This window comes from Chryseobacterium urinae, assembly GCF_030518295.1.
GTDB classification, from domain to species: domain Bacteria; phylum Bacteroidota; class Bacteroidia; order Flavobacteriales; family Weeksellaceae; genus Chryseobacterium; species Chryseobacterium mucoviscidosis.
Window position 1 is genome coordinate 173,015 of the sequence record NZ_JAULSJ010000001.1, and the last position, 90,941, is coordinate 263,955.

Genomic DNA, 90,941 nt, shown 5'->3' on the forward strand with positions numbered 1-90,941 from the left:
AACCTGAAATGCTGCAAAAAATTCTTGAGGAAGATGTTCTTTCCAAAGAATCCAAAGAAAAACTTTCCGCGCTTCACGACCGTATTTCGGCGAAGGAATTTTCTGATCTACTGGATGCGGAAGGCAATCAGTATGTGGAATTTGTGCAGGAAGGAGGCGGAGTCTGGGGAAGCGCACTGGTAGGTTATCTGTACGGACTGGAAATTTTCGGGATCCGTTTTCTGAAAGTGGCGGGAACGAGTGCAGGAGCGATTAATACGATGCTGATCGCCGCGTGTAAAACCAAAGAAGAAGCCAAAAGTGAAGTGATTAAAGATATACTCTTCAACTGGAATTTCTCCGACTTTATGGATGGAAAACCGTATGTAAAAACCACCATCCATTCCATGCTGAATAACAAAAACTTCCTGAAGATCAATTCAATTATCGCAGGAATTATTATGCTGATTCTCGTGATTGCGCCTTTTGTCATTTCTTCGGAAACAACGCTGAGAGCCAAACTTCTTTTTCTGGTTCCCATCATTCCGATCATCATTGCTTATCTGTATCTGAGAAAGTTATATAATGATCTGAAAAAAGCCAATTCAGGATTAAATCCCGGAAACACTTTTCTGAATCAGATGAAGGATGTTCTGGATGCCTTCGACATTAAAACCGTGGCTGCGCTGAATGATAAGTTTGTAAAAAAAGGCAGAGACCTCAACCTGAATTACCGTCATGGCAACGAAACACAGTACTACAATATTGCTTTAGAAAGCATTGAAGAAATTCATCAGAACAATAAGGAACATATCGATGAAATCCGGTTTAAAATATTTTACGACGGAGTTGTTAACAACGAATATTATAAAAAAGATCCTTTCTATTCCTTAAAATCGGAATATATTGTGATTACAACGGATATTAACGCCAAAATAAAAGTGGAACTTCCCACAATGGCAAATCTGTACTGGTCGGAAGAAGAGCTTAAGAAGATCAGTCCGGCTGAACTTGTGAGAGCTTCGATGTCGGTTCCCTTCTTTTTTGAGCCTTTTCAGAAGCCAATCGATAAAAATGATGATTCCGTAAAATATGCATGGAGATTCTGGATGAATACGAAACAGGAAGACATCAATCCTGCCGGAGTTTTTATTGATGGCGGAAGTATTTCCAATTTTCCGATCGATCTTTTCCATTCCACTGATATCTTTTATCCGAGAATGCCTTTATTCGGGGTACAGTTAACGAGCGATTCTGATATTCAGTCTGAAAAAGGAAAAACCAGCGCAGAAATTTTAAAATCGCCTCTCTCTTTTGCAGGTAATATTATTGATACTTTAAAAGGTTTTAACGACAAAACTTTTCTCACCAAACATACGTTCTACCATCTTTTCAGCATTCAGACCGTGAACTGCGGAACCAGCAACTGGCTAAACTTCTTTATGAAAAGAGAAGAAAAAGAAGAATTGTTCAACCGCGGATTTTCGGCTGCCTTAGATTTCCTCAGTAATTTCGACTGGCAAAAATACAAATGCGAAAGAATGATGGTTTCCATGAAGGAGAAAAAGATCCTGAAGGAAGAGGATACGAAAACGGTGGGGTAAGGAATTTTGAGTAATTTAACTAAAACTGTATAAATCTGCTTTTTATTAAAAATGAATAAATTTTCAAATTTACTTTACTTCACACTTATTTTTTATTTTTACGGATGTGGAAACAGTTTAAGTGAATGGACTATTGATGAATTATATGCACAGAAAATTGAAGGAACTTCAAAAATATTATACAAGTATAATGCTTGGGGAGGACTTGATTCTAATGCCAATGGATTTATAATTTTAGATTCGTCAGAAGATTTTAAAATTAACCTAAAAAATGAACTTCCTTTTTATTTCCTCTCAGAAATTCCAAACAGTTCGCATATCGAAGGTATTACTCACGATTGCTATGGTTCTTGTGGAGAAAGTTATAATAAAACAAATCCCATCTATAGACCAATGAAAACTGAAAATAGCGTTAGTAATGAGATAAATGTAATTACACGAATCTTCCAGTATCGTGGCTATTCCGAAAAAGATCATGCATTAGAACGTTATGTTTTTGAAAGATTTAATGAAACTTCAGATAGCTTATTCTTTTATAATCTAAATGATGTTGAAAGTCTGGATGGAATTCATCTTGATGAATTAAAAGTAAAAAAAGGAGAAATTTATCTACAGGAAAACAATAAGAAAGAGATAAAGAAAATAATTATTGAAGATGTAAAACTAAATCTGAAAAATAAAAATATTGAACAGATAAGAAGTATTTTTCTGACTCCAAAATATCTAACGAAAAATACAGAATTTTCAGAAAGAGGAATATTCAGACAAATTATACTTACAAAATAAATGTAAAATATGTCCGGTTATATAAATATCTATAAACTCGACCCCATTAAAATAAAGGAAAAACTTTATCCTATGCTTATTAGTACAGAACTTCCGGAAATTTATATTCCTGAAACCGAAAGATTAATACATAATTTTAAAAAGTTTTTGCAAACTAATAAAGATGATTGGAATTACCGGGATGCTTCTTTTGAAAACATTATACAAAAGCTGACTGTTGAGAATTTCAATCTCACTTATGATGAATTTACTGCAATTAACGACTGGTTTAGATGGTATCACAGAGATAAGATAGACATTGATGAAGTTATATTGGATGATTATGGACTTATTGAAATAGGAAGTCTTCATACGGGGTTTGAAACATCAGCATTTCTGAATTTAGGATGTAAAGGTATCGAAGATTATCTATTTCCAATCCGAAAGCCTGATTTTGAATGGAATGAAGGACATTTCCCTCTAAATTCTAAAGAATTAATCTTAATGATTGATTACATGCTTATTTTATGTATTAAGATTTCATTATTTTTAAAAGATTCTGAAGCTGGAGATATGATTAAAGACTTCCAGCCAAACTCCTTTTCTTACATTCAAGAGCTGAAATTAAGCGTAGAACAACACTTACAGTCTTATCTTTTAAAGAATGATGAAACAGTTTATCATGAAGAAATGAAACAGATGTTTGAAGGGTATAATGTACATTTTGCCTACCTGTTAAAAGCAATGAAGAATGATTTGGGCAATTATGAAGGCTTACTTTATAAAGAAGATCATTACTGATAAAATTAAAAACATTGAAGTTGTTTAAAGAACTTTGCTCCTTAAAGAGCTGAATCTGTGTAGAAATAAAAATAGATCTATCAATCAATCCGTAGGATTGATATCTCTAATACAATAAATATTCTAAAGATAGCGTTCCTATGGAACGCCGAACATCTTCCGAATATGATTTCTACACAGATAAAACTCTATAGAGTTTTCTAGCATTTTACTTAAAACAATTTTATTCTAACAATTTTCATTATCACTAAATTTTAAGTAAAAAATCAATGAAGAAACTTATTTTTGGGAAACAAAAAGTTCGGATATTTCATAAATTGATTTAAATAAAAACCATATACACCAAGCGGAATGATAAGCAAAAAAGACCTTCGGGAAAACCTCTCCCTTCCGACATTTGAAAACAGCAGTAAAACAGAATTATTTCAGAATAATGTGCTGCGTCCTGTTTTAAAATTACAAAATGATATTTTCATCCAGATATTCAGAGACTATGCAATGAGAAAAATGTCAGATTTTACTTCTCTGAAAAACGAGCAAAAAATAAATTTCACAGAACAAAGCCTGCAAAAAGATATTGCCCTGAAAAACACCTACCTCGGAATGATAATCGGAATGCTCACTCCGGAAGAAATAACGGTCTATCTTTCCGACAGCAAATCCTTCAATAAAAGGATCATTACGATGCTTTCTGAAAGAATTAAAAGTCAGATCGAAGCTTTATAAATCAATAGATAATTGTTGAAACTACGGTTTATTCCACATCGGATTATGCTTTAAAACCTCATCATACACGGGACAGCTTTCTGCGTGGGAACCTTTCAGATAACCGATGCTCATCAGGAATTCATTCACGATTTCTCCGCCCGTAAATTTGAAGGTCTTCTTGAAAAGCTTCATCCATTCCGGTAACGTTTTGGGATGATGATGTTCCAGCCATTTTTCAAAAGAACCGAATTCTTTCTGCAGTTCTACAATGGTTTTTGCATTTTCAATGGCAGCATTTACCTTCAGCTTATTTCTGATGATTGCAGGATCGTTAAGCAGTCTTTCCCAGTCAGATTCAGTGTAAGAAGCCACTTTTTGAATATCAAAATTATCATACGCCTTTCTGAAACCCTCTTCTTTCTTCAGAATGGTTTCCCAGCTCAGCCCTGCCTGATTGATTTCCATCACCAGTCTCCCGAACAGTTCATTATCATCATGAATCGGAAAACCATAATGCTTATCATGGTATCTTTTGTGCAGTTCTCTCCTGCTTTCAGGCTGCATTCCTTCAATTGCCGCGCAATAACTCATTGTTATTATTTTTTGTGGATAGTTAAGTGCAAATATAAGCACCGGTAATGACAACTGTATGGCAGGAGCGGTAAAAATTTATGAAAGTTTTTTTGTCTATTCCACTAAAAAAACCTCCACAAAAGGAGGTTTAGTATATGTAAGTAAAATGTTTAATGTACCCCACTCAGATCAATCTTTTCTTTGCTTTTTCGTTCTTTAATAAATAAGATGAACGGAATACAGACAAGGAAGATTACCCCAAGATAAAGGAAAACATCCATGTAAGAAAGGACGGTTGCCTGTTTCGTTACAGAAAGATCGAGCATTTTGTAGGCGGCGTTCATTGCGGCATCGGGAGTCATTCCTTTTGCGATAAAACTGCCTTTCAGAGCCTGTAATCTTTGCTGTACCGCAAAATCGGTCTGGTCGAGGTGCGAAATAAGATTCACTCTGTATTTCTGACTCGCATTGGCAATGAATGTCGTGATCGCCGCAATTCCGAAGGAACCTCCAAGCTGTCTCATCATTCCTGTAAATGCTGCTCCCTGCCCGATTTCCTGCCCTTTCAATGTACTTAAGGAAAGCGAGGTGATCGGGATAAACAATAACCCCAGTCCGGCTCCTCTTACGATAAGCATCCAGAAGAAGGCATCTTTTCCTGTGTCCGGAGTCAATATTTTATATCCCCAGAAGCTGTAGATAAAGAAGATAAATAATCCCAGTGAAACCAAAATCTGCTGTTTGGCTCCTTTTGAAAGCAGTCTTCCGATAATCGGCATCATGAAAGCCGTCGTTAAAGCTGCCGGAATCATTAAAGCACCCGACTGAAGCGCCGTCCATCCCAAAATACTCTGGGTATATAAAGGAACGATAAACGTTGAGCCGTACAAACCAAATCCTAAAACAAAGGACATCACGGTTCCGATTCTTAAGTTTCCGTTTTTCAGAACACGCAATTCTACAATCGGATATTTAAAGGTAAGTTCTCTCCACAGGAAAAGGATAAATCCTAAAACCGCGGCTGCTGTAAAGAAAACGATCATTCCGCTGGCAAACCAGTCTTCTTCATGACCTCTTTCCAGAATAAACTGTAAAGAACCTACGGTAATTGCCAATAATGCAATTCCGATCCAGTCTACATCGGAAATCTTTCGTTTTTCGGCATATTTCGGACTTCTTACAAACTGAAGCGTCATTAAGGTTGCCGCAATCCCGATCGGAATATTAATATAGAAAATATACGGCCAGCTAAAATTATCCACAATATATCCTCCCAAAGGCGGACCCAATGTAGGACCGATAATTACCCCAAGTCCGTAAATTGCCTGTGCCATACTTCTTTTTTCCACCGGATAAGATTCCGTAATGATGGTTTGTGAAGTTACCAGAAGCGCTCCCCCACCGATTCCCTGCATGAGACGGAAAAATACAAGTTCCCAGATGTTGGTTGCATTTCCGCATAAAAAGGAGAAAACGGTAAATATAATAATGGAAGCCGCGAAATAGTTTCTACGCCCGAACTGCTGCGAAAGCCAGCTCGTCATCGGAACAATAATTACGTTTCCGATCGCATATGCGGTGATTACCCATCCTACTTCGGAAAGGGTGGCTCCAAGATTTCCCTTCATTTCATTAAGGGCAACGTTTACAATCGTGGAATCCACTATTTCAAGCAAAGCACAAAGAATTGCCGTAATCGTAATGATTACTCTTCGGGCTCCGTATTCTACTAATGAATCTTGCATAGTTTTTTTAGTGTTGTATTAAAAATCAAGAGATTTGAGATTCGGAAATATGAACAAGTTTTTACGAACCAACTTTGTTCTCTCATCCATGAGATGAGGTTTCAGAAAAATTTAGCTGATTAAAATTTCATCAAAGTATTTCCAAATCTCTAAATTTCTCAATTTTAAAAAAGTGAATTGTCAATAATCATCCTCTGCATGGTCTTATTTTTACCTCTGCATTTTCCTCTACATGATCTGTCTTCATTAAACCGGAATTCTGCTGCATCGTTCAGCTTCATCATTTCAACATCAGTTTTCTTCTTCATATCCGGCAACCGCTTCATTTATCGTCTTCATTTCCTGTTTCCTCTTCATGATCTTTCTGCATTACACCGGAACCTTCTTCATGGATCAACTTCATCATTTCCACATCTATCATTGATCTCTCTTCATTATCCGGCATCAGCTTCATCATCAATCTTCAAATTCATTTCATTAAAAAATGACTTCTCCTTCAAAAATTGACAATTCACTTATATATTTTTGAAAAAAGTGAATTGCAGTTATCAATCTTTCATTGTCAATTCTACTACTTCATTACATCTCATAACCGATCTGCTTCTGCATTGCTGACAATTCACTTATTTTATATTTTTATTTTAAAGAAACTTCTGCTTTTACATTCATTCCTGTTCTTAATCTTTTGGATACATTTTTATCCAGATTTACAAAATCGATTTTTACAGGAAGTCTCTGTACTACTTTTACGAAGTTACCACTCGCATTATCCGGAGGAAGTATAGAGAAGGTAGCTCCGGTTGCTGGAGAGAAAGAACTTACCACACCGTCAAATTCTCTGTCTGGGAAAGCATCAATCTCGATTTTCACTTTTTGTCCTTCCACCATTTTATCAATCTGGGTTTCTTTGAAGTTGGCAATTACCCATTTCTGGTCATTTTTAACCAAAGAAAACAATTGTGAACCTGCCTGTAAATACTGTCCTGCCTGAATCGGCACTTTTCCTACATATCCGTCTTCCGGTGCTACAATTACCGTGTAAGATAAATTCAGTCTTGCATTTTCTACATCCACTTCTCTCTGTTTTGCAACGGAATTTGCCACTCCGATCTGCTGAGAACTTGCTGCGGTCTGAGAAGAAGCGATATTGGTTTGCTGTGCAATCTGGTTTCTCTGATCGATTAAAACCTGAAGCTGCTTATCTGCAGACTGTTTTGCTGCCAAAGCCTGCTCATACTGCTGTTCTGTAATAGAGTGGTCTTTCACAAGATTGGCATATCTTTTTAAATCCTGAGAAGTTTTCCAAACGTTTACTTTTGCGGCTTCAATCTGTGCATTCGCCGTAGTAACAGCGGCTTCAGAAGAATTTATATTTTTTGAAGTTGCCGTTGTGGAAGCCTGTGCATTAGAGATGCTGCTTTTTGCTGTTGCCAAAGCTGCTTCTGCCTGCTGTAAAGCCATTTTCTGATCTCTGCTGTCCAGAATAACCAGAGTATCTCCTTTTTTTACAAACTGGTTGTCTTTTACTTTTACTTCCGTTACGTATCCTGAAATTTTAGAAATTACGGGAGCCATATTGGACGCGATCTGTGCATCGTCTGTTTCTTCATGAACCTGCCCGTAAGAATAGGTTCTGTAACCGTAGATTCCTCCGCCGATTAAAACTACTGCTAATATGATAGGGAAAACTAAACTTTTTTTCTTTTTAGGTTCAGCCGTTTGTGTAGTATTATTTTCCATTGTGGGTATAAGTTCTTAATTTTATTTGTTTGTTAAAGTTCCGGTGGTCTGTAATAGTTTTCTGTAGGCTAAAGCAGCATCTGCTTTCGCATTGATCACTCCTACGTTCGCTGAGATCTGTGCTGCATCTGCATCCAGAAGTTCCGTCATCGTAGCCAAACCGTTATCATATTTATTTTTTGTAATTCTGTAATTTTCGTTAGCCTGTTCTGCAGATTTTTCGAAAACGGCAATTCTCTTTTTAGAATAGTCTGTGTTCTGATATTCTCTGTTTACATCAAGCTTGATGTTGTCGTTTAACAACTCATTGGTTGCCTCCAACTGCATTTCTCTTGCCTGAGACTGCTTCAGTGAAGAGTTTTCTTTCCACAGATTCGATAAGTTGTAAGAAATTCCTACACCTACATTTACCGCATTATAAATCGTTAAAAACTTCGGAATATCTGCCGCCACATAACCTCCTGTAAAAGCAATGGAAGGAAGATTTTCTGCTTTCGCGGATTTTGTTCCCAAAGCTACAGCCTGTCTCTGTTTGTCCAAAGCCTGAAGATCTTTTCGGTTTTCTCTGGCTTCATTTAAATAGAAATCAAGCGGTTTTACTTCATTTCCTTCTTCAATGTAGTTTTGATCTACTTCGATTTCTGTGGTTTCCGGAAGTCCAAGCAATAAATCCATATTGATATTGGCAATATTGTAGTTGTTTTTTGCTTCCAGCAACTGAAGTTCGATGTTTGAAGTCTGCAAACTTGCTTTTAAACGGTCATTTCTCGCAATTACTCCGTTGTTTTCAAGTTTAAGGAACGTTTCGTCTCTCTTTTGGGAAGCGGTAAGGTTTTCTTCTAAAACTTTGATGGACTGGTTGGCTTTAAACAAATTATTGTAAGCCTGCGCAACATTGTAAGCAATGGCTACTTTATCGTTTTCAGTAGTTAATTTAGATGCTTCCACTAAATATTTTGCAGATTCTATTCCGTATTTTATTCTTCCTCCGCTGTAAATCGGAACGCTGACATTCGCTGATCCGTAGGCAACCTGATGAACTTCCGGACCTCCTGCTCCTGAAACTCCGGGAAGTTTAATATCAATATTCGGTTTTAAAGGAAGATACATATAGCTTCCTGAAATTTTCAGCTCCGGAAGTTGTCTGTTTTTGGCTTCCAGAAGATTGGCTGTAGCTTCTTCTATTTTTGCAGCATCAATTTTAAGATTTTTGCTGTTCTGGATTCCCAACTGCACGGCATCATCAAGAGTGAGGGTCTTTTTCTCCTGAGCATTTGCGTTTGCAATCCCTACGAATAGAGCGAGCGCAAGGACTGAATTATTTATTTTCTTCATAACCTAGAAGGTCTTTTAGTAGATATTTAATATGTTTATTAAGTTCTGTGTAATATTTTTCATCAAATATTTCTTCTTCATTGGTATCGTTCAGGAATTCCTTATACATTTCTTTGGCATTAGAAGCGTAAAATAAAGTTCCGCTCACCGTGGAATGAAGGAGATAAATGGGAGGATTTTTTGTGAAAATTCCTTTCTGAAGACCGCTTTCCAGAATTTTTGAATACATGGAAATGAATCCCATTTTGGTTTCTTTGAGAAATTCTACGATCTGCGGGTTTTCTGCATGAAGCTGCTCTCTCTGCATAATTCTGTAGAAACATTTGTTGTGTCTTACCTTTCCTGCAAACTGATCTACGATTTTTTCAACCTTTTCCCATTCGTTGATATCGGTTCTTTCGATAATATCTTTGGAAAAGAACTGTCCTTCGCTCATTCTGTATTCTACCAGTTTCTCGTACAGTTTTTCTTTAGAACCGAAATAATAAGAGATCATAGAAATATTCACATTTGCAGCTTTGGCAATTTCTCTTGTGGAAGTTCCCTCAAAACCTTTCTCAGCGAAAAGCTTTTCTGCGGCAAATAATATATTCTCTTCTTTTGAAATCATCTTTTACTCTATATCTGTTTTTCGAGGTGCAAATCTACAACCAATTTTTCATAAATCAAACGATTGATTGATTTTTTATTGAAATTTAATTTTTTTTTAATCTTAAAGTTCACCGAATGGAAAAATTGTTATATTTGGATTCAATTAAAAATTTAGATCATGAAAAAAATAATTTCTGTTTTAGCCATCACTTTATTCACTTTCAACTTTGCACAGGAAACCCCGAAAGGTGCATGCTGCGCAGGAAAAGACAAGAAAGAATGTTCCACAAAAGATAAAAAAGCCTGTGGAGATCATAAAAACTGTGATGCTAAACACAAAACAGCAGAAAACAGTTCTAAAACGACCGATAAAAAAGCTGCCAAAGTAAAGAAAACAGCTTAACAATAAAAAACTCCGAATTCATTTCGGAGTTTTTTATTTAGCTTTTATGAATGTATCTTGATAATTTTATCCCGAGATCTGTCCAGACAATTTTGGGATTTCCGTTTCGGGTTAAGTGCAGATCGGCGGTGCTAATTTCTTCCAGAATGCTTTCAATATTGGCTCCGCTGATGAATTTTGAAAATCCCATCCAGTTGAAACCATTGGCATCAATCTTTTTATAGACTAAATTCTCAGACTGATAGTTCTGCAGCAAAGCGAGTCTGAAAATCTCGGAACAGTAGTTTAAAAAATTTTTCTGCTTTTCACGGTTCCAGCCTGCAATTTCTCTTGCCCAAAGAATGATGCTTCGCAGAAATTCAGGTTTCTTTTTTACCATAAATGCATCACGAACCCACTGTACAAAGAGTTTTTCGAACTCGTCGGTTTTATTTCCGGACTGTAAAAGTTTCAAAGCTTCATTAAGGTCTCCCTGAGCCTGATGGATGATTTCCCCTGTCTTGTCTTCTGAAAGATTATAGTTTTTTTTCAGATAAATTTCCAGATCTTCATCGTTTATTCTCGGCACTTCTACAATCTGAGTACGGGAAAGAATGGTAGGTAAAATTTCGTTGGTAGATTCTGCAGTAAGCAGAATGATTGTTTTCGCAGGAGGTTCTTCTAAAAATTTCAGGAATTTGTTGGATGCAGCGACGTTCATTTTATCGGCTCTCCAGACAATTAAAATTTTCGTTCCGCCTTCAAAGCTTTTCAGTGAAAATTTCTGGTTCTGTTCATCAATTTCATCTGCCGAAATAAAAAGCTGCTTATTTTCGGATTCTAAAACAGCCGTCCATTCATCATATCCTGCATACGGAGATTTAAGAATCATTTCCCTGAATTCATCAAATTTATTTTTGCTTAATGAGTTTTTATTATCTGTAAAAACGGGAAAGCTGAAATGCAAATCCAAATGATTGAGACGCTCTACTTTCGCACCGGCGTGTGGATTTTCACTACTCAGAATTTCTTTAGCATACGCCAAAGCCATCGGCAATGTTCCGTAACCTTCTTTTCCGACGAAAAGCTGGGCATGGCTTACCCTGTTTTCGGCGATACTGTCTCTAAGAAGTTTTTTCAGACTTTCCTGTCCGGCAATGTTCTCCCAATTCATGATTCAAAGATATGAAATTTGTAATTTGCAGAATGTGAATTTTTACTTTGCAGGTAAATTTTGCGTTGCAAATGAATTGTGAATTTTATCATGCGGCATGTAGATATTCTACATAAAATTCACACCCAAAGCGAATTTACAATTAAGAATTCATCATAATTATAGCTATTCATCCCCCTTAACAAACTTTAACCTCTTATAATTTTTACAATTCATTAATATTTAAGATATTTGCGCATTGTTTTAAAAATAAAGAATGAAAAAAATCTTTGTACTATCATTGATATCAGTTGGATATTTCCTTAACGCGCAAAATCTGAGTAATTCACCTTATGCAACTTACGGAATCGGAGATGTAAAATATGATAATACGATCGAAACTACCTCAATGGGAGGTATATCTACCGCTTTTATAAGTGATTTTACAAGTAATTTCAATTTTGCAAACCCTGCAAACAATGCTAATTTCGAGCTTACAAGTATTAAGCTGGAAGCTACAAACGAAAACAATTACTTTAAAACAAACTATAACAATACGAAGTCAACGAAGCACTCTACGTACTTATCCAATATTTCTATTGCTTTCCCTTTGTCTCCAAAATTGAAGATGGGGATTTCTTATCAGCCGTACAGCTCAAAAAGCTACGATATTATTCACAGAGATACGCTTTCTGCAGGTAATATCAGAGCCAACAGATTTAAAGGAAGCGGAACTTTGAATACGGTACAAATGGCTTTAGGATATAAAGTGAACGATAAACTTGCTGTTGGAGCAAGAGCAAATTATTATTTCGGGAATCTTTATGACCTTAATGAACTTGCTTATTCCAATGCAGAATTAATTAATGGATACGAAACGAGAAACAGCATCCATAACTTCAACTTTACTTTAGGAGCAAGCTACCAGAACCTGAATACAAGTACAGACAAAAAACTTACGATCGGAGCTACTACTACTTTCGGAAATACGAGTAACATGACGACCGATTATGTAAACAGTACGTATTTCTATTCTGATGCAGGTGCTACTGTAAAAAGTAATGAAAGCATTATCGACCAGAAAAGTACAAAATCTAAAAATCTTTTGCCATTACAGGCTTCTTTAGGGGTAGGTTACGGAGAAGAAAACAGATGGTTCGTTTCTCTTCAGGGAGATTATAAAAAGGGGGAAAATATTAATTATTTCGGAAGCACGCTGGATCTTCAGGATTCTTACAGAATTTCTGCCGGAGGTTGGTATTTACCGAATTATAATAATTTCAGAAGTTATTTTTCGAGAATCGTTTACAGATACGGAGCGTTTTATGAGAAAGGGAATCTTCAGATTGCAGGGCAGAACATTAATAAGTTCGGTATTTCCGGAGGAGTTCTTCTTCCGTTCAAAAACAGCAGCATAACGAGAATGAGCGGTCTGGAACTTGGTCTTGAAGTAGGAAAAAGAGGAACTACTAAAAATAATCTGATCAATCAGAATTTTATAAACCTGAGAGTTGGTTTCAATTTTGCGGATAAGTGGTTCAGAAAGACTCTATACAACTAAAATGAAGTTATTTAGAAACATATCATATAAAAAAAATATAGCATACCTTTTTAGTTGTGCTATATTTTTTGTGATAACTTCCTGTGAAGAAGATCTTACGAAAAATAAAGGCAAACAAAGCAAAAATTTCCCTTCACAGATCATTAATAATGCAAACATCATCCAGAGAGATTCCGGGTTTGTGACGATGAGGGCAAAAGCTCCGATCATTGAAAAATATGAGCTGATCGACAGTCCTTATACGGTTGCCAGAAAAGGAATTGACATTCAGTTTTTCGACAAGAAAAAGCCAAAAATTCCCGGAACAATTAAAGCAAAATACGCTAAATTCTACGATTACAAAAAATTTTACGAAGCGAAAGGAAACGTAAGAATTACCACCAATGAAGGCGATAAATTTGCCATGCAGAGCATTTACTGGGATCAGGTAAAGAAGAATATCTACACCAAAGATACAGTGTATGTAACGAGAAAAGACGGAAGTACGCTCATCGGCGCACACGGAATGCGTGCAAAAGATGATTTTTCCGAATATGTTTTCTTTCAGAATTCCGGAGATTTTGCGGCGCCTGAAATTTCTCAAAACAAGAAATAATCAGATGGTTTTTCATGCAATCGGATTAATGTCCGGAACAAGTTTAGACGGACTGGACATTTGTTTTGCCAGATTTGAAAAACAGGATGAATGGACATTCAAAATTCTGAAAGCAGAAACCCTTTCCTACTCTAAAAACTGGGAAGATAAGCTTAGAAATTCGATCCATCTTTCTGCGGAAGAACTGTTGGAATTGAATTCGGAATATGGTTTTTATTTGGGAAAAGCTGTCAGAAATTTTATTGAAAAGCATCAGATTGGGAACATAGATTTAATTGCATCTCACGGTCATACGGTTTTGCATCAGCCTCAGAAAAAATTTACTTTACAGATCGGCGACGGAAGAGCAATTAAGCTCGAAACAAATTTGCCTGTGGTTTTCGATTTCAGGAGTCAGGATGTTTTGATGGGCGGAAACGGCGCGCCGCTTGTCCCGATTGGTGATGAATTATTGTTTTCGGAATATGATGCCTGTCTTAATTTGGGTGGATTTTCTAATATTTCAATGAAAATTGAGGAGAAAAGAATAGCTTTTGATGTTGCTCCGGTCAATATTATCCTGAATAAATTGGCTCAGAAATTCAATAAAAATTTCGACGAAAACGGTGATTTAGCGAGAACAGGAAAAATTAATAAGAATTTATTGTCTAAATTAAATTCGCTGGATTTTTACAGCCAATCTCATCCAAAATCATTGGGAATTGAATGGTGTAACGAGAATATTTTTCCTCTTTTTGGAGATATTGAAACGGAAAATGTAATGGCAACCTTTACAGAGCATACTGCGGAACAGATTTCAAAAATTTTTAATAATTACCAACTCAAACGCGTTCTTTTTACAGGTGGCGGAACGTATAATCAATATTTAACTGAAAAGATAAAAGCCAAAGCCAACACAGAAATCGTTATTCCTGAAAAAGAGATTATTGATTATAAAGAGGCTTTAATCTTTGCATTGATGGGAGTTTTAAGATACAATAATGAAATTAATGTTCTGTGTTCTGCAACGGGAAGTTCGCAGGATCATAGTTCGGGAATCATTGTTTAAAGCATAAAAAAACCTTCATTGCTGAAGGTTTTCATTTTATTTGTAAACTTCGATCTTATCGGTAAGTGTATTAATGAAATTCTGAAGAGGTTTTTCTACCATCATTTTAATAAACGGATTGAATTTTCCTTCAAACAGCATCTGAACTTCGGTCTGATTTTCATTTAGAGGGTTTAAAGCCGCTGTTAAAGAAAAATCTAAGCTTGAACTTGCAGACTTCAACACTGCTTTTTCATCGGTTACTTCATCAATTTTCAGAGCAATTTCCGGCATTCCCTGCAACCCGAATTTAAATCCATCTTCTCTCGTTTCAAATTTCTGAAGACCATCCGGCATGAAATCTTTGTAATTTTCCGGCGATTTCAGGATTTCTACCAAGTCTTTAGATGATTTATTGACAATAATCTTTCGTCCTTCTAAATTCATTTTTTATTTTTGTATTTAAATTCTTAATTCTTACAAATATATGTATAAAGTTTTTGTGAACGAAAAAAAATTACTGTTGTCTAAACAATCTGAAAACTTAGAAAAAACGCTTGGATACGAAAACGTCACAAGCCTGGAAATCGCGTTGGATCTTCTGGAAAATACATCGGTGAAAGAATTGAATGTTTTCGGCGAGAATATCGATGAAATATGGACAGAATTTCAAAAGCTGTTCAGAATTATCGAAGCAGCGGGAGGAATTGTAAATAATCCTGAAGGTGAAATTCTTTTCATTAAAAGACTGGGAAAATGGGATCTTCCGAAAGGTAAAATGGAAAAAGGAGAATCGCGTGAAGAGTCTGCTGTACGCGAAATTGAAGAGGAAACCGGACTTGCCCATGTGGAACTGGTACAGTTTATCAACACGACCTATCATATTTATGTCGAAAGAAACGGCGATAAAGTTTTGAAATGTACACATTGGTTTGAAATGAATTTCAACGGAGAAGATACCTCAAAACCTCAGATTGAAGAAGGGATTACAGAAGTTGCCTGGAAAAACACCACCCAGATCGAAGATGAGGTTTTCCCAAGCACATTTAAAAATATTAAGCTGATTGTAAAAGAATTCTGGAATACGAAGGCTAAATAAAGTCTATCGATCTTTCAAGAGCAATTCCTCGGGAACCTTTTAATAAGATATTTTCTGAAAGAATTTTATTAAGTTTTAAATATTCTGTTAGTTCGGCTGTGTTTTCAAACGCGGTTTCTGAGGAATTGACCTTTTTAAAATTCTTTCCGACGGTAATGATCTGATCAAAACCTAATTTCTGAGCCAGTTTTAAAATATTCTGATGTTCTTTTTCGCTTTCCTCTCCCAATTCAAGCATATCGCCGATTACGATGGTTTTTGAACCTTCAAAGGTGATGAAATTGTGCAAAGAAGCAGCCATTGAACTGGGATTGGCATTATAGGTATCCAAAACTAATGTTTTCCCTTCTTTTTTCACAATCTGGGAACGCATATTGGTGGGTGTGTAATTTTGGATGGCATTTTTAATGTTCTCAAAATCGATTCCGAAGTAAAGACCTAAACTCGCCGCCGCGCAAAGGTTAGTGAAATTATATTCTCCGGTAAGCTTTGAAACTGCTTTCTGATCTTTATATTTAAGACCTACAAAGTTTTCTTCTGAAAATAATGCAAACTGATAATCTGAATTTTCTTTTCCGAAAGTAATTTTTGGTGAATAATTTTCAGTTTTTTCTACCTGAACAGGATCATTTTCGTTAACAATAATCGTTTTTTTATGTTCTTTAAGATAATCATACAGTTCAGATTTTCCTTTAATTACTCCTTCGTATCCTCCGAAACCTTCCAGATGTGCCTTTCCGAAGTTGGTTATATATCCGAAATCCGGCTGAGAAATGGAACTTAAAAGAGCAATTTCCTTTTGATGATTGGCTCCCATTTCAATGACTGCCATTTCATGTTCCGGTTTAATGGAAAGAAGAGTTAAAGGAACTCCGATGTGATTATTGAGATTTCCAGAGGTATACTGTACATTAAATTTTTCGGAAAGAACTGCATGAATGATTTCTTTTGTTGTCGTTTTTCCGTTACTTCCTGTTAAACCGATGATAGGAATCTGCAATTGTTTTCTGTGATGAATGGCAAGCTGCTGCAAAAACTCCAGTGTAGAAGGAACGAAGAAAATATTTTTTTCTTTGTTTTCAAATTCCTGCTGTTCAACAATCACGGCTAAAGCACCATTTTCAACTACCTGTTCGGCCAAAGTTGCTGCATTGAAATTTTCTCCTGAAAAAGCAAAGAAAATATCATTTTTTCCTACTTTTCGACTATCGATGGTAACTTTTTCTGCTTGTAAAAATAGCGGATAAAACTGTTCTGTATTCATAATTCAAAAATAAAAAAACCCTCCAGAATTCCGGAGGGTTTTTTGAAAATTATTTTGATAAATATTATCTTCTTGTTCTACCTTTTTCGTTGGCTCTCGCATCCTGAGCTACACGGAATCCAATCCATCCGTAAGCTTTATCCTGAGACTTGTATCTTCTCTGTCCCGGATCCAACCAGTATGCAGTATCCTGCCAAGAACCTCCTTTTACAACTCTTACATCATTAGTAACAGCAGAAGTTCTTTCTTTTCTGTCTTTTTGCAATACTACTTTACCCTGAGCATCTACAATAAATCTAGATTTCGGAGAGTTGTACATATCGTAAGAAGTAGCAGAATCTGATGCAGTTCTGTATTCTAAAGAAGACATTCTGTCACCATCTCTGTAGTTTCTGTAATCTGCGATTGTTTCTCTTTCGTACTGACCCGGCAAGTTTCTGTAAACTAATCTTCCGTCAGCTAAAGTATCATATTTAATGCTGCTTTCGTCTACCATTTTGTAAGTTCCGTCTCCGTTTCTTACGATAGCCTGCGGCATATTTCCTCTGTAGTAGTTGAAGTCACTGAAATCTTCATCGATGATTGGTCTGTAAACATCGGCAGTCCATTCTGCAACGTTACCGTACATTCCGTAGATTCCTAAATCGTTAGAAGGGAATTGTCTTACGTCTGAAGTTCTTGCAGAACCGTCGTTTTTCCAGCCAGCAATACCTGAGTAATCTCCTGTTCCCATTTTGAAGTTTTCAAGGAACATTCCTTTTTCTCTTCCTTTAGTACCTCTCAGTTTTTCAATTTCAGGTTTTTTACCCATATACTGATTGTACTCTCTGTTTTTAGCCATACCTAAAGCTGCATATTCCCATTCAACTTCTGTAGGAAGTCTGAACTTCGTTACCATTGCAGCGTTCGGAGCTCTGTTTGCAGCTAACAATCTCTGGTTTGTAGTTTTCAAACCTGTCTTCTGCTGCATTCTTTTTTCATTGATGTAACCTTGCATTTCAGGATCATTCGATTTGAATTTATCCATGTTGAATGCTGTTCCACCCTGGTTATTAGATTCGTTGATATACAAATCTTTCGCAATGATACCGGCTTGCATTAAAGCTTTCTCGTTCGCTCTGTCTGACAACCATTCGCAGTATCTGTTTGCCTGAGTCCAAGACACTCCTACTACAGGATAGTAATCGAATTCAGGAGCACGGAAATACGTCTCGTTGTAGTCATTTCTAGATAATTTGTTGTCCCACAATAAGGTATCCGGCAACGCACCGTTGTAGATTTCCTTAAAGCTTGGATCGCTTGGTGGGAATACGTACTTCAACCATGTAAGGTATTCGCGGTATTCGTAGTTAGTAATTTCAGTTTCCCCGATGAAGAATGAACTTACCTGCATTCTGCGAGGCGAGTTATTCCAATCGTGCATAACATCATCTTTCACTAATCCCATTGTAAAAGTTCCACCTTCTACATATACCATTCCCGGCCAACCTTTTTGTTTTTGTTGCTTTCCTGCAAAAAACCAACCTTGTTTCTCGTTTGGTTTCCAACCTGTTTTGCTGACAAATTTTTTAGTACCGCCGCCATTATTAGATCCTCCGCAACTGGTTAATGCAAGTGTAGAACTTAATGCTATTAATGAAAACAACTTTAGTTTTTTCATAGTCGATATAAATATTTTCAAAGTACAAAGAAAAAATAAATTATTCAATAAATCAAGTAAAGAGTTGATTTTTTTGAAAAACGTTAACAAATTAATTTTATTGTATCACAATTTAATTATAAAATTTTCATTTATTTTGTAATTCAGAAATTTCAATAGTAAACATGAAACAAAAAATTTCTCTATTATTCTTATTAAGCTTTGTATCAACACTTTGGGCTCAAAGGATCACTATCGAATGGGATGGTGCTAAAATTCGAGACTTTGGTGAGACAAAACTCAATCTCCCAAATTTTAAAAATCAGGGATTTTTATTCAGCCAAAATAACATTTTTATCACAACTAAACAACAAGTTGGCGAAAACCAGTTAAAAGTTTCTAATCCTGTCTGGGAAAATGTTTCTGCAAGGGAGTTGTTTTCATTAAGTAAGGATCTTATTACGGATCAGGAGATAAAAGATGTAGTTTATTATAATGCCGACGGAGCAAGATATGCAAGCGCCAATGTGTCTCTTTTTAAAAATGTAAAAGGGCAAATCCAAAGATTGTCTTCATTTGAACTTTCAGAGACGAATGTTTCCAACAGTTTTGGAAATACCTTAAAATTAGGAACTACAAATAATCCTTTATCATCAGGAACTTTTTATAAAATAAGAGTTGATAAGTCCGGAATATTTAAAATAACCCGACAGTTTTTGCAGGATAACGGCATCAATCCTTCTTCTGTAAATCCTAAAAATTTCAGAATTTACGGAAACGGCGGAATCATGCTTCCTGAAAACAATCAGGACGCAAGATACAGTGCTCTTCAGGAAAACGCGATTCAGGTAGTGGGAGAAGACGACGGTGTATGGAATGATAATGATTATGCTTTATTCTACGCACAGGGGCCGAATGGCTACAATTTATACAATAATTCGAACGGAAACGGTATTAAAAGAATTGAATCCAGAACATATCCGAGTGAAAACCTGAAGAATATTTATGAAGATTATTCTTATTACTTCATCAATTTCGATAAAGGTCCCGGAAAAAGAGTTCAGCCGGTAGATGTTAATTTACCTGCAACTCCTCTTATCACAAGATTTGATAATTATCAGGTGATTAATGTAGACCAGAAAAACCTGATGAGAGTAGGAAGAACATGGGTGGAAGATACTCCTTTTGTAACAGACAAAACGGTTACTTTTACGACAGCCTCTCCTATTCAGTCTGGTGATGATATCCGCTATAAAGCACAGGTTATTGGCTATAAATCTCAAAAGAACAAATTGCTTTATAACATCAATAATCAAAATCCGATTCCTTTTACGGTTCCTACTCCTGATCTGAGTTCAACGTATGAATTTTATCCTATGAATTATTCGGGAGTCATATCCGGGTTAAGCGGAAATCAGATTACCATCAATATGAAACCTGATATTATCCTGAATCCGAACGGAACTTTCTATCCGGATTATTTTGAGGTACAATATAAAGATAATTTAAGCTTCAACGGTACTCAGATGAGTTTCCGTGATTTTTCTCTGGTTACCGGAAGCAATACCACTTATGGTTTCAGTCTTTCCAACGCTTCTGCGGCAGAGCAGATCTGGGACGTTACGGATATTACCAACGCCAACAGAAGGGTAAATAAAGCAGCAGGAAGTGCATCATTTAATTTTGCTTATACAGCATCTAATCTGAACTTCAATAATGAATTTGTAGCTTTCAGAGCGGATGCGGCATTCAGTCCTTCATTTGTTGGAAGAATCAACAATCAGAACATTTCAGCGTTACAAAATGTAGATTATTTAATTATCACAACTCCTGAAATGCTGGGACAGGCACAAAGAATTGCCAACTATCACCAGACCAAAAACAATTATAATGTACAGGTGGTAGATACAGAGAAAATCTATAATGAATTCGGAAGCGGCAGCAAAGATCTTACGGCGATCAGAGATTTTGTAACGAAGCTAAATACTCCACTTGGAACCTTGAAATATGTATTTATTTTGGGAGATACCTCATTTGATTATAAGAACAGAATCCCAGGTAATAACAATATCGTATCCAGCTATCAGAGTGAAATTTCTCAGGATGTGATAAGATCATTCGTTACTGATGATTATATTGTGATGACAAAACCACAGACTGTAAGCTACATCGATTTTAATCTTCCAGATCTTCCTGTGGGCAGAATTCCGGCTGCCAATGCAACGGAAGCTTCCAATATGATTGATAAGACTTTAGCTTATTATAACAGTTTATCCGGTCAGTCTACGCCTTTCGGAGAATGGAAAATGAAACTGGATTTTGTTGTGGATGATGATAACGACGGGGGGCCCCCTTTCCATACCGTAATGAATAATTCTCTTATAACGGTTTTTGAACAAAATAATACGACTCTTAAAGAGTATAACGTAAGAAAACTTTACCTTGATGCTTTTCAGGCACAAAGTACAGCGGGAGGACAAAGATATCCTCAGGTAAACCAGGCGATCTCCAATGATATCGGAAACAGCCTTTATCTTTTCTATTTCGGACACGGAGGAATCAACGGATGGGCACAGGAAAGAGTTTTAACATTATCTGAAATTCAGAATGCAAATAATTTCTCTAATGTGTACAGCAGATTTCCGTTTGTATCAACAATTACCTGTGAGTTCACGCTTTGGGATGATCCTGACGTTTCTTCTGCAGGAGAACAGTTTATGAAGCTTAAGCAGGGAGGTCCTGCAACGATGATTACTTCTAGCCGTGCAATCGACGTAGGTTATGGAGTAGACTTTACCAACCTTTTTACGCAAAATATCTTTAAACTTACCAACGATGATTTCGATACTTTAGGATATGCCCATCTGAATGCAAAAAAACAGAGAGGAGCTTCTTCAGAACATTTAAAGGTTAATCTATTAGGAGATCCTGCAATGAAACTGAGCAGACCTAAAAGATTATTGGTTATTGATAATATTGAGACTCCGGTTCCGGGATTAATCAGAGGATTGGATTTTGTAAAAGTAAAAGGACACATCAATAATCCGAACGGAACGGTAAACACAACGTTTAACGGAAGAGTAGTCATTAATATTTTTGATAAAAGATTAAATAAAACTACATTGAATAACGACGGAGGATTAACTCCGGTTCTTCAGTACACCGAGGAAGGAAGTGCAATTGTAAAAGCTTCCGGAACCGCTGTAAACGGAGTTTTCACTGTAGAATTTTATGTTCCGAAAGACATCAACTACGCAGTGGGTACAGGCAGAATTTTAGGATATGCAGATAATAAATCTTCTGATGTATTCAACAACCAGCCGGTTCAGGTGGGTGATATCAATCCGAACGGAATTAATGATAACGAACCGCCAAAAGTAAAACTGTATATGAACAATACCAACTTCGCAGACGGCGGTATCACAGACCAGAACCCGATGTTACTGGCTTGCGTTACGGATGATACAGGAATTAATTCCACAGGTTCTGGTATTGGTCATGATATTACAGTATATTTGGACGGACAAATTATCAATACAATTGTACTGAATGATTTTTATGCTTCAGGTGAAGGAAACGGATGTTTAAGCCCTAGTTTAGCAGACTATCAGAAAGGAAATGTAACGTATCCTTTCAGAAATCTTGCGGTGGGACAACACCAGTTAACATTTAAAGTTTGGGACATAAACAATAATTCTACAACTGCTACGTTAAATTTTGAAGTTAAGGATGAAGCGGATCAGCATTTGGTAATTAACCGACCTCTGAACTGGCCGAATCCGTTTACGAACAAAACGTATGTTCAGTTTGAGCATAATTGCGACGATATTCTGGATGTAAACGTTCAGATTTATACAATTACAGGAAAATTGGTAAGAACTTTATCACAGCCTGTGGTTGCAGAACCTTTCCTACAGGGCTTTAGAACGCCACGTCAGGCAATAGAATGGGACGGAAGAGACGATTTTGGGGCAACAGTAGCAAAAGGTACGTATATTTTTAAGATATTTGCAAAAAGTCAAAATCAAGAAAAATGCAAAGGAAGTGCTACAGCTGTAGAAAAAATGGTACTTTTGAAATAAATTTAAAACGATAACAGTAATAATATTAACAAAAAACTGATAATATATAAAAGACAACATATGAATTTAACTACTAAACTGCTTTTAGGAATTGGGTTAAGTGCTGGTTTTTTAGGCTATTCTCAAGATTTAAGCCTGGTAAGACCTGTATTAACCGGAGCTCCTTTCTTAAGAATCGCACCAGATGCAAGAGCCGGAGGTATGGGAGATCAGGGTGTGGTAACCTCGCCGGATGCTTTTTCACAATTCTGGAATGCAGCGAAATATCCTTTCAGCAGATCAAGTTCTTCCGTAGGGTTAAACTACACGCCTTACATGGGAAAACTTACCAATGATGTGTTTTTATTATACGGAGCCTTCCACAAATTCTTAGGGCAGGAAGAAAGATCTACCATCTCTGCAAGTATTTATTACTTCAATATGGGAGAAGTAGACCTTACTCAGTTAGTAGGAAACGAAGTAACATCCATGGGAACCTCAAAACCAAACGAATTTTCCATCGACGTAGCTTACGGTCTTAAACTATCCGATTCATATTCAATGGCGGTTACCGGAAGATACATCCGTTCAGACTTAGCCGGAGGATTCAACACAGATACAACGCTTAAACCTGCAAACTCTTTTGCGGTAGATGTTTCAGGATATTATACCTCTCCGAGATTTTCAAGTTTAGGAGGAATGGACGGAAAAATCAACGCCGGTTTTGCGGTTCAGAACTTAGGTCCGAAGCTGGATTACACAGGAAACGAAGATTCCAGATCTTACCTTCCAACTATGGCTAGATTAGGACTTGGTTATGATATGTATCTTGATGATATGAACAGAGTGGGATTAAGCTTTGAAGGTTCAAAAATCTTAGTTCCGGGCTCGGAATATGCAGGAATAGACCCGAATACAAGACAGCCGATCTATCAGGTTCCGAACGTTGGTGTAATGGCAGGAATCGGAAAATCCTTCAAAAACAAAAACTCCATCATGATGAGCGGTGCATTAGAATATTCTTATGACAATGCATTCTCTGTAAGAACAGGTTACTTCCACGAAAGTGAAGAACAGGGAGCAAGACAGTTTGCAACTGCAGGTATCGGATTAAAGTACCGTTCTTTCGGTCTGGACGTTTCTTACCTCATCAATATGTCTAAAATTAATACCGCTTTGGATAACACCCTTCGTTTCGGACTTACATGGAACATCGGTGATGAAACCTCAAACGTAGACAATTAAAATCTGAAACATACCAAACAAAAGTCTCATAATTTATGGGACTTTTTTGTTTTTAGAACTCTACTTCTTTTTCAGGAACTTTTTCATGCTATCCGCTCATACTCCTCGCTCCTGCGCCCGCCGATCTCAATCCCTCCCCTTTTCCATTTCTGCTGTGGGGTAACCGCTTTTATCACGGCTAGGTTTTTGTATATGATTTCAATATTTCAGATTAATGACAAGCCCATACTATAATACATATTGGATATATAAAAACCATCCCGTCAAAAATTCTTACGAATTTTTGCCACCCCTCCAAAGGAGGGGAATTAAAAAGCTCATAGAAGAATTTTATTGTCCGTTTATTAACCTAAAGCTTCGACAGGCTCAGCTTGACATCGCTAGAAATCAAGCGTTTAGTATTAGAGGCGTCACACTGAGCTTGTCGAAGTGCCTGTTATAAATAATTGATTTTCATATCAGTGCAAAGTAATAGGTTGTTTAACGGATATTCAAATAGAAGAAAAATTCATATTTAACTTACAAAGTAAATAAACGATTTACATCTTGAGATTTTTCAAAAATTTAATAATTACCGCATAAAGTAAAACGCACAATTCACATTTAACTCTTATTTTTGTAGCATGAACTACTCTGCAGAACTCAAAAAATTCGTAACCAGTCAATATGTATATTCTGCGATCAGAATTACACTGGCTACCGTTCTGCCCTGTCTTGTTCTCGCCCACTTTGGGATTTTGAAAGAATATTTCCTGTTTCCGCTCGGAACCAGCTTTGTTGCCTTAACAGATCAGCCGGGACCTTTCATCAGAAGAAGAAATGCATTAACTTTTGCTATATTCTGCTTTGTATTCGTTGCAACGATTGCAAGTCTTGTGATGAACTTTAAAATTCTGGTTTTTGCAGAAATTATTGTCTTCGGAATGTTCTTTTCCCTGATCGGAGTTTACGGACAGAGATTAGCTGCCGTTGGTTCTTTATCATTGGTTGTTCTTGCGATTTTCATCGACGGACATTTGACCGGAACCAATATTTTCAAAAGTTTACTGATTTTTGCTTCTGGATGTACTTGGTTTTTATTGATATTTCTTGTTGTAACCACCATTCAGCCTTATAAACTGGCAAGCCAGATGATTGGAGAAAATTATCTTCAGTTGGCCGAATTTTTAAAAATCAAAGCCAATTATTACCAGAAAAATCCGGATTTTGATAAACTTACCACACAGGTTATTGCCAAACAAATCGGGATCAAGAACCTTCAGGAAGAAACTCGGGAAACGGTTTTCAAGACGAGAACCATCGTTAACGAATCTACTACAACAAGCCGTTTGCTGATGCTGATGTTTCTGAATTCTATGGATCTTCACGAAAAACTGATGACTTCAGAAAGTGATTATCAGAAATTGCAGCAGATTTTTGACGATACCACTATTCTTGTGGATATTCATGATTATCTTAATCTGCTTGCCGAAGAAATTACCAACATCGGAATCGCCCTGCAAATCGGGACAAGAGCAAAACCAATGTTCGATCTCGATACGGAGCTAAGTAATTTAAATCATAATTATTTCGATCTCAGAAACAAAAAAATATCTCCCGAAAATTTCGAAAACTTCATGGTGCTGCGCCAGATTCTGATGCGCATTAACGAAATCACCAAAGAAATTGATGAGATTTATAAAGTTTTCTCCCAGAATGTAAAGCTTGCAAAAAGTCTTTCCACTGGTCTGGATCTTAAAAAATTCATGCCCAATGAGGAAAAACTGAATTTCAGAGTTTTAAGAAACAATATTTCACTTTCGTCATCTCATTTCAGACATGCTTTGAGAATTACGATTGCGTTATTATTGGGATACCTATTTTCATTATTCCAGTTTTTAGGAATCGGACACACCTATTGGATTTTAATTACCATTGTTGCGATCTTAAAACCCGCCTACTCCATTACCAAACAGAGAAATCTGCTCCGTTTGTACGGAACTGTTGCCGGAGCTGTAATTGCCTATGGAATTCTGCATTTCATCCACATTAACGAAGTTTTATTTACCATTCTTTTATTAAGCATGATTATGTGTTTCAGCTTTCTGAAGGGAAAATATTTCTGGGCAGTTCTGTTTATGACGATTTATATTTTTCTGAGCTTTAATTTTTTAAGTCCCGGAAAAGTCAACATCATTTTTAAAGACAGAATTGTAGATACCATTATTGCAGCCATAATTACTTCTCTGGTTGCCTACATCGTTCTTCCGGTTTGGGAGCATACCCAAAATCTGGATCTGATGAAGAAATCTGCCGAAGCCAATCTCAGTTATTTCCAAAGTGTAATTTCCAAGTTTCTGGAAGAAAAATATGATCTTGAAGATTATAAAGTAAAGCGTAAAAACGCTATTATTTCGTTGGCAAATCTTTCTGACAATTTTCAGAGAATGATTTCCGATCCTAAAAATCAGCAGAAAAAGCTTGAAGTCGTTCATCAGTTTGTGGCAACATCACATCTTATTACTGCTTACACCGCTTCGCTTTCGCAATATGTAAAAGATGATGAAAAGTATCCTGAAATTGACGCCGAAAGCTGGAGCCGAAAAATAGAAGCCGAAATGCAGAAAGTTTCCATTCTTTTACATGGAGATACTATAACCGAAGAATTAAAAAAGGAAAGCCGCATAGAACCTGAAGATTCCTCTTTGGAAGATCTAATTTTAAAGCGAAAAACCGAGCTTACAGAAAATGAAGCCTATGATTTGAGAGATCCGAACAAAATTTCGCATTTAACGGAGCTAAAAAATATTCACGATGTTCTGGAACTGATTTTTGACGTTGCCAAAGAACAGCGAAAAGTCATTGAAAAATACCGGAATGAAACGGATTCTGTTGAAAAAGGCAATCCTATTCTTCAACAATCGTAAAGCAGTAATCATCAAAAAATTCTACCCTTGCTTTGAATTCATCTGAGATTTTATCATCATAAACCCTGCATTTGATGTGATGAAGATACTTCAGTTCAAAAGGCTTTACTTCATAATGTTTTTTCAGCGACCAGTGTTTGGAATGATGAATTTTATACATACTTTCTTTAACGCTCCAGATAATCGTGTAAAAAGTCACTTCATTGTCTGATGGAATAAATCCGCGTTCATTTTCGTAGGTGAATTTATCAATGACCCTTAAAATTTTAGGATTAAATTTCTCAATATCTATTCCTATTTTATTCTTTGAAATAGCGATGGCTGCAAAAGGAAATGAATGCGTAATGGATATTTCCGCATCTTTCGGAGATAAAAATGGTTCTCTTTCTTTATATAAAATCTTGGAATCAGGTTTTAGGCTTTTTAATAATTTACGCACCATTAAAACTTCCAGTAATTTTTTGGGATGATAATCTTTTACTTTATCGGCATTTTCGGGTTCCAGAAGTTCATGGATGTCCAATGTTTCATCTTCATCATATTTCCATACGAGAATTGTAGCATTATCATCAGAAAAATCGCGGTAAAGTGGCATGTATTGAATTATTTTGCTAAAATAACAATTTCTTATGAATCGTATTTTGAATTCAGAAGTATTCAAAATTATTAAATTCAGATTTATATTATCTATTATCTTAAATGTTGTTATCTAAAATGCAATAAAAATCGTTATAATATGCTTAATATCATATATTTCTTGATGGAACAGCGTTTTTTTATCTAAATTATTAATTGTAATTTTGCACATTATCAATTGAATTAAAACTTATTCATTCATATGAGTACTACAACACAATACATGCCTTATAAAGTTAAGGACATCTCCCTTGCAGAATGGGGAAGAAAAGAAATTACCCTTGCTGAAGCGGAAATGCCAGGTTTGATGGCAATTCGTGAAGAATACGGACCATCTCAACCATTAAAAGGTGCAAGAATCGCAGGATGTCTTCACATGACGATCCAGACTGCTGTACTTATCGAGACATTGGTAGCTTTAGGTGCTGAAGTTACATGGTCTTCTTGTAATATTTTCTCTACACAGGATCACGCTGCTGCTGCTATTGCTGCTGCAGGAATTCCGGTTTACGCTTGGAAAGGTATGAACGCTGAGGAATTTGACTGGTGTATTGAGCAGACTATTTTCTTTGGTGAAGACAGAAAACCGTTAAACATGATTCTGGATGATGGTGGAGATTTAACCAACATGGTTTTTGATAAGTTCCCTGAACTTACTGCGGGAATTAAAGGTCTTTCTGAAGAAACAACAACAGGTGTTCACAGATTGTACGAAAGAATGAAGAACGGAACTTTGGTAATGCCTGCCATCAACGTAAACGATTCTGTAACGAAATCTAAATTCGACAACAAGTACGGATGTAAAGAATCTGCAGTAGACGCTGTAAGAAGAGCCACAGACATTATGTTGGCAGGAAAAAGAGTGGTAGTTTGCGGATACGGAGATGTAGGTAAAGGTACTGCTGCTTCTTTCAGAGGAGCGGGTTCTATCGTTACAGTTACTGAAATCGATCCAATTTGTGCGCTTCAGGCTGCAATGGACGGTTACGAAGTGAAAAGACTGGATACTGTAGTGGATAACGCAGATATCATCATTACAACAACAGGTAACTTCAACATCGTAAGAGGTGAACATTTCATTAAAATGAAAGATAAAGCGATCGTTTGTAACATCGGACACTTCGATAACGAAATCGATATGGCTTGGTTAAACGACAACTACGGTCACACAAAATCTGAAGTAAAACCTCAGGTTGATATCTACACGGTAGAAGGTAAAGAAGTGATTATTCTTGCGGAAGGTAGACTGGTAAACTTAGGATGTGCAACAGGACACCCAAGTTTTGTAATGTCTAACTCTTTCTCTAACCAGACTTTGGCTCAGATCGAACTTTGGAACAACTCTGAAGCTTACGGAAACGAAGTATATATGTTGCCTAAACATCTGGATGAAAAAGTAGCAGCTCTTCACCTTAAGAAATTAAGCGTTGAACTGGAAACTCTTTCTCCTGAGCAGGCGGAATATATCGGTGTGGATGTAAAAGGTCCATTCAAGCCTGAATATTACAGATACTAATAAGCATATCTGCTTTTATATATTGAAACTCTCCTTTTTGGGAGAGTTTTTTTTGGTCTTTCCGGCGGCGGCTTCGCCGCCGGAAAGACCAAAAACCAATAAATAATTACTTTTCATCCAATAAATTTAAATTCCAGACAATAAAATTTAATCATTTAAGTTGTAGTTCACATTTAATTTAAATTAATATCTTTGAAACCTTTAACAAAAACATTAAACATGAAAAAGCAAAATGTATCAACTGCATTTGTCGCAGCATCCTGGGTTGCTTTAGGAGCCGGAATGATTGGTTTTATTGTAGGTCTTGCAAGAGCGGAAATGCAGCTTAATGAGAAAGGATATTATTTTACCATCCTTTTATATGGATTATTTGCAGTAGTTTCTTTGCAGAAAGCAGTACGCGACAGACTGGAAAATATCAAAGTGACTGATATTTATTACGGGATCTGCTGGTTTGCTACCCTTTCCTCCATCGTATTACTGGCAATCGGCTTATGGAATGCCACCATTCTTCCGAGTGAAAAAGGTTTCTACGGATTTGCCTTCTTACTGGCACTTTTCGGAGCCATTGCTGTACAGAAAAATACGCGCGACAATATGCTTCAGGAATAAATGATTAAACTCTCCAAATTCGGAGAGTTTTTTTATACTACATCTTTAGAAAAAAATATTTTGTTAATATTTTTCATTAAAATATGATTTTTAATGAAATTTTTAATTATTTCATTACTTTTACAAAAATTAATTCACAAAATATTAACATGATTAAAAAACTAATAACCGCCAATCTTTTCATGCTTTTACTTCAGACAGTTCACGCGCAGAATGAATTCATTACGATCTGGAAACCCAATACCTCATCCCATAATCTGCTGAATCCTGTAATGCCTTCAACAGCGGGAGACGGACAGATCTGGTTTCCGGGAATCGGGGAAAATTATAAAATTGTTTGGGAAGAAGTTGGTTTTCCATCGCACACAGGAACGATGAATGACGTAACTTCCACCGAACGTATTCTTATAGATTTCGGAACTCCTCTCAATCCTAATGCAGCAGAAGCTAAATACAGAGTAAAAGTATCCAATGGAAACGGAACTTTCAGACAGATAAAATTCGGAAAAAATGTAATCTCTTCAAGCCTTATTGCTGATATTCCAGTAATTTCAACTTCGGGAAGTACCAATAAAATTGTAGAGATTGAACAATGGGGAAACATCCAGTGGACTTCTATGAATAATGCTTTTGCGCAGTGCATGAATATGGAACTTACCGCAACAGATTCTCCGGATCTTTCAAATGTAACAGACGTTTCTATGATGTTCAACAATGCTTATAATTTTAAAGGCGCTCCTTCGATGGCAAATTGGGATACCTCTACCATCCAGAATTTTAAATACATGTTCGGATATATTTCTACGCCACCAATAGGCTTTCCGTTGATTGAATCTTTCAATGCATCGATAGGATCATGGAATTTATCTTCAGCTGAAGATCTCAGTTATATGTTTACCAGAAGAAAGGCCTTCAACCAGAATTTAAACAACTGGAATGTTTCAAAGGTAACAAATATGGCATATATGTTTGCCGAAACACAAGCCTATAATCAGCCAATGAATAACTGGAATACATCAAAGGTTACCAATATGACCTTCATGTTTCATTTCAATCCTGCGTTCAATCAACCTCTCGATCAGTGGAATACATCGAATGTTATAAATATGGGACATATGTTCCACGGCTGCTCTGCCTTCAACCAGACCATTAATGTATGGAATACCAGTAAAGTTACGGATATGAATACCATGTTTACTGAAGCCACAAGTTTTAATCAGAGTTTACATTCATGGAATATTCCGGTTCTTGCATCAGGAAATAATATGTTTTATAATTCAGGCATCAATTGTGAAAACTACAGCAATATTCTTTACGGCTGGGCTCATAATCCGAACACCGCAAACAATGTATTTTTACAAAGCTTAAGTCCGCTTACCTACTCCGGCGCAGTGGCTGGTGAAAGAAATATTCTTATCGGTAAAGGCTGGACGATAACAGGTGATTCTGCATCTGAGTGCAACTTTCTGGGCACTTTAGACATCAAAAATCAAAGAGATAAAGAAGAGATCTATCCAAATCCGGCAACAAATTTTATTTTCGTTAAAACATCTGATGCTAAAAATTATACCATCTTCGACCAAAGCGGAAGAATCGCTGCAAGAGGAATTTTAACCAACGGCGAAATTAATATTGACTTTTTAACTGCCGGAAATTATGTGTTACAGATCAATTCCAAAGGAAAAAGTCAGTCATTTAAATTCATTAAAAAATAAAAACCTCACAAACGTGAGGCTGTATTCTAAGCTGTAAATGATCTGAATTTTAAATTTGCTCAAAATAATTAATCGATCATTTACAGTAAATTATTTATCAAAATGATTTGGGTGCTGTGCTTTGATATCATCTACTGTTCCCAGAACTTTATCTTTTAAAGATTCCTGATATTTCTGAAGGCTTTCTGCTACGGTTTCATCTGAGCTTCCGATAATTTTTGCAGCTAAAATTCCCGCATTCAAAGCACCGTTCAAAGCAACTGTAGCTACAGGAATTCCGCCCGGCATCTGAAGAATGGATAATACAGAATCCCAGCCGTCAATAGAATTACTCGATAAAATCGGAACGCCGATCACCGGCAAAGTTGTGCAGCTCGCGACCATTCCCGGAAGATGTGCTGCTCCTCCCGCTCCGGCAACGATTACCTTCACTCCCCTTTCTTTAGCGGTTTTCGCGTAATCGAACATTCTTTCCGGTGTTCTATGTGCAGAAACTACCGTCAGTTCATAAAGAATGTCCAGAGATTTTAAAAAGTTCGCAGCCTGTTCCATGATTGGCAAGTCGCTCTGACTTCCCATTATTATTCCTACCATTTTTCAATTTATTAGATGCTCAAAGATAAAAAATTAAAAAACCTCATGCAAAAAGGCGTAAAAGTTGTTCAGCAATAACAATGAAGATTAAGAAAGCTTTTGAATCAGCTTTTTATTGAATATATTTGCCGCTAAGACCACCATTTTGAAAGATTTTAAGCTTACTCTTGCCATTCTCACCGTTGCTGTTGTATGGGGAACCACATTTTTATCGATCCGTGTTGCTGTTGAAACCATTCCGGCTTGGTTTGTTGCGGGAATCCGTCAGTTTTTGGCAGCAGTTATCATGCTTTTCATTTTACTGTACAGAAAACAGTTTCAGTGGATCGGCTGGAAAAATCTGGGGTATCAGCTTATTTTTTCTTCATTGATGCTAATTATGGCAAACGGACTGACAACGGTAGCGGAAGAAACCTTAACCAGCAGTTTAACTTCATTAATCAGTGCCACTTCACCCATTGTCGTATTTTTAGGAAGTGTGGCAATAGGCTTGCAGAAATTTACCATTCGGGCAATGATTGGTCTTTTAATGTGTTTTGGAGGAATTTTATTCATCTTTTGGGACGGTATCAATGATCTTGCGAATCCTGATTACAGATTTGGGATTTTCCTTTTATTGATTGCCATTGCGGGATGGGCTTCAGGAACGATTTTCACAAAAAAAATGAACATTCAGAGTAAGAATATTTCGCTGAACCTCTTCTATCAGTTTGCATTTGCAGGGATCATTCAGATTATCTTTGCCTTGCTTTTCAATGAAAATTATAACTTCGAAAACTGGTCTGTGAAAAGTATTTCAGCAATGATCTATCTTTCGGTTTTTGGTTCTGTTGCTGCTTTTTTCGCCTACCATTATGCTTTAACGAAAGTTTCTCCGGTTCAGGTTTCTATTCTGGCTTACATCAATACCATTATTTCGATTTTCTTGAGCTGGCTGATCCTTAATGAAGAAATTTCAGCTAAATTTATCATTGCAGCAATATTAATTATTTTGGGCGTTTTTGTTATTAATTACAATAAGGAAATGTTCAAAAAGCAACGAATCGGATAAAAATTATTCTGAATTATTCATGTTCAGACAAAAATACAGACTTTAATCTTTCCGTTTTTTTTCCTATATTGTTTACACCAAGTTATTCAATATGATAAAAAACGCCCTATTTGCAGTTTCTGCTATATTAATCCTTTTAACGAGCTGCGACAACAGAAAAAAGGAAAATGACCTTACTTTAAGAGAGCAGCAATTATTGGAAAAAGAAAAATCATTCGCCCAGAAAGAATCTGAATATCAGTCTCTTTTAAAAATGAGAGACAGTATCTTTGCCAAAAAAGATTCTGTGAAAATTGTGGTCTGGCCTGCTGAAATTGCCGGATCCTGGACGGGAAAAGTGGTCTGTACAGAATCCAACTGCAGCGATTATGTTGTCGGAGATCAGCGTACCGATACGTGGGAATTCGACAGCGATTCTATCCAGTTGGTTACTAAGATCATCAATAACAATAATCTGGTAAGACTTTACTCCGGAAAATTTGAAAACAACGAGGCAAAGCTTACTTTTAAAACAGATTCTACTTCGAAAAAACAGGTCGAAATGAACGTGCTTCTCAATGATTTTTCAGCCAATAAAATAAGAGGTACAAGAACCATCGCAGTAGACAATAACTGTATGGCAAAATTCTCCGTAGAACTAATCCGTTCCACCAAATAAACACATAATGACTTTACTGAGCATACACAACCTGAGTCTTCCCATCGAAGACCCGGTACTTAAATTTCTTCTGGTTTTAATTATTATTCTTGCCGCACCATTGCTTTTAAATAAAATAAAAGTCCCACACCTGTTGGGATTGATTATCGCAGGAGCAGTAATCGGTCCGAATGGCTTCAATGTTCTTGCAAGAGACAGCAGTATTGTGGTGACGGGAACTACAGGACTGCTTTACATCATGTTTCTTGCAGGACTGGAAATAGACATGGGTGATTTCAAAAAAAATAAATGGAAAAGTCTCACCTTCGGAATTTATACCTTCACCGTACCTTTTGTTCTGGGATATTTCGGAGCCTATTATATTCTGCATTTTTCGGTTCTCACCTCAGTACTTTTTGCCAGTTTATTTTCGTCTCACACCTTAATCGCGTATCCTTTGATAAGCAAGTTGGGAATTGCCAAAAATCCGGCGGTAAATATTATTGTTGGCGGAACCATGATTACAGATGTTCTTACCTTATTGGTGCTTGCTGTAATTGTAGGAATGTCGCAGGGTGAGGTGGGTACAGAATTCTGGGTAAAACTTTCAGTCTCATTTGTTGTTTTCGGACTGATTGTTTTGTTGATTTTCCCCATCATCGGACGATGGTTCTTCAAAAAAGTTGATGATAAAATTTCGCAGTATATTTTTGTTCTGGTGATGATTTATCTCGCCGCTTTACTGGCAGAATTGGCAGGTATGGAAGCGATTATCGGAGCTTTCTTCGCAGGATTGGCTCTAAACAGACTGATTCCTCACACGTCATCACTGATGAACCGTGTAGAATTTGTGGGAAATGCTATTTTCATTCCTTTTTTCCTGATTAGTGTAGGAATGCTGATTGATTTTAAAGTATTTTTCAAAAGCTGGGAAACTTTGGAAGTTGCAGTAATTATGCTCGTTGCATCGATTGGCGGAAAATATCTTTCGGCTGTTGCCACACAGAAAACATTCAGATTTACGAAAGAAGAAGGAAAGCTGATTTTCGGGTTGAGTTCGGCTTCGGCAGCGGCAACGCTGGCTTCAGTAATGGTAGGATACAATATCATTCTTTCAGAAACGGAAACGGGAGAACCGATCAGATTATTAAATGAGCATGTTCTGAACGGAAGTATTCTGCTGATTTTGATTTCATGTACCATTTCTTCATTCATTTCCATGTCCAGCGCACAGAAAATCGCACAGCAGGATAATGAAGATACAGTTTCCGGAAATACGCATGAAGAGGAAAATATTCTTCTGGCTTTAAATTATGAAGCCACCGTTGAAAGAATGGTGAATCTGGGAATTTTAATTAAAGCACATTCCAACACAGAAAATATATTCGCGTTGAATGTGATTAATGAAGATAAAAACGAATCTTCCGTAAAAAATGCCGAAAAACTTCTGCACAGCGCTACAGATAAGGCTGCTGCCGCGGATGTAAAGATTCAGCCACTGAAAAGATACGACAATGATGTCATCAACGGAGTGAATAACGTTATTAAGGAACAGAATATTACCGATATCATCATCGGACTGGAAGATGAAAAAGGTTTTTCCCCTTCTTTTGTGTACAATCTTTACAACGGCTATCTTCAGAACGACCATGTGAATGTTTTGGTGTATCATGCTGCACAGCCTTTGTCGACCATCAAAAAATATGCGGTGATGATTCCCGAAAATGCCCATAAAGAAGCAGGTTTCTTTCATGCGCTTTTAAGGGTTTGGAATATAGCCAGAAATTCCGGAGCGACGATTGTTTTTTATGCTTCGGAAACTATTCTGGATATCCTTCAGAAAATTATTAAAAAAGCCAATATTGAAGCGGAATTTATTATTATGAATTCTTGGAAAGACGGCGAAAAAACCGCTGCGGAACTTAAAGAAGATGAAGCTTTAATTGTTTTTATGGCAAAAAGAGGCATGAAGTCCTACATTCCGCAGATGAGGCTGATTCCGGAACTTTTGAACCGAAATCTTCGCAATAATAATTATCTTTTGATTTTTCCGTTCTCCGAATTTGATGAAAATGATGTGGAAAAACGTTCTGTAGGAAATCATGACGATTTTATGGAAATCGGAAATGTGATTAAGAAGATTTTTAAGTAAAAAGTGTATATTATATTCAAATAATATTTATATTTCACTTGTTAAAAACTAATTACCAAATCATGAATGAAACAGAAAGAATCAACGAAGATTTAAGGCAATATAAATTGTTTAAAATTAAGAGAGTAAATACGCATGAACAAAAATTCAAAGAGTTAAAAAATGATTTTGTAAAAATTCAAAAAAATGAAATTTTGAATTATTTGATCGCTTTTATTAATATGGCTGTTATAGTTCTATCACTATACAATCTCTTCAAATTATTCACCGTAAGTAATTATTTTGATAGTAATTCGGAAGTCGTTATTTTTAATATTTTTTCGATATTAGTATTTTCTTTATTCTTAACGTATAAATTTTGGAATTTTAATCTTAAACTTAAAAAATATATCAAAACAGCAGAGAACGCGCAAAGTTATTTTCAAAACGAAAGTGAAAATTTAAGAAGTAATTATGAAAATTATGTTGATCATTATTTAAATGATATCAAAAGAAAATAAAGACATTAATTTTAGAAAAAGTTCAAATAAATGAAATTTACCTATATAATCTGTTTTATCCTATTCTTTGGAACATATGAATACAATTATGCCTGTGATTGTAATTATGAAGGAGGTTTTCTTAAAATGTCTTTAAATTCAAAATTAATCACAGTAGTTAAAGTAAAAAAGTTTATTACCTTCAAAGATATTTATGATGAGCAAGTTCCAATGTCTATGGAAGTTGAAGTTATTGAAGTTGTAAAAGGAAAAGAATCCAGAAAGACATTTATCATTTGGGGAGATAATGGAAATCTCTGTAGACCTTATCTTTCTTCATTTCAACTAGGTCAATACTACATCATGAGTCTTAATGCTGCGAGTGACGGAAGTAAGAATAACTATTTTCACATCAAAGAAAGACCAAAAGATTATTATATTTCAGCTTGCGGATGTTATTGGCTTACATTTAATAAAGATTCAAAAACAGTTTATGGAGATATTTCAAAAAATAAAAAAGAAATGAAGCTTACAGAGTTAAAAAATAAAATTAAAAAGACTGCCTCTTAAAGCAGTCTTTTTCAATGATGTAAATAGTAAAATTATTCAGAAATAACTCTTACCATTCCTTTCACCATTACCAGTTTTTCCATCAGTTCTTCTCTGGATTCTGCCAGAACATTGATGTGCCCCATTTTTCTTCCCGGTTTGGTTTCTGTTTTTCCGTACAGATGAACGTAGGTTTCAGGAAGTCTTAAAACGTCTTCCATTCCTTCATAAACCACTTTTCCTGAAAAATCTTCTGCGCCCACTAAATTCAGCATTCCGCTGTAGATAATGGCATCCGTATCTGCCAAAGGTAAATTTTTTACCACGCGGTACATCTGCTCAAACTGTGAATTGGCATTTCCTTCCTGACTCTGATGTCCTGAATTGTGAAGTCTCGGAGCCGTTTCGTTTACCCAGACTTTTCCTTCTTTATCTAAAAACAGTTCGATGGCGAAAAGTCCCGGAGAATGAATTGCATTGAGGAATTTTTCTGTGATCGAATTGATCTGCTCCTCAATTTCTTCGGTTAAAAAAACAGGACAGATGTTAAAATCCAATAGATTAAGCTTCGGATCGGCAACCATTTCCGTTACAGGGAAAGTTTTTGTTTCTCCGTTTTCATTTCTGGCAACAATTACGGAAAGTTCTTTATCAATATCCACTAACTTTTCGATCACAGAATCCTGTATCCAGAGATTTTTCATGTCTTCATTGGAGCGGATTACCTGAACACCTTTTCCATCATAACCTCCTGTGTTCATTTTCTGTACAAACGGCAGAGGCATTTTGATTTCGTCGGAACTTCCGTCCATGATTTCAAATTCCGGACTTGGAATATCGTGCTCCGCGTAAAATTGTTTCTGAAGAATTTTCTGTTGAATCGTTTTAATGATTTTAGAATTCGGAACGACTTTTATCCCCTGATTTTCAAGTTCGGCAAGAGCATCCGCATTTACGTGCTCGATTTCGATGGTTACCACATCTTTATCCTTACCGAAATTCAGAACGGTTTCATAATCGTTGAAATTTCCCTGTGTAAAGTAGGAAATATTATGACAGGGTGCGTCTGAAGCAGGATCCAGCGTATAAAATTCATCATCGTATTTCAATGCTTCCTGAATCAGCATTCTTCCGAGCTGTCCTCCTCCTAAAATTCCAATTTTCATTTTTTACTTTTATTTTCTGTTAGATTTAATATAGTTTAAAATTTAACGCTAAGCTCGCTAAGACTTTTTGAAAAATTCACTCATTATTTTTCGCTCTCAAAGGCGTTTCACTCAGCTATGAGCATTATACTTTATTGAATTTTATCAATTTTCAGATATCCCAGTTCCACTACGTTTTCCTGATCTTCAGCATTGGATTTTATTAATGTAATGGAATATTTTTCTTTCATTTTTTCAGGAAGAATATCATTTACCTTAAAAATATCATCAATGTCTACGCCGTGTTTGTCATCAATATGACTTTCCGCTCCTTTGAATCCCATGGTTTTATAAAATTCTGTGGCTTTTGCTCTTTTTGTAACTTCCGCCATCGAATTTCCAACCATTAAATGCTGTTCATGAAATTCTTCAAAAAAACCTCTTTTATATCCTCCAAGGTTAATAAAATAAAGCTGTTCTTCCGATGTTTTCTCTCCTTTTTCTGTAATTTTCACTTCATAACCATCGATAAAACGCACTTCCTGATAACAGTCGATGTGTATTTTAGCATCTTTCCAGAACTCTTTCATATCCGGAACCAGATCTTTCAGACTTTCGGCGATTCCGAAGAAAACATCGTGCTGCTCTATATTTCGTCCTTTCGGGGTGGCTCCGAGGATGATATAAAATAATTTCATATAAAATTCTGTTTTTGCAAAAATACGTCAAATTTATCTTTTTTAAACGTTTGGCAGACTAACGCAATAGTTTTATATTTGTAACATGTCAGAAATCATCATTCTCTTTCTTGGAGCCATTTCGGCAGGACTTCTGGGTTCTTTGACCGGATTGGGAGGAGGAGTTATCATTATTCCTTTATTAACGCTGGGTTTCGGCGTTCCTATGCATTACGCCATCGGTGCTTCTCTTATCTCTGTTATCGGAACTTCTTCCGGTGCGGCGGTAGCTTTTGTAAAAGAAGGCTTTACCAATATGAGAGTTGGTATGTTTTTAGAAATAGCGACCACTTCAGGAGCCATCGTGGGAGCTTTGGTTTCCGGAATGTTAAATCCGAATACGATCGGAATTATTTTCGCGAGTATTCTCCTTTTGACGGTTATTTTAAATTTAAAAGGAAAACCGGATCATCAGGAACCTATTATTAAAGGAAGTCTGGAAGAAAAATTAAAATTGTTCGGAACTTTTCCTGATAAAGGGGTGGTGAAAAGCTACTCTGCAAGAAATACAGTTCCGGGATTTCTGATGATGATGTTTGCAGGAGCCATGTCCGGATTGCTGGGAATCGGTTCCGGTGCGCTGAAAGTTCTGGCAATGGATAATATGATGAAACTGCCTTTTAAAGTTTCTACGACTACGAGTAACTTTATGATCGGAGTAACAGCGGTTGCGAGTGCGCTGATCTATTTTCAGAGAGGTGAAATTATTCCGGTTATTGCAGCTCCGGTTCTTATTGGGGTTGTGGTAGGAAGTTTTATCGGATCTAAAACGCTGATGGTTTCCAAAACCAAAAAATTAAAGACATTCTTTGCCATTGTCATTACGATTCTTTCGGTTTACATGATGTACAACGGTATCAATAAAAGCTTCAGATAATGAGAAAGAATTTCACGGATGTAGATCTGAACCGTTCGGTAGGGAATTTGCTGAGACTGGGAGTTATCCTTTCTGTTGCAACATCTTTGATCGGCTTTATCAAACTTTTCACGGAAGGCTTTAAAATGCCTAAAAAATATACTTCTCTGGATATGGGAGAATCTTCGGAAAAAGTGTGGGGACACTTCTGGAATTCGCTTTGCAAAGGAGAAGGAATGGCGATTATCCAGTTAGGAATTCTTCTTTTAGTATTTACACCTTTAATGAGAATTATTTTCGCATTGATTGGTTACCTAAAAGAAAAAGACTACATCTACGTAGTCATTTCTTCCATTGTTCTTGCAATTATGGCAATCAGTTTCTTTACGGGGTATGCGCATTAAACTTATTCAGATTTCTTCTTCAGAAAATCTTTTTCTAAAGAATCGAGTTCGTCCTGATATTCTTTTTTGTTCATAAAAACAGCCGGATTGTACTTATCTTTTGGCTTATGCTTTTTGTGTAAATCAAACTGACTTGCGTGAGAAGCCACCCAAATATCGAAATCCAGATTTTTCATGGTATTTAAAGTATACTGATAATCTTTTTCGATAGAAGGATATGCGGTAACTTCAGAAAACTTTTTGTCAATGATAATAGTCGGCATATTCGCAATTAAAACTTTATAGCTTCTTTTACTGTCTTTGGTTTCAAACAGAAAACTGCATGATCCTTTCGTATGACCGGGATGATGAAGCATTGTTAATTTCGCATCTCCGAGCGTTACTACATTTTTATCTTTTAAAATATAATCAGGTTTTACAGGTTTAAAAGTAACACCGTATTTTCCCAGTTCATAATCCGATTTCCCACCGCTTTTCAGGACATCGGCATCGGCTTCATCCACATATAACTTTGCCCCGGTTTCTTTTTTGATGTCTGCCATTGCGCCCAAATGATCGTAATGCGCCTGTGTAAGCAACAATATTTTGGTATCCTGGTATTTAAAACCAAGCTTTTTAATATTATTTTTAATGATCGGAAGCGAATCTGCTAATCCTGTATTGATTAAGATATTTCCTTTATTGGTAACGATAAGATACGAAGCAAGATCGTACGTTCCTACGTAATACAGATTTCCGGCAATACGGAACGGTTCGTAAGATTGTGACCATTCTTTAGGATGATCTTTCGGTTCATTGACTTTCTGAGCATTGATATTGGTTAAAGCAAATGCGGCAAGAATCACAACAATTTTTTTCATCATCAATTTAAATTTTTTAAAGATTACATTTCATAAAATTCCAGCGGAAGCTGATCCGGATCCTGTGTGAAGAAAAATTCTTTTCCGGTGTATTCGTCTATCCTTATTTCTTCGCAATCCAAACCTTTATGAATTAATTCTTCTCGCTTTTCCTTTACATTTTCAACCGAAAAAGCCAGATGTCTTAAACCACATGATTCCGGTCGGGAAGGTCGTTGCGGAGGATTTGGAAAAGAAAACAGCTCAATAACATAATGATCTCCGATGGCAAGATCGAGCTTGTAAGACTGTCTTTCTTCACGGTAAACTTCACGAATGATATTTAAATCTAAAATCTCTGTGTAAAATTTTTTAGAAACTTCGTAGTCTGAACAAATGATGGCAATATGATGAATTTTCATTACTTAATTTCTTTACAATTATCGTTTCTTCTGGTATCAATTACATACTGAATCTTCCATTCCGTCCCTTTTTTAATGAGCTGGAAACTGTTGGCTCCGCAATGAGAGAATTTTTTTTTGTAGTAAAATGAATACGGAGTAAAAACACTGGCAAGATTTCCGTCTGTATGGATGGCTTCAATCGTAATTTTTTCCTCGAGATCGCCTTTTGCCATTTGGGAAGCAGAATTTACGAAAGCTTCAATATCTTCAGTTTTTACGCCGTCTTTTGTAATGGTCTGAAGAATCGCGGTATCTGCAAAAGCAGATTTCATCATTTCAGGATCAGAATTTTTCATTCCGGCAAATAAATTGCGGATGGGTTTTTCAATTTCTGAATTCTGATTTTGCTGTCCAAAGCAAAGAGTTCCCAATAACAGGGAAACAGCCCACATTTTGTTCATAGGTTAGATTTTTTTATCTGAAGGTTTAAAATAACGAAAATTTACAGTTAGTTTCAAATGAATTAACAAAGTTTAAACAGCAATCCGTTTGAAAACTTATAAAATTACACTAAATTTATCTGTTTATTTGAAAAATATATGTGGACATTTTACCTGAGTCTGACCGTTTTATTATTAATCTTAACCATACTGCCTAAAATTCAGCATTCGCACTGGGTTTTCCGTGTGCCTGAATTTGGTAAAATACAGATCACATTTTTTACTGTTTTCACCTTTATTTTAGGGTTTTTTGTAAAAGATTCAGCATACTTTTGGTATTTTCAGAGACTTTTAATCTCAATGTTCATTCATCATAGTATTATTCTTATAAAATATACTCCGCTTTATCCGGTTAAGAAGTTTTCTCAGAAGTACAAATCTTCAGATAAAGTACATTTTATTTCTGCTAATGTGTATCAGTTCAACACAGAATATGACCGTTTTATTCAGCTTATCGAAAAATGTAAGCCGCAAATGTTCCTCACGATGGAAAGCAACGGAGACTGGGAAAAAGCACTGCGAAAACTGGAAAAAGAGTATCCTTTTCAGCATAAAGTGACTCTGGAAAATACATATGGAATGCATTTTTATTCCAAATTAAAAATCGAAAGTTCCCAAACGCATTATTTCGTGGCAGATGATATTCCAAGTATTGAAGCGCATCTGAGAACCGAGGATGGATTTTCTTTCGTCTTCTTCGGAGTTCATCCACCTCCGCCAAGTCCGACGGAAGAAGAAACCTCAAAAGAGCGAGACGGAGATCTTCTGAGTGCTGCCAAAAGAATTATCGAAATAAAAAAACCGGTGATTGTTGTAGGAGATTTCAACAATGTAGCATGGTCGAAATCGTCCATTCTTTTCAGGAAAACAAGCCACCTTATCGATCCGAGAATCGGGCGTTCTTTTGTCTCCACCTTTCATGCTAAATACCGTTTGCTGAGATTCCCGATTGATCTGATGTTTCACAGTGAAGAAATTTTTATTGAAGACCTGAAAACACTTGAAAATTTCGGTTCAGATCATTTACCGGTTTTCTGTGAATTTTTCATTGATTATGAGCAGGAAGAAGAACAGGAGGAACGAATCGATTATGCCACAGCAGAAGAAAAAGCCGAAGCGGAGGAAATGATTGAGGAAGGAAAAGAAGAAGATGGGGAGCGTGATGCAGTGGTGACGGAAGACTAAAAAACAATATAAATCTCATAATTTATTCCACAGAACTTAATAGATTTTCCATAGAATAAATTATGAACATTTTACTATTTTGTAAATCAACCGAAATTAAAAATTAACATTCCGGAACATTCACCGCAATTGCCAAACCGCCTTCGGAAGTTTCCTTAAAACGGTCATTCATGGATAAAGCGGTTTCCCACATCGTCTGGATTACTTCATCTAACGTTACTTTTGCTTTCGCTGGATCACTTTCCAGTGCAATATTTGCTGCAGTGATGGCTTTTATCGCTCCCATTGTATTCCTTTCAATACAAGGAATCTGTACAAGTCCTTTTATCGGATCACAGGTTAAGCCTAAATGATGCTCCATGGCAATTTCGGCTGCCATTAAAACCTGACCGACACTTCCGCCCAAAATTTCGGTAAGACCTGCTGCAGCCATCGCCGAAGAAACACCTACTTCCGCCTGACAACCACCCATTGCCGCAGAAATGGTTGCATTTTTCTTAAATAAAGTACCGATTTCTCCTGCTACTAAAAGAAATCTCACAATGTCATCTTCGCTGGTGAATTCCGTAAATGCCTGTGCATACATCAGAACCGCCGGAATTACGCCACTTGCACCGTTCGTAGGAGCGGTAATAATTCTTCCGAAACTTGCATTTTCTTCATTCACCGCCAATGCAAAACAGGAAATCCATTTATTGATATTGGTGAAATTTTCTTCGGCTTCTACAACCTGCTGAAACCATTCATCTTTATTTTTGTAGATTTTATCTCCCAGTAATTTCCTGTTGATTCCGGCTGCACGACGCGTAACATTCAATCCGCCCGGAAGAGTTCCTTCTTTATTGACACCTTTGTAAATGCATTCTTTGATTTGCTGCCAGATGTAAAGTGCTTCCGCTCTTGTTTCGTCAGGTGTTCTCCAGCTTTCTTCGTTGATTAAAATTAAATCTGAAATGCGATTCAATCCTAATTTTTCACAATATTTTACAATGTCTGAAGATTTATGACAAGGATATAAGGTACGGACACAATGTTTCTGAATCGATTTTTTTTCCTGACTCATGATAAAACCGCCGCCTACAGAATAAAAATCCTGCACAAGCTCGGTTCCGTCTTCAAAAACAGCTTTGAAAATCATTCCGTTGGGATGATACTCAAGAGATTTTTTCATATTAAGCACCAAATGATGCCCGTAAATAAAAGGAATTTCTTTTTCGCCACCCAGATTAAGGATTTGGGTAGATTTTATTTTTTCTATTTTTTCATCAATTTTTGTGGTATCGATTGTTTTAAAATCTTCTCCATTCAGTCCCAACATTCCGGCAATATCGGTTCCGTGACCGATCCCCGTTTTTGCCAGTGAACCGAAAAATTCAAGGAAAACTTCTTTTACCTCTTCAATTGCTCTCTCTCTTTTAATAATCCTGATGAATGCAGATGCCGCATTCCAAGGTCCCATTGTGTGTGAACTGGACGGACCTATTCCTACTTTTATAATCTCAAAAACCGATATTGATTCCATATAGAAAATTGCTCATTTTTCCCAAACACAAAGATACACGATAAATTGAGATGCAAAAGCCGGAGTTGAAAATTCAGCTCCGGCTTTCTAATTAAAACTATATGAACACTTGTAGATAATCTTTTTTGTGTAAATGACGAATGGTGAATTTGCTTCGCATTCAATTATTAATTGTTTTTAAGCTTAAATAAATTCACAATTGACCATTTACTATTTAACATTCTCTTTCTCAGCAAAGACTTTCCTCATGCTGCGAAATATCCAGTCCCATATCTTCGGATTCTTCTGAAACTCTTAAAGTAATAATGCTGTCGGTAATTTTATACAAAAGCAATGATCCGAAAAACGTAAAAACAGAGACCAACAGTAACGCAGCCATATGATGGGCAAAAACTTCAAAGCCGCCATGAAGAAGACTCGCCTTTTCGCCGTGTGCAAAAATTGCGGTTAAGATCATTCCCATGATTCCTCCTACTCCATGACAGGCAAAAACGTCTAAAGTATCATCAATTTTCTTTAAAGCTTTCCAATTCACCATTAAATTAGAAACAATAGCGGAAATAAACCCTATAAAAAGACTTTCTGCAACGGAAACAAAACCACAGGCGGGAGTAATTGCGACTAAACCGACAACGGCTCCGATACAGGCACCTAAAGCAGAAACTTTTCTTTTATTAATTCTGTCGAAAAAGATCCACGTCATCATCGCGGAAGCTGAAGCTATTGTTGTTGTTCCGAAAGCCGTTGCTGCCGTAGCATTAGCCGCTAAAGCTGAACCTGCATTAAAACCAAACCATCCGAACCAGAGCATTCCTGTTCCTAACATGACATAAGAAATATTGGAAGGATCATGATGAGGTTTTTTTCTGTTTCCAACCACCATTGCGCCTGCTAAAGCTGCAAAACCTGCACTCATGTGTACAACAGTGCCTCCTGCAAAATCTTTTACACCAAAATATTTATTCAGTAATCCGTCCGGATGCCAAACCATGTGACAAAGCGGGGTATAAATAAACAGACTGAAAAGTACCATGAATAAAAGGTATGAGATGAAACGTACCCGTTCTGCAAAAGAACCCGTAATTAATGCAGGAGTAATGACTGCAAATTTCATCTGAAACAGAGCAAAAAGAATAAAAGGAATCGTAGAAGCCATCGCTTTATGCGGCAATACTCCTACTCCACTGAAAAAAGGATAGCTCAAAGGGTTGCCGATGATTCCGTAATGTTCTCCATTGATGGTAAAACCAATAGAATCTCCGAATGAGAGGGAAAAACCAACCACTACCCACAAAATAGAAATTACTCCCAAAGCAATAAAACTTTGAAGCATCGTAGAAATTACGTTTTTCTTTCCCACCATTCCTCCGTAGAAGAAAGATAAGCCGGGAGTCATTAATAAAACAAGACCTGCCGCAGCAAGAATCCAGGCAACATCTGCCCCTACAATTTTATCCTCGCTTAAAAATGCTCCGGTATTCGGAAAATCTGTAATGGGACTCCAGAATAGTCCGCCAACGGCAATCAAAGCAATTATCGCAAAAGAAACGATCCATTTTAAACCTACTGTCATAAAAATTTGTGTTTTACCCCTTCAAATGTAAGGATAAATTTTTAAAAACAATAAAAATTCAAAATAAACCCCTGTAAAATTAATTGAAATTTAATTTTAAAACCAAATTCTACTCTAACACCCCCTTTAAAATAGATGCAACTTCTTTAAATTTTGTAATTGGGAATAAATGGCTCCCTCCTTTGATTACATAATCGGGTTTGGAATTTTTGATCGGGAAAACAATATCGCGGTCTGCCAAGATCTGTACCACATCGGGATTTTCTTCGAACTTCCAGTCTGAAATCTTTTCAATCGACCATTTTAAATAATACGGATCTCTTACCCTGAAATATTGCAAAACTTTAGGATTTCGGGGATCAAAGAATTTTCTTACGACGGAATACATATTGGTAGTTCTTTCGTTGAAGAAAGTAACAGGCAGAACTTTAGGGATTTTCGTGATCTGTCCGGCTTTGATGAGACGGGATTTTTCTTTATCGGATTTAATGCTTCCCAGAATAACAACTTTTTTGGCAGGTTTCAGCCTGTTGATTTCCTGCACCATAATTCCCCCGAAAGAATATCCCACCAGATAAAAAGGCTCCGAATCATCAATCTTTTCCGCCATTCTTTTTACATAATCTGAGAATTCTTCATTTTGATGAGGAATCAGCCAGTCGATAAAAACCACTTCGTGATGCTTTGGAAATTCAATTTTCTCCAAAACCTTAAAATCTGCACCAAGTCCGCTTACTACATAAATTTTCATACCACTAAAATAAAAAAATCAGTCAAAAAAAATGAGCGCTTTCCAAAGAAATCGCTCATTTTGATGTATTAAAAGGATAATTCCTTATTTCTTTTTAACAGGCGTTCTGTTTTCGTTATCCAAAACTGCTGTTGAAATTCTGAACTGGATATCCATTTCGTTTTTGATGAAATAATCTTTCAGAGAAGACTGGTAGAATACTTTGAAGTCCCTTCTGTTCAGTGAGAATTTAGCAGACTCGATTACTACGGTAAACTGAGTAATATAAACGTTTGCAGGGAACGTGATAGTTTTTCTCACTCCTTTAATCGTTACATCTCCGTAAACGGTAGAATTGTACTCGCTGTTTGCCAGAGGAATAATTTTCGTTAAATGGAATTTCGCCAACGGAAATTTCTTAACGTCGAAGAAATTTGAACTTTTAAGATCGTTCGTTAATTTTACCATATCTTCATCCTGGCTTGAAACATCACCCGCCATTAAGGATTTCATATCGATAACGAATTCTCCGTCCACCAAAACTGTTTTATCAAAAGTAAATTTTCCACTTTTCAGCTTTATGGTTCCGGAATGGGTAGTAGGAACTGTTTTTACAACTTTATATCCCCACCATCTGATGTCCGACGATGTTACTTTTACCACTTTATCTCCTTTCTTCTGAGCGAAAACAAATGACATACTTACGCACATCATAGCAAACAATAGTAATCTTTTCATTCTTTTTTATTTACAATTCAACAAAAATAAAAAAAAGTGTAGAACTTCTACACTTTTAACAATCTTTTTTTGATTAAATTATTTAGCTGTTACCTTTACAAGCAAATCCATATCATCTTTCACAAGAACATCCTGCATTGTAGATTTGTAAGCCACATCAAATTTCTGTCTGTCGATAGAGAATTTGTTAGACATTAAGCTTACTGTTCCGTTTGCATAGGTAATTTTTGCAGGGAAAGAAATAGCGTTGGTTTTTCCTTTTACCGTTAAGTTTCCTGTAACTAAAGAAGTATACACTTTATCGTTATTTTTCTTTACTCCGGTGATTTTGAAAGTTGCCGTAGGATATTTTTCAACTTCGAAGAAATCTCCGTTTTTAAGGTGACCGTTCAGTTTCTGCTGATATTCTCCGGAAAGATCTGTTGCGTTGATAGAAGTCATATCCAATACGAAAGAACCGCCAACCAACTGGTTTCCTTTCAATACCATTTCTCCGGATTTTACTTTTACCGTTCCGTTGTGAGAGCTTGCCTCAGATTTTGCGATTTTATAACCCCACCACTGTACATCAGAGCTTACTACTTTTTTTGCCTGTCCGAATGCTAATCCGCTTGCTAAAACTGCTAATAAAAATATTTTTTTCATTTGAATAAAAGTTATTTTCTTGTTTGTTATTTACTGGTGCAAATGTAACTAACTGCTTCAAGAGATTTCATTGATGTACATCAATAAATACATTTTTTTTCATGAGTAATATCATCCATAAAAAAAACTCCGAATTTCTTCGGAGCTTTGTTTTATTCTTGATAGTAAGCGGTGTAAAGCGCTGCACCATTGAGTGCCGTATTCGGATTTCTGTTCAGATAAATCGGAATATTTCTCAGCATTTCTTCCATCTTATCGCTGATCTTGAACTTCTCGTAAAATTTATCTTTGTTAATATAGTCTGCAATTGTTTGCGGAATATCTCCGGAAATGAATAAACCACCGGTTGCTTTTAATTTCAATGTTAAATTGTTTGCCTCTCTTGCTAAAAATTCGAGGAATGTGTCTAAGGCAATCTTACAGATAAGCACATCTTCTTCCACTGCAGCTTTGTACAATTCTTCTGCAAAGTTTCCATTAGCGAAACGATCGGCAAGCCATTCCGGTTCCGGATGTCTTTTCACATCTCTCAGGAATCTGTAAATATTGAATAAACCTCCTTTAGACAATACATTTTCCCAGCTTACGATTCCGTAGATATTATTTAGGAATTGATAAAATTCTACCTCAACATTCGTTCTTGGAGAGAATTCCGAATGTCCTCCTTCGGTTGCAAAAGGTCTTAAATATTTTCCGTCGAAGAAATATCCGGCTTCACCCAGACCATTTCCCGGAGCAAGAATTGCCACGTTTCCGTTTTCGAGGTGTCCGCTTGTGTAGATCGGGTCAAGATCTGCATCTTCTAAAAGCCCCATTCCGTAAGCCGAAGCTTCAAGGTCATTCAGCATATCCACTTTTTCAAATCCGAAATCTCTTTTGTATTCTTCAACATCCAGATTCCAGCCTAATCTTGCCGGACTGCTTTTTCCGTTCAAAACAGGTCCCGGAACTGCTATTCCAAGCCTTTTCACGTTTTCCAGCTGGTTGTCCTGAATAAATTTCTTTAAAATTTCTGAAAAAGAAGCATATTCTTTCGTAGGGTAATTATTCTGGATTTCAATCTCAAGACCTCCGTTACCGGAGACGAAATATCCTAAAGTTGTAATATCTTCACGAAGGTTTGCGCCAATGATAGAAACGTTATCATTGCTGTCGTTTTTTACTCCCGGTAAATAAAGTGGAAATTTTGGATTCAAAATCATAACCTCAAATTTTATCAAATATAATAATATCTTTTGTAAATTTTCGTTAGAAATAAAAAACCTTCTCAAAAATTCGAAAAGGTTTGGTTAATAATTGCTTATATTTAAATCTAACTACTTCCCTAATGGAATGTTGTAAGAAAATCCTACCCCAATGTTACCCACATTGTAGTCCTGATTAGGCAAATCGCCCTTGCTTCCTACAAAAACTTTCTGGTACTGCACAAAGAAATTCCAGTCCTGGTTATGATATCCAATCTCCGGTTTCAGATAGAAACCACCGTTCGGTCTGTCTAAAGCAACATTAGAAGCCACTTTATCATCCCCTACCAAAAATCCGTATCCTAAATCTGTCCCAAAATAAAATCCTGTCTGTTTCGGATAAATTCTCAATAAAGCAGCTACAGGAACTACTCCTACATCATTATTAGTATATCCGTTGTTATCTTTCCCGAAATAGTGTGTATATCCTGTTGCGATCCCCAATCCGAATCCCGGAGTTACAAGGTTCTGATAGGCTACATCCACTCCTACTGCCATAGAAGTATTGTCAGAAGGAACTGCTAAACCAACATTTGCTCCTACCTTTATCATATTATTCATCTGTGCACTTTGTGCGCTCAATGCTCCTGCAGTCAAAATTCCGGCAAATAAAATTGCTTGTTTAAACATTTTCATAACTCTGATTTTTTAAATTTTACTACGCTGAAATATGTAAAAATCGTGCCAAGCAAAGCCTTTACAGCAACTTTAACAATGCTTAAAGCCGTAAAAAATTGAAATTCAATATATTATTTTGATTAAAAAATTAAATAAACGTTTAAATGAATATTCTGAAAATTAGGGCGGGGTTAAACATTTAAGCAAAATATATTTAAAAAACCTATTCAATATTAACAATTCTTAACCGTTATTAATTTTAACCTTACTTCATCGCACCCATCAAAAAGTAAATAATTGATATGAATTCTCCATCGTTACTCAACAATAAACACCTTCTCTGGCGCGCAGGATTCGGACCGGGAATCAATCAGCTTGAAGATCTTCATAAAAAAGACATTAAAAGCCTGATGAATGATTTGTTTAAAGAAGAAACATTTCTTTATGTAAATTATGATACACCCGATATTGCAGAAACCGGAGACTATATGATGAATGATCAGACTCCGGCAGAAAAGAAAAAGGAAATGCAGAGAATCAGCCGACAGCAGAACGAAGAGCTCAATCTGAATTTTCTTGATAAAATGGTGAACAGCAAAGAGCAGATGAGGGAGAAAATGGCTTTTTTCTGGCATGGTCATTTTGCTTCCAGAGTGGTGAACCCGAAATTTAACCGACAGATTTTAAATGTGATCCGAAAGAATGCACTCGGAAACTTTAAAGATCTCTTATTTGAAGTCAGTCAGGCTCCGGCGATGCTGAATTTTCTTAACAATCAGCAGAACAAAAAAGATCATCCCAACGAAAATTTTGCCCGTGAAGTGATGGAACTTTTCACGATGGGACGAGGAAATTATACGGAGAAAGACATTCGGGAAGGTGCGAGAGCTTTTACAGGATGGGGATCGGATAAAGAAGGAAATTTTAAAGAACGGAAAAATCTTCATGATGAAGGCTCAAAGACATTTCTTGGAAAGACAGGCAATTTTACAGGTACAGATGTTTTAAATATCATTCTTGAAGAGAAAGCAACGGCAAAATTCATCACAACAAAAATCTATAAATTCTTCGTGAATGAAAATGTTGATGAAAACGTTGTAAAATCCCTGAGCGAAAGTTTTTACCAGTCCGGTTACGACATTAAAAAACTCATGATGGATATTTTTTCGAGCTCATGGTTTTATGATAAAAAAAATATCGGCAACCGGATAAAATCTCCGATTGAACTTATGGCAGGAATCATGCGGTCGCTTCCCATGAATATTCAGAATCCTGAAAACCTCATCGTTTATCAGAAATTACTGGGACAGATGCTTTTGTACCCGCCGAATGTTTCAGGCTGGCCCAACGGAAAATCGTGGATCGACAGTTCGACTTTAATGTTAAGGCTTCAGATTCCTCAGATCTGGTCCGGTTTACGTCCGTTGGATTACCGTCCGAAAGAAGATGATGATTTGGATATGGGTTTAAAAAACAACACGAATTCTTTAACGAAAAGTTTTAAAAACCCGAATATTACCATCTATTGGACTCGTGTAGAAAAGATTTTTAACGGAAAGAATGTGGAAGATTATTTAATTCAGAGTTCAAAATCTCTGGATATGAGTTCGGTGAAAAATTTCTCAGACAACAGCGTGAAAATGAATGTCATTAATCTCATGTCGACACCGGAATATCAGTTAATGTAGTTTTCAGGTCGCAGTAGCAGATTTTAGTTTACCGTTAAAATACAGCTTTAAAACCTGCCACCTATCATCTTTACCCTAAAACCTAAGTTTATGTTAATCAAAAGAAGAGAATTTCTAAAAATAAGTTCATTAGCAACCGCATCTTTTCTGATGCCGAATTTTCTGAAAGCCATGACATTCGATGACGCGCTGGAACCCAATCAGAAAATATTGGTGGTACTGCAATTCACAGGAGGAAATGATGGTCTGAATACGATTATTCCGACAAAAAATGATATTTATTTCAGGGAAAGAAATAAAATTGCCATTCAGAATTCCATGCAGCTTACGGACGAAGCCGGGATTAATCCTGCCCTCTCCTATTTCAAAGAACTGTACGATCAGGGAGAACTTTCCGTGATGAACAATGTCGGCTATCCGAATCCCGATAAATCTCACTTCCGAAGCATGGACATTTGGCATTCTGCAAGCAGAAGCGACGAATATCTTGACACCGGCTGGTTAGGAAGATTTCTCGATGAAGAATGTTACAAATGTGATCATCCGACTCAGGCTCTGGAAGTGGACGATATGCTGAGTTTAGCTTTAAAAGGTGAAAAAAATAAAGCATTTGCCTTTAAAGATCCGAAAAGATTATATCAGACCAGCCAGGAAAAATATTTCAAATCGCTTTACGATCATCATCATGACGATGAAACGGTTTCCTATCTTTATCAGACTTTAGGTTCCACCATCAACAACGCAGACTACATTTTCGAAAAAAGCAAAGCGAAAAAAACAGAACAGACTTACCCGAATTCTCAGCTCGGAAAAGACTTTAAAACGGTTTCTTCTTTAATTAAATCTGACATTAATACGAGAGTATATTATCTTTCCATCGGAAGTTTTGATACCCACGTGAACCAGAATGAAAGACAGCAAAAACTGTTTACAGACATCAATGATGCGGTAAAAGCGTTTGTTGCGGATATGAAAAGCAACGGACTTTTTAATGATATTTTACTGATGACTTTTTCAGAATTTGGTCGCCGTGTTGCTCAAAATGCAAGCAACGGAACCGATCACGGAACGGCAAACCAGATGTTTTTCATCAGTGGAGGTTTAAAGAAAAAAGGAATTCTGAATGCACTTCCCGATTTACTGAATCTGAATGAAGGAGATTTAATCTACACCGAAGATTTCCGGAAAATTTATGCTACTATCCTTAAAAACTGGCTGAAAGCAGACTCTTCTAAAATTCTCGGCTGGAAAAACGGGGTTTATGATTTTATATAAAAGCTTTTGATCATCCGTTATTAATTATGCTACTTTTTAACGCAAAGGATCCCTAAGATTCTTTATATACTAACTGTTTTTAAGTTCGCAAAGGCGTTTCACTCAGCAAAGAACTCAAAGGTTTAATGATGAAAAATCACGGACAGTCATAAAAACTTTGTTTTAACTTTTATATAGAATCAATGAATACAAATGCAAAAGTTAACACAAATTTAGAATAACTAATCATTATATTTTGATCATATTTTGCAACTTTTGACTCCGTTGAACCTTCAGTTTGCATCAAATTTTAAAATCATTTAGAAAGCTTTAAAAATAAAAAGAAGCTGTTGCAAAAATGAACAGCCTCTTTTCTATAATTTAAATCTAACTACTTGTCATGTTAATTCGTGGATGCAGGAAGTTGCTTAGGATCTTCTTTTTTCTGACTTTTCTGATCAATTTTCTCAGAAATCTTCTTCACGATAAATTCGATAACCAAAGGCGCAACTACTGCTACAACTGCTTTTAATATTCTTGATTTCATACTGTTTATTTTTTTATGATTCATGCAATACAATTTCTAAGCCAAGATTTTTATCAGTCTTCATCCGGAACAGCAAGGTTTTCATAATTTTTAGCTGCCGCTTTGAATTTTTCTTCCAGTCTCAGCCTGAGCTTTCTCGGTTTATGCACAACCAGACATTCTCCGAACCCCAAAAGAAGTCTTTCCAGTTCAAAATTCAACTGTACACAGATTTTAAAAATAGTACCCTCATTACTTTCGCTTACAATTTCCTGACTGGCATGAAAAGGTTTGGTTTTTACATAAGGAGCATTATGAGAATCTACAAAGAAAACCACATTTCGCGGAGCCATCGTTGGCGAAACACTCACTCCTACAATATCCTTAAAATATTCGTCGCCGTCGAGATTCATATCAATATAATCGATCTTTTCCTCAATCTTAATATCTTCCATTCTGTCCAGAGCAAGATTGTAGACATACTGCTTATTGGAACAGATCAAAAACCAGCGGTTGTTAAATTCCTTCAGCAACTGCGGATGAACAATATAAGAATCTGATTCTCTTGCTTTAAAACTTTTATAAGTGATATTTAGAACTTTTTTGTGCAAAATCGCATCATACAGAATATCAATATATTCCAGTCCTTTCAATTGCTCATTTTTATCTAAATGAATAATTGATTTCTGGTTCGTGGAATGGATGGAATCTTCCAGCTTCTGGATCACCCCGTTCATTTCCTTGAACATCGAAAAATCCTTAAACTGTTTTAAAATCTGCACTGCATTATTCATGGCTTTCAGATCACTTTCATTAACCGAAATATTATGAATGCTGTAATCGGGATCGCTGTAGCGGTAATATTTTCTTTCGTATACTTCAATCGGTGCTTCATATCCGAATTTTTCGCTCCGCATATTCTGCAGATCGAGCTGTACCGTTCTTTTGCTTACAAAAGATTCTTTTCCTTCAAATTCGAACAAAGCTTCGGAACATTCGTCAATAAGATCTTCGAGGGTATATTTCCTGTATTTATTTTTCAGACATTTATCCAGTGTTTTGTACCGGATGAGCGCGTTTTTGTTGGATGACATACGATGAGGTTAAGGTTTAAGTTGAGATTTAGGTTAAGGCTGAGATTTAGATTGAGGTTGAGGTTGAATTTAATATAAGGCGGTCAAATTCCCCTCCTCTGGAGGGGTGGCGAAAAATCTTCGATTTTTTGACGGGGTGGTTAAAAGTTGTCATTTTTCATGGCCCTCTTCCTTACCAAGGAAGCACTCAATCAATCTCTTCCAAATTGTTCAAGATTTCTTCGTTATTTCTGAACTGCGTTCGCAGACCTCCGGTCTGTTCGCAATGACAGTTTACTTTCTACTTAAAGCGTTTCCTTCAAAAGAAATTCCTTCCCAGCCGGATTCTATAAAGTTTCTGATATTCTGATGATCTGTTCCTTCAGGATTTTTAAGAACGTCTTCCCTGTAAAATTCTCCGAAAAGATTCAGCGTTTCTTCTTTAGATAAATCATTTAATTTCGCAAAACTAAAAATCTTACAGGAACCGTTATTCTGATTGGCTTCATTTACTGTATTTCCGTTCGTAAATTTTGTCGGGGTAAAATAGTAATGTTCATCAATAAAAGAAATTACATCCTTAAACTGAATTTCCTCTGCCGATTTTTCTAATTGTTCAAACAACATATCTTAATTTTTTATTTATAATTAATTCAATTTTAAAACAGAAATCCGCTCGATCGGAGCAATATCTGTGTAGAAAAGTTTTAAAAAACCATTTCTCGTTCTTTAAGGACACTATTTTTTGAAATGATTCAGTATCCACTTTAGAGCTTTATTTGTTCTTCACAAAAATCTTTGATTTTTAAATCTGATGTGCTCTAAAATATTCTCAATCATTTAACTTAAAACTAATGAGACTAATGTGTAAACAAACTTTTGTGCCTTTTGTGGTTAATTCCTCAAAAATAATTAAAATAATTTTATCTGCGCAAAAAGATTGCATACTTTAGTTTTTACTTTGCATCATCAAAATGAGAGAACACATGGAATTTAACGGAAATCATTTAATCGAATTAGGATACAGACCAGCGAAATGGTTTAAAGAAGCGATTGAATTCATCAACGAAAATAATTTAGACGAAACTCAGATAAAAGAATATCTGGAACAGTTTAAACAGCCCGAACTGATTCCGCTTCATGAAACGGCAAAAGATTTTGCGATCAACATCAGAGCAGAACACGAAAGTGAAAATGATAACGTGGAAAAAGTAATCAACACGATGAAAGTCCTGATGAAAACACCGACTCTGGAAAACGGAGCCATTATGCCGGATGCCTGTCCTACAGGTCCTGCAGGTCATATTCCTGTTGGCGGTGTGGTTGTGGCAAAAAATGCGATTCACCCGGGATTCCATAGCGCAGATATCTGCTGTTCTGTTATGCTGACGGATTTTGGAAAAGCAGATCCTAAAGAAGTGTTAGATGCAGCCCATTCCATCACGCATTTCGGTTACGGTGGAAGACCGAGAGGAGAACAGATGCCAATGTCTCAGGAATTAATGGATGCTTTCAGAGAAAACGATTTCCTGAATGACGAAAAATTAATAAGTATTGCACGTTCTCATATGGGAACGCAGGGCGACGGAAACCATTTCCTGTTTGTCGGAATTTCCAAAAATACAGGAAACACGATGTTGGTAACACACCACGGTTCAAGAGCTCCGGGCGCAGCTTTATATGATAAAGGAATGAAGGTTGCGAACCAGTTCAGAATGGAAATTTCTCCTGAAACCTTAAGAGAAAACGCATGGATCCCTTATGAAACGGAAGAAGGAAAACAATATTGGGAAGCCTTACAGTTAATCAGAAAATGGACGAAAGAAAATCATATTTCCATTCATGATGCCGCTTTGAATAAATTGGGAATCGAGAAAGAAGACCGATACTGGAACGAGCATAATTTTGTATTCAAAGATGGAGATTTATTCTACCACGCAAAAGGTGCAACGCCTTTGGATGATAAATTTATGCCGGATATTACAGGACCGAGACTGATTCCGCTGAATATGGCAGAACCTGTTTTGATTGTAAAAGGAACTACGAACGAAAGAAATCTGGGTTTTGCACCTCACGGAGCGGGAAGAAATTTCAGCAGAAGTCAGCATAAAAAATCGTTGGCGCATAAAACCATCGAAGAAGTTTTTGAAGAAGAAACCAAAGGATTAGATATCCGTTTCTTCACGAATGAAATTGACATTTCCGAACTTCCAACTGCTTATAAAAGTGCAAAAAATGTGAGAGCGCAGATTGAAGAATACGGATTGTGTGAAGTTCTGGATGAAGTGATGCCTTATGGATGTATTATGGCGGGTGATGTTCAGAAAAATGCACCGTGGAAGAAAAAGAAGAAGTTTAGAAAAGCATAGAATTTCTTTTGTCTTGAAACAAAAGAAACAAAAAGTTCAAGACCTGGAAACTTCCGCTAAAAATTAAAACTTAATCCTAAAATTCCAAAAACTTGCGCGAATTCAAGATAAGTTCTTCGGTTTAAAAGTGCAGTCGCGCTTCAAACAATGGGAATTTTTTAACGGATTAATTTTAAATTTTCTTAACGCTTCACTTTCCGAAGTCAGATTATTGGAAGTTAAGAGTTCAAAATTATCCGTAAAACAGATTAAGAACAATGGGTTAACAAAAAGAAAACTAATAACCGAACCTTGCAGGTGTAAAAGCCTGTAGGGTTTAATGAAAACCTTTAATCATAAGGTAGGAACAGTAGCTCAGATGGTTAGAGCAACAAGAGTACTTTTCGCTTATGGCAAAGAAAGTTCCTATGTATTCCAGTTGTGGGTCGCAGGTTCGAGTCCTGCCTGTTCCTCAAAAAAATGAAAAAAAATTGTTAGATATACACAAAGGCGCAATTTATTTTAACAACTACAATTTTAAGGCGCAAGGATTTTATCTCCGATAAAATTTAATGCTGAATATTTTAGCTAAAAATGTCGCACTGAGCTTGCCGGAGTGTCCGCCTTTTTAAAAAACTTTAAGGCAAAGGGAGTTCCTATAAATTATTTGGAAAATTACTCCCCGCCTTTTAAAAACTATAGGTAAAAGGAGTTCCTATAACACTTCACTTTTAATGAATCTTACTCCTCACTTATTTTTTTAAACTAAAAACAATGAAAACATTAAAATTATTCAACGCTGTACTGGCAAAAGAATCGGATGCTGAAGTATTTATTTCTCAGGATGGTTTCATCATCGAACCTCATGCAATCTGGGCAAAAAAAGAAATTATTTCTTACTACGCTAAAGAAAAGCTGAACGGAAACGATCTCAACAAAACCTTCCATAAATCTTGGCAGAAGATTAAAGAAAGTACAAGATTCGAACTGTTGATGGAACAGTTATTTCATTATTTTTCCACCTACGGAAGTAGATTTCAGGGTGAAGTGTACATTCCTGATGAAGTGTTGAATATCCCGGATCTGAAGCTTAATTTTAAAGTCATTAAAGCCTGTTCCGAAGAAGAACTTCAGGAAAAATGTCTTGCTATTCTAAGATCAGGAATCGCTCTGAAAGAAGAAACAATTGATGATTTACTGTCCATTCTGCACGACGAACTGGAATATAATTTTACAGGAAAAGAAAATATCAGAAACAAAGAAGCCATCATAAAAATTGCCGACCGTTACGATGTTTATCCTGAAAATAATGTTGAATTTTTACGCTATGTAATCTACAAAACCACAAAAGAAACATTATTAATTAAAAACAATGATTTGATTAATGATATTAAGCAAAGCAAATTCAATCCGACTTATCTTTTTGAAAGTTTCGGACTGGAAAAAATGGCGGAAATTTTCAATCGTTTCAAGCCTTTATTTCTAGCCTATAAAAACAGAGCACCAAAAGTGATTAATAAAATTTCGAAGCTGTCAAAGGTTTATCACAAACCATTAATTTCGAATCCATTGAATAACGCAACCAATATGTCACTGGAAAACAGTGATTTGCACTGGCTGGAAAATGCCACTCCGTTTGCTTTGTTTAAAGCTCTATCGGCTTGTTATTCAAGAATGTACGGTCAGGATACTTTTGTGTACAGAATACGGAACGGAAAATCGTGGACGAAAAAATCAATCGGAACTTCCGTGAATGAACTGAACTACGATTTTATTTTAAGCTATTTAAAATCAAAATATCGTTTTGAAGGAAAAAAATTCTATTTCCCTGAAGACGTAGAATTTGCGTTACCGACTTCCGAAAAAATGTTTGTGGGAAATATACCAACCGGAACAAGATTCTTCGGTGAAAGATTAGCGGTAGGAATTTACTGGGAAAATGCATGGGGAGCTTATGATTTGGACCTTTCGGGATTAAATATTGCCGGAAAAATCGGATGGAATACAGCTTACAACCAAAATTCTGGTCAGTTGATGTATTCGGGAGATATCACTTCCGCGCCAAACGGTGCTGTAGAATATCTTTACGCAAACAGAGGTTTAATGGCTCCGACTCTGGTAATGAACAACGTTTTCAACGGAAACAGCGACTGCGGATATAAAATTGTTATCGGAAAAGGCGATGCTGTTTCTTACGATTATATGATGAGTCCGAACCATCTTTTTGCGGAAGCAAAATGTCAATCCGTACAAAAGCAGACCGTTTTGGGAATATTGCTGCCAAAAGACGGAAGACAGTGTTTCGTACTGCTGAATTTCGGAGCAGGACATGCCCATGTTTCAGGAAGTACAGAAATTTCCGTAATGGCGACGAACGCATTGTATCAGCAATGGTACGAACCGATATCCTTCAATCTTTTGATTCAGGAATTAGGAGCTGAAATCGTTTATGATAAAGAAAATATCGACTTTGATTTTTCTTTGGAGAATCTGGAAAAAGATAGCTTTACGAAGATTTTTAAATGATAATAAATCCATTTTAATTGTCATTTTGAGTTTTTAAAATTTCTCAGGATGACATTTTTTTAGCTAAATTTTAGTCCTTTAATATCATTTTTCACATAAAATGATCCTGCGTAAAAAGATTGCGCAGGATGTTTTTTATTTTGTATCAAATTAAAAAACAATGACACCAAAAATAATAGAAAAACTAAAAGAAGTCGAAGCAAAGCGTGGTGTAGAAATACTTCTTGCCGTAGAATCCGGAAGCCGCGCGTGGGGATTTGCTTCTCCGGACAGCGATTACGATATACGCTTCATATACCGACACGAAAAAGACTGGTATCTTTCGCCGTGGGATAAAGACGAAACGATAGAATTTATGACAGAAGACGATCTGGACGGTTCCGGATGGGATCTAAGAAAAACGTTCCATTTATTGTTGAAGTCAAACGCGGCTTTGCTGAGCTGGTTCTACTCTCCTGTCGTTTATGTGAAAAATGAAAAATTTTACGACCTGTTTAAACCTATGGCGGACAAATGTTTTTCTCCGATAGCCGTATTTTATCACTATTCAAGCATGAGCAAAAAATATCTCGAAGCATGCAGACTTGATGAGGTAAAACTTAAATCTTACTTTTACTGCTTACGAACCACATTAACCGGAAAATGGATATTGGAAAAAGGTACAATTCCGCCTGTTTTGTTTAGTGAATTGCTGGTCTTAGTAGATGATTTTACACGAACGAAAATAGAAAATTTAATCGCTTTAAAAGCCACCAAAGGAGAATCTTACCATCATCCGAATGACTGGGAACTCTTCGGATTTTTAGAGAAAACCATACTGAATAATGAAGTAAGAGCAAAGAGCCTGAAAGGAGGAAATTCGGATAAAAACGAAATGGAGAAGGTTTTTAGAGAAATATTAATACATTAGAAATAAAAATAATGCCATGAAAAACCTCATCGCGCTCTCTCCCATGTACACGGAAGACAGCAACAATCTGAAAAAAGCATCCCTCAATTCACCCTATGAGTTGAGCCGGTTTAATGCAAAATGGAATGTTCCCGAAGAATTTCGTGCAGACGTGATTGCGGTGTATGGTGAAGATATTTATGCTGAAATTGTGGCGGAACAATGCAGTCTTACGTTGACAAAACCTGATGACGACTGGCTTTCAAAAGTTTCGGAGGAATTTACCAAAAGAAAAATCTCTTACGGAAAGCTGAAAGATTTCGTGCATGAAGAAAATATTTTCATCAAATGTTCGGATTTTAAAAGTTTTAAAGCGGGAGTTTTTGATAAAGTCACCAACATCAAAGGTTTTGATACGCTGGATCTGGAAAACAGGGTTTTCACTTCCGAAGTCGTAGAATGGGAACTGGAAGTAAGATGTTTTGTCTTAAATAATCAAATAATAACGTATTCTTCTTATTGGAGAAATGACATTTTTGATACCAATCCGCTTTCTGAAAACGAGCAGAAAGAGCTTTTTGATTTTTTCAAAAATTTCATTCAGCAGTATGGCGAAACGCTTCCCAAAGCGATTGTTCTGGATTTCGGGATCATCAAAGGAAAAGGCTGGGCTTTAATTGAAGCCAATCCGGCTTGGTGTTCGGGGTTGTATAATTGTGATGCGGAAAAAGCTTTGGAGGTGATTGTGAAAAGCTGTATAAAGAATTAAAAATGCAGATCATCATATTCATCGGGATTCCCACAAGCGGAAAAAGTTCCTTCTACAAGGAGCTTTTTTTCAATTCGCACATCAGGATCAGCATGGATTTGCTGAATACCCGAAACAAAGAAGGAAAACTGCTTCAGTACTGTTTTGAAACACAGTCCAAAATGGTGATTGATAACACGAATGTTACTAAAGAAAGCAGAAGAAAATACATTGAACTTGCCCGACAGAACAAATATGAAATTATTGCATATTATTTTGAAAGCAACATTCAGGATTGTATGGAACGGAATAAATACAGAAAAGACTCCATCAGCGAGATCGGAATAAAAGCAAAATACAAAGATCTCGAAAAGCCCTCGATTGAAGAAGGTTTTGACAAAATATTCCATGTCAAAATAAGGGAGAACAAATTTGAAATCAGCGATTATGAAATTTGAAGAAATTGAAGCGGTCATGCGGAAAAATGAAAGCCTTTCGGAACAGTATATCCTTCCGGAAAACTTTATGATCGTGAGACTCGACGGAAGAGGATTTACCAAACTTACCAAAGAAAAACTGTCGCTGGAAAAACCTTTCGACCTGAAATTCAGTCAGGCAATGATCGATACGACGAAACATCTTTTTACCATCGGGTTTAGAGTGTTGTACGGTTACACGCAGAGTGATGAAATTTCACTGCTGATCCATAAAGACGACCAGACTTTCAGCAGAAAAGTAAGGAAGATCAATTCTGTTCTCGCGGGAGAAGCGAGTGCTTTTTTCAGCCTGCAGTTTCAGGAAATCTGTGTTTTCGACTGCAGAACGATTTCCATTCCGAATCGTGAAATGATCGCGGATTATTTTTGCTGGAGACAGGAAGATTCCCACAGAAATTCCCTTTCAGCCTATTGTTACTGGACGTTGAGAAACAAAGGATTCAACGCAAAACAAACCACCGAAAGAATTGAAAGAATGTCACAATCCGATAAAAATGAACTGCTTTTTCAGTACGGAATCAATTACAACGATCTTCCGTCCTGGCAAAAACGCGGCGTCGGAATTTTTAACAGAGAAGTGATCCAACAAGGCTACAATCCTGTAACACAGGAAACGGTGGATTGTGTAAGAAATGAGCTATTTATTGAAAAAAAACTACCAATAAGAGAGGATTATAGAGTATTTTTGAGGGAGATTTTTAAAGAATTTTAAAGCAAATGAACTACAAAATCATACACAACGAAGAAAAATTACAGCAATTCATAGACTGGCTTCCGGAACTACTGCCCAATGAACAATATTATGTTGCCCTTCTCGCAAGAAAAAAATACAACCCCGAAACAGGACTGAAAGCAGATAAAGCACAGTTAAAAAGATTTACCTCAACCAAAGAAAGACTGCTTCATAAAATTAGGCAGCTCGAAATTCCGGCAGGCTTGTACGAATCCGGAAATACCGAAGTTTCTCAGGATAACCTCGCCATTTATATCACTCCCAACCCGCGCGATCTTCACAATGCTTCATTGTTTTTAATGAAAGAAATTTCGGAAAAACTCATCCGGAAAGATAACGCTATCAATCCCCATACGTTGGCTTTAAACCTCATTCAGACCACCACTTCACGAAAGATATTCTTTGATCTTGATATTGATTTCTGTATAGAAAACCATCAACAAGCCATTGAGAAATTTAAACTAGATATTGCCGATTGTCTTAATTCTGATTGTCTTACGTTCATTAAAACAAACGGCGGACTGCATTGTTTAATTAAATTAGACAACATTCAGAAAGAACACCAGAAAAGCTGGTATCAGAAAGTGTCACAGCTTTCTTGCAATGAATATGAAGTTACGATGAACGGCGATAACGTTTTACCTATGGTAGGCTGTTTTCAGGGAATTGATTTTTCACCTTATTTTTTAGATTAAATTATGTGTACACCGAATACTGAATTACAATTCTGCACTTGTACTGAAGGAGATATTTTTGAAATAAAAAATATATACATTTGGTCTTTGAATAGATACGTTGGCTACAAGGAAAAAAATCCATTCTTTTTCGCAAGCTTTGTAAAACCCGTAGAAGATTTTAGTAATACAATCTCCGCACAAAACATAATATCAAAACTTAATGAAGGTAATATTTTTGATTTCGAATATCTTCCAAAGGAAAAAGACACATTGGATATCAGCTTCAATGCTAAAAATAGAGCTGAGTATAAATATTTCACCATAATCTTTAGAGATGGAATATGGCAGAAAGGACAAAATCCGCATTACGTCAGTGTTATTGAAAACATCGCAAGAGGTGAAGTGAAAGTCACCTACAAAGAAGAAAATGAGTTTCTAAAACATGTTGAACATTTAAAGATTAAATATGGAATTGAAATTCCTGAATCTATTAAAGTTCGGTGTGCCAATTTAAAAGACGATTCCCAAGATCCAATTTATTTAGCTATTAGGAACTTTAAAGAGTATAAAACTTTCTATCATCCGGAATTTATTAAATACATTACTGATAAATATTTTAACGAATTTCACGAATCAGAAAATTCAAACGCATTGCAATCTCTTTTGGATAAAGCACAAAACACATTCTCTTTATTAGAAAAAAAATTTATTTCTGAAAAAATAGATTTATCATTTATTAATAAATGTTTCAATGAATTAAATGATAAACTTGAATGTGTTTTCACTTCAATTCCTATAAAAGATGACGAATACATGATTATTGATGGACGTTTTTATTCAAAAGTAATTTTCTCAAAAGGCAAACGTAAAACATATTTCATAAACAAAGTAAAAAAAATAAATTATGAAATATTTAAACTTTTTAAAGGATAATTAAATGACCATCCAGGACCTTAAAAACAAAAACCTCATCCTTTTCGAAGCCATCTCTGGAAGCCGCTCTTTCGGATTGGCAACAGAAAATTCCGACACAGACATTCGCGGCGTGTATTATTTACCGAAAGAAGACTTTTTCGGGTTAAACTATATTCCGCAGATTTCCAATGAAACCAATGACATCACCTATTACGAAATAGGGAGACTCATCGAACTGTTGCAGAAAAACAATCCCAATATCCTCGAAATTATCGCCAGTCCGGAAGACTGCATCTTACAGAAACATCCCTTGATGGATCTCCTGAAACCCGAAGATTTCCTTTCCAGACTCTGCAAAGACACTTTTGCAGGATACGCTGTTTCCCAGATCAAAAAAGCAAAAGGACTCAACAAAAAGATTCTCAATCCGATGGATAAAGAGAAAAAATCCATCCTCGATTTCTGCTACATCCTGCAGGATCAGGGCTCCGTTCCGTTGAAAAAGTGGCTGCGGGAATTCTCTTCCGCCGAAAATCAAAATGGTTTACAGCAGGAAAAATGCGGTTTGGTAAGCATCGACAATACCAAAGGAATGTTTGCCCTGTTTTACGATCAATCCGGCGATTTCAGATACAAAGGAATCATTCAGAATGAAGAAGCCAATCAGGTCTCTGTTTCCTCCGTTCCCAAAGGACAACATCCCCTTGCCTATCTTTTCTGCAACCTTGATGCCTATTCCACCTACTGCAAAGATTACCGTGAATACTGGAAGTGGGTTTCCGAAAGAAATGAAGACCGTTACAACGTTAACCAGAACCATGCACAGAATTACGATAGCAAAAATATGATGCACACCATCCGTTTATTACAGTCCTGCGAACAGATATTTAAAAACAATTCCCTCAATATCCGTGTTGATAACCGCGAAGAACTGTTAGACATCAAATCCGGAAACTGGTCTTACGAACAGGTCATGAAAAAAGCAGAAGACCTTATTGCTTCCATTGAAAAACATCATGCAGCTTCTGCCCTGCCCGATGTTCCGGATCTGGAAAAAACCACAAAAATCTTAGTTCAGATCCGCGAGGAACTCTATAAAAACAAATAAAGCTTCATTTCTGAAGCTTTATTTTATGTATTGTCTGACATTTATTTTACCAATCTGATCTCCATTGCAGAAAAACCTTTCGGGGATTTTTCCTTTTCGAAAGAAACTTTATTTCCTTTTTTAATCTGGTCGATGCAGTTGTTGTTGTGGAAGAAAATATTTTCTTTAGTCTTATCTTCCGTAATGAAACCATATCCTTTTTCGCTTAAAAAAGTTACAATTCCTGTTTTTACAGTTTCTTCAGCCTCAATAGGAGCTGCTCCCAACTGGATATTGTTGATATCAATTTCCTCTCTTTCAGCCTGATCCGGTGGCGTAGAAGTAAGTTGTCCGTTCGCATCTACATACATGAACATTTCGTTCAGGCTTTTCCCTTTATCATTATTTTCCTTACGCTCTTCACGGCGCATTGCTTTTTCTTTTAGTTTTTGCTGTTTTTTCTTGAAATTTTCTTTTTTAGAGAAAGAATCTGCCATATATTTTATTGAATTTTTATTTTACAGTTATTTAAAGCTTCGGAAAAATCAGGGATCTTCCCCCTCTCAGTGATTCTGTCCACCAAATTCCGAACCTGTTATTAAAGGGTTTCTGAGTACTTTTATTAATGTGAATGCCTATGAAAAGGCATAAATTGAAACGGAAGTAAATAAAATATTCTAAACGATCACAGAAAGTAAAGACAGAGATTTCTTTTAATAAGTTAACAAATATACGAAAAATAAGCATACCAAACAAATATTTGGGATTTCAATTCGCTGAATTTCAATTTATTTTAGAGATTGGTTTTTAAATAAAGCTTTCTTGAAAAATATAATAATGATTACAGTTCGGTGAAAAAACAGGTTTGGGAAATATAATAATTATACTTAATTTGCTCAGGATATAAAACTTTACCCCGTAGAAATTCTGCATATTAAAATTCAGAAGCTCTGCCCATTTAAAGTTCTCATGATAATTTTTAAACAATAAACCATGATTCTCGAAGGATTAAATACAGAAGGCGTACTTATTTTTGCCAGTACCACCAAGTGTAAAAACTATTATTCGGATAAAAAATTCAATTACGATTATCCCGATGGATTATCAGAATTATTGAAACAGGGAATCATCCACATTATTACTACTGATGAAACAGTAGAGCAAGTCGATTTTACTTTTGATAAAGAAGAAATAGACCGCAATAGATGGGAATTTTACGATTCTTACAACTACTTAAAAGTAGAATCCGGAGATGAAGTCCGCGCTGTTTCTCATGCGGATTTTACCCAGATGTGCCATCATCATAAAGGTGATTTAGAAGCCCATATCGATAGTTCATTATTCCTTAAAAACATTTTAAACGGAAGCAGAGATGTAACCAAAGAAGAATACTTTAAATATGAATTGCCATTGATAGAAATACCAGCGGGAATCTGGAAATTAAATGTTTATTCCCTTAAAGAAGAGCATATCCTTAGCTGGATCGAATTTTTAATCCACCTGGAAAAGATAGAATCCGTTGATATCGATAAAATCACCCTGAAGCCGCTTGAAATCTATTCTTAAATAAAAATACTTTTCGAGAGCAGAAATAATATGAATTATATAGACGACAGCACAGTACCCCAATGCAAGATTGAAGAAAAGAAATTCGATTGGGGAGAACCCTATACAGTCTATACCCCTGTTTTCTGTTTTCCCGATTTATTAAATACCACACTGGAAAATTCGATTATTCTGTTTGGAGAAAATAACTTTAAGCATCAGTTATTGATGTTATACAATACAATCAATAACCATGAAGAGTCTGAAAGACTTACAAACTATCAGGGAGAAGCATTGAACAGGAAGTCAATATTGGAATTGATAAACATATATCTTAAAAAAAACGAAACTTTAACAGCTCCTTGGGAAAAATACAACATTGGATTAAAAGAGGATGATTATATAAGGCATCTTGAAGATAAGCTGGGAAAACCTCTGTATTATGTAAAAGTCTGACTGTCAAATAAAGTCGTGGCTATTACCTCTTATTGAAAATCTTGTGAAAAAATAGAATTTCGATAGCGCGGATTTGAAATCCGTGCTGTACTCAAAAACCGCGCTGCGCAAAGTTTCCCGACTTTGAGCAATATCAAACCCAAACATTTTTTTTAAATTTATCCCGTTTCTGATAGTCTCCCTATTTTGAGCAAAAATTAAAACAATACTAAATGAAAGAAGGCTATATTATAAAAGATCGGGAAAAACCGTATTTTATTACTTGTACAGTAGTAGATTTGATAGATATTTTACAAGAAAAGTTTATAAAGATATCGTAGTTGCTTCTTTAGATTATTGTATAAGAGAAAAAAGAATGATGTTGTATGGCTACTTCATCAATGGATGTTATTAACCCAAAATCCCTAAATAATATGAATTTTAAAACTAAAATAGTTATCATTTTATTATCCTCTTTATTACTTACGAATTGTAAGGAGGAAATGAAAAAATGTGTAAGTCAATCAACCGATACTAATGTAAAACTATATAATGATTTAACAGATCAGTTGATACCTTATTTTTTTCGAGAAGATTATTTAGGTAAAAAAAAATATTTTGATAGTTTAAGAGTTCATAATGAGGATTTATATATCGAAGAGAAGACAAAAGCCCACAACGAAATTTTTAATCATCCTGAAAAATATTGCAATTTGTATATTGATTCTGCTAAAAATAAAAATACAGATTTTGTTACAGGTAGTAAAAATTTTATTACAGGTCATCCCGAAGCTCCTATAAATTATATAAAAAGTAGGAAGGAGCTTTTAAAAGAATTTTCCAATAATACAGATATTATTAAAAAATTAAGTACACGAAGTTCTATAAAAGCAAATCAATTTAATTTGTGTACCGCAAAAGTACTGGATCTGGCAGAGTATGATAAACATACAAATGAATGTGAGATAGGAGTAGTATATTTTTCAGAGATTGTATTTGATCCTTCTAAAAAAAGAGCATTAGTTTTTGTTGACCATCATATAAAAAAAGATTATTACGGTAGAAATGCTGTATTTAAACTAAAATTGCATGATAATTATTGGGAAATAGAAGATTATACGATATTGTCAACTTCCTAATTCTCGATAGCGCGGATTTGTAACCCGATAGCGCGGATTTACAATCCGTGCTGTACTTCCAAGCTCAAAAATGCTTTGGTTATATCCCATTTCTTCATAAAATTCTATACAAATTCTTCTCTTTCTATGGAAGATTTCCTGATTTTCGGAACAGTAACTTTATGGGACGTAAATCATTTTTTCGCATTCGTATAAAACGAATAATAATAAAAAACAGGATACTTTTCAAAAGTTTCTGATTTACCCATGGTGTAGGCATCATGTTCATATATATTTGAAAAATCAAGAATAAGAGATTTCTTTTCCGGGAAATTGAAGATGAACTTTATTAAACTGCTCACAGCAGTTTCCGTCTCATAAGTAAATAAAAGTTGTTTTCCGTCAGCACTGTATACTTTCTTATTATAGACTCTCGCATTCAGTTTTTTATCCACACCCGTATCACTGGATTTTACCTTGTACATCAATGTTTCCTTACCATTCTTCATAATGTATACATCTGCATTTTTATAACTATTATCATACTTAAAAACAACAGCTTCATTGATTTTCATAATCATATCTGTGAATTTTTCTTCATTAGGGATCGACTGCGTTTCCGTGCCTGCAGGCATTTCGATAGGTCCTGATTTTGAAGCTGCTGCCGGTTTCTTTTTTTGTGCATTGACAGTAATCCCGAAGAATACCATTGCAGTTACAACTGAAATAAATTTGAAAATTTTCATGGAATATTTTTTTTGCAATGTTATGTAAATTATTTAGAATAAATGTACATCAGGTTGATAATAATTAATTGTTATGGTTTTCCATAATCTTTTTTTTGTGGAGAAATCATATATTTATAAAAACAAAAAGCCATGAGTTTCAAATTAATTGCGATAAGACCTCTTGAAGGTTGTAATACAAATTTTTTAAAAAACCTAATTCCAAATCAAACTTATCAATTTTACAACGATTACATTTTTCATTATGAAGATAATGACAAGACTAAAGATGTCATCAACATTGAAAAGTTAGAACAAATAGTTCCTGAAAATCTTTATAATCAAGGAAAAATAGAAATTAATATTTCAGCAATCGTCGGTAAGAATGGAAGTGGAAAGAGCAGTATCGTAGATTTACTTTATGCTTCATTTTATAATCTTGCAATTTCCGAAGGAATTATTAAAGTCATAGATTTTTCTGATGCAGCTAAAGATTTGGATCAAAATTTCAATTTAAAAGATTACAAAAGTCCTTTTAAAAATGAAAGCGATTACGATTTTTACAAAAAAGAAAAAATAAATTACTTTGACGAAATATATAATAAAGCAGTAGAAGAAAATGATCAAGAACTAATTAAATCTTTGAAAGAATGGAAGTATGTTTTTGATACAAATATTTTATACTATATAGAGAATCTGTATTTAGAAATCTATTTTGAAGTTAATAATGCTTACTTCTTAATTAAAAAGAAAGATGAGACCGAAGATTTCAAGTTTGATTTCTTTGAATTTAAAGATAACAAATTTAATAATGTTCTTTTTGAAGATTTAAAACACAATGAGGAAAATGAAAATCCAAATGGAGAAATAAAAACTATTTCAAAACTTTTTTATAATCTCATTGTAAACTACTCTCTTTATGGCTTAAATTCGAAGGAAGTTGGGGATTGGATAGAACGACTTTTTCATAAAAATGACGGTTATCAAACTCCTATAGTTATAAATCCTTATCGTGAACAAGGGAAAATAGACATAAATAGTGAAAATAATTTAGTAAAAAATAGATTAATGGCAAATACTTTAATCAATGACGGTTTACGGCAACTTACCCCCAACGCATATATTACTGATTTAATCATTTCAATAAATGATGAAAAAAAAACTGATAAGCTTTTTTCAGATATTGTAGTTCAAACTAAGTTCATAAAGTCACTAATTGATTTTTTCAATGCAAATCCGAATTTAGCAGATCAAAAAAAAATAAATAAATCTACATTTTCAATAAATGAATTAGATCGTGCTTGTATCAATTATATTTTTAGAAAGCTAAGAAAAATTATCCGCAATTATAATATTTATTCAGATTATGGAATTATTGAAAATGAATTCAAAATACGTGACGAAAATATTAACACTATAACCACTTTTTTAAACAAGCTATCTACAGATAATAGTCATATCGCATATAAAATAAGACAAGCAATAAATTTTATTGTTATCAATAAAATAGAAGGTAATGATATGATATATAATTATTTCAATAAACAGAGTCTTAAAGAAGAGCAAAAAAGCTTTTTATTTTCTGACTACTCTAAAATAATTAACAACAGAACACGCAAATATTCAATAGATATTATTAATTTGCTTCCACCATCAATTTTCGAAATTGATTTTATATTTAATAATGATGTCGGTAATAAATTTTCAATGTTAAGTTCAGGGGAAAAACAACAAATATTTGGAACAAATTCAATTTTATATCATTTAATTAATTTGAACTCTACTTTTGATAATAAATTTGAGTACAAATACCCATATATTAATTTAATTCTTGATGAGATAGAATTATACGCACATCCAGAAATGCAACGTCAGTACATAGATAATCTTTTAAGCGGAATTAAAAAATTATACATATCAAAAATCAAAGCCATAAACATCCTTTTTGTAACTCATTCTCCATTTATTTTATCTGATATCCCAAAACAAAATATTTTATTTTTGAAAACAGAAGTAAGAGAAAGAAACGGTAAAAAAATACAATTATCAGTTCCACAACCTTTTGAAAATAAGAACTCTTTTGGTGCAAATATTACAGATTTATTAGCTGATAGTTTTTTCATTAGTGATGGTTTAATTGGAGATTTTGCAAAAGAAAAAATTGGTATTACCTTAGAGTGGTTAAAGATTAAAGGAAATGAAAATCAAATTAGAAAATTTAACATTGATCAGGAAATTGCAGATAAAATTCCAAAATTTGAAAACATAAATAACGAAATAGAATATCATAAAGCAATAATTAAACTAATCGACGAGCCTTTAGTTCAAAATAAATTAAAAGAAATGTTTATCGGATTTGTTTCAGATGATTTTGAATTTAGGAATGAACAAATACTTGTGTTGGAAGAAAAGCTAAAAAAATTAAAAAGACAATAATTATGCTAAGTATTAATTTTGGAAAACTAACCGAAGATAATTGTCTTTCTTTTTGTGACGGATATCTAAATTCATCAGGAAAGAAAATTAAAGGAATGATTGATTGGATTTTTGAAAGAAAAGAAAATATATTAGATGATACAATTACTAATATATCTGAAAATTTTTCAATAAAAAAAGAACTGGAAGAACTGAAAGCTAAACTAACCAAAGAAGAAATAAAAAAAATTTTATCGTGCGATTACAAAAAGCTTGAGAATAAAAATGATGAATATTCAAAATTCGATTTTAATTTTTGGCTTGCACCAAAGATCGAAGTAAATCTTTTAGAAAAAATATTTAATTACTCATCATTTAGAAATTATAAAAAAACAATAATTAACGGGTATTGGCTGTCAGAGAAATTAGGAATAGACTGCTGTCCTTATTGTAATCGTAATTATACATCTTCTCATCAAACATTTTTTAAAAATATTAATAATGAATTGAAAGAAAAACACGTCTTTCCAGAATTCGATCACTTTTATCCAAAAGAAAAATATAAATTGTTAGCTATTTCATTTTATAATTTGATACCTTCTTGTAATATTTGTAATACACATTTCAAAGGTGGTAGAAATCCGTTAGACATTTTTCATCCTTATAAAAATGTAATTGATAACCATTTTTCGTTTATAGGATTTCCAAATGACATTGGTACACTTTATGGAGCAGGACATAAAATAACTTTAGATTTTGAATACAATTGTGATTCAATTACCAAAGAAGAACTAGTAAAATCGATTGATTTTTTTGGTATAAAGGATACTTATGAAAAATGTCATAGCAATCTTATAGAAGATATTATTTATAAAAAATTGGCTTTTAGCGAAAGATACATAAAAGAATTACAATCTACCTATAAAATAAGTTTTGAAGATGCATATAAAATATTATTTGAAGTTCATTTTGAGGATGATAAATTACATAGAAGACCTTTTAGCAAACTAAAAAAAGATATTTATAAAAATTTTTAATTCCACTTGCGCAGATTTTCAATCCACACTCCCCAAAACCCTCTCCCTTCCTTAATTTAACATAATATCCTGACTACAAAATATTTACCCAAAAATAATGACCATTTCAAAATAAATTTTAAATTTGAAAGAATTTAAAAAAACACAAACATTTATGTCTTCAAGATCAGAAATAGGGCACGCCAAAAATGTGGCGAACCTGCAAAAATTAATTCAGCAGATTTCCGTTTATCCCTTTTACAATCCGCCGGTTCCCGAGCTTACCATCGATAGTCTCCAGAACCTCTACATTACTGCCAATGCGAAACTTACGGAAGTCGAGGAAAAACGCAATGCCAACAAAAATGCCATTGCTCTTCGTCAGGACGCATTCAAAAACCTGAAAACAAACTGTACCCGAATTACCAACCGTTTAGAAATTCTCGGGTTATCACAGGGAACCTTAAATCAGGCAAAATCATTGAACCGCACCATACAGGGGGCAAAAAAGAAACCTGCCACAACATCGGAGGAAGGCAAAGAAGCACCCAAAATCATTTCCTCTTCCCGACAGTCTTACACCCAGCAAGCTGAAAACTTCGGTATTCTTGTACAGTTACTCGAAACCATCCCCTCCTACACACCGGAGGAAGAAGAACTGAAACTATCAACCCTTAATGCCTACAAACAATCATTGGTAACCACCACTCAGGCAGTAGACCAGACCGAAGCAGAACTTAACCTCAAGTTCATCGAAAGAAACAGAATACTGTATGCAGAAGGAACCGGACTCTATCCCATCGTCCAGAACGTAAAAAAATATGTAAAAAGCCTTTACGGAGCCACCTTTCCCGAATACAGCAATGTAGCGGCAATTAAATTTTCGATGATAACAGAATAACATCCTTCTAAAGAACAGAGGATTAAAACCAAAAATCTTTTTGTAAAAGTTAACAACTAAAATAAAAACATCCTGACGAATATTCAGTCAGGATATTTTTTATATTTTGATCGCTGAAAGTTATATTGGAGCAACTGAAACTTAAATTCTTTCAATTCTAAACAATATTCTTGCTCCTGAAAGTTATATTAAAGCAACTGAAACTTATATTCTTCCAACTGTAAACAATATTCTTGTTCCTGAAAGTTATATTCGATCAACTGAAACTTACATTCTTTCAACTGTAAACAATATTTTTGCTCCTGAAAGTTATATTCGATCAACTAAAAGTTATATTCTTCCAACTGTAAACAATATTCTTACTCCTGAAAGTTATGTTCGATCAATTGAAAGTTATATTCTTCCAACTGTAAAAAATATTCTTTTTTCCTTCAATTTAAATTTTAAAGTCAAATATATAACTCCTCCTTAAACTGCTCCTACGGAGCAATATCTGTGTAGAAAACCCCATCCATATAGCAACAGAACTCCGGAGGAGTTCAATTTCGCCCCTCAGATATCATCACAACGCAATCTGAAACCTCATTTTCCCTATCTCCACCGACAAACCCCATAAAAAAACCACCGGAAATCCGGTGGTTTTCATATCTGTTAATATCAGAATAATCTTAAGCTTCAGATGAAGGATTATGATCTCCCGTAGGTTTTTCACCTTCCGGTCTTCTCTGTCCTTCCGGTCTGTTTGGTCTTTCAGATCTGTTGTTCTGTCCTTCCGGTCTTGGTCCTCTTTGTTCACCTTCTTTCTTCTCAGGTCTTGGAGGTCTTGGCAACAAAACTTTTCTGGAAAGCTTCATTTTCTTACGGTCATCATAACCCATAAATTTCACTTCCACTTCATCCCCTTCGTTATAAGGAACTTTGTCTAAACGAGCCCATTCGATCTCAGAAATATGAAGAAGACCTTCAGTACCTTTAGCAATCGCTACGAAAGCACCGAAATCCATTACTTTCACAACCTTACCTTTGTAAACTTCTCCTACTACAGGAACAAAAGTAATCTCATTGATCTTCGCAATCGCTTCGTTGATTTTTTCTCTGCTGACACCGGAAATTTCGATTCTTCCGATTTCTCCAATTTCTTCAATTGCAATAACAGTATCTGTATCCTTCTGCATTTGCTGAATGATTTTTCCACCAGGTCCGATTACAGCACCGATGAAATCTTTAGGAATTTCCATCATTACCATTTTCGGAGCGTGAGGTTTCACATCTTCTCTTGGAGCAGCAATTGTTTCAGTAATTTTATTTAAGATATGGATTCTTCCGTCTTTAGCCTGTAAAAGCGCTTTCTCCATAATATCCATTGATAATCCCTGGATTTTGATATCCATCTGACAAGCTGTGATTCCGTCTGCAGTTCCTGTTACCTTAAAATCCATATCACCTAAATGATCTTCGTCTCCTAAGATATCAGAAAGTACCGTGAATTTCCCTGATTTTACATCAGTTACCAACCCCATTGCAATACCAGAAACTGGTTTTGTAATCTGAATACCCGCATCCATCAATGCCAATGTTCCGGCACAAACTGTCGCCATTGAAGAAGAACCGTTGGATTCTAAAATATCAGAAACGATACGGATCGTATAAGGATTTTCTTCAGGGATCATATTTGCCAAAGCTCTCTGAGCAAGGTTTCCGTGACCAACCTCTCTTCTTGAAGTTCCTCTCAAAGGTCTGGCTTCACCCGTTGAGAACGGCGGGAAGTTATAATGTAAGAAGAATCTTTCGTCATAGTTTGCCATTACGCTGTCTACCATGTTCGCATCTTTTACCGAGCCTAAAGTTACAGCCGTTAAAGATTGCGTTTCACCTCTTGTGAAAATTGCAGAACCGTGCGCTCCCGGTAAATAATCGATTTCGCTCCAGATCGGACGAATCGTTTCAGGATCACGACCATCAAGACGGATTTTATCATTCAAAATCATCTGACGCATCGCTTCTTTTTCCACATCGTGGTAATATACTTTTACGAAAGGAGTTACTCTTTCAAGCTCTTCTGCATCTTCTGCATACTGAGCAAGGAATTCTTCACGGATCGCCTTGAATTTTTCTCCTCTTTCTTCTTTGCCTGAAGGAGTTTTCGCTACTTCATATACTTTATCGTAAGTTTCTTTCCAAACTTTTTCACGGATTTCCTCGTCATGAGTTTCGTGAGAATATTCTCTTTTCGGGAATGATTTTCCTACTTTTTCAGCTAATCTTTCCTGAGCTTCAACTTGTTTTTTAATTTCAGCGTGAGCGAAAGTGATTGCTTCAAGCATTTCCTGCTCAGAGATTTCTTTCATTTCACCTTCCACCATTACGATAGAATCTTTAGTAGCTCCCACCATAATATCAAGATCAGAATTCTTAAGATCTTCGAATTTAGGATTAATAGAAAGCTCACCGTCAATTCTTACCACTCGTACTTCAGACATCGGTCCGTTGAAAGGAATATCTGTAATGGCAATCGCCGCAGACGCCGCCAAACCTGCTAAATCATCAGGAATCGACTGTCCGTCATAAGAAATTAATGAAATCATTACCTGAACTTCCGCATGGAAATCTTCAGGGAACAAAGGTCTCAAAACTCTGTCTACCAAACGCATCGTAAGGATTTCCTGATCAGATGGTCTTGCTTCTCTTCTGAAAAAGTTTCCTGGGATTTTACCGCCTGCATAGAATTTTTCTCTGTAATCTACTGTTAAAGGTAAAAAATCTACACCAGGATTGGCTTCTTTGTTGGCTACAACAGTTGCTAAAAGCATTGTTCCGCCCATTTTTACGACTACAGATCCGTCAGCTTGCTTAGCTAATTTCCCTGTTTCAATTGTGATTTCTCTGCCGTCTGCAAGAGTAATCAGCTCTGTAATTGCTTGAGGTACACTCATAAATTGTTTTGTGTTGTACTCCGTATTGAGTACTTTAATTAATTATATTTCGTCTAAATTTTCGTTTGCAAAGATAATGTATTATAATGATTTTTTTAAATTTTTGCCTGTAAAATCTTACCCATCTATCCCATAATTTCCATATATTCTGCACCGAAAATCACTTCTGATTACGAAAACAAAAAAGCAACCTCTTCCGAGATTGCTTTTTATGTGAAAATCTTTGTAGATTATTTTCTTAAACCTAATTCAGCAATAATTGCTCTGTATCTTGCGATATCCTTATTTTTAAGGTAATCTAATAAACTTTTTCTTTTACCTACCAGTTTCACCAAAGATCTTTCTGTGTTGTAATCTTTGTGATTGCTCTTTAAATGAGCAGAAAGGTGGTTGATTCTGAAAGTGAAAAGTGCAATTTGCCCTTCAGCAGTTCCTGTGTCCTGTGCAGATTTTCCGTGTTTTGCGAAAATTTCCTGCTTTTTTTCTGTTGTTAAGTACATTCCAATATTGTTTAATGATTATTATGTAACGGGTGCAAAAGTACGACTATTTTTTTATTCTGCCAACATTATTGATTTCATTTATTGATTTTGATAGAAAAAAATGTTAAAAATTTCTTAAAAAAATTATGCTACCCCACTAAAAGGCAGTAATTTTGAATACGAATTTAGTGATGAGAAAATTAATAACATTTACCACCTTTACTTTAGCTCTTTTTGCAGGTTTTTCTTTATTAAAAGCTCAGAAAAGCCATGAAAACAAGATCAAAAAAGTTTTATATTTCAATCCTGAGGTAGAACCCGACCTTCAGGAAATTAAAGAACCTACCAATACGGCTTTCTTCAGCGCAGTTTCTGATAATTTAAGCGAAAGAAAAAACAAAATGCTGAGAACGGAAACCCAGATTTCTTTTGACAGCATAGACAAGCAGACCGTTTGGGATTACTGTAAAAACAACGATGCCGATTTTGCCATTGTTCCGAAAGTAAAATATTTCAAAGTGGGAATCGGAAAATATGTTTTTTCCAATCAGGTCGTGGTAAGCATGAAATTATTTGATGCAGAAGGGAATTTGGTTACCGAAACGGATTATGATACGTATAAAAAGAACATGAGATTGCTTGGTTCTACTGTAAATTCTGTAAAGATAGGAACCAACGGAGCGATCAAAGGAATTTTAAAACAGCTAAAAAAAATTAAACCTTCTGCAGAATCCGGATTTTAATTTCCGGCAGTTAAAACTATTATGCAAGTCATTGAATCTTATAAAATTAAATTCATCCCTGTGTGAATAATTAAAAATATTTTATTAATTTAGTCTGAAACAATTCATTCAAACTATCTCAATTGAAATTTCTTAGCATTTGCAGTTTTTGCAGGTGCTTTTTTTATTGAATTGTTTTTATTTAAATATATTCATCAGTAATCCAACGAATTAAAATCACTTAATTTTCATTTATAGGTGAATAATTAAAACCTTTTTTGTATTTTTAGCATACATTAAATCTAAATAATATGAAAAATTCAAACCTGAAAAAGCTCACCAGAAAAGAGCAGGAAAAGATCAACGGCGGAGGTCTTCAGAAATGTCATTACCATTTTGAATGTCCGGGCGGATCCTGCTGTCAAAATGTTTGTGTCTATTACAACTGTCCAGAAGTTTAACCCAAAAAGATTGTTATGAAAAATCTAAAGAAACTAACAAGAAAAGAGCAGGAGAAAATCAATGGAGCCGCTTTGGTACAGTGTACGAAAGACTCCCATTGCTTTGGCGGATATTGCTGCAATTATGCGTGTTATATGTATGCCTGCATTGAACCTTAGTATATGAGAATGTATACTGAATAATAAAATTCAGCAGTGAAGTAAAAAAACAATAATCTATTACTTTTAAAATTTAATTTTTTCAAAGCATCCGCTTTTTTGCAGATGCTTTTTTTATTCTCAGAAATTTAAATAATCCTTAAATTTTGCAGTTCTTTGGGCAATTTTAAAAATTTGGGTTATTTTTGCACTACTCTTAAAAATTTGACGTTTTGAATTCTAAAGACGAACTTATCTTCAACCCTGCCGATATTGCCGAAACTCTTAGCGAACTTCACGCAGATGAGAGGCTTTTGGCATTCCTGAAAGTTCCGAAAGAATACAAAGCAGATGTTTTTTCGCATCTTAATCCCGATTTTCAGGAAGAAACGATCAGAAGTATCGGGAGCGATGAGGTTTCAGAAATCCTGAATGCGATGACTCCGGATGACAGAACGGCTCTTTTTGAGGATTTTCCGGATGAACTTATTAAGTATTCCATCAATCATCTTAATCCACAGGAACGCAGAATAGCGCTTAAATTATTAGGCTACGATTCTGATTCTATTGCCCGTCTTATGACGCCTTATTACATCCAGATCCGTAAAGAATGGACGATTAAAAGATGTCTTCAGCAGATTAAAAAAGTGGGAAGCAAGGTTGAGACGATGAATTACCTCTACGTTGTGGACGAAAGAAACCGGCTGATCGATGATATTGCTCTGGGAAGTCTTTTGTTGGCGGAGGAAGACACTTTGGTTTCAGAAATTACGGATAATCATTTTGTTGCGATTACCACAACGACGACTAAAGAGGATGCGGTACAGTATTTCGAAAAGTATGACCGTGCTGCGCTTCCTATTATTACAGAAGCGGGAGTTCTGGTAGGAATTGTAACGATTGATGACATTCTCGACCAGATCGAACAGCAGAATACGGAAGATATTCAGAAATTCGGGGGATTGGAAGCTTTGGACGTTCCTTATACGCAGACTTCTCTTATCGAAATGGTAAAAAAGAGAGGAATGTGGCTGATTATTTTATTTTTCTCTGAAATGCTTACGGCTTCGGCGATGGGTTATTTTGAGGATGAAATTCAGAAAGCGGTTGTTCTCGCACTTTTTGTTCCTTTGATTATTTCCAGTGGAGGAAATTCCGGTTCACAGGCTGCAACTCTGATTATCAGAGCAATGGCACTTCAGGAAATTACTTTAAAAGACTGGTGGTATGTGATGAGAAAAGAAATTTTCACGGGTTTATCATTGGGCGGAATTTTAGGGATCATCGGTTTCCTGAGAATTATGATCTGGCATAAAGCAGGTTTTTTCGACTACGGAATTCATTGGGCTTTTGTAGGATTAAGTGTAGGGGTTTCTCTGGTGATGATCGTTCTTTGGGGAACACTTTCGGGTTCTATGGTTCCTTTCATTCTTAAAAAATTAAAACTCGATCCGGCAACTTCTTCAGCTCCTTTTGTAGCCACGTTGGTGGATGTAACAGGATTAATCATTTATTTTTCTGTTGCAGGACTTTTCTTAACGGGCAAACTTTTGTAATTTTAGGCGACATCTAAAATTGTACAATGAAGGTAGTTTCTTTGGTTCCCTCGATTACTGAGGCTTTATTTGATTTGGGTTTAACGGAAAAAGAAGTGGTCGGAAGAACAAAATTCTGTATTCATCCCGCTGAAAAGGTAAAAAATGTACCGGTTATCGGCGGTACGAAAAACATCAATATTGAAAAAATAAAGGCTTCACAGCCGAATCTTATTTTAGCCAATAAGGAAGAAAACGTAAAAGAACAGGTGAAAGCTTTAATGCAGGACTTCAAGGTAATTGTCACCAATGTTGAAAATATTGAGGACAATTATTATATGCTTAAAAATTTAGGCAAAATCTTTCATCAGGAAGAAAAAGCACAGCTTTTTAATCTTAAAATCTATGATGTTCTCAACCACGCAAAAATTGAATCTCCCATAAAAGTTGCCTACTTAATCTGGAATAATCCTTATATGACAATCGGTTCCGATACTTTTATTCATAAAATTCTGGGTGAGATCGGTTTTGAAAATATTTTTAAAGATCGGAAACGTTATCCTGTGATTCAGACGGAAGATCTTGCGGAAGCGGAACTGATAATGCTGTCTTCTGAACCGTTCCCTTTTAAAGAGAAACATATTAAAGAATTAAAGAAGTTTTACCCTGATAAAAAAATAATGATTGTAGACGGAGAGGCGTTTTCATGGTACGGAACGCACATTGCGAAGTGCGAAAATTATTTTAAGGAACTTATTTCTGATCTTAAACACGAATTTCACTAATTTTTTCACGAATAGCAGTCACTCTTTTTTTATAGATTTTCTAAGTTTTGGCTGAAGCCAATTTATTCATTTGTTTATGAAAACGGACTACAGTCCGTTTCTATTGATACCATTTCGAAAGGAAATTTTGATCTATCCTATCATACAAAAGACTCCGGCTCTTCGAGCCGGAGTCTTATATTTTAATACTTTAAAAGCGAGATTTTTACAAAATTTTAGAAACTTCGTTACACAGCCATTCCAATAATTCTCTGTCTTCTTCTGTAAAAGGATCAATCGTATGAGAATCGATATCAATCTGACCTATATTCTGTCCGTCTTTGAAGATTGGAACCACGATTTCTGCTTTGGTATCGATAGAACAGCTTAAATAATTACTTTCTTCATGTACATCGGGAACAACAAACGTTTCATTGGAAACGGCAACCTGACCGCAGATTCCTTTACCGTAAGGAATGATGGTGTGATCCGTCGGAGCTCCAACGTAAGGTCCCAGTTTCAACTCATCTTTATCTCCGTTTTTGAAATAAAAACCCGTCCAGTTGAAATAGGATATTTCCTGATCCAAAAGGTGACACACTTTCTGAAGTTTTTCTTCTGTATTATGTTTCGGACTTTCAAGAATAGACGAAAGTCGTTTTTTTAATTCTGACATTTTTTTTACTGTTTTAAGAAAATTGTTTTAAGGAAAGTTCTTCTTTGTAGCCGAACATTCCACGCTCTTTTATCATCTCTGCCACTCCTTCCGGAAGCTGATTTTCCCATCCTTTCATATTGCACCCTATTTTCTTCAGGATATCTCTGGAATAAATTTCCAAAAATTCCGGATTATAATTGGTAATATCTACAATACGGTTGTTATGCTTGAAATATTTATAAAGCTCCTTAAGGTTTTCTTCCACTTTAAGGTTATCGGAATCCAGTAATTCATGAGTTTCCGGATCTTTATAAGGATACAGATATACTCTCATGCCGTTTCGGAAAAATTTCCCGAATGCTTCCAGAATTCCTCCCGATAAATTTTTATAATATTTTTCGTCGAATACCATCAATAGATTATTCACGCCCATTGCAACGCCGATTTCTCCGCTTGTATAGGAAGCAAAATAATCAATCAGTCGGTAATATTCAGAATAATTGGATACGATTACGGTATATCCCAATTTGCCGAGAACATCTACCCTATCGAGGAAATCTCTTTCATTGATGTCTCCGTCGGCGCGAAGGTTTGAAATGGTAATTTCTATTAAAACTTCGGTTTCATCCTCAGTACAGGTTACTTCTTTCATGAACATATTGAGTCCGTTCTGAAGCATATCAATGTTCACCTTCGTTACAGGTCTGAAGCTTCCTCTTACCGCAAAAATGTTTTTCTTATACAAAATATCTGCAGGAAGCATATTATTCCCTTCCGAATTGAAAATCACGGCATCCGTCATTCCGTTTTTAACCAACTGTAAAGACATCAGTCTGTTATCCACATACGCAAAAGCAGGCCCGCTGAAATCGATCATATCAATCTCAAGATTGTCTTTTGCAACGTCGTCGTATAAAGATTCAATTAAATTTCGTGGATTGTCGTAGTAATGAAAGGCTCCGAAAATAAGATTTACCCCCAGATTTCCAAGGGTTTCCTGCTGCAAAGTGGCATCATTTTCCTTGAACTTTACGTGAATAACGATTTCATTGTAATCTTCGTTCTCCTTTACCTGAAAACGGATTCCTACCCAACCGTGACCTTTCACCGTTTTATCGAAATTAATGGTGGTAACGGTATTGGCGTAAGAAAAATATTTTCTGTTGGGGTTGCTCTCTCTGGAAATTCTTTCTTCGATAAGGGCTACTTCATAGCGAAGCATTTTTCGAAGTCTGTTTTGGGTAACGTATCTGTTTTTTACCTCTTTTCCGTAGATGGCATCACTAAAATCTTTGTCGTAAGCCGACATCGCCTTAGCAATTGTACCGGAAGCTCCCCCTGCTCTAAAAAAGTGTCGGACTGTCTCCTGCCCTGCTCCAATTTCTGCGAAAGTACCATAAATAGTAGGATCTAGATTAATTGTTAATGCTTTTTGTTTAGGAGTTAGTTTCTGATACATTAGGACATTAAATTTTTCGTAAATTTACCAAAATTAAACCAACCTCAAAAGAAAATGAAGTTGAAATTTTTAGGAACGGGAACTTCGCAGGGTGTTCCTGTGATTGGCTGCAGTTGTGAAGTGTGTACTTCAAGTAATCCCAAAGACAGTCGTCTTCGGTCTTCTGTGATGATAACCACCGATGAAGACAAAAAAATCCTTATCGACTGCGGACCCGATTTCAGACAGCAAATGCTTACCCGCAAGGAAGATCGTGTAGATATTGCTCTGCTTACTCATGAACATAATGACCATGTTATCGGTCTTGATGATATGCGTCCCCTTATTTTTAAAACAGGAAAAGATATTCCTTTGTACTGTTCTTCAAGAGTTGCCGACGAAGTTAAAAACCGTTTTCCTTATGCGTTTGCGGACGAAAAATATCCCGGAGCTCCGGCTTTTGAACTTCATGAAATTGAAAATAAACCATTCAGAGTTGTAGATACAGAAATTACCCCGATTGAAGTCATTCATTTTAAAATTCCCGTTTTCGGTTATAAATTTAAAAAGCTTGCTTATATAACGGATGCCGGATTTATTTCTGAAACGGAAAAAGAAAAATTAAAAAATCTCGATGTCTTGATTTTAAACTGCATCCGGAAGTCTGATCCTCATCCGGCTCATTTTATTTTACCGGATGTTATTAAATTATTTGAAGAACTGAAACCTGAAAAATTATTTCTTACCCACATCAGTCATCATCTGGGATTGCATGACGTTGAAGATAAAATACTTCCATCCGGAATGCACCTTGCCTACGATGGTTTGGAGATTATTTTTTAAAATTTTTCTTTGAAAAACTTTGGAGTATAAAGAAAAGTTTCTATATTTGCACACCGATTCAAAACAAGGTAACACACTTGCCCAGGTGGCGGAATTGGTAGACGCGCTGGTCTCAAACACCAGTTCTTAGGAGTACCGGTTCGATCCCGGTCCTGGGTACAAAAAACCTCTGAAATCATTTGATTCTCAGAGGTTTTTGCTTTTTAGGGTGGCCAAAAAGGTGGCCAAAAAAAATATCTTTCATATTAATTTAAATAGACATCCTATCTATAGCATCCCTTCGTTATCCCCAACCCTTCCACATAATCTTTATATTGTATGCTGCAAACACTAGAAGCGAAAGCTCATATTTTAGTTAACAACTATTATCAGCCAAAGAAAACAACATAAAATCTAAAATTTTAAACATAACGATAAAAAAATCGCTAAAAATTTTTGGCGATAAAAAAAATGTCATATCTTTGACGAGAAATAAATCGTCATATGAACCAAGATCTATTATTAAGAAACAACACAGGAATAAAATCCAAAGTAAATCTAATTGAAGGGTTTGTCGTAAGAACCAATCAATTTGAATTACTAAAGGAAAACCTGCTTAAAACCTCAGAATCCAGCAATGTCATTATTATTGGTCAAAGAGGTGCTGGTAAAACCACGCTTATACATAGACTTAACTATGAAATTATCGATGATGCCGTGCTTCGCAAGAAATATATTCCAATAATGTTCAGTGAAGAACAGTATAGTTTATCTGATTTAACAAATTTATGGGAAACTATTGCAACAACAATAGAAGACAGCTTCTATCAGGAGTCTTTATCTGAAACAATTGCAAGTATCATTGATAAAGAAAAGGATTTTGAGCAAAAATCATATGATTTTTTAAGAAACTTCCTAATCGAAAAAAATAAAACGGCAATCCTTTTCATTGAGAATTTTAATTTTTTCTTGAAGAAAATATCAGACAATGAAAAGAAAAAGCTATTCAGAATTTTAGAATCCGATTCGAATTTTAAAGTCATTGGCACATCAACAACTTTTAATGACGGAAATATCGATTTTCAAGAAGATGAATATAAATTTTTAAAAATTATTGAGCTTGACAGTTTAAATAAGGCAGATTGTGAAAAACTACTTATAAAGATAGGTCAACAATATGGAGAAGAGCAGCAAATTCGTAACATCATAGAGCAGCATCCAGGAAGAGTTGAAGCTTTGAGACGCTTGACTGGAGGTGTTCCTAGAACAATGTCATATTTATTCCAGATTTTCATGGATAATGAAAATGGAAGAGCTATAAAAGATCTATATTTATTGATTGATACACTGACACTCCTGTATAAGTCAGAACTCGACCAATTATCAACACAACAACAGAAGGTCGTTGATGCTATAGCTAGAAAATGGGACGCAATTTCGGTTAAAGAAATTACAAAAAAAACCAGATTAGAAAGTAAAAATATTTCCTCCATTTTATCTTATCTGGAAAAAAATCAATTTATCGAAAAAATACCAACAAATACAAAAAATCACCTTTACAGAATTAAGGAGAGATTTATGAATATTTGGTATTTAATGAGATTTGGTCGTAAAAATGACAAAGATAATGTTGTGTGGCTCGTTAGATTTTTTGATGCTTGGTGTGACGAATCAGAATTAACCAAACGTGTAAAAAAACATATCAACAATCTTAAAGGAGGAAATTACGACATCAATGCAGCAATTGATATGGGCAATACATTTTTGTCTTGTGAAAACTTACCAGAAACTCTAAAAGAAGAATTGATTAAAACCACCAACTCAATTCTTCCGGATCGTTTATTAAAAAATACGAAAATATCCGAATCAGGATTATTAGACAAAATAAAAAGCCTGATCAAAAAGAATAAGTTTGAAGAAGCTGAAAATCTATTAGAGGACATCAAAATCAAAGATGCAAACTATTATACAGTAGCGACATCACTTTATATATTTAGTAATCAGATCAAAAAAGCAAGGGAATCTGCCAAAGAGGCCTGGGCATTGGATAATCAAAATGCTCAGATGGCAATTACTATAGGTACTTTTTATGAATTTCAAGATGACAATTTACACGAAGCTGCAAAATTTTATAAATTAAGTTTAGAGTTACCAAATGCACACGGATATGCTGCATACCGCTTGGGAGATATTGCTTTAGAATTAGAAGATAATTTTGATGAAGCAATTAAATTTCATGAAAAGGCTATTTCCATGAAGTTTAAGTTATCATTAAATTCTTTAGGCGATATTTATGCCGAGAAAGGAGATTACGACAAGGCTATTCAATATTATAATGAAGCAATTACCGCCAAAACCGGGGCGCCTTACACGCGTTTAGCACGATTGTTTACAATGACCAGAAAACCGAAGGATGCAGAAAAAATGCTTTTACTAGCAATAAAAGCTAAAGAGGAGCACAGTAAAATAAACCTTGGCAGATTTTACTATCTAAAGCCAAGACCAAATTACAGGAAAGCAGAATTAGAACTTAGAAGTGCAATAAACGAAGGAAATGACGATGGGTATGTAGAACTAGCTCGAATGTTCTTAAAGATGAATCAAACTGAAAAAGCTATTGAAGTTCTTGAAGAAGGTGTTGAAAAAGGAAATGCTGATTCTGTACATCAGCTAGCACATGTGCTTGCGATAGAAAAGCAATATGACAGGTCAGATTTCATGTTTGAAAAAGCAAATGAGATGGGTGAACTTGATGCATTAGGATGCTGGGCTGAAACGATATTTAATGAGTTTAGAAACGATAAGAAGCAGTATGCCTTAGAATTGATACAAAAAGCACTAGACACAGATTTAGAACCTTCACCAAAATTAACATTATTACATGCTAAAATATTGCTCTGGAATGGAAAAGTAAATGAGTCTCTAGAAGTTATAAAGGAACCAATTCATAAGCTGATTGATGATATTGATACAAGAAGGGGCGAAACATTATACAACAAAATATTTGCTGATTTTGTAACATATTTTCTGTTGTTAATTGTTAAAAAAGAAAATACTATTTTATTGAATCTATTCAAAGAAATAGAAGATCTTGAAATGATTTTCAAACCAATTTATTTTGTTCTAATGGAAAATGTACAGGATGATTTCCCGAACGAATATTTGCGAGCAGGAAAAGAACTAAAAGAAACAATATATGAACTAAAGGAAGAATTAAAAATTTTAAAAGAAAATTTAGAGTAGAATGATATAGAATATTAGAAAATAAAAAGTCCAAGAAATTCTCACCCTCCTTGAACTTTTGTTAATCTCTCCGAGTTAAGATACCTTAGAGAAATTTTAGATTTGTTATATTATAACGCACAAATATAATAAAAATTGTGTTTAAACAACATTTATAATAATTTCTTTAAGAGGTGGACTCTGCTGCTACTAATATTTCTAGCAGAACTTTTTGGAATTAATTATTAATATAAACAAGTTTATAACAATTTTTATGCAGAACGCAACAATAAAATATTATCCCGTAGGAAACGGAGATAATTCATTAATCACTCTTGAAGACAAAACAACTATTATTGTAGATTGTAATATCAGAAACTGTGTAGACGATATCTTTGATGTAAAGAAAGATCTTTTAAAAAATCTTCAAAAAGACAATGGAATTCCATTTGTTGATGTTTTTATATTAACTCATGGAGATCAGGATCATTGCAGAGGATTTAAAACCCATTTTTACCAAGGAGACCCAAGAGATTATTCAGATGAAGATAAAAAGAATAATTTAATCCGTGTTGATGCAATGTGGTTTTCACCAATGATTGCAGAAAAGCATACTAATGAAGATGAAGATGCATATCAAAAAGAAGCAGAGAGAAGATTAGAACTTCACAGAAAAGGCTCTCCACAAAAAGATAAGCCCGGTAACAGAATCAGAATCATTGGTTATGATGGAAATAAGGACTATCAGGACTTAAATCACTTAAGATCTACTCCCGGAACAGTTGTTTCTCGCTTCAATGATAAAGACCAGAAGTTATTTTCTGTTTTTATTCATGCACCTTTTAAAGAACACTTGGAATCAGAAGGGGATGACAAAAAGAATTCCACAAGCATTGTGTTTCAGGCAAGATTTAAAAACAATGAATATCAACAAGACTTTTCAACATTAGCAATGTTCGGAGGAGACTCCGATCATACATCATGGGATATCATCTTGGACAAAACCAAGAAACATAATAACAGTAAGGCCTTGGAATGGGATTTATTTCTTTCGCCACACCATTGCTCTTGGTCATTTTTTAATGATCGTCCTCAAAACGAAAATCCAACTCCTAAAAAAACTTCTTTAGAAGCGTTGGATTATAGAAGAAATAATGCTAAAGTTATCGCATCCAGTAAAAAAATATTGGATGACGACGATAATCCACCTCACTATGAAGCAAAAAGTGAATTTGTTAAAAAAGTGGGTTCTTCTAATTTTTTAAACACTTCTACATACGAACTTATTAATAAAGTTCCTCAGCCTATCGTTTTTGAAATAACATCGTTAGGAGTAGTTAAGCCTAAGCAAGGAGAAGGCACAGCAAAAGCTGCTGGAACTGCAGCATTAGGAATTGTAAATACTACATCTAAATATGGAAGCCATGACATATAGCAACACCCTGCAAAAATATTCCGGAGAAATAGAGAATCCTTATTTAAAGGATTCTCTAGCTTCGCTGGAGCGTTTAGTAGGAAGAAATCTTGATATTTTAGACTGGGGAAATCAAAGAATTGCAGTTCCGTTCGAAATTAATGTTGATCTTCCAAGTTTGGGCACTTATGGAAATATTGACATCAGACACATTGAGCCAATATTAATCGTTTTCAACATTATGGATTATCCCGAAAAAAGCCCCAGTATTTATACGGATAGACTTGATTTTCCAAAAAATAGTTTAGCTCATTTATATATCGCAAATAACAATCGACCACCAGCAATTTGTTACGTTCGGGAAAATGCTGATGAGTGGTATGCAAACAAAAGAATTAATGACGTAATTATTCGGATTAGTAATTGGTTCAGAGCAGCTGCGGTTGGTGATCTCAGTGAAGATGGAGATCAGTTTGAACCTTTACGACTTGAAGCATATTATAGTACTATTTTGTATGATTATGATATGATTGTTAAAAAAATAATTGAACAAAATCCTTTTCCTGTAAGCCAGAATTTATCTATCGCACAGTTCGAACAAATTAATCATGAAAATAAAAGATCATACAAATTTATAAGTCAACTGACTCCATCAAACTTTAAGTCATTGTTGAACGAAATCCAAGAAAATCATGAAAAAAATAAGGAAGATAAATCAAAAAGAGACTTATGTCTAGCATTTGTATTATGGAATGATGAAAAAGACGTAAGTGCAAAATATGAAATTAATCTTCCAAGAACTTGGAAAGATTTTGTAGTATTTTGTCAAAAATACTACATTTCTTATGAGCATTTAGAAAAACTAATCACAGAAGGCCCTTTTTTACCTTTCCCAGTCATCGTAGGTATCAAACGTCCCAAATCAATTATAGGTTACGCTCATGATTTTGAGCTGTTAAATTTTGAATTCAATATCTCTGAAAATGATATTGTAGATGGGAAAATTTCTGGAAATTTTTCAATAAATATTTTATCACACAATCAATTTTTAACAATACAGCAAGCTGAAAAAATTTCAGATTTTAAAAATGATTTAGGAAGAAGTGTTGTGTTTGGGTGTGGTGCACTTGGGTCAAAAATAGTAATGCATTTAGCCCGAAATGGTATTATAAAGCTAACATTATTAGATCCTGACGATGTATCATCACACAATTTAGTTAGGCATGCGCTTTTCGCTGATAGTATTGGTGAAAATAAGGCAAACGCATTAAAAAAGAAGATTAACGAATTGTATCCAGATCAAGAAACAGAAGTACGTTCAGGAGTTTCATTTAAGGACGGATTAATCTACGAAAAAAAGACTTTCGAAAAGTATGAATGGGTTTTTGATTTTACAGCATCTGAAGCATTTTTCAATAAACTTTCAGTATTACGAAGTCTTTCATCCTGTAAAATTGCAAGTGCATCAATTACAGATCATGGAAATTTAGGTTTATTATACAAAGAGGGAGTAAATAGAAACCCAAGAATTGATGATCTTCAAGTCTATCTACATTCTAGTGCTAGTGATATACCTAAAATTTCTGAATGGCTCAATAGAGAACAATTCGAAAATTCTAATAATTTATTAGTAAGAGTTGGAATAGGATGTAATTCCGAAACTACATTATTATCAGATGAAAAAGTGTCATCTCATGGAGCCTACTTTACTGGAGTATTAAAAAGAGAAATCACTTCATACACTGAAGAAGGAAAGATCTATATTCATAGAATTACAGATGACAATCATTACAAAATTGAGACAGAAGAGATGAACATTAAACCCTTTGACGTTTATTCTGCTGTGAATAGTGATTGGGAGATTAGATTTAAAAATGAAATTCTTGATTATGTTAAAAAGCAGGCAAACAAAGCAGGAAAAAGTGAAACCGGAGGTGTTTTTCTAGGACAATGCAATCATAAAACAAAAACTATTTATGTAACAGATCTACTTGAAGCACCGTCTGACAGCAAAGGAAATTCTTCAATTTTCCTTAGAGGATTTAAGGACTTATCAAATGAAATTGATCTAATTAACAAAAAAACAGGTGGTCAGATCGGATACATTGGAGAGTGGCATTCACATCCTGAAGGTCCTGATTGTCTCAGTTCAACCGATAAGCAACGTGTCGGGGAACACAAGATAGAGCTAGAATCATTAAGAACACCATTACCAGTATTTCTATCGATAATTACTCCAAATGGTTTTTACCCATATATTTTTTAATATGCAAAATGAAGTTAATTTAAAAAGTAAAAACACAACGTTATTGTGGGTGTTTTTAGCAGCAAACATTATAATTATTCTGACTTTAATTTTTCCAAAGTTTCTTGAAAAATTTGATGTATTATTATGGACAAAAACAATAGGAGCAAGTATTGCTCCTATTATATTATTTTTACTAAATGGGCTATTATCTAGTCATCAAAAAGCAATTATAATTTTTTGGAAACTACAAGATCCTTTACCCGGTTCAATGGCATTTTCAGAATTAAGTAAAAAAGATTCGAGAATTGATGCCAAACAACTAAAGAATACATTTGGAAACTTACCAAAAAAACCATCAGAACAAAACAAACTTTGGTATAAAATATACAGAAAAAATTCTACTAACGCAGTAGTAGTAGGTAGCCATCGAGCTTTCTTGTTAGCAAGAGATCTGACATCATTAAGTTTTTTACTAATGTTTTGCATGGGAGCTTTAGCACTTTTTTTTATTCAGCCCGTATATAAATATTATTACATGCTATTTCTAATCATGCAATATTTTGCAAACTTGATTAATGCTCGTAATAGAGGAAAAAGATTTGTAACAAACGTTCTTGCAGTTGAATCGACTGTTTTGTAATTAAAAATTTTAACCTTTAGTTAATATATTGTAAATATTCTTTGAAACTTAATATAGAATACTGGTCTGTATTTTTTACAGCATCACTGATCGCCTTATCAGAAGAAACAAAATATAATTTGTTACCATTTATTGTTTTAATCCCAGTATTCAACATTAATTGTATATCCCAAAGAAAATTGCTTCGACTATCTTCAAACATATTAAAATCACTGTTAATAACATTTTCAAATACCTTTTTATATAAAGTTATATATGCCGGAAAAAATTTCACAAACTCTATTGACATATCTCTTAACGTATTAACATCTAAAGATGTTGTAATTATATTTTCTTGTTGTAAGAGTTTATGGACTATTGCAATATAACCTCCTGCCAACTCCAATGAAGTTTCTTCAGATCTAATTTTATTAAGTAGTTTTGTTCTTTTACTCTTATCGTTCTTAAAGATATTCCAATCAACACTATCTGGATCATTATGCTTAATAAAAGAT

At 35.3% G+C, this 90,941-nt stretch carries 85 protein-coding genes and 2 tRNA genes (1 of these 87 cut by a window edge); 52 read left to right on the forward strand and 35 right to left on the reverse strand.

Annotation, left to right across the window (positions count from 1 at the left end; all coding sequences use genetic code 11):
• The 4 genes from QWT87_RS00755 to QWT87_RS00770 all read left to right on the forward strand — a co-directional run.
• Window positions 1-1,583: the 3' portion of a patatin-like phospholipase family protein gene (locus tag QWT87_RS00755; protein ID WP_302712700.1), read on the forward strand. 4 nt of this gene lie to the left of the window's left edge; only the last 1,583 of its 1,587 coding nucleotides appear in the window; its start codon lies beyond the left edge, outside the window; it ends in the stop codon at window positions 1,581-1,583.
• Window positions 1,584-1,634: 51 nt separating this feature from the next.
• Window positions 1,635-2,369, forward strand: a complete 735-nt coding sequence (locus QWT87_RS00760) for a hypothetical protein (protein WP_185205185.1) — start codon at window positions 1,635-1,637, stop codon at window positions 2,367-2,369.
• Window positions 2,370-2,441: 72 nt separating this feature from the next.
• Window positions 2,442-3,149: a hypothetical protein gene (locus QWT87_RS00765; RefSeq protein WP_185205184.1), complete on the forward strand. Its 708-nt coding sequence runs from the start codon at window positions 2,442-2,444 to the stop codon at window positions 3,147-3,149.
• A gap of 351 nt (window positions 3,150-3,500) precedes the next feature.
• The gene (locus tag QWT87_RS00770; protein WP_302712703.1) at window positions 3,501-3,875 is read left to right on the forward strand and encodes a glyoxalase; all 375 of its coding nucleotides are present in this window, start codon (window positions 3,501-3,503) and stop codon (window positions 3,873-3,875) included.
• A 21-nt stretch (window positions 3,876-3,896) separates the two neighbouring features.
• Here QWT87_RS00770 and QWT87_RS00775 read toward each other — a convergent pair whose 3' ends face one another.
• From QWT87_RS00775 to QWT87_RS00805, 7 genes are all read right to left on the reverse strand, one after another.
• Complete coding sequence (locus tag QWT87_RS00775; RefSeq protein ID WP_302712705.1) at window positions 3,897-4,448, reverse strand: DNA-3-methyladenine glycosylase I; 552 nt, start codon at window positions 4,446-4,448, stop codon at window positions 3,897-3,899.
• 152 nt (window positions 4,449-4,600) lie between these two features.
• Complete coding sequence (locus tag QWT87_RS00780) at window positions 4,601-6,175, reverse strand: DHA2 family efflux MFS transporter permease subunit (RefSeq protein ID WP_087711370.1); 1,575 nt, start codon at window positions 6,173-6,175, stop codon at window positions 4,601-4,603.
• Between the two features lie 164 nt (window positions 6,176-6,339).
• A complete protein-coding gene (locus tag QWT87_RS00785; RefSeq protein ID WP_165796670.1) occupies window positions 6,340-6,483 on the reverse strand; it encodes a hypothetical protein in 144 nt (47 codons plus the stop codon).
• A gap of 14 nt (window positions 6,484-6,497) precedes the next feature.
• On the reverse strand, window positions 6,498-6,632 hold the full coding sequence (locus QWT87_RS00790; RefSeq protein ID WP_262889533.1) for a hypothetical protein: 135 nt from the start codon (window positions 6,630-6,632) through the stop codon (window positions 6,498-6,500).
• A gap of 179 nt (window positions 6,633-6,811) precedes the next feature.
• Window positions 6,812-7,915: an HlyD family secretion protein gene (locus QWT87_RS00795; RefSeq protein WP_076394746.1), complete on the reverse strand. Its 1,104-nt coding sequence runs from the start codon at window positions 7,913-7,915 to the stop codon at window positions 6,812-6,814.
• A 21-nt stretch (window positions 7,916-7,936) separates the two neighbouring features.
• A complete protein-coding gene (locus tag QWT87_RS00800) occupies window positions 7,937-9,250 on the reverse strand; it encodes a TolC family protein (RefSeq protein ID WP_302712712.1) in 1,314 nt (437 codons plus the stop codon).
• A complete protein-coding gene (locus QWT87_RS00805; RefSeq protein ID WP_116096483.1) occupies window positions 9,234-9,860 on the reverse strand; it encodes a TetR/AcrR family transcriptional regulator in 627 nt (208 codons plus the stop codon). The genes QWT87_RS00800 and QWT87_RS00805 overlap by 17 nt, the downstream gene beginning before the upstream one ends.
• Window positions 9,861-10,019: 159 nt before the next feature.
• On the opposite strand from QWT87_RS00805, the gene QWT87_RS00810 reads away from it, so the two are divergent.
• A complete protein-coding gene (locus QWT87_RS00810) occupies window positions 10,020-10,244 on the forward strand; it encodes a hypothetical protein (protein ID WP_076394740.1) in 225 nt (74 codons plus the stop codon).
• A 37-nt stretch (window positions 10,245-10,281) separates the two neighbouring features.
• On the opposite strand, the gene QWT87_RS00815 is transcribed toward QWT87_RS00810, so the two are convergent.
• Entirely contained in the window at window positions 10,282-11,397 is a 1,116-nt protein-coding gene (locus tag QWT87_RS00815) for a DNA polymerase III subunit (RefSeq protein ID WP_302712718.1), read from the reverse strand.
• A 256-nt stretch (window positions 11,398-11,653) separates the two neighbouring features.
• Between QWT87_RS00815 and QWT87_RS00820 the strand changes: the two genes are divergently transcribed.
• From QWT87_RS00820 to QWT87_RS00830, 3 genes are read left to right on the forward strand one after another with little or no spacing between them, the layout of a single operon-like run.
• Entirely contained in the window at window positions 11,654-12,937 is a 1,284-nt protein-coding gene (locus tag QWT87_RS00820; RefSeq protein WP_087711379.1) for a hypothetical protein, read from the forward strand.
• A gap of 1 nt (window position 12,938) precedes the next feature.
• Window positions 12,939-13,532 carry an LPS export ABC transporter periplasmic protein LptC gene (gene lptC / locus QWT87_RS00825; RefSeq protein WP_087711381.1) on the forward strand — a complete coding sequence of 198 codons (594 nt, stop codon included), beginning with the start codon at window positions 12,939-12,941 and terminating at the stop codon, window positions 13,530-13,532.
• Window positions 13,533-13,536: 4 nt separating this feature from the next.
• Entirely contained in the window at window positions 13,537-14,580 is a 1,044-nt protein-coding gene (locus QWT87_RS00830; RefSeq protein ID WP_302712721.1) for an anhydro-N-acetylmuramic acid kinase, read from the forward strand.
• 36 nt (window positions 14,581-14,616) lie between these two features.
• Here the strand turns inward: QWT87_RS00830 and QWT87_RS00835 are convergent, their stop codons facing one another.
• Complete coding sequence (locus QWT87_RS00835) at window positions 14,617-15,006, reverse strand: SRPBCC family protein (protein ID WP_116096489.1); 390 nt, start codon at window positions 15,004-15,006, stop codon at window positions 14,617-14,619.
• 40 nt (window positions 15,007-15,046) lie between these two features.
• Here QWT87_RS00835 and QWT87_RS00840 point away from each other — a divergent pair, with 40 nt between their 5' ends.
• On the forward strand, window positions 15,047-15,658 hold the full coding sequence (locus QWT87_RS00840; protein ID WP_407933578.1) for an NUDIX hydrolase: 612 nt from the start codon (window positions 15,047-15,049) through the stop codon (window positions 15,656-15,658).
• Here QWT87_RS00840 and QWT87_RS00845 read toward each other — a convergent pair.
• Window positions 15,651-16,922: a UDP-N-acetylmuramoyl-tripeptide--D-alanyl-D-alanine ligase gene (locus QWT87_RS00845; protein WP_302712726.1), complete on the reverse strand. Its 1,272-nt coding sequence runs from the start codon at window positions 16,920-16,922 to the stop codon at window positions 15,651-15,653. The two genes, QWT87_RS00840 and QWT87_RS00845, sit on opposite strands and share 8 nt — an antisense overlap.
• Before the next feature lie 64 nt (window positions 16,923-16,986).
• Window positions 16,987-18,582 (reverse strand): gliding motility lipoprotein GldJ, encoded by a 1,596-nt coding sequence (gene gldJ / locus QWT87_RS00850; protein ID WP_185205167.1) that lies wholly within the window; start codon window positions 18,580-18,582, stop codon window positions 16,987-16,989.
• Between the two features lie 164 nt (window positions 18,583-18,746).
• Here gldJ and porU point away from each other — a divergent pair, with 164 nt between their 5' ends.
• The 3 genes from porU to QWT87_RS00865 all read left to right on the forward strand — a co-directional run bounded on the left by porU (window position 18,747) and on the right by QWT87_RS00865 (window position 26,773).
• Window positions 18,747-22,643, forward strand: coding sequence for a type IX secretion system sortase PorU (gene porU, locus QWT87_RS00855; protein WP_302712728.1), 3,897 nt, complete (start codon window positions 18,747-18,749; stop codon window positions 22,641-22,643).
• Window positions 22,644-22,703: 60 nt separating this feature from the next.
• Entirely contained in the window at window positions 22,704-23,867 is a 1,164-nt protein-coding gene (gene porV / locus QWT87_RS00860) for a type IX secretion system outer membrane channel protein PorV (RefSeq protein ID WP_116096499.1), read from the forward strand.
• 623 nt (window positions 23,868-24,490) lie between these two features.
• The gene (locus tag QWT87_RS00865; RefSeq protein ID WP_302712731.1) at window positions 24,491-26,773 is read left to right on the forward strand and encodes an FUSC family protein; all 2,283 of its coding nucleotides are present in this window, start codon (window positions 24,491-24,493) and stop codon (window positions 26,771-26,773) included.
• On the opposite strand, the gene QWT87_RS00870 is transcribed toward QWT87_RS00865, so the two are convergent.
• Window positions 26,754-27,368, reverse strand: a complete 615-nt coding sequence (locus tag QWT87_RS00870; protein ID WP_302712733.1) for a 4'-phosphopantetheinyl transferase family protein — start codon at window positions 27,366-27,368, stop codon at window positions 26,754-26,756. The genes QWT87_RS00865 and QWT87_RS00870 overlap by 20 nt on opposite strands.
• Window positions 27,369-27,611: 243 nt before the next feature.
• Here QWT87_RS00870 and ahcY point away from each other — a divergent pair, with 243 nt between their 5' ends.
• From ahcY to QWT87_RS00885, 3 genes are all read left to right on the forward strand, one after another.
• Window positions 27,612-28,925, forward strand: coding sequence for an adenosylhomocysteinase (gene ahcY / locus QWT87_RS00875; RefSeq protein WP_302712735.1), 1,314 nt, complete (start codon window positions 27,612-27,614; stop codon window positions 28,923-28,925).
• A 219-nt stretch (window positions 28,926-29,144) separates the two neighbouring features.
• Entirely contained in the window at window positions 29,145-29,537 is a 393-nt protein-coding gene (yiaA, locus tag QWT87_RS00880; RefSeq protein ID WP_076396732.1) for an inner membrane protein YiaA, read from the forward strand.
• A gap of 149 nt (window positions 29,538-29,686) precedes the next feature.
• Window positions 29,687-31,252, forward strand: a complete 1,566-nt coding sequence (locus QWT87_RS00885; protein ID WP_302712739.1) for a BspA family leucine-rich repeat surface protein — start codon at window positions 29,687-29,689, stop codon at window positions 31,250-31,252.
• Window positions 31,253-31,342: 90 nt separating this feature from the next.
• On the opposite strand, the gene purE is transcribed toward QWT87_RS00885, so the two are convergent.
• Window positions 31,343-31,846 (reverse strand): 5-(carboxyamino)imidazole ribonucleotide mutase, encoded by a 504-nt coding sequence (gene purE, locus QWT87_RS00890; RefSeq protein ID WP_302712741.1) that lies wholly within the window; start codon window positions 31,844-31,846, stop codon window positions 31,343-31,345.
• Between the two features lie 145 nt (window positions 31,847-31,991).
• On the opposite strand from purE, the gene QWT87_RS00895 reads away from it, so the two are divergent.
• From QWT87_RS00895 to QWT87_RS00915, 5 genes are all read left to right on the forward strand, one after another.
• Entirely contained in the window at window positions 31,992-32,897 is a 906-nt protein-coding gene (locus tag QWT87_RS00895) for a DMT family transporter (protein ID WP_302712850.1), read from the forward strand.
• A gap of 91 nt (window positions 32,898-32,988) precedes the next feature.
• Complete coding sequence (locus QWT87_RS00900) at window positions 32,989-33,555, forward strand: hypothetical protein (RefSeq protein ID WP_302712743.1); 567 nt, start codon at window positions 32,989-32,991, stop codon at window positions 33,553-33,555.
• 7 nt (window positions 33,556-33,562) lie between these two features.
• Window positions 33,563-35,686, forward strand: a complete 2,124-nt coding sequence (locus tag QWT87_RS00905; protein ID WP_302712745.1) for a cation:proton antiporter — start codon at window positions 33,563-33,565, stop codon at window positions 35,684-35,686.
• 62 nt (window positions 35,687-35,748) lie between these two features.
• Window positions 35,749-36,186: a hypothetical protein gene (locus tag QWT87_RS00910; RefSeq protein WP_302712747.1), complete on the forward strand. Its 438-nt coding sequence runs from the start codon at window positions 35,749-35,751 to the stop codon at window positions 36,184-36,186.
• A 30-nt stretch (window positions 36,187-36,216) separates the two neighbouring features.
• Window positions 36,217-36,735 carry a hypothetical protein gene (locus tag QWT87_RS00915; protein ID WP_273074186.1) on the forward strand — a complete coding sequence of 173 codons (519 nt, stop codon included), beginning with the start codon at window positions 36,217-36,219 and terminating at the stop codon, window positions 36,733-36,735.
• A gap of 32 nt (window positions 36,736-36,767) precedes the next feature.
• Here QWT87_RS00915 and QWT87_RS00920 read toward each other — a convergent pair whose 3' ends face one another.
• Both QWT87_RS00920 and QWT87_RS00925 read right to left on the reverse strand, forming a co-directional pair.
• Window positions 36,768-37,880 (reverse strand): 5-(carboxyamino)imidazole ribonucleotide synthase, encoded by a 1,113-nt coding sequence (locus QWT87_RS00920; protein WP_302712752.1) that lies wholly within the window; start codon window positions 37,878-37,880, stop codon window positions 36,768-36,770.
• 131 nt (window positions 37,881-38,011) lie between these two features.
• Window positions 38,012-38,557: a DUF1543 domain-containing protein gene (locus QWT87_RS00925; protein ID WP_302712754.1), complete on the reverse strand. Its 546-nt coding sequence runs from the start codon at window positions 38,555-38,557 to the stop codon at window positions 38,012-38,014.
• A gap of 85 nt (window positions 38,558-38,642) precedes the next feature.
• On the opposite strand from QWT87_RS00925, the gene QWT87_RS00930 reads away from it, so the two are divergent.
• Both QWT87_RS00930 and QWT87_RS00935 read left to right on the forward strand, forming a co-directional pair.
• Window positions 38,643-39,473 (forward strand): sulfite exporter TauE/SafE family protein, encoded by an 831-nt coding sequence (locus QWT87_RS00930; protein WP_076396750.1) that lies wholly within the window; start codon window positions 38,643-38,645, stop codon window positions 39,471-39,473.
• Window positions 39,473-39,856: a DUF1634 domain-containing protein gene (locus QWT87_RS00935; protein WP_076396752.1), complete on the forward strand. Its 384-nt coding sequence runs from the start codon at window positions 39,473-39,475 to the stop codon at window positions 39,854-39,856. The genes QWT87_RS00930 and QWT87_RS00935 overlap by 1 nt, the downstream gene beginning before the upstream one ends.
• Before the next feature lie 2 nt (window positions 39,857-39,858).
• Here QWT87_RS00935 and bla read toward each other — a convergent pair whose 3' ends face one another.
• Genes bla through QWT87_RS00950 form a run of 3 tightly spaced genes read right to left on the reverse strand, consistent with a single transcriptional unit; the run spans window position 39,859 to window position 41,560 of the window.
• On the reverse strand, window positions 39,859-40,719 hold the full coding sequence (gene bla / locus QWT87_RS00940; RefSeq protein ID WP_302712758.1) for a subclass B3 metallo-beta-lactamase: 861 nt from the start codon (window positions 40,717-40,719) through the stop codon (window positions 39,859-39,861).
• Between the two features lie 20 nt (window positions 40,720-40,739).
• Window positions 40,740-41,117, reverse strand: coding sequence for an SMU1112c/YaeR family gloxylase I-like metalloprotein (gloA2, locus tag QWT87_RS00945; RefSeq protein ID WP_302712760.1), 378 nt, complete (start codon window positions 41,115-41,117; stop codon window positions 40,740-40,742).
• Window positions 41,117-41,560, reverse strand: a complete 444-nt coding sequence (locus QWT87_RS00950) for a nuclear transport factor 2 family protein (protein WP_302712762.1) — start codon at window positions 41,558-41,560, stop codon at window positions 41,117-41,119. The genes gloA2 and QWT87_RS00950 overlap by 1 nt, the downstream gene beginning before the upstream one ends.
• Before the next feature lie 138 nt (window positions 41,561-41,698).
• Between QWT87_RS00950 and QWT87_RS00955 the strand changes: the two genes are divergently transcribed.
• On the forward strand, window positions 41,699-42,784 hold the full coding sequence (locus tag QWT87_RS00955; protein ID WP_302712764.1) for an endonuclease/exonuclease/phosphatase family protein: 1,086 nt from the start codon (window positions 41,699-41,701) through the stop codon (window positions 42,782-42,784).
• Window positions 42,785-42,887: 103 nt separating this feature from the next.
• On the opposite strand, the gene QWT87_RS00960 is transcribed toward QWT87_RS00955, so the two are convergent.
• The 7 genes from QWT87_RS00960 to QWT87_RS00990 all read right to left on the reverse strand — a co-directional run bounded on the left by QWT87_RS00960 (window position 42,888) and on the right by QWT87_RS00990 (window position 49,872).
• Window positions 42,888-44,306 (reverse strand): L-serine ammonia-lyase, encoded by a 1,419-nt coding sequence (locus QWT87_RS00960; RefSeq protein WP_302712766.1) that lies wholly within the window; start codon window positions 44,304-44,306, stop codon window positions 42,888-42,890.
• Between the two features lie 229 nt (window positions 44,307-44,535).
• Entirely contained in the window at window positions 44,536-45,879 is a 1,344-nt protein-coding gene (locus QWT87_RS00965; protein ID WP_302712768.1) for an ammonium transporter, read from the reverse strand.
• Window positions 45,880-45,988: 109 nt separating this feature from the next.
• A complete protein-coding gene (locus tag QWT87_RS00970) occupies window positions 45,989-46,630 on the reverse strand; it encodes an alpha/beta hydrolase (protein WP_087711439.1) in 642 nt (213 codons plus the stop codon).
• An 84-nt stretch (window positions 46,631-46,714) separates the two neighbouring features.
• Window positions 46,715-47,347 carry a YceI family protein gene (locus QWT87_RS00975; protein WP_076395480.1) on the reverse strand — a complete coding sequence of 211 codons (633 nt, stop codon included), beginning with the start codon at window positions 47,345-47,347 and terminating at the stop codon, window positions 46,715-46,717.
• Window positions 47,348-47,425: 78 nt separating this feature from the next.
• A complete protein-coding gene (locus QWT87_RS00980) occupies window positions 47,426-47,992 on the reverse strand; it encodes a YceI family protein (RefSeq protein ID WP_076395478.1) in 567 nt (188 codons plus the stop codon).
• 152 nt (window positions 47,993-48,144) lie between these two features.
• Window positions 48,145-49,194 carry a glucokinase gene (locus tag QWT87_RS00985; RefSeq protein WP_302712774.1) on the reverse strand — a complete coding sequence of 350 codons (1,050 nt, stop codon included), beginning with the start codon at window positions 49,192-49,194 and terminating at the stop codon, window positions 48,145-48,147.
• A gap of 114 nt (window positions 49,195-49,308) precedes the next feature.
• Window positions 49,309-49,872, reverse strand: coding sequence for a hypothetical protein (locus QWT87_RS00990; RefSeq protein ID WP_076395474.1), 564 nt, complete (start codon window positions 49,870-49,872; stop codon window positions 49,309-49,311).
• Between the two features lie 284 nt (window positions 49,873-50,156).
• Between QWT87_RS00990 and QWT87_RS00995 the strand changes: the two genes are divergently transcribed.
• Window positions 50,157-51,542, forward strand: coding sequence for a DUF1800 domain-containing protein (locus tag QWT87_RS00995; protein WP_302712777.1), 1,386 nt, complete (start codon window positions 50,157-50,159; stop codon window positions 51,540-51,542).
• Between the two features lie 90 nt (window positions 51,543-51,632).
• Window positions 51,633-52,817 carry a DUF1501 domain-containing protein gene (locus tag QWT87_RS01000; protein ID WP_302712779.1) on the forward strand — a complete coding sequence of 395 codons (1,185 nt, stop codon included), beginning with the start codon at window positions 51,633-51,635 and terminating at the stop codon, window positions 52,815-52,817.
• A 382-nt stretch (window positions 52,818-53,199) separates the two neighbouring features.
• Here the strand turns inward: QWT87_RS01000 and QWT87_RS01005 are convergent, their stop codons facing one another.
• The 3 genes from QWT87_RS01005 to QWT87_RS01015 all read right to left on the reverse strand — a co-directional run bounded on the left by QWT87_RS01005 (window position 53,200) and on the right by QWT87_RS01015 (window position 55,022).
• Window positions 53,200-53,343, reverse strand: a complete 144-nt coding sequence (locus QWT87_RS01005; RefSeq protein WP_165763009.1) for a hypothetical protein — start codon at window positions 53,341-53,343, stop codon at window positions 53,200-53,202.
• Between the two features lie 53 nt (window positions 53,344-53,396).
• Entirely contained in the window at window positions 53,397-54,416 is a 1,020-nt protein-coding gene (locus QWT87_RS01010) for a helix-turn-helix transcriptional regulator (protein WP_302712783.1), read from the reverse strand.
• Window positions 54,417-54,689: 273 nt separating this feature from the next.
• Window positions 54,690-55,022, reverse strand: a complete 333-nt coding sequence (locus QWT87_RS01015; protein WP_302712785.1) for a HopJ type III effector protein — start codon at window positions 55,020-55,022, stop codon at window positions 54,690-54,692.
• A 359-nt stretch (window positions 55,023-55,381) separates the two neighbouring features.
• On the opposite strand from QWT87_RS01015, the gene QWT87_RS01020 reads away from it, so the two are divergent.
• From QWT87_RS01020 to QWT87_RS01065, 10 genes are all read left to right on the forward strand, one after another.
• Entirely contained in the window at window positions 55,382-56,764 is a 1,383-nt protein-coding gene (locus QWT87_RS01020; protein ID WP_302712787.1) for an RtcB family protein, read from the forward strand.
• A 343-nt stretch (window positions 56,765-57,107) separates the two neighbouring features.
• Window positions 57,108-57,216 (forward strand) — tRNA-OTHER (locus QWT87_RS01025).
• A gap of 301 nt (window positions 57,217-57,517) precedes the next feature.
• Complete coding sequence (locus QWT87_RS01030; protein ID WP_302712789.1) at window positions 57,518-59,269, forward strand: hypothetical protein; 1,752 nt, start codon at window positions 57,518-57,520, stop codon at window positions 59,267-59,269.
• Between the two features lie 160 nt (window positions 59,270-59,429).
• On the forward strand, window positions 59,430-60,179 hold the full coding sequence (locus tag QWT87_RS01035; RefSeq protein WP_302712791.1) for a nucleotidyltransferase domain-containing protein: 750 nt from the start codon (window positions 59,430-59,432) through the stop codon (window positions 60,177-60,179).
• Window positions 60,180-60,195: 16 nt separating this feature from the next.
• Window positions 60,196-60,927 carry an ATP-grasp domain-containing protein gene (locus tag QWT87_RS01040; RefSeq protein ID WP_302712793.1) on the forward strand — a complete coding sequence of 244 codons (732 nt, stop codon included), beginning with the start codon at window positions 60,196-60,198 and terminating at the stop codon, window positions 60,925-60,927.
• Between the two features lie 2 nt (window positions 60,928-60,929).
• Window positions 60,930-61,364 (forward strand): AAA family ATPase, encoded by a 435-nt coding sequence (locus tag QWT87_RS01045; RefSeq protein ID WP_302712795.1) that lies wholly within the window; start codon window positions 60,930-60,932, stop codon window positions 61,362-61,364.
• Window positions 61,354-62,115 (forward strand): tRNA(His) guanylyltransferase Thg1 family protein, encoded by a 762-nt coding sequence (locus tag QWT87_RS01050; RefSeq protein ID WP_302712797.1) that lies wholly within the window; start codon window positions 61,354-61,356, stop codon window positions 62,113-62,115. The genes QWT87_RS01045 and QWT87_RS01050 overlap by 11 nt, the downstream gene beginning before the upstream one ends.
• 5 nt (window positions 62,116-62,120) lie before the next feature.
• Entirely contained in the window at window positions 62,121-62,831 is a 711-nt protein-coding gene (locus tag QWT87_RS01055) for a hypothetical protein (protein ID WP_302712799.1), read from the forward strand.
• A gap of 87 nt (window positions 62,832-62,918) precedes the next feature.
• Window positions 62,919-63,746, forward strand: a complete 828-nt coding sequence (locus QWT87_RS01060) for a hypothetical protein (protein ID WP_302712801.1) — start codon at window positions 62,919-62,921, stop codon at window positions 63,744-63,746.
• A gap of 4 nt (window positions 63,747-63,750) precedes the next feature.
• Window positions 63,751-64,836 (forward strand): nucleotidyltransferase domain-containing protein, encoded by a 1,086-nt coding sequence (locus QWT87_RS01065; protein ID WP_302712803.1) that lies wholly within the window; start codon window positions 63,751-63,753, stop codon window positions 64,834-64,836.
• A gap of 41 nt (window positions 64,837-64,877) precedes the next feature.
• Here QWT87_RS01065 and QWT87_RS01070 read toward each other — a convergent pair whose 3' ends face one another.
• The gene (locus QWT87_RS01070) at window positions 64,878-65,312 is read right to left on the reverse strand and encodes a cold shock domain-containing protein (RefSeq protein ID WP_076395443.1); all 435 of its coding nucleotides are present in this window, start codon (window positions 65,310-65,312) and stop codon (window positions 64,878-64,880) included.
• 496 nt (window positions 65,313-65,808) lie between these two features.
• On the opposite strand from QWT87_RS01070, the gene QWT87_RS01075 reads away from it, so the two are divergent.
• The 3 genes from QWT87_RS01075 to QWT87_RS01085 all read left to right on the forward strand — a co-directional run bounded on the left by QWT87_RS01075 (window position 65,809) and on the right by QWT87_RS01085 (window position 67,934).
• Window positions 65,809-66,381 carry a hypothetical protein gene (locus tag QWT87_RS01075; RefSeq protein ID WP_302712806.1) on the forward strand — a complete coding sequence of 191 codons (573 nt, stop codon included), beginning with the start codon at window positions 65,809-65,811 and terminating at the stop codon, window positions 66,379-66,381.
• Window positions 66,382-66,411: 30 nt separating this feature from the next.
• Window positions 66,412-66,816 carry a hypothetical protein gene (locus QWT87_RS01080; protein WP_302712808.1) on the forward strand — a complete coding sequence of 135 codons (405 nt, stop codon included), beginning with the start codon at window positions 66,412-66,414 and terminating at the stop codon, window positions 66,814-66,816.
• A gap of 365 nt (window positions 66,817-67,181) precedes the next feature.
• Window positions 67,182-67,934 carry a hypothetical protein gene (locus QWT87_RS01085; RefSeq protein WP_302712810.1) on the forward strand — a complete coding sequence of 251 codons (753 nt, stop codon included), beginning with the start codon at window positions 67,182-67,184 and terminating at the stop codon, window positions 67,932-67,934.
• A 173-nt stretch (window positions 67,935-68,107) separates the two neighbouring features.
• Here the strand turns inward: QWT87_RS01085 and QWT87_RS01090 are convergent, their stop codons facing one another.
• Entirely contained in the window at window positions 68,108-68,659 is a 552-nt protein-coding gene (locus QWT87_RS01090; RefSeq protein ID WP_302712812.1) for a hypothetical protein, read from the reverse strand.
• Window positions 68,660-68,791: 132 nt separating this feature from the next.
• Between QWT87_RS01090 and QWT87_RS01095 the strand changes: the two genes are divergently transcribed.
• The 3 genes from QWT87_RS01095 (at window position 68,792) to QWT87_RS01105 (ending at window position 72,970) form a co-directional block, all read left to right on the forward strand.
• Window positions 68,792-71,074: an AAA family ATPase gene (locus tag QWT87_RS01095; protein ID WP_302712814.1), complete on the forward strand. Its 2,283-nt coding sequence runs from the start codon at window positions 68,792-68,794 to the stop codon at window positions 71,072-71,074.
• A gap of 2 nt (window positions 71,075-71,076) precedes the next feature.
• Window positions 71,077-72,090: a hypothetical protein gene (locus QWT87_RS01100; RefSeq protein WP_302712816.1), complete on the forward strand. Its 1,014-nt coding sequence runs from the start codon at window positions 71,077-71,079 to the stop codon at window positions 72,088-72,090.
• Window positions 72,091-72,244: 154 nt separating this feature from the next.
• A complete protein-coding gene (locus QWT87_RS01105; protein ID WP_302712818.1) occupies window positions 72,245-72,970 on the forward strand; it encodes a hypothetical protein in 726 nt (241 codons plus the stop codon).
• 668 nt (window positions 72,971-73,638) lie between these two features.
• Here QWT87_RS01105 and QWT87_RS01110 read toward each other — a convergent pair.
• The gene (locus QWT87_RS01110) at window positions 73,639-75,903 is read right to left on the reverse strand and encodes a polyribonucleotide nucleotidyltransferase (RefSeq protein WP_302712820.1); all 2,265 of its coding nucleotides are present in this window, start codon (window positions 75,901-75,903) and stop codon (window positions 73,639-73,641) included.
• A gap of 230 nt (window positions 75,904-76,133) precedes the next feature.
• A complete protein-coding gene (gene rpsO / locus QWT87_RS01115) occupies window positions 76,134-76,403 on the reverse strand; it encodes a 30S ribosomal protein S15 (RefSeq protein WP_076395421.1) in 270 nt (89 codons plus the stop codon).
• 173 nt (window positions 76,404-76,576) lie between these two features.
• Between rpsO and QWT87_RS01120 the strand changes: the two genes are divergently transcribed.
• The 5 genes from QWT87_RS01120 (at window position 76,577) to QWT87_RS01140 (ending at window position 80,026) form a co-directional block, all read left to right on the forward strand.
• Window positions 76,577-77,128: a pyruvate decarboxylase gene (locus QWT87_RS01120; RefSeq protein ID WP_076395419.1), complete on the forward strand. Its 552-nt coding sequence runs from the start codon at window positions 76,577-76,579 to the stop codon at window positions 77,126-77,128.
• Between the two features lie 290 nt (window positions 77,129-77,418).
• Window positions 77,419-77,568 carry a hypothetical protein gene (locus QWT87_RS01125; protein WP_157967233.1) on the forward strand — a complete coding sequence of 50 codons (150 nt, stop codon included), beginning with the start codon at window positions 77,419-77,421 and terminating at the stop codon, window positions 77,566-77,568.
• A 15-nt stretch (window positions 77,569-77,583) separates the two neighbouring features.
• Entirely contained in the window at window positions 77,584-77,727 is a 144-nt protein-coding gene (locus tag QWT87_RS01130) for a bacteriocin-like protein (protein WP_165763011.1), read from the forward strand.
• A 212-nt stretch (window positions 77,728-77,939) separates the two neighbouring features.
• Entirely contained in the window at window positions 77,940-79,262 is a 1,323-nt protein-coding gene (mgtE, locus tag QWT87_RS01135; RefSeq protein WP_302712826.1) for a magnesium transporter, read from the forward strand.
• A gap of 26 nt (window positions 79,263-79,288) precedes the next feature.
• Window positions 79,289-80,026: an ABC transporter substrate-binding protein gene (locus QWT87_RS01140; protein ID WP_302712828.1), complete on the forward strand. Its 738-nt coding sequence runs from the start codon at window positions 79,289-79,291 to the stop codon at window positions 80,024-80,026.
• A gap of 205 nt (window positions 80,027-80,231) precedes the next feature.
• Here the strand turns inward: QWT87_RS01140 and QWT87_RS01145 are convergent, their stop codons facing one another.
• Window positions 80,232-80,681, reverse strand: a complete 450-nt coding sequence (locus tag QWT87_RS01145; RefSeq protein WP_087711498.1) for a GAF domain-containing protein — start codon at window positions 80,679-80,681, stop codon at window positions 80,232-80,234.
• Window positions 80,682-80,694: 13 nt separating this feature from the next.
• Window positions 80,695-82,122 carry a nicotinate-nucleotide adenylyltransferase gene (locus tag QWT87_RS01150; protein WP_087711500.1) on the reverse strand — a complete coding sequence of 476 codons (1,428 nt, stop codon included), beginning with the start codon at window positions 82,120-82,122 and terminating at the stop codon, window positions 80,695-80,697.
• 54 nt (window positions 82,123-82,176) lie between these two features.
• Between QWT87_RS01150 and QWT87_RS01155 the strand changes: the two genes are divergently transcribed.
• The 6 genes from QWT87_RS01155 to QWT87_RS01180 all read left to right on the forward strand — a co-directional run bounded on the left by QWT87_RS01155 (window position 82,177) and on the right by QWT87_RS01180 (window position 90,447).
• On the forward strand, window positions 82,177-82,944 hold the full coding sequence (locus QWT87_RS01155; protein ID WP_302712832.1) for an MBL fold metallo-hydrolase: 768 nt from the start codon (window positions 82,177-82,179) through the stop codon (window positions 82,942-82,944).
• 79 nt (window positions 82,945-83,023) lie between these two features.
• A tRNA-Leu gene (locus tag QWT87_RS01160) sits at window positions 83,024-83,103 on the forward strand.
• 324 nt (window positions 83,104-83,427) lie between these two features.
• Complete coding sequence (locus QWT87_RS01165) at window positions 83,428-86,166, forward strand: ATP-binding protein (RefSeq protein ID WP_302712834.1); 2,739 nt, start codon at window positions 83,428-83,430, stop codon at window positions 86,164-86,166.
• 253 nt (window positions 86,167-86,419) lie between these two features.
• Window positions 86,420-87,580 carry a ComEC/Rec2 family competence protein gene (locus QWT87_RS01170; protein ID WP_302712836.1) on the forward strand — a complete coding sequence of 387 codons (1,161 nt, stop codon included), beginning with the start codon at window positions 86,420-86,422 and terminating at the stop codon, window positions 87,578-87,580.
• Window positions 87,561-89,825, forward strand: coding sequence for a ThiF family adenylyltransferase (locus QWT87_RS01175; RefSeq protein ID WP_302712838.1), 2,265 nt, complete (start codon window positions 87,561-87,563; stop codon window positions 89,823-89,825). The genes QWT87_RS01170 and QWT87_RS01175 overlap by 20 nt, the downstream gene beginning before the upstream one ends.
• A gap of 1 nt (window position 89,826) precedes the next feature.
• Window positions 89,827-90,447 (forward strand): hypothetical protein, encoded by a 621-nt coding sequence (locus tag QWT87_RS01180; RefSeq protein WP_302712840.1) that lies wholly within the window; start codon window positions 89,827-89,829, stop codon window positions 90,445-90,447.
• Between the two features lie 16 nt (window positions 90,448-90,463).
• Here QWT87_RS01180 and QWT87_RS01185 read toward each other — a convergent pair.
• A partial coding sequence (locus tag QWT87_RS01185) for a hypothetical protein (protein WP_302712842.1) occupies window positions 90,464-90,941 on the reverse strand: 478 nt, incomplete at its 5' end.

What these genes read in the sequence shown, in the direction of transcription:
- QWT87_RS00760 (WP_185205185.1), top strand. Translation starts at nt 1,635, where the DNA reads ATGAATAAATTTTCAAATTTACTTTACTTCACACTTATTTTTTATTTT.
- QWT87_RS00765 (WP_185205184.1), top strand. Translation starts at nt 2,442, where the DNA reads ATGCTTATTAGTACAGAACTTCCGGAAATTTATATTCCTGAAACCGAA.
- QWT87_RS00770 (WP_302712703.1), top strand. Translation starts at nt 3,501, where the DNA reads ATGATAAGCAAAAAAGACCTTCGGGAAAACCTCTCCCTTCCGACATTT.
- QWT87_RS00775 (WP_302712705.1), bottom strand. Translation starts at nt 4,448, where the DNA reads ATGAGTTATTGCGCGGCAATTGAAGGAATGCAGCCTGAAAGCAGGAGA.
- QWT87_RS00780 (WP_087711370.1), bottom strand. Translation starts at nt 6,175, where the DNA reads ATGCAAGATTCATTAGTAGAATACGGAGCCCGAAGAGTAATCATTACG.
- QWT87_RS00785 (WP_165796670.1), bottom strand. Translation starts at nt 6,483, where the DNA reads ATGAAGAAGAAAACTGATGTTGAAATGATGAAGCTGAACGATGCAGCA.
- QWT87_RS00790 (WP_262889533.1), bottom strand. Translation starts at nt 6,632, where the DNA reads ATGATGAAGCTGATGCCGGATAATGAAGAGAGATCAATGATAGATGTG.
- QWT87_RS00795 (WP_076394746.1), bottom strand. Translation starts at nt 7,915, where the DNA reads ATGGAAAATAATACTACACAAACGGCTGAACCTAAAAAGAAAAAAAGT.
- QWT87_RS00800 (WP_302712712.1), bottom strand. Translation starts at nt 9,250, where the DNA reads ATGAAGAAAATAAATAATTCAGTCCTTGCGCTCGCTCTATTCGTAGGG.
- QWT87_RS00805 (WP_116096483.1), bottom strand. Translation starts at nt 9,860, where the DNA reads ATGATTTCAAAAGAAGAGAATATATTATTTGCCGCAGAAAAGCTTTTC.
- QWT87_RS00810 (WP_076394740.1), top strand. Translation starts at nt 10,020, where the DNA reads ATGAAAAAAATAATTTCTGTTTTAGCCATCACTTTATTCACTTTCAAC.
- QWT87_RS00815 (WP_302712718.1), bottom strand. Translation starts at nt 11,397, where the DNA reads ATGAATTGGGAGAACATTGCCGGACAGGAAAGTCTGAAAAAACTTCTT.
- QWT87_RS00820 (WP_087711379.1), top strand. Translation starts at nt 11,654, where the DNA reads ATGAAAAAAATCTTTGTACTATCATTGATATCAGTTGGATATTTCCTT.
- lptC (WP_087711381.1), top strand. Translation starts at nt 12,939, where the DNA reads ATGAAGTTATTTAGAAACATATCATATAAAAAAAATATAGCATACCTT.
- QWT87_RS00830 (WP_302712721.1), top strand. Translation starts at nt 13,537, where the DNA reads ATGGTTTTTCATGCAATCGGATTAATGTCCGGAACAAGTTTAGACGGA.
- QWT87_RS00835 (WP_116096489.1), bottom strand. Translation starts at nt 15,006, where the DNA reads ATGAATTTAGAAGGACGAAAGATTATTGTCAATAAATCATCTAAAGAC.
- QWT87_RS00840 (WP_407933578.1), top strand. Translation starts at nt 15,047, where the DNA reads ATGTATAAAGTTTTTGTGAACGAAAAAAAATTACTGTTGTCTAAACAA.
- QWT87_RS00845 (WP_302712726.1), bottom strand. Translation starts at nt 16,922, where the DNA reads ATGAATACAGAACAGTTTTATCCGCTATTTTTACAAGCAGAAAAAGTT.
- gldJ (WP_185205167.1), bottom strand. Translation starts at nt 18,582, where the DNA reads ATGAAAAAACTAAAGTTGTTTTCATTAATAGCATTAAGTTCTACACTT.
- porU (WP_302712728.1), top strand. Translation starts at nt 18,747, where the DNA reads ATGAAACAAAAAATTTCTCTATTATTCTTATTAAGCTTTGTATCAACA.
- porV (WP_116096499.1), top strand. Translation starts at nt 22,704, where the DNA reads ATGAATTTAACTACTAAACTGCTTTTAGGAATTGGGTTAAGTGCTGGT.
- QWT87_RS00865 (WP_302712731.1), top strand. Translation starts at nt 24,491, where the DNA reads ATGAACTACTCTGCAGAACTCAAAAAATTCGTAACCAGTCAATATGTA.
- QWT87_RS00870 (WP_302712733.1), bottom strand. Translation starts at nt 27,368, where the DNA reads ATGCCACTTTACCGCGATTTTTCTGATGATAATGCTACAATTCTCGTA.
- ahcY (WP_302712735.1), top strand. Translation starts at nt 27,612, where the DNA reads ATGAGTACTACAACACAATACATGCCTTATAAAGTTAAGGACATCTCC.
- yiaA (WP_076396732.1), top strand. Translation starts at nt 29,145, where the DNA reads ATGAAAAAGCAAAATGTATCAACTGCATTTGTCGCAGCATCCTGGGTT.
- QWT87_RS00885 (WP_302712739.1), top strand. Translation starts at nt 29,687, where the DNA reads ATGATTAAAAAACTAATAACCGCCAATCTTTTCATGCTTTTACTTCAG.
- purE (WP_302712741.1), bottom strand. Translation starts at nt 31,846, where the DNA reads ATGGTAGGAATAATAATGGGAAGTCAGAGCGACTTGCCAATCATGGAA.
- QWT87_RS00900 (WP_302712743.1), top strand. Translation starts at nt 32,989, where the DNA reads ATGATAAAAAACGCCCTATTTGCAGTTTCTGCTATATTAATCCTTTTA.
- QWT87_RS00905 (WP_302712745.1), top strand. Translation starts at nt 33,563, where the DNA reads ATGACTTTACTGAGCATACACAACCTGAGTCTTCCCATCGAAGACCCG.
- QWT87_RS00910 (WP_302712747.1), top strand. Translation starts at nt 35,749, where the DNA reads ATGAATGAAACAGAAAGAATCAACGAAGATTTAAGGCAATATAAATTG.
- QWT87_RS00915 (WP_273074186.1), top strand. Translation starts at nt 36,217, where the DNA reads ATGAAATTTACCTATATAATCTGTTTTATCCTATTCTTTGGAACATAT.
- QWT87_RS00920 (WP_302712752.1), bottom strand. Translation starts at nt 37,880, where the DNA reads ATGAAAATTGGAATTTTAGGAGGAGGACAGCTCGGAAGAATGCTGATT.
- QWT87_RS00925 (WP_302712754.1), bottom strand. Translation starts at nt 38,557, where the DNA reads ATGAAATTATTTTATATCATCCTCGGAGCCACCCCGAAAGGACGAAAT.
- QWT87_RS00930 (WP_076396750.1), top strand. Translation starts at nt 38,643, where the DNA reads ATGTCAGAAATCATCATTCTCTTTCTTGGAGCCATTTCGGCAGGACTT.
- QWT87_RS00935 (WP_076396752.1), top strand. Translation starts at nt 39,473, where the DNA reads ATGAGAAAGAATTTCACGGATGTAGATCTGAACCGTTCGGTAGGGAAT.
- bla (WP_302712758.1), bottom strand. Translation starts at nt 40,719, where the DNA reads ATGATGAAAAAAATTGTTGTGATTCTTGCCGCATTTGCTTTAACCAAT.
- gloA2 (WP_302712760.1), bottom strand. Translation starts at nt 41,117, where the DNA reads ATGAAAATTCATCATATTGCCATCATTTGTTCAGACTACGAAGTTTCT.
- QWT87_RS00950 (WP_302712762.1), bottom strand. Translation starts at nt 41,560, where the DNA reads ATGAACAAAATGTGGGCTGTTTCCCTGTTATTGGGAACTCTTTGCTTT.
- QWT87_RS00955 (WP_302712764.1), top strand. Translation starts at nt 41,699, where the DNA reads ATGTGGACATTTTACCTGAGTCTGACCGTTTTATTATTAATCTTAACC.
- QWT87_RS00960 (WP_302712766.1), bottom strand. Translation starts at nt 44,306, where the DNA reads ATGGAATCAATATCGGTTTTTGAGATTATAAAAGTAGGAATAGGTCCG.
- QWT87_RS00965 (WP_302712768.1), bottom strand. Translation starts at nt 45,879, where the DNA reads ATGACAGTAGGTTTAAAATGGATCGTTTCTTTTGCGATAATTGCTTTG.
- QWT87_RS00970 (WP_087711439.1), bottom strand. Translation starts at nt 46,630, where the DNA reads ATGAAAATTTATGTAGTAAGCGGACTTGGTGCAGATTTTAAGGTTTTG.
- QWT87_RS00975 (WP_076395480.1), bottom strand. Translation starts at nt 47,347, where the DNA reads ATGAAAAGATTACTATTGTTTGCTATGATGTGCGTAAGTATGTCATTT.
- QWT87_RS00980 (WP_076395478.1), bottom strand. Translation starts at nt 47,992, where the DNA reads ATGAAAAAAATATTTTTATTAGCAGTTTTAGCAAGCGGATTAGCATTC.
- QWT87_RS00985 (WP_302712774.1), bottom strand. Translation starts at nt 49,194, where the DNA reads ATGATTTTGAATCCAAAATTTCCACTTTATTTACCGGGAGTAAAAAAC.
- QWT87_RS00990 (WP_076395474.1), bottom strand. Translation starts at nt 49,872, where the DNA reads ATGAAAATGTTTAAACAAGCAATTTTATTTGCCGGAATTTTGACTGCA.
- QWT87_RS00995 (WP_302712777.1), top strand. Translation starts at nt 50,157, where the DNA reads ATGAATTCTCCATCGTTACTCAACAATAAACACCTTCTCTGGCGCGCA.
- QWT87_RS01000 (WP_302712779.1), top strand. Translation starts at nt 51,633, where the DNA reads ATGTTAATCAAAAGAAGAGAATTTCTAAAAATAAGTTCATTAGCAACC.
- QWT87_RS01005 (WP_165763009.1), bottom strand. Translation starts at nt 53,343, where the DNA reads ATGAAATCAAGAATATTAAAAGCAGTTGTAGCAGTAGTTGCGCCTTTG.
- QWT87_RS01010 (WP_302712783.1), bottom strand. Translation starts at nt 54,416, where the DNA reads ATGTCATCCAACAAAAACGCGCTCATCCGGTACAAAACACTGGATAAA.
- QWT87_RS01015 (WP_302712785.1), bottom strand. Translation starts at nt 55,022, where the DNA reads ATGTTGTTTGAACAATTAGAAAAATCGGCAGAGGAAATTCAGTTTAAG.
- QWT87_RS01020 (WP_302712787.1), top strand. Translation starts at nt 55,382, where the DNA reads ATGGAATTTAACGGAAATCATTTAATCGAATTAGGATACAGACCAGCG.
- QWT87_RS01030 (WP_302712789.1), top strand. Translation starts at nt 57,518, where the DNA reads ATGAAAACATTAAAATTATTCAACGCTGTACTGGCAAAAGAATCGGAT.
- QWT87_RS01035 (WP_302712791.1), top strand. Translation starts at nt 59,430, where the DNA reads ATGACACCAAAAATAATAGAAAAACTAAAAGAAGTCGAAGCAAAGCGT.
- QWT87_RS01040 (WP_302712793.1), top strand. Translation starts at nt 60,196, where the DNA reads ATGAAAAACCTCATCGCGCTCTCTCCCATGTACACGGAAGACAGCAAC.
- QWT87_RS01045 (WP_302712795.1), top strand. Translation starts at nt 60,930, where the DNA reads ATGCAGATCATCATATTCATCGGGATTCCCACAAGCGGAAAAAGTTCC.
- QWT87_RS01050 (WP_302712797.1), top strand. Translation starts at nt 61,354, where the DNA reads ATGAAATTTGAAGAAATTGAAGCGGTCATGCGGAAAAATGAAAGCCTT.
- QWT87_RS01055 (WP_302712799.1), top strand. Translation starts at nt 62,121, where the DNA reads ATGAACTACAAAATCATACACAACGAAGAAAAATTACAGCAATTCATA.
- QWT87_RS01065 (WP_302712803.1), top strand. Translation starts at nt 63,751, where the DNA reads ATGACCATCCAGGACCTTAAAAACAAAAACCTCATCCTTTTCGAAGCC.
- QWT87_RS01070 (WP_076395443.1), bottom strand. Translation starts at nt 65,312, where the DNA reads ATGGCAGATTCTTTCTCTAAAAAAGAAAATTTCAAGAAAAAACAGCAA.
- QWT87_RS01075 (WP_302712806.1), top strand. Translation starts at nt 65,809, where the DNA reads ATGATTCTCGAAGGATTAAATACAGAAGGCGTACTTATTTTTGCCAGT.
- QWT87_RS01080 (WP_302712808.1), top strand. Translation starts at nt 66,412, where the DNA reads ATGAATTATATAGACGACAGCACAGTACCCCAATGCAAGATTGAAGAA.
- QWT87_RS01085 (WP_302712810.1), top strand. Translation starts at nt 67,182, where the DNA reads ATGGCTACTTCATCAATGGATGTTATTAACCCAAAATCCCTAAATAAT.
- QWT87_RS01090 (WP_302712812.1), bottom strand. Translation starts at nt 68,659, where the DNA reads ATGAAAATTTTCAAATTTATTTCAGTTGTAACTGCAATGGTATTCTTC.
- QWT87_RS01095 (WP_302712814.1), top strand. Translation starts at nt 68,792, where the DNA reads ATGAGTTTCAAATTAATTGCGATAAGACCTCTTGAAGGTTGTAATACA.
- QWT87_RS01100 (WP_302712816.1), top strand. Translation starts at nt 71,077, where the DNA reads ATGCTAAGTATTAATTTTGGAAAACTAACCGAAGATAATTGTCTTTCT.
- QWT87_RS01105 (WP_302712818.1), top strand. Translation starts at nt 72,245, where the DNA reads ATGTCTTCAAGATCAGAAATAGGGCACGCCAAAAATGTGGCGAACCTG.
- QWT87_RS01110 (WP_302712820.1), bottom strand. Translation starts at nt 75,903, where the DNA reads ATGAGTGTACCTCAAGCAATTACAGAGCTGATTACTCTTGCAGACGGC.
- rpsO (WP_076395421.1), bottom strand. Translation starts at nt 76,403, where the DNA reads ATGTACTTAACAACAGAAAAAAAGCAGGAAATTTTCGCAAAACACGGA.
- QWT87_RS01120 (WP_076395419.1), top strand. Translation starts at nt 76,577, where the DNA reads ATGAGAAAATTAATAACATTTACCACCTTTACTTTAGCTCTTTTTGCA.
- QWT87_RS01125 (WP_157967233.1), top strand. Translation starts at nt 77,419, where the DNA reads ATGAAAAATTCAAACCTGAAAAAGCTCACCAGAAAAGAGCAGGAAAAG.
- QWT87_RS01130 (WP_165763011.1), top strand. Translation starts at nt 77,584, where the DNA reads ATGAAAAATCTAAAGAAACTAACAAGAAAAGAGCAGGAGAAAATCAAT.
- QWT87_RS01140 (WP_302712828.1), top strand. Translation starts at nt 79,289, where the DNA reads ATGAAGGTAGTTTCTTTGGTTCCCTCGATTACTGAGGCTTTATTTGAT.
- QWT87_RS01145 (WP_087711498.1), bottom strand. Translation starts at nt 80,681, where the DNA reads ATGTCAGAATTAAAAAAACGACTTTCGTCTATTCTTGAAAGTCCGAAA.
- QWT87_RS01150 (WP_087711500.1), bottom strand. Translation starts at nt 82,122, where the DNA reads ATGTATCAGAAACTAACTCCTAAACAAAAAGCATTAACAATTAATCTA.
- QWT87_RS01155 (WP_302712832.1), top strand. Translation starts at nt 82,177, where the DNA reads ATGAAGTTGAAATTTTTAGGAACGGGAACTTCGCAGGGTGTTCCTGTG.
- QWT87_RS01165 (WP_302712834.1), top strand. Translation starts at nt 83,428, where the DNA reads ATGAACCAAGATCTATTATTAAGAAACAACACAGGAATAAAATCCAAA.
- QWT87_RS01170 (WP_302712836.1), top strand. Translation starts at nt 86,420, where the DNA reads ATGCAGAACGCAACAATAAAATATTATCCCGTAGGAAACGGAGATAAT.
- QWT87_RS01175 (WP_302712838.1), top strand. Translation starts at nt 87,561, where the DNA reads ATGGAAGCCATGACATATAGCAACACCCTGCAAAAATATTCCGGAGAA.
- QWT87_RS01180 (WP_302712840.1), top strand. Translation starts at nt 89,827, where the DNA reads ATGCAAAATGAAGTTAATTTAAAAAGTAAAAACACAACGTTATTGTGG.